The sequence below is a fragment of the Halobacillus sp. ABH2_015 genome, assembly GCF_056158945.1.
Genome location: NZ_JBSWUG010000002.1, coordinates 2717877 through 2833219, shown reverse-complemented (window position 1 = coordinate 2833219; position 115343 = coordinate 2717877). Strand labels below are relative to the sequence as shown.

At 48.2% G+C, this 115343-nt stretch carries 111 protein-coding genes (2 of these 111 cut by a window edge); 94 read left to right on the top strand and 17 right to left on the bottom strand.

Annotation, left to right across the window (positions count from 1 at the left end; all coding sequences use genetic code 11):
• The 6 genes from ACXAD6_RS14935 to dhaM all read left to right on the top strand — a co-directional run.
• Positions 1 to 1073, top strand: the end of a protein-coding gene (locus tag ACXAD6_RS14935; RefSeq protein ID WP_474969548.1) for a cell wall-binding repeat-containing protein. Its footprint begins 3217 nt before the window's first position; the window shows 1073 of its 4290 coding nt (coding positions 3218–4290); the start codon falls outside the window, past its left edge; it ends in the stop codon at positions 1071 to 1073.
• An 808-nt stretch (positions 1074 to 1881) separates the two neighbouring features.
• Positions 1882 to 2832, top strand: coding sequence for an MIP/aquaporin family protein (locus tag ACXAD6_RS14930; protein ID WP_474969547.1), 951 nt, complete (start codon positions 1882 to 1884; stop codon positions 2830 to 2832).
• Positions 2833 to 2853: 21 nt separating this feature from the next.
• Positions 2854 to 4347, top strand: coding sequence for a glycerol kinase GlpK (gene glpK / locus ACXAD6_RS14925; protein WP_474969546.1), 1494 nt, complete (start codon positions 2854 to 2856; stop codon positions 4345 to 4347).
• 62 nt (positions 4348 to 4409) lie between these two features.
• Positions 4410 to 5405, top strand: a complete 996-nt coding sequence (gene dhaK, locus ACXAD6_RS14920; RefSeq protein ID WP_474969545.1) for a dihydroxyacetone kinase subunit DhaK — start codon at positions 4410 to 4412, stop codon at positions 5403 to 5405.
• Positions 5406 to 5418: 13 nt separating this feature from the next.
• Positions 5419 to 6027 carry a dihydroxyacetone kinase subunit DhaL gene (gene dhaL / locus ACXAD6_RS14915; RefSeq protein ID WP_474969544.1) on the top strand — a complete coding sequence of 203 codons (609 nt, stop codon included), beginning with the start codon at positions 5419 to 5421 and terminating at the stop codon, positions 6025 to 6027.
• Entirely contained in the window at positions 6027 to 6407 is a 381-nt protein-coding gene (gene dhaM, locus ACXAD6_RS14910; RefSeq protein ID WP_474969543.1) for a dihydroxyacetone kinase phosphoryl donor subunit DhaM, read from the top strand. Before dhaL ends, dhaM begins: the two co-directional genes overlap by 1 nt.
• Positions 6408 to 6582: 175 nt before the next feature.
• Here dhaM and ACXAD6_RS14905 read toward each other — a convergent pair whose 3' ends face one another.
• Positions 6583 to 6954 (bottom strand): DUF948 domain-containing protein, encoded by a 372-nt coding sequence (locus ACXAD6_RS14905; RefSeq protein ID WP_474969542.1) that lies wholly within the window; start codon positions 6952 to 6954, stop codon positions 6583 to 6585.
• Between the two features lie 188 nt (positions 6955 to 7142).
• Here ACXAD6_RS14905 and ilvE point away from each other — a divergent pair, with 188 nt between their 5' ends.
• Both ilvE and ACXAD6_RS14895 read left to right on the top strand, forming a co-directional pair.
• The gene (gene ilvE, locus ACXAD6_RS14900; RefSeq protein WP_474969541.1) at positions 7143 to 8048 is read left to right on the top strand and encodes a branched-chain-amino-acid transaminase; all 906 of its coding nucleotides are present in this window, start codon (positions 7143 to 7145) and stop codon (positions 8046 to 8048) included.
• A gap of 250 nt (positions 8049 to 8298) precedes the next feature.
• Positions 8299 to 8517: a hypothetical protein gene (locus tag ACXAD6_RS14895; protein WP_474969540.1), complete on the top strand. Its 219-nt coding sequence runs from the start codon at positions 8299 to 8301 to the stop codon at positions 8515 to 8517.
• A gap of 350 nt (positions 8518 to 8867) precedes the next feature.
• On the opposite strand, the gene ACXAD6_RS14890 is transcribed toward ACXAD6_RS14895, so the two are convergent.
• A complete protein-coding gene (locus tag ACXAD6_RS14890; protein ID WP_474969539.1) occupies positions 8868 to 9689 on the bottom strand; it encodes an alpha/beta fold hydrolase in 822 nt (273 codons plus the stop codon).
• Between the two features lie 279 nt (positions 9690 to 9968).
• Here ACXAD6_RS14890 and ACXAD6_RS14885 point away from each other — a divergent pair, with 279 nt between their 5' ends.
• The 32 genes from ACXAD6_RS14885 (at position 9969) to lhgO (ending at position 43463) form a co-directional block, all read left to right on the top strand.
• Positions 9969 to 11138 (top strand): acyl-CoA dehydrogenase family protein, encoded by a 1170-nt coding sequence (locus ACXAD6_RS14885; RefSeq protein WP_027954953.1) that lies wholly within the window; start codon positions 9969 to 9971, stop codon positions 11136 to 11138.
• Positions 11139 to 11153: 15 nt separating this feature from the next.
• Complete coding sequence (fabG, locus tag ACXAD6_RS14880) at positions 11154 to 11918, top strand: 3-oxoacyl-ACP reductase FabG (protein ID WP_474969538.1); 765 nt, start codon at positions 11154 to 11156, stop codon at positions 11916 to 11918.
• Between the two features lie 19 nt (positions 11919 to 11937).
• Positions 11938 to 12372, top strand: coding sequence for a MaoC family dehydratase N-terminal domain-containing protein (locus ACXAD6_RS14875; protein ID WP_474969537.1), 435 nt, complete (start codon positions 11938 to 11940; stop codon positions 12370 to 12372).
• A complete protein-coding gene (locus ACXAD6_RS14870; RefSeq protein ID WP_474969536.1) occupies positions 12369 to 12788 on the top strand; it encodes a MaoC/PaaZ C-terminal domain-containing protein in 420 nt (139 codons plus the stop codon). The genes ACXAD6_RS14875 and ACXAD6_RS14870 overlap by 4 nt, the downstream gene beginning before the upstream one ends.
• 13 nt (positions 12789 to 12801) lie before the next feature.
• A complete protein-coding gene (locus ACXAD6_RS14865) occupies positions 12802 to 14034 on the top strand; it encodes an acyl-CoA dehydrogenase (RefSeq protein WP_474969535.1) in 1233 nt (410 codons plus the stop codon).
• Positions 14021 to 14794, top strand: coding sequence for an SDR family oxidoreductase (locus ACXAD6_RS14860; protein ID WP_474969534.1), 774 nt, complete (start codon positions 14021 to 14023; stop codon positions 14792 to 14794). The genes ACXAD6_RS14865 and ACXAD6_RS14860 overlap by 14 nt, the downstream gene beginning before the upstream one ends.
• Before the next feature lie 14 nt (positions 14795 to 14808).
• On the top strand, positions 14809 to 15984 hold the full coding sequence (locus tag ACXAD6_RS14855; RefSeq protein ID WP_474969533.1) for a thiolase family protein: 1176 nt from the start codon (positions 14809 to 14811) through the stop codon (positions 15982 to 15984).
• Between the two features lie 68 nt (positions 15985 to 16052).
• Positions 16053 to 16622, top strand: a complete 570-nt coding sequence (locus tag ACXAD6_RS14850) for a TetR/AcrR family transcriptional regulator (RefSeq protein WP_474969532.1) — start codon at positions 16053 to 16055, stop codon at positions 16620 to 16622.
• Between the two features lie 61 nt (positions 16623 to 16683).
• Entirely contained in the window at positions 16684 to 17097 is a 414-nt protein-coding gene (locus ACXAD6_RS14845) for an acyl-CoA thioesterase (RefSeq protein ID WP_474969531.1), read from the top strand.
• Entirely contained in the window at positions 17094 to 17855 is a 762-nt protein-coding gene (locus tag ACXAD6_RS14840; RefSeq protein WP_474969530.1) for an SDR family NAD(P)-dependent oxidoreductase, read from the top strand. Before ACXAD6_RS14845 ends, ACXAD6_RS14840 begins: the two co-directional genes overlap by 4 nt.
• 46 nt (positions 17856 to 17901) lie before the next feature.
• Complete coding sequence (locus tag ACXAD6_RS14835; protein ID WP_474969529.1) at positions 17902 to 19581, top strand: long-chain fatty acid--CoA ligase; 1680 nt, start codon at positions 17902 to 17904, stop codon at positions 19579 to 19581.
• A 64-nt stretch (positions 19582 to 19645) separates the two neighbouring features.
• Positions 19646 to 20509: a branched-chain amino acid ABC transporter permease gene (locus ACXAD6_RS14830; RefSeq protein WP_206933365.1), complete on the top strand. Its 864-nt coding sequence runs from the start codon at positions 19646 to 19648 to the stop codon at positions 20507 to 20509.
• Positions 20510 to 21532 carry a branched-chain amino acid ABC transporter permease gene (locus ACXAD6_RS14825; protein ID WP_474969528.1) on the top strand — a complete coding sequence of 341 codons (1023 nt, stop codon included), beginning with the start codon at positions 20510 to 20512 and terminating at the stop codon, positions 21530 to 21532.
• Positions 21533 to 21534: 2 nt separating this feature from the next.
• Positions 21535 to 22299, top strand: coding sequence for an ABC transporter ATP-binding protein (locus ACXAD6_RS14820; protein ID WP_474969527.1), 765 nt, complete (start codon positions 21535 to 21537; stop codon positions 22297 to 22299).
• A complete protein-coding gene (locus ACXAD6_RS14815) occupies positions 22292 to 22999 on the top strand; it encodes an ABC transporter ATP-binding protein (RefSeq protein WP_474969526.1) in 708 nt (235 codons plus the stop codon). Before ACXAD6_RS14820 ends, ACXAD6_RS14815 begins: the two co-directional genes overlap by 8 nt.
• A gap of 60 nt (positions 23000 to 23059) precedes the next feature.
• On the top strand, positions 23060 to 24283 hold the full coding sequence (locus ACXAD6_RS14810) for an ABC transporter substrate-binding protein (RefSeq protein WP_474969525.1): 1224 nt from the start codon (positions 23060 to 23062) through the stop codon (positions 24281 to 24283).
• Positions 24284 to 24371: 88 nt separating this feature from the next.
• Positions 24372 to 25511 (top strand): acyl-CoA dehydrogenase family protein, encoded by a 1140-nt coding sequence (locus tag ACXAD6_RS14805; protein WP_474970435.1) that lies wholly within the window; start codon positions 24372 to 24374, stop codon positions 25509 to 25511.
• 16 nt (positions 25512 to 25527) lie between these two features.
• Positions 25528 to 26712 (top strand): thiolase family protein, encoded by a 1185-nt coding sequence (locus ACXAD6_RS14800; RefSeq protein ID WP_474969524.1) that lies wholly within the window; start codon positions 25528 to 25530, stop codon positions 26710 to 26712.
• A 29-nt stretch (positions 26713 to 26741) separates the two neighbouring features.
• Positions 26742 to 27521: an enoyl-CoA hydratase/isomerase family protein gene (locus ACXAD6_RS14795; RefSeq protein ID WP_474969523.1), complete on the top strand. Its 780-nt coding sequence runs from the start codon at positions 26742 to 26744 to the stop codon at positions 27519 to 27521.
• A gap of 317 nt (positions 27522 to 27838) precedes the next feature.
• Positions 27839 to 28276, top strand: a complete 438-nt coding sequence (locus tag ACXAD6_RS14790; protein ID WP_474969522.1) for a MarR family winged helix-turn-helix transcriptional regulator — start codon at positions 27839 to 27841, stop codon at positions 28274 to 28276.
• Positions 28263 to 29471, top strand: a complete 1209-nt coding sequence (locus ACXAD6_RS14785; protein ID WP_474969521.1) for an MFS transporter — start codon at positions 28263 to 28265, stop codon at positions 29469 to 29471. The genes ACXAD6_RS14790 and ACXAD6_RS14785 overlap by 14 nt, the downstream gene beginning before the upstream one ends.
• A 387-nt stretch (positions 29472 to 29858) precedes the next feature.
• Positions 29859 to 30545 carry a DUF4867 family protein gene (locus ACXAD6_RS14780; protein ID WP_474969520.1) on the top strand — a complete coding sequence of 229 codons (687 nt, stop codon included), beginning with the start codon at positions 29859 to 29861 and terminating at the stop codon, positions 30543 to 30545.
• Positions 30542 to 32299, top strand: a complete 1758-nt coding sequence (locus ACXAD6_RS14775) for a solute:sodium symporter family transporter (protein ID WP_474969519.1) — start codon at positions 30542 to 30544, stop codon at positions 32297 to 32299. Before ACXAD6_RS14780 ends, ACXAD6_RS14775 begins: the two co-directional genes overlap by 4 nt.
• 12 nt (positions 32300 to 32311) lie before the next feature.
• Positions 32312 to 34363, top strand: a complete 2052-nt coding sequence (locus ACXAD6_RS14770; protein ID WP_474969517.1) for an alpha-glucosidase — start codon at positions 32312 to 32314, stop codon at positions 34361 to 34363.
• 75 nt (positions 34364 to 34438) lie between these two features.
• Positions 34439 to 35782, top strand: a complete 1344-nt coding sequence (gene sftI / locus ACXAD6_RS14765) for a sulfoquinovose isomerase (RefSeq protein WP_474969516.1) — start codon at positions 34439 to 34441, stop codon at positions 35780 to 35782.
• A 12-nt stretch (positions 35783 to 35794) separates the two neighbouring features.
• A complete protein-coding gene (locus tag ACXAD6_RS14760; protein WP_474969515.1) occupies positions 35795 to 36961 on the top strand; it encodes a diphosphate--fructose-6-phosphate 1-phosphotransferase in 1167 nt (388 codons plus the stop codon).
• Positions 36951 to 37682: a GntR family transcriptional regulator gene (locus ACXAD6_RS14755; RefSeq protein WP_474969514.1), complete on the top strand. Its 732-nt coding sequence runs from the start codon at positions 36951 to 36953 to the stop codon at positions 37680 to 37682. The genes ACXAD6_RS14760 and ACXAD6_RS14755 overlap by 11 nt, the downstream gene beginning before the upstream one ends.
• 15 nt (positions 37683 to 37697) lie before the next feature.
• On the top strand, positions 37698 to 38588 hold the full coding sequence (locus ACXAD6_RS14750; protein WP_474969513.1) for a class II fructose-bisphosphate aldolase: 891 nt from the start codon (positions 37698 to 37700) through the stop codon (positions 38586 to 38588).
• Between the two features lie 20 nt (positions 38589 to 38608).
• Positions 38609 to 40042 carry an aldehyde dehydrogenase family protein gene (locus ACXAD6_RS14745; protein ID WP_474969512.1) on the top strand — a complete coding sequence of 478 codons (1434 nt, stop codon included), beginning with the start codon at positions 38609 to 38611 and terminating at the stop codon, positions 40040 to 40042.
• 56 nt (positions 40043 to 40098) lie between these two features.
• Complete coding sequence (locus ACXAD6_RS14740; protein ID WP_474969511.1) at positions 40099 to 40998, top strand: AEC family transporter; 900 nt, start codon at positions 40099 to 40101, stop codon at positions 40996 to 40998.
• Positions 40999 to 41297: 299 nt separating this feature from the next.
• Positions 41298 to 42233 carry a glutarate dioxygenase GlaH gene (gene glaH, locus ACXAD6_RS14735; RefSeq protein WP_474969510.1) on the top strand — a complete coding sequence of 312 codons (936 nt, stop codon included), beginning with the start codon at positions 41298 to 41300 and terminating at the stop codon, positions 42231 to 42233.
• A gap of 18 nt (positions 42234 to 42251) precedes the next feature.
• A complete protein-coding gene (gene lhgO / locus ACXAD6_RS14730) occupies positions 42252 to 43463 on the top strand; it encodes an L-2-hydroxyglutarate oxidase (RefSeq protein ID WP_474969509.1) in 1212 nt (403 codons plus the stop codon).
• Between the two features lie 158 nt (positions 43464 to 43621).
• Here lhgO and ACXAD6_RS14725 read toward each other — a convergent pair whose 3' ends face one another.
• Together ACXAD6_RS14725 and ACXAD6_RS14720 are read right to left on the bottom strand one after the other, a co-directional pair.
• On the bottom strand, positions 43622 to 43927 hold the full coding sequence (locus ACXAD6_RS14725) for a DUF3870 domain-containing protein (RefSeq protein WP_474969508.1): 306 nt from the start codon (positions 43925 to 43927) through the stop codon (positions 43622 to 43624).
• A gap of 13 nt (positions 43928 to 43940) precedes the next feature.
• Positions 43941 to 44990, bottom strand: a complete 1050-nt coding sequence (locus ACXAD6_RS14720; protein ID WP_474969507.1) for a DctP family TRAP transporter solute-binding subunit — start codon at positions 44988 to 44990, stop codon at positions 43941 to 43943.
• A gap of 94 nt (positions 44991 to 45084) precedes the next feature.
• Here ACXAD6_RS14720 and ACXAD6_RS14715 point away from each other — a divergent pair, with 94 nt between their 5' ends.
• The 6 genes from ACXAD6_RS14715 to ACXAD6_RS14690 all read left to right on the top strand — a co-directional run bounded on the left by ACXAD6_RS14715 (position 45085) and on the right by ACXAD6_RS14690 (position 53036).
• On the top strand, positions 45085 to 46707 hold the full coding sequence (locus ACXAD6_RS14715; protein ID WP_474969506.1) for an ATP-binding protein: 1623 nt from the start codon (positions 45085 to 45087) through the stop codon (positions 46705 to 46707).
• Positions 46682 to 47371: a response regulator gene (locus ACXAD6_RS14710; RefSeq protein ID WP_474969505.1), complete on the top strand. Its 690-nt coding sequence runs from the start codon at positions 46682 to 46684 to the stop codon at positions 47369 to 47371. Before ACXAD6_RS14715 ends, ACXAD6_RS14710 begins: the two co-directional genes overlap by 26 nt.
• 132 nt (positions 47372 to 47503) lie before the next feature.
• Positions 47504 to 48499 (top strand): TAXI family TRAP transporter solute-binding subunit, encoded by a 996-nt coding sequence (locus tag ACXAD6_RS14705; protein WP_474969504.1) that lies wholly within the window; start codon positions 47504 to 47506, stop codon positions 48497 to 48499.
• A 38-nt stretch (positions 48500 to 48537) separates the two neighbouring features.
• The gene (locus ACXAD6_RS14700) at positions 48538 to 49032 is read left to right on the top strand and encodes a DUF1850 domain-containing protein (RefSeq protein WP_474969503.1); all 495 of its coding nucleotides are present in this window, start codon (positions 48538 to 48540) and stop codon (positions 49030 to 49032) included.
• Positions 49032 to 51191 (top strand): TRAP transporter permease, encoded by a 2160-nt coding sequence (locus ACXAD6_RS14695; RefSeq protein ID WP_474969502.1) that lies wholly within the window; start codon positions 49032 to 49034, stop codon positions 51189 to 51191. Before ACXAD6_RS14700 ends, ACXAD6_RS14695 begins: the two co-directional genes overlap by 1 nt.
• Before the next feature lie 552 nt (positions 51192 to 51743).
• Positions 51744 to 53036, top strand: a complete 1293-nt coding sequence (locus tag ACXAD6_RS14690; protein ID WP_474969501.1) for an aldehyde dehydrogenase — start codon at positions 51744 to 51746, stop codon at positions 53034 to 53036.
• Between the two features lie 58 nt (positions 53037 to 53094).
• Here ACXAD6_RS14690 and ACXAD6_RS14685 read toward each other — a convergent pair whose 3' ends face one another.
• From ACXAD6_RS14685 to ACXAD6_RS14670, 4 genes are all read right to left on the bottom strand, one after another.
• Positions 53095 to 53997 (bottom strand): acetamidase/formamidase family protein, encoded by a 903-nt coding sequence (locus ACXAD6_RS14685; RefSeq protein WP_474969500.1) that lies wholly within the window; start codon positions 53995 to 53997, stop codon positions 53095 to 53097.
• A 136-nt stretch (positions 53998 to 54133) separates the two neighbouring features.
• Positions 54134 to 55789: a M4 family metallopeptidase gene (locus tag ACXAD6_RS14680; RefSeq protein WP_474969499.1), complete on the bottom strand. Its 1656-nt coding sequence runs from the start codon at positions 55787 to 55789 to the stop codon at positions 54134 to 54136.
• 297 nt (positions 55790 to 56086) lie between these two features.
• Complete coding sequence (gene ald, locus ACXAD6_RS14675; RefSeq protein ID WP_474969498.1) at positions 56087 to 57217, bottom strand: alanine dehydrogenase; 1131 nt, start codon at positions 57215 to 57217, stop codon at positions 56087 to 56089.
• 107 nt (positions 57218 to 57324) lie between these two features.
• Positions 57325 to 58575, bottom strand: a complete 1251-nt coding sequence (locus ACXAD6_RS14670) for a PucR family transcriptional regulator (protein ID WP_474969497.1) — start codon at positions 58573 to 58575, stop codon at positions 57325 to 57327.
• A 185-nt stretch (positions 58576 to 58760) separates the two neighbouring features.
• Between ACXAD6_RS14670 and ACXAD6_RS14665 the strand changes: the two genes are divergently transcribed.
• The 9 genes from ACXAD6_RS14665 to ACXAD6_RS14625 all read left to right on the top strand — a co-directional run bounded on the left by ACXAD6_RS14665 (position 58761) and on the right by ACXAD6_RS14625 (position 68723).
• Positions 58761 to 59837 carry a YkvI family membrane protein gene (locus tag ACXAD6_RS14665; RefSeq protein WP_474969496.1) on the top strand — a complete coding sequence of 359 codons (1077 nt, stop codon included), beginning with the start codon at positions 58761 to 58763 and terminating at the stop codon, positions 59835 to 59837.
• A 133-nt stretch (positions 59838 to 59970) separates the two neighbouring features.
• Positions 59971 to 60930 carry an N-acetylglucosamine kinase gene (locus ACXAD6_RS14660; RefSeq protein ID WP_474969495.1) on the top strand — a complete coding sequence of 320 codons (960 nt, stop codon included), beginning with the start codon at positions 59971 to 59973 and terminating at the stop codon, positions 60928 to 60930.
• A 7-nt stretch (positions 60931 to 60937) separates the two neighbouring features.
• Complete coding sequence (murQ, locus tag ACXAD6_RS14655; protein ID WP_474969494.1) at positions 60938 to 61843, top strand: N-acetylmuramic acid 6-phosphate etherase; 906 nt, start codon at positions 60938 to 60940, stop codon at positions 61841 to 61843.
• A gap of 57 nt (positions 61844 to 61900) precedes the next feature.
• Complete coding sequence (locus ACXAD6_RS14650; RefSeq protein ID WP_474969493.1) at positions 61901 to 63277, top strand: extracellular solute-binding protein; 1377 nt, start codon at positions 61901 to 61903, stop codon at positions 63275 to 63277.
• Positions 63278 to 63358: 81 nt separating this feature from the next.
• Positions 63359 to 64252, top strand: coding sequence for a carbohydrate ABC transporter permease (locus ACXAD6_RS14645; protein ID WP_474970434.1), 894 nt, complete (start codon positions 63359 to 63361; stop codon positions 64250 to 64252).
• A 19-nt stretch (positions 64253 to 64271) separates the two neighbouring features.
• Positions 64272 to 65108, top strand: coding sequence for a carbohydrate ABC transporter permease (locus tag ACXAD6_RS14640; protein ID WP_474969492.1), 837 nt, complete (start codon positions 64272 to 64274; stop codon positions 65106 to 65108).
• Between the two features lie 14 nt (positions 65109 to 65122).
• Positions 65123 to 66016: a MurR/RpiR family transcriptional regulator gene (locus ACXAD6_RS14635; protein ID WP_474969491.1), complete on the top strand. Its 894-nt coding sequence runs from the start codon at positions 65123 to 65125 to the stop codon at positions 66014 to 66016.
• A gap of 15 nt (positions 66017 to 66031) precedes the next feature.
• Complete coding sequence (locus ACXAD6_RS14630; RefSeq protein ID WP_474969490.1) at positions 66032 to 67435, top strand: FAD-binding oxidoreductase; 1404 nt, start codon at positions 66032 to 66034, stop codon at positions 67433 to 67435.
• Positions 67428 to 68723: a (Fe-S)-binding protein gene (locus ACXAD6_RS14625; RefSeq protein ID WP_474969489.1), complete on the top strand. Its 1296-nt coding sequence runs from the start codon at positions 67428 to 67430 to the stop codon at positions 68721 to 68723. Before ACXAD6_RS14630 ends, ACXAD6_RS14625 begins: the two co-directional genes overlap by 8 nt.
• Positions 68724 to 68893: 170 nt before the next feature.
• Here the strand turns inward: ACXAD6_RS14625 and ACXAD6_RS14620 are convergent, their stop codons facing one another.
• The 3 genes from ACXAD6_RS14620 to ACXAD6_RS14610 form a co-directional block, all read right to left on the bottom strand.
• On the bottom strand, positions 68894 to 69847 hold the full coding sequence (locus ACXAD6_RS14620) for a nuclease-related domain-containing protein (protein ID WP_474969488.1): 954 nt from the start codon (positions 69845 to 69847) through the stop codon (positions 68894 to 68896).
• A gap of 196 nt (positions 69848 to 70043) precedes the next feature.
• Positions 70044 to 71009, bottom strand: coding sequence for a sodium:calcium antiporter (locus ACXAD6_RS14615; RefSeq protein ID WP_474969487.1), 966 nt, complete (start codon positions 71007 to 71009; stop codon positions 70044 to 70046).
• A gap of 253 nt (positions 71010 to 71262) precedes the next feature.
• Entirely contained in the window at positions 71263 to 72471 is a 1209-nt protein-coding gene (locus tag ACXAD6_RS14610) for a S8 family peptidase (RefSeq protein WP_474969486.1), read from the bottom strand.
• A gap of 314 nt (positions 72472 to 72785) precedes the next feature.
• Between ACXAD6_RS14610 and ACXAD6_RS14605 the strand changes: the two genes are divergently transcribed.
• The 12 genes from ACXAD6_RS14605 to ACXAD6_RS14550 all read left to right on the top strand — a co-directional run bounded on the left by ACXAD6_RS14605 (position 72786) and on the right by ACXAD6_RS14550 (position 85915).
• Positions 72786 to 72944, top strand: coding sequence for a hypothetical protein (locus tag ACXAD6_RS14605; protein WP_474969485.1), 159 nt, complete (start codon positions 72786 to 72788; stop codon positions 72942 to 72944).
• 315 nt (positions 72945 to 73259) lie between these two features.
• Positions 73260 to 74399, top strand: coding sequence for an acyltransferase (locus ACXAD6_RS14600; protein WP_474969484.1), 1140 nt, complete (start codon positions 73260 to 73262; stop codon positions 74397 to 74399).
• Between the two features lie 156 nt (positions 74400 to 74555).
• Positions 74556 to 76292, top strand: coding sequence for a carbon starvation CstA family protein (locus ACXAD6_RS14595; protein WP_474969483.1), 1737 nt, complete (start codon positions 74556 to 74558; stop codon positions 76290 to 76292).
• Positions 76293 to 76348: 56 nt separating this feature from the next.
• A complete protein-coding gene (locus ACXAD6_RS14590) occupies positions 76349 to 76729 on the top strand; it encodes a hypothetical protein (protein ID WP_474969482.1) in 381 nt (126 codons plus the stop codon).
• Between the two features lie 12 nt (positions 76730 to 76741).
• Positions 76742 to 77005, top strand: a complete 264-nt coding sequence (locus tag ACXAD6_RS14585) for a cory-CC-star protein (protein WP_474969481.1) — start codon at positions 76742 to 76744, stop codon at positions 77003 to 77005.
• 12 nt (positions 77006 to 77017) lie between these two features.
• Positions 77018 to 77968, top strand: coding sequence for an ArsA family ATPase (locus tag ACXAD6_RS14580; protein ID WP_474969480.1), 951 nt, complete (start codon positions 77018 to 77020; stop codon positions 77966 to 77968).
• Between the two features lie 207 nt (positions 77969 to 78175).
• Entirely contained in the window at positions 78176 to 79303 is a 1128-nt protein-coding gene (locus ACXAD6_RS14575) for an ATP-grasp domain-containing protein (protein ID WP_474969479.1), read from the top strand.
• Positions 79300 to 81000, top strand: coding sequence for a methyl-accepting chemotaxis protein (locus ACXAD6_RS14570; RefSeq protein WP_474969478.1), 1701 nt, complete (start codon positions 79300 to 79302; stop codon positions 80998 to 81000). The genes ACXAD6_RS14575 and ACXAD6_RS14570 overlap by 4 nt, the downstream gene beginning before the upstream one ends.
• Positions 81001 to 81331: 331 nt before the next feature.
• A complete protein-coding gene (locus tag ACXAD6_RS14565; protein WP_474969477.1) occupies positions 81332 to 82369 on the top strand; it encodes a LacI family DNA-binding transcriptional regulator in 1038 nt (345 codons plus the stop codon).
• A 162-nt stretch (positions 82370 to 82531) separates the two neighbouring features.
• On the top strand, positions 82532 to 83554 hold the full coding sequence (locus ACXAD6_RS14560; RefSeq protein WP_474969476.1) for an SEC-C domain-containing protein: 1023 nt from the start codon (positions 82532 to 82534) through the stop codon (positions 83552 to 83554).
• 129 nt (positions 83555 to 83683) lie between these two features.
• Positions 83684 to 85363 (top strand): catalase, encoded by a 1680-nt coding sequence (locus ACXAD6_RS14555; RefSeq protein ID WP_474969475.1) that lies wholly within the window; start codon positions 83684 to 83686, stop codon positions 85361 to 85363.
• Between the two features lie 84 nt (positions 85364 to 85447).
• A complete protein-coding gene (locus ACXAD6_RS14550) occupies positions 85448 to 85915 on the top strand; it encodes a hypothetical protein (protein ID WP_474969474.1) in 468 nt (155 codons plus the stop codon).
• Positions 85916 to 85950: 35 nt separating this feature from the next.
• On the opposite strand, the gene ACXAD6_RS14545 is transcribed toward ACXAD6_RS14550, so the two are convergent.
• Positions 85951 to 88653 carry an alpha-amylase family glycosyl hydrolase gene (locus tag ACXAD6_RS14545; RefSeq protein WP_474969473.1) on the bottom strand — a complete coding sequence of 901 codons (2703 nt, stop codon included), beginning with the start codon at positions 88651 to 88653 and terminating at the stop codon, positions 85951 to 85953.
• 178 nt (positions 88654 to 88831) lie between these two features.
• Positions 88832 to 89425: a YdcF family protein gene (locus ACXAD6_RS14540; protein WP_474969471.1), complete on the bottom strand. Its 594-nt coding sequence runs from the start codon at positions 89423 to 89425 to the stop codon at positions 88832 to 88834.
• 195 nt (positions 89426 to 89620) lie between these two features.
• On the opposite strand from ACXAD6_RS14540, the gene ACXAD6_RS14535 reads away from it, so the two are divergent.
• The 3 genes from ACXAD6_RS14535 to ACXAD6_RS14525 all read left to right on the top strand — a co-directional run bounded on the left by ACXAD6_RS14535 (position 89621) and on the right by ACXAD6_RS14525 (position 90448).
• Positions 89621 to 89830, top strand: coding sequence for a YkvS family protein (locus tag ACXAD6_RS14535; RefSeq protein WP_027955031.1), 210 nt, complete (start codon positions 89621 to 89623; stop codon positions 89828 to 89830).
• Positions 89831 to 89907: 77 nt separating this feature from the next.
• Positions 89908 to 90030, top strand: a complete 123-nt coding sequence (locus tag ACXAD6_RS14530; protein ID WP_474969470.1) for a hypothetical protein — start codon at positions 89908 to 89910, stop codon at positions 90028 to 90030.
• A 148-nt stretch (positions 90031 to 90178) separates the two neighbouring features.
• Positions 90179 to 90448 (top strand): hypothetical protein, encoded by a 270-nt coding sequence (locus tag ACXAD6_RS14525; RefSeq protein WP_206933429.1) that lies wholly within the window; start codon positions 90179 to 90181, stop codon positions 90446 to 90448.
• Between the two features lie 50 nt (positions 90449 to 90498).
• Here ACXAD6_RS14525 and ACXAD6_RS14520 read toward each other — a convergent pair whose 3' ends face one another.
• Together ACXAD6_RS14520 and ACXAD6_RS14515 are read right to left on the bottom strand one after the other, a co-directional pair.
• Positions 90499 to 91536, bottom strand: coding sequence for an LCP family protein (locus tag ACXAD6_RS14520; RefSeq protein WP_474969469.1), 1038 nt, complete (start codon positions 91534 to 91536; stop codon positions 90499 to 90501).
• A 177-nt stretch (positions 91537 to 91713) separates the two neighbouring features.
• Complete coding sequence (locus ACXAD6_RS14515; protein WP_474969468.1) at positions 91714 to 93174, bottom strand: APC family permease; 1461 nt, start codon at positions 93172 to 93174, stop codon at positions 91714 to 91716.
• Positions 93175 to 93550: 376 nt separating this feature from the next.
• Between ACXAD6_RS14515 and ACXAD6_RS14510 the strand changes: the two genes are divergently transcribed.
• The gene (locus ACXAD6_RS14510) at positions 93551 to 94597 is read left to right on the top strand and encodes a glycosyltransferase family 4 protein (protein ID WP_474969467.1); all 1047 of its coding nucleotides are present in this window, start codon (positions 93551 to 93553) and stop codon (positions 94595 to 94597) included.
• 39 nt (positions 94598 to 94636) lie between these two features.
• On the opposite strand, the gene ACXAD6_RS14505 is transcribed toward ACXAD6_RS14510, so the two are convergent.
• Both ACXAD6_RS14505 and ACXAD6_RS14500 read right to left on the bottom strand, forming a co-directional pair.
• On the bottom strand, positions 94637 to 95659 hold the full coding sequence (locus ACXAD6_RS14505) for an LCP family protein (RefSeq protein WP_474969466.1): 1023 nt from the start codon (positions 95657 to 95659) through the stop codon (positions 94637 to 94639).
• A 16-nt stretch (positions 95660 to 95675) separates the two neighbouring features.
• Positions 95676 to 96317, bottom strand: coding sequence for a YigZ family protein (locus ACXAD6_RS14500; RefSeq protein WP_474969465.1), 642 nt, complete (start codon positions 96315 to 96317; stop codon positions 95676 to 95678).
• A gap of 155 nt (positions 96318 to 96472) precedes the next feature.
• On the opposite strand from ACXAD6_RS14500, the gene ACXAD6_RS14495 reads away from it, so the two are divergent.
• The 23 genes from ACXAD6_RS14495 to secA all read left to right on the top strand — a co-directional run.
• Entirely contained in the window at positions 96473 to 97612 is a 1140-nt protein-coding gene (locus ACXAD6_RS14495) for a sensor histidine kinase (protein ID WP_474969464.1), read from the top strand.
• Positions 97613 to 97776: 164 nt separating this feature from the next.
• Positions 97777 to 98454: a response regulator gene (locus ACXAD6_RS14490; protein WP_027955040.1), complete on the top strand. Its 678-nt coding sequence runs from the start codon at positions 97777 to 97779 to the stop codon at positions 98452 to 98454.
• Positions 98455 to 98855: 401 nt separating this feature from the next.
• Positions 98856 to 99701 carry a DegV family protein gene (locus tag ACXAD6_RS14485; RefSeq protein ID WP_474969463.1) on the top strand — a complete coding sequence of 282 codons (846 nt, stop codon included), beginning with the start codon at positions 98856 to 98858 and terminating at the stop codon, positions 99699 to 99701.
• Between the two features lie 236 nt (positions 99702 to 99937).
• Entirely contained in the window at positions 99938 to 101176 is a 1239-nt protein-coding gene (locus ACXAD6_RS14480; RefSeq protein ID WP_474969462.1) for an ATP-dependent helicase ComFA, read from the top strand.
• Positions 101177 to 101211: 35 nt separating this feature from the next.
• Positions 101212 to 101835 carry a ComF family protein gene (locus ACXAD6_RS14475; protein WP_474969461.1) on the top strand — a complete coding sequence of 208 codons (624 nt, stop codon included), beginning with the start codon at positions 101212 to 101214 and terminating at the stop codon, positions 101833 to 101835.
• A 75-nt stretch (positions 101836 to 101910) separates the two neighbouring features.
• Positions 101911 to 102324, top strand: coding sequence for a TIGR03826 family flagellar region protein (locus ACXAD6_RS14470; RefSeq protein WP_474969460.1), 414 nt, complete (start codon positions 101911 to 101913; stop codon positions 102322 to 102324).
• A gap of 77 nt (positions 102325 to 102401) precedes the next feature.
• The gene (flgM, locus tag ACXAD6_RS14465; RefSeq protein WP_474969459.1) at positions 102402 to 102665 is read left to right on the top strand and encodes a flagellar biosynthesis anti-sigma factor FlgM; all 264 of its coding nucleotides are present in this window, start codon (positions 102402 to 102404) and stop codon (positions 102663 to 102665) included.
• A gap of 12 nt (positions 102666 to 102677) precedes the next feature.
• On the top strand, positions 102678 to 103160 hold the full coding sequence (locus ACXAD6_RS14460) for a flagellar protein FlgN (RefSeq protein ID WP_474969458.1): 483 nt from the start codon (positions 102678 to 102680) through the stop codon (positions 103158 to 103160).
• A gap of 17 nt (positions 103161 to 103177) precedes the next feature.
• Complete coding sequence (flgK, locus tag ACXAD6_RS14455; protein WP_474969457.1) at positions 103178 to 104719, top strand: flagellar hook-associated protein FlgK; 1542 nt, start codon at positions 103178 to 103180, stop codon at positions 104717 to 104719.
• Between the two features lie 16 nt (positions 104720 to 104735).
• Entirely contained in the window at positions 104736 to 105608 is an 873-nt protein-coding gene (gene flgL / locus ACXAD6_RS14450) for a flagellar hook-associated protein FlgL (protein ID WP_027955049.1), read from the top strand.
• A 51-nt stretch (positions 105609 to 105659) separates the two neighbouring features.
• Positions 105660 to 106211 (top strand): DUF6470 family protein, encoded by a 552-nt coding sequence (locus ACXAD6_RS14445; protein WP_474969456.1) that lies wholly within the window; start codon positions 105660 to 105662, stop codon positions 106209 to 106211.
• 13 nt (positions 106212 to 106224) lie between these two features.
• Entirely contained in the window at positions 106225 to 106680 is a 456-nt protein-coding gene (fliW, locus tag ACXAD6_RS14440; protein ID WP_474969455.1) for a flagellar assembly protein FliW, read from the top strand.
• Positions 106667 to 106882 carry a carbon storage regulator CsrA gene (gene csrA, locus ACXAD6_RS14435; protein WP_027955052.1) on the top strand — a complete coding sequence of 72 codons (216 nt, stop codon included), beginning with the start codon at positions 106667 to 106669 and terminating at the stop codon, positions 106880 to 106882. Before fliW ends, csrA begins: the two co-directional genes overlap by 14 nt.
• 137 nt (positions 106883 to 107019) lie before the next feature.
• Positions 107020 to 108186 (top strand): flagellin N-terminal helical domain-containing protein, encoded by a 1167-nt coding sequence (locus tag ACXAD6_RS14430; protein ID WP_474969454.1) that lies wholly within the window; start codon positions 107020 to 107022, stop codon positions 108184 to 108186.
• A gap of 109 nt (positions 108187 to 108295) precedes the next feature.
• A complete protein-coding gene (flaG, locus tag ACXAD6_RS14425; RefSeq protein ID WP_474969453.1) occupies positions 108296 to 108643 on the top strand; it encodes a flagellar protein FlaG in 348 nt (115 codons plus the stop codon).
• 12 nt (positions 108644 to 108655) lie between these two features.
• Entirely contained in the window at positions 108656 to 110197 is a 1542-nt protein-coding gene (locus ACXAD6_RS14420; RefSeq protein WP_474969452.1) for a flagellar hook-associated protein 2, read from the top strand.
• Positions 110198 to 110225: 28 nt separating this feature from the next.
• Positions 110226 to 110615 (top strand): flagellar export chaperone FliS, encoded by a 390-nt coding sequence (fliS, locus tag ACXAD6_RS14415; protein ID WP_474969451.1) that lies wholly within the window; start codon positions 110226 to 110228, stop codon positions 110613 to 110615.
• A gap of 2 nt (positions 110616 to 110617) precedes the next feature.
• Positions 110618 to 110965, top strand: a complete 348-nt coding sequence (gene fliT / locus ACXAD6_RS14410; RefSeq protein ID WP_474969450.1) for a flagellar protein FliT — start codon at positions 110618 to 110620, stop codon at positions 110963 to 110965.
• A gap of 144 nt (positions 110966 to 111109) precedes the next feature.
• Positions 111110 to 111304, top strand: coding sequence for a hypothetical protein (locus ACXAD6_RS14405; protein ID WP_474969449.1), 195 nt, complete (start codon positions 111110 to 111112; stop codon positions 111302 to 111304).
• Positions 111305 to 111448: 144 nt separating this feature from the next.
• Positions 111449 to 112819 carry a cell wall-binding repeat-containing protein gene (locus ACXAD6_RS14400; RefSeq protein WP_474969448.1) on the top strand — a complete coding sequence of 457 codons (1371 nt, stop codon included), beginning with the start codon at positions 111449 to 111451 and terminating at the stop codon, positions 112817 to 112819.
• Between the two features lie 247 nt (positions 112820 to 113066).
• Positions 113067 to 113624 (top strand): ribosome hibernation-promoting factor, HPF/YfiA family, encoded by a 558-nt coding sequence (gene hpf, locus ACXAD6_RS14395; protein WP_027955061.1) that lies wholly within the window; start codon positions 113067 to 113069, stop codon positions 113622 to 113624.
• A 223-nt stretch (positions 113625 to 113847) separates the two neighbouring features.
• A complete protein-coding gene (locus tag ACXAD6_RS14390) occupies positions 113848 to 114030 on the top strand; it encodes a hypothetical protein (protein WP_474969447.1) in 183 nt (60 codons plus the stop codon).
• Positions 114031 to 114147: 117 nt separating this feature from the next.
• Positions 114148 to 115343 carry the beginning of a preprotein translocase subunit SecA gene (secA, locus tag ACXAD6_RS14385; protein ID WP_474969446.1) on the top strand. It continues 1318 nt past the right edge of the window, so 1196 of the gene's 2514 nt are visible here — the first part of the coding sequence; the start codon lies at positions 114148 to 114150; the stop codon falls past the right edge of the window.

Genomic DNA, 115343 nt, shown 5'->3' with positions numbered 1-115343 from the left:
AACTTGGTGTCGGGGAAACCGTAGACGTTCCTCTTTCCATCACGACTCCAGAACAGCCGATCAAAGGCTACGCGGGTCTGTACATGGTGGATGCCGATACAGATGAAGTGCTCGACCTTGTACCAGTAACAACGGATGCGGACGTTGTTAATGTCCTTTCCGGTAAAACGCGTGAAGGTACAGCGCTTGAAATTTCCCAAGACCTTTACCCGGATGGTGGAGCGGATACCGTTGTAGTAACGACCGCTTATAACTTCCCGGATGCCTTGTCAGCTGGACCAATGGCTTCTGCTGCAGAAGCGCCGGTCATCCCAGTAAACAGAGATGGGAAGCTGAGCAAGGAAGCGCTGAAAGAAATTGAGCGCCTTGGTGCAGAAAACGTTTATCTTGTCGGTGGAGAAGGCGTCGTTTCTCCTGATGTCTTCGCTCAGTTGAACACGATCAGTATTGCTTCTGATCAGATTGAGCGGGTTTCCGGTGATACACGTTACAGCACAAACCTTGAGATTGTAGAAAAACTGCAGAACGACTTTGGTTTTGAAGGAAATGGTGTATTCCTTGCGACAGGTAAAAACTATGCGGATGCGTTGAGTGCCGCTTCTATCGCAGGTGCTGAGGGCATGCCGATTGTATTGACAAACGGCAAGGATCTATCTGACGAAGCTCTGGCTGTCCTTGAAAACGAAGACGTTTATGTGGTCGGTGGAACAGGCGTCATCTCTGATGAGGTCGCTGACCAGGCGAAAGAAGTCGCCGTTTCCGTGGAGCGCCTGTCCGGTGCGAACCGTTACGGCACGCTCGTCAGCATTTTGGAAGAATTCGAGCCGAATGCAGCGAATCTATTTGCTGCAAGCGGACGTAACTATCCGGATGCTCTTGCATCTGCACCGCTTGTAACAGGTAAAGATGGTATGCTCCTGCTCGTTCAGCCTGATGATCTTCCGAAAGAAGTGGATGCGTACTTAACGAAGTATGTGTATACCCATGATATCTCTTCTGTCACTGTTCTCGGCGGCGATGCTGCTGTAGGACCAGAAGCGAAGGAAGAACTTCAGAACAAAGTCACCAAATAAGCTGTTTTAAAAGAACCCTCCATACTGGAGGGTTCTTTTAATGGAAAAGCTCTGTTAAAGTCTGTTGTTTACATTCTAAACGATTACTAAATCGTCTCCGTCTGGAATCAGGGGTCCGGTCCGTTATTTACTCAGGGGATGGGATGGCAGGGAAAACCGTCCGCTTTCCGCGGGGAACGATGAGCCTCCTCGAACTTCGTTCTCCGGGGTCTCCCCTTGTTCCTTTTTCCCGCAGGAGTCTACCTGTTTTCCCTGCCATCCCTTTCGTAGTGGTGTAACGGACTTCGGTTATGTCCTTTCTAACTACCCTACTTTGCAGAGGCGGCCTTGGGAATGGCGGGACTCCTGTGGGATGAAGGTACATCGTGAGACCCCGGAAGGCGCAGCCTGAGGAGGCCCAAGGCCGCCTCATCCAAATCCCATGACAGAAAGGGGTGATCTGAGCTCACATGCTAAATAACAACACCAAGCAGTAACAGAGCTAATGGAAAAAACTCCCGCGGACCTGCTTCGGCTGCGCGTAAAGGGTCACATTGCGCTTATCGGCGGATCTTCAGCTCGTGCAGGCGGTTCCTACGCGGAATGGCAAGGGGTGGAGCTCCTGAAGGTACGGAAAATCATGTAGTTTCTATTTATGAGGGAAGCATCTTTTATACCGGCATTAACTTCATTATATTTCCATGGTAAAAATTTGTAGTACCATTTTCCTGGTTCCTCCGACCAAAATCCTATCAATCTATGTTGTTTTTTGTGAATATATGTTGACAGCGTTTTCAGAAAGCGCTATAGTATTAGTAACAAGTTAAGCATGTGGCGGAGATATGGAGACCCACACTATTTTGCATACAGCCTCATTCGTATGCACCTTAGTGAGGGTCTTTTTTTGGACACATGCCCCTTGAAAAATGAGAAAGAAGAGGTGAACAACATGTCCGAATTCTTAGCTGAACTGATTGGAACGATGATTCTGATTATCTTTGGTGGCGGTGTTGTTGGAGGGGTCGTTCTTAAAAATTCAAAAGCAGAAGGAGCCGGCTGGGTCGTTATCACCATTGGGTGGGGACTTGCTGTTGCGATGGGTGTGTACGCTGTGGGAAGCTTCACGGGTGCTCACATCAATCCGGCTGTAACGATAAGTTTTGCTGCAATTGGAGAATTTCCATGGGCGAAGGTGCCCCTTTACGTAACTGCTCAGATGATTGGTGCGGCGATCGGTGGAGTTATCGTATTCTTAAATTATCTGCCGCACTGGAGAGAAACGAAAGATCAGGGAGCCAAACTGGCGGTGTTTGCTACTGATCCAGCCGTACGCAGCCCTTTTTCCAACCTTGTCAGTGAAATCATTGGAACATTCGTCCTTATTATGGGGCTGCTGTTTATCGGTGCCAACGAATTTACAGAAGGATTGAATCCACTGATTGTGGGTGCGTTGATCATCGCGATCGGTATGTCGCTTGGCGGAGCGACTGGGTATGCGATCAACCCTGCCCGTGACCTTGGCCCCCGTATTGCCCATGCACTGCTTCCGATTCCTGGAAAAGGCGGATCAGACTGGGGTTACTCCTGGATACCGGTTGTGGGACCGATTTTAGGCGGTATCTATGGTGCACTATTCTACCGGGCCATGTTTATGTCTGAGTTCTCTGCAGGCTTCTGGGTAATGTCTGTCGTGATGGCGGTTATCCTGATTGGAGCAGCTAATGCAGAGATCAAAAAGGGGAAGACATTAGGTAATCAAGTAGAAGAAAAAATCAGCTGAAACGAAAAGGAGAGGGTTTGAATGTCAGAACAGTATATCTTATCCATTGATCAGGGAACGACAAGCTCAAGAGCCATTCTTTTTAACAAAGCGGGTAACATCGTTGAAACCGGCCAGAAGGAATTTGAACAATTCTTCCCGAAGCCGGGCTGGGTGGAACATGATGCGAACGAAATCTGGACATCCGTTCTTGCCTGTATTACGGATGTATTAAGAAAAGCGGATGTAGAGCCGTCCCAAATTGCCGGAATCGGCATTACCAACCAGCGTGAAACGGCAGTGGTGTGGGACCGGAATACCGGGAAACCGATCTATCATGCGGTCGTCTGGCAGTCCCGTCAGACCGAAGACATCTGTAAAGAGCTTCGTGCCGCCGGTCATAATGAGCTGTTCCGCAGTAAAACAGGTCTTCTGCTTGACCCGTACTTCTCGGGAACGAAAGTGAAGTGGATTCTTGATCATGTCGACGGAGCGAGAGAAAAAGCGGAGAATGGCGATCTTATGTTTGGAACGATCGACACATGGCTGGTTTATAAGCTTTCCGGTGGCAAAACGCACATTACCGATTATTCCAACGCTTCCCGTACATTGATGTACAACATCTATGACCTGCAGTGGGATGACGAACTGCTGGACATCCTTGGCGTACCAAAATCCATGCTGCCGGAAGTGAAGCCTTCTTCCGAAGTGTATGCGCAGACGGTTGATTATCATTTCTTCGGTCACGAAGTTCCGATCGCCGGTATAGCTGGAGATCAGCAGGCCGCTTTATTCGGACAAGCCTGCTTTGAAAAAGGCATGGCCAAAAATACTTATGGTACAGGCTGCTTTATGCTGATGAACACAGGTGAGGAAGGCGTCGCTTCTGAGCACGGTCTATTGACAACGCTTGCCTGGGGCTTGGACGGTAAAGTGGAATACGCGCTTGAAGGAAGTATTTTCGTTGCTGGTTCTGCCATTCAGTGGCTTCGCGACGGTCTGAAAATGATTGAAAGCGCACCGGAATCCGAAGGGTATGCCACGTCTGTAGAGTCTTCCGACGGCGTTTATCTTGTACCTGCCTTCGTTGGTCTTGGGACACCATACTGGGATAGTGATGCGCGTGGTGCGATGTTCGGATTGACACGTGGCACAACAAAAGCCCACTTCATCCGTGCCACACTTGAGTCCCTCGCTTATCAGACGAAAGATGTCCTGGACGCGATGATTGCTGACTCCGGCATTGATTTGAAATCCCTGCGCGTCGATGGGGGAGCCGTGAAGAACGATTTCCTTATGCAGTTCCAAAGTGACATCCTTGGTGTGCCTGTTGAGCGTCCAATTGTACAGGAAACAACAGCCCTTGGTGCTGCCTTCCTGGCAGGACTGGCTGTCGGCTACTGGAAAGACAAAGAGGAAATCAAACAGCACTCTGATAATGACCGTACATTTACAGGTCAGATGGGTGCTGATGAGCAGGAAGAGCTTTACAGCGGATGGAAGAAAGCTGTGGAAGCGACACGTAAATTCAAGTAATCAAATGAAGGGTACCTCTGATTATCAGAGGTGCCCATTCTTATAAAGTGAGGGGATAATCGATGAAAAAATTAGTCAACGATCCAAATCTTGTGATTACAGAAATGCTTGATGGGTTTGTCGCTGCTCATGCTTCGACCGTGAAGAGAGTGGAGGATACAACCGTTGTGGCGAGGAAAAATGCACCCGTGTCCGGAAAAGTCGGTATCGTCAGTGGGGGCGGAAGCGGTCATGAACCGGCCCACGCCGGTTATGTCGGGGAAGGCATGCTGGATGCTGCTGTTTCCGGTGAAGTATTCACATCGCCCACCCCTGACCAGGTCTTCGAAGCGATCAAAGCTGTGGACAGCGGAAAAGGCGTGCTGCTCGTTATTAAAAACTATACCGGTGATGTGATGAACTTTGAAATGGCTGCTGAACTCGCCGAAGCCGAAGGGATTCAAGTGGATCAAGTCGTCGTTAATGACGATGTTGCCGTCGAAGACAGTTCTTTTACAACGGGCCGGCGTGGAGTCGCAGGGACGGTTTTCGTTCATAAACTGGCAGGCGCATTGGCTGAGACGGGAGCATCCCTTGAAGAAGTGAAGCAGACGGCTGAAAAAGTGGTTCAACACGTACGCACGATGGGTGTCGCACTACGTCCATGCATCATGCCGTCTTCGGGGGAAGAAAGCTTTGAACTCGGCGAAAAGGAAATCGAAATGGGAATCGGCATCCACGGCGAACCGGGCATTGAGAAAAAGCCGCTCGTCACCGCAGACGAGATCACATCCGAGATGGTTGAACGCATTCTTCCTGAACTCAAATTGAACGAAAACGACGAAGTCGCCGTCATGGTGAACGGCATGGGAGCGACACCGGAAATGGAACTTTACATCGTGAACCGTAAAGTACATGAACTTCTGGCCGAGAAGAATGTCACCGTTTCTCATACGTTCGTAGGGGAATATATGACATCTCTTGAAATGGCCGGATGTTCGATTACGGTTCTGAAAGTGGACGACCAATTGAAAGAACTGCTGGATGCCCCTAGTCAAGCACCGGCTTTCCGTATATAAAGGAGTGTTTCAGATGAATGTCAATCAAACGGCAGCATGGATTACACACTACAATCAGCATCTCCAGGATCAAAAAGACTACCTAACTTCCCTGGACAGGAAGATTGGTGACGGTGATCACGGAATCAATATGGCAAGAGGATTCGCTGAAGCTGCCAAGGCAGTGGAGGCAGAAACGTTTGAGACATCAGCAGACGTGTTGAAAAAGGCCGCTGTGACGGTGATGTCCAAGGTTGGCGGAGCTTCGGGCCCGTTATATGGGACAGCCTTATTGAAAATGTCCATGGCGGCTAAAGGGAAAGACATCGAAGGCAATGTTTTTGCGGACATGTTTGAAGCCGCGATTGACGGAATCAAACAGCGGGGAAAAGCAGAAACCGGAGAAAAAACGATGCTCGATGTGTGGGTTCCTGTTCTTGAGGAAGTGAAGAGCCGCGGATTTGATGCAGCGAATGTGGAAGAAGCCGCTCAGAAGGCCATGGAAGCGACGAAGGATTTAACCGCTACAAAAGGGAGAGCCTCCTACTTGAAAGAGCGCTCCAAAGGGCATCTGGACCCTGGTGCTGTATCCTCCTATTACTTATTTGCGAGCCTTTCTGAGGCGCTGAAGGAGGAAGGCTGATGACTGTAGGAATTCTATTAGTCTCACACAGTGAGAAGGTTGCGGAAGGTGTGAAAGATCTTATTCATCAGGTTGTCGGTGATCTTCCAATCGAAGCCGCCGGGGGCACGGATGAGGGAGAACTTGGGACAAGCTTTGAAAAGATACAGACCGCTTTGGAAAAGGTCACAGAAAAAGCGGAAAGCACGGTCGTCTTTTATGATCTCGGCAGTGCGCGGATGAATGCCGAAATGGCTATTGAAGTCACAGAGTCCGATCAGATCAAACTTGTCTCCCACCCGATTTTGGAAGGGGCTTATCTTGCCGCTGTTGAAGCAAGTATAGATAAAAGTCTGGAAGAGATTCTGGACTCGCTTGAAAAAGAATTTGGAAAATCGTAATCAAAAAACCACGCCGGTTCGGCGTGGTTTTTTTGTATGGATGAAAATGGTGGATGGACTTGGTCTTCCTGATCACTTTGGAAAATCCAAAAACCGGCGATGAGCAGCACGTGATACGGCTCCCATTTGACTTCTTATCATATCCATAGATGTATAGGCAGCGATATAGTTTTGCTTACTTCAATTTAATTTGTACCGGCTTGCTTTTTTGTTTATCTTTTGAATCATTTGTTTTCCTGTTTTCCTTTTGCAGGGCCGTTCGTTTTATTGAACTTGTGACATCATGTATCATATCGCCCATATCGTGAACGGAATCAATTAAGGGATCAACGGCTTCCATTTTCCCTTTTACATCAGTTGAAATTTTGTTAGCTTCATGGATCAGTTCTTCAGCCTCATCTGTAATGCTGTTGACTGATTTTCGAGCGTCAGACAGCGTCTCTTTAGTTTCCGTAAGTGTTGCCATAAGTTTTCGTAAAGTGAAAATTAAAAAGATGACGAGACAAATAAACCCGACCGCTGCAATGGTAACACTCCACTCAATCATTAAAACCACCTCCCTTCTTCTCTCTAAATCTATGGAAGGGAAGGCTCGGACATTCCAGTGAACGGGAAGGTAGCTGCAATTGCTGATACACCATTATAAACTGGATACGCACCAACAGCAGGCAGCCATGTTCGTTTGTATAGTCGCGCAGCATCATGGCATATAGTGATAGGAAGGGAGTGGATTCAATGGCCGTAATGTTTGATAAAGACCACTTTGTCGATGATCGTTTGCTGAGTGTTAGTGTGAAGAATAAAGGTTTGAATTATGGCCTGGGTTGTATAGATGGTATCCGAGCTTTTTGGAATTCCGTCCAAGAACAATTATTATTATTCCGACTAAACGATCATTTAAAGAGATTTGAGCAGTCTGGTGAGAGTTTGTTTATTAAAATCCCCTATTCCATAGAAGAATTATCGTACATCATAAAAAAGATGCTGATCATCAACCGGGTGACTCAGGATGTTTATATACGTCCGATTTGTTTTAAAGACAGCAATACCTTACGTCCCGACCTGAGAGATCCGTTTAATCATCTGGCTGTCTACATGGATGAATCAGAATACAAGTCTGAACCTTCCTTTAAGGTGGCGGTTTCTTCCTGGACGAGAATAGGAGGCAATATGATTCCTCCTCAAGCGAAGACGACCGCTGGTTATATGAATTCGGGATTAGCGATACTTGAAGCATCTTTGAATGGATATGATGAGGCCGTCTTTTTAACAAAAGAAGGAAATGTGAGCGAAGGGGCTACGGAAAATATTTTCATCGTTAAAGGAAATGAAGTCTTCACTCCCCCTTTATCTGATGACATTCTTCCGGGAGTCACTCGTAATACAGTAGCGGAAATACTGGAGAGAGAGTTGAAGTTACCGCTGTATGAAAAGAGTTTGGCAAGATTTCAATTATACGATGCGGATGAAATTTTCTTAACGGGAACGGCTGTTGGAATTAAGCCGGTAGTTGAAGTTGATCGAAGAGTCATAGGGCAAGGGAAGCCGGGAAAGGTTACGTTGGAAATTCAGCACGTATACAATCGGATGGTCCGGGGAGAACTGCCGTCTTATCTTCATTACTGTACTTCTGTCTATTAAATTCGGGAAAACGTAGTCTACATGAAAAATATCGCTCAGGATCCTGTAGTCCCCTTTGATGATTTTACTACATCTTCATTTTAGAGTTGGTGTTAAATAACAAGATAATCAATGAGCTTCTATTCTCCTAAGTCTCCGATGAAAGTATCACGTCCTCTTTTTTTCCTTCGTTTACTCTTATTTAACGTTCTTCTCTATCTTCCGTGACAGCGATAAGAGGCTTCTGGTTTCAAGGGGGGGGAGTAAGGATATGGAAAAGGAGGGAGGGCATTTTTATATGAAAGTATTGGCGATTGCCTCCGTCATGCTTGGCATCTTAGTCGTCCAGACTATCAGTTTCTTCTATCCAAGTTGGAAAGAGTTAAAAGAAGCCCCCTTTTCCGATGGGAAAAATAGAGGGTTTGGTTGGCTGGGATTCGGCATACTGCTTCTTATGATTATCTTAAGCCAGCTTATTCTTCCAATATAGTTACCCGCTTTATAACAGTCACCCAGAACCTAAACTCCGGGGGCTGTATTTTCTCTCCTCGTTTGAAAATGAACGCCTCTGGCTGGGCTCTCCCTCCTCTTCACCTATATGCTCCCTGCCTTGAAGGAAGCAGTCTTATTCTACTACGATAAGTATGTTTTCCTGCTCCTCTGTTTTACCAAAACAACTAGTCAAAACCCCATGTACATAAATGAAGAAATATCCTTCAATCGTATTGTTAGTCTCCAGGTAAGGAACGATTCCGACAGGTTGGCAAGGTGTCATTTTTGTGTCATGACACCTTGCCGCTGTATTTCTATCTTATTTTTGGAAGTTGAGGATGATGTTCTTTAAGAGCGGAGCCTTCTGCCGGTCTCGTGATCCGGCGCCTCCGTCTCAGCCCCTTTAGACTTCATAAACGACAACGAATATTGGTTGAACGTGTGGGGAGCATCCAGGTTTACGACGTGTCCGGATCCCTTCACTTCAATAAAGTCAGCGTTAGGGAGCCCTGAGATATCCTCCAGCACATGATCGATGAACATATGATCTCCTTCGCCCATCATGTAAAGCTTCGGGACATGAGCGGATGGCTCGACGGCTTCTGTGAACGTCCCTCTGACGGTCGGAGCGATGTCATACCAGCCGAGGAATTCGTTTCTTTTCATTTGGGCCGCCTCCTTAATAAACGAATTTCTGGATTCCTGATGATTTTTACGTGGCATAAGGATGTGAGCAAATATCGTATACAGCCACATGTGCGGCACAAACTTTTTGACCATGCTGCCGATCAGCAGCAACAGCTTGGGAAGTGGTGTAATTTTCGTAATCACTCCGCCAAGGACAGCCGTTTCGACACGATTGGGAGCAATGGCAAGGATTTGATGGACAACGACGGCCCCCAATGATATTCCCACCATATGGGCTTTGTGAATACCGATATCATCGAGGACATCGACAACATCCCGGGCTCCCCGCGTAAATGAAAAATCGTCAACGTCAAGAACGCTTGGAGATTTTTTATGTCCTCTTAAATGCACGGCGACCACATTAAAATGATTTCGATAGCTTTTAATCTGAGGGAAGAAGATATTTGCACTTCCCCCGATACCGTGAATTAAAAATACGTACTCTTTATTTGGGTCATTACCGAAAATCTTATATTCTAACAAATATTTTTCTCCTGTCTATAAAAAAATTCCTTTAGAATATTTATAACATATTGAGTACCATTATTGTTTAAATCTCTGAATTCTTCAGCACATTCCTTGGACCCTGTCATCCTAAGCTTTTATCCCTGGTGGAGAAGGAGAGGGGTCTGCCTTTGTATGGATAATTTTTGCAGTAATTTTCGGAAAGGTGTTGTATTTTGAGAAAATTTAAAATAATATAAAAAGTAACATACCCACCGGTAGGTATGTGGACTCTCAGTGAGGAAAGAGGTTGATCACATGCATTTACGCTTGACCGATGAACAGGAAATGGTAAGAAAAACCATTCGTAAATTTGTGGAAAAGGAACTAATACCTCTGGAAAACGATGTGCTTCGTAATGAACGGGAAGGAAAGCCGAGCCTTCCGGAAGGGAAGATGGAAGAACTTCAACAGAAGGCGAAGGAAGCGGGCTTCTGGGGGATCAATACCCCGGCTGACTATGGCGGCGCAGATTTAGGGCAGATGATGCTGGCCATCGTTCAAATGGAAGTCGCACGAACGTTTGTGCCTTTCCAGTTTGGCGGTTCTGCCGACAATATTCTCTATTACGGAAATGAGAAACAGAAGGAAACGTACTTAATCCCGACGATTCAGGGAGAGAAGAAATCCTGTTTTGCGATGACAGAACCGGGAGCCGGGTCGGATACGAGGAACCTTCGGACAACAGCGGTGAAGGATGGCAGTGACTGGGTGATCAATGGAGAGAAAACATTCATCACCGGTGGAAATGAAGCAGACTTTGTCATGGTCATTGCGGTAACCAACAAAGAGCTTCATCAAGAATCGAATGGACGAAAAGGGGTGACCTGTTTCATTGCAGATCGTTCGATGGGCTGGGAATCTGAGTACATCCATACGATGGGCGAATGGGGTCCGGCGGCTCTCATTTTTGATAACGTCCGGGTTCCGGAGGAAAATATCCTTGGTGAGATCGATCATGGGTATGACCTCGGCCTTGAATGGATCGGGTTTGCCCGCTGGATCGTGGGAGCACGCGCGGTTGGTGCAGCAGAGCGTCTGCTGAATATGGCCATCGATTATGCGAACGAACGCGAAACCTTCGGAAAGCCGATTGGGGAGCGGCAGGCGATTCAATGGCAGATTGCGGATTCCGCTGTGGAGGTGGAAGCAGCGAAGTGGCTCGTATTAAACGCGGCCTTTACGTTGGACCAGGGAGAGGATAACCGGCACTACGCATCGATGGCGAAGCTGTACGGAGCGAACATGGGCAACAATGTGATCGACCGTGTTCTACAGATTCACGGCGGTATGGGCTATACGCGGGAACTGCCGATTGAACGGTGGTACAGGGAAGCAAGGCTGTGGCGGATTTATGACGGGACAGACGAGATTCAACGGTTGATCATATCCAGAAATCTATTAAAAGGCCATGTGAAGATTGGTTGATGGAGGAGGTATACGATGAGGGAGAGATTTAAAGACAGGACAGCCTTTATCACCGGTGGGAGCCGTGGTATCGGAAAAGGTATAGCCCGCCATTTCGCAGAAAACGGAGCGAAGGTGGCCGTTATTGACGTCAATGAGGAAGCGCTTCAGGAACTGGAGGCAGAATTCCGTGACGAAGGCTTTGAAGTCTTCTGCCAAAAAGCGGATGTGACACAGTACAAAGAAGTCGAAAAGGCTGTAAAGGAGACCCACGAGCGGTTTGGATCGGTCGATATTCTGATTAACAACGCCGGTGTCATCCGTGACAATATGCTCTACAAAATGACAGATGAGGACTGGGATACCGTAATGGATGTCCATTTAAAAGGGTCCTTTCATGCAGCCAGGGCTGTTCAATCGTACATGGTGGAACAGAAGTATGGGCGGATTGTGAACATTTCTTCGACTTCTGCGCTCGGAAACCGCGGTCAGGCGAATTATGCCACCGCTAAAGCCGGTCTGCAGGGATTTACGAAGACGCTGGCGATTGAGCTTGGGAAATACGGCGTGACCGCCAACGCGGTAGCCCCCGGATTCATTGAAACCGATATGACGAAAGCGACAGCTGCCCGGATCGGGATTACTTTTGATGAGCTTGTCCAGGCTAGTGTGGCTCAGATTCCTGTCGGGCGCAGCGGAAAGCCGGAGGATATCGCGCATACGGCAGCTTTCTTTGCGGATGAAGCTTCATCTTTTGTCAACGGCCAGGTCATCTACGTCGCAGGTGGACCAAGAACGTAACAAAAAAGGAGAGGTGTCCGTGTTTAAAGAAACGGTAGGAAAAAAATCGACGCCGGTAAAGAACGTCGTTGAACGTGGGGCAGTGAAGAAGTTCGCAGAAGCCATCGGGGATCCGCATCCGTTGTTTATCGATGAAGAAGCGGTGCAGCGAAATATTGCTCCGCCTACCTTTCCGCGGGTGTTTGAATATGGGGGGATCGAAGGACTCCACCTCCCTGAAAAAGGATTGATTCACGGGGAGCAGCATTATCACTACAGCCGCCCTCTCTATGTGGGGGAAGATGTTTATTGTTACGCCCAGGTGGACGATTATTATGAGCGGAGCGGACGGAGCGGCGAGATGGGGTTTCTTAAAGTGAAGCGGTATGGCGAAGATATTGACGGCCGGCTCATTTTTTCAGAAGAACAGGTTGTGATCATTACGGAAGCGGTCAGAAAGGGGATGAATGTATGAACCCAATGGACGGCGTCCAGCCCGGAGATAAGCTGAAGACGGTGACGCTTCCGGCTGTAACAAGACTTGATTTAATCAAATATGCCGGGGCATCCGGGGATTATAATCCGATTCATACGGTTGATGAAGAAGCAGAAAAAGCCGGGATCCCCGGCGTGATTGCGCATGGGATGTGGACGATGGGAAGTCTTGCCAAGCTGTTCACTCCTTTTTATGAAGATGGATTTATCCAGGATTATTCCATCCGCTTTCAGGGGATGGTGTTTGTCGGCGACGTCCTGACCCTGCATGCGGATGTCGTCAGTCACGAGGAATCCATGATTACATTTGATGTCTATGCGAGAAACCAGCAGGAAAAAGATGTGATTCGTGGAAGTGTGGTATTCAGGAAGCATTTAGAAACTTCAGCTACATAAAGGGGGAAGAGCGATGTATTTTGAGCATTCTGAGAAAGTGATAAAGCTGCAGGAAAAGCTGACGACGTTCATGGAAACATATGTTTACCCGAATGAAGCCTTGTATGAGGAGCAGTTGAAAAAGGAAGACCGCTTTTCTGAAGTTCCACCGATCATGGAGGAATTGAAAACGAGGGCAAAAGAAGAGGGATTGTGGAACTTATTTCTCCCCGAAAGTGAATACGGGGCCGGCCTTACAAACATGGAATACGCGCCGCTGTGCGAGATCATGGGGCGTTCGGCCATTGCACCGGAAGTCTTCAACTGCGCCGCACCGGATACAGGCAATATGGAAGTACTCGTCCGCTATGGGACAGAGGAACAGAAAAAGCAGTGGCTGGAGCCTTTGCTGCGCGGGGAAATCCGTTCCTGCTTTTCAATGACAGAGCCGGATGTCGCTTCTTCCGATGCTACAAACGTGCAGACGAGCATCACGAAAGTCGGAGATGAATACGTCATTAATGGGACGAAATGGTGGTCGTCAGGTGCCGGTGATCCCCGCTGTAAAATCAGTATCGTGATGGGGAAAAACGATCCGGATGCGGCAAGGCATGAACAGCAGTCGATGATCCTTGTACCACTGGATTCCGAAGGCGTTACGATAAAGCGTTTACTTCCCGTCTTCGGCTATGATCATGCCCCACATGGGCACGCGGAAATTGAATTCAAGGATGTCCGTGTACCGGCCTCCAACCTTCTGTGGGACGAAGGTAAAGGATTTGCTATCGCCCAGGGCCGGCTTGGACCGGGGCGGATTCATCACTGCATGCGTACGATCGGCGCAGCAGAACGGGCGCTCGAGCTGATGTGCGAACGTGTGAAAAGCAGGCAGGCTTTTGGAAAACCGCTGGCTGACCAAGGGGTGGTCCGTGAATGGATTGCAGATTCCCGGATTGATATTGAACAAGCCCGCCTGCTTACATTAAAAGCGGCCTACATGATGGATACGGTCGGCAACAAGGAAGCTAAATCTGAAATCGCCATGATTAAGGTGGTGGCCCCGAACATGGCGTTGAAAGTCATTGACCGCGCCATCCAGGCCTTCGGAGCGGCTGGTGTGAGCGGAGATTTTGAACTGGCGGCCAACTGGGCCAACATTCGTACGTTACGGCTGGCGGACGGGCCTGATGAAGTCCACCGCCGGGCAATCGCCAAGTATGAGCTGGCGAAAGACTATGCAAGGAGCATGGTCCATGCACGCCAGTGAGCTGTTTAATCTCACGGGTCAGGTAGCGGTCGTTACAGGTGGTGGGCGCGGTCTTGGCAGACAGATGGCTCAAGGCCTGGCAGAGTCAGGCGCGCATGTGGTCATCTGCTCCAGAAAGTATGAGCCCTGCCTGGAGGTGAGTGAGCAGCTGAAGGAGCACGGTGTGGATGCTCTTGCATTCGCTTGTGATGTCACCGACCCGGATTCCATCCAGGACGTCGTAGACAAAACCGTCGACCACTTCGGAAAAATCGATATTCTCGTCAACAACAGTGGAGCCACTTGGGGCGCTCCTGTCGAGGACATGCCGCTGAGTGCGTGGCAGAAGGTATTCCAAGTGAATGTGACCGGCACCTTTCTCATGTCCCAGGCGGTCGGCCGTGTGATGCTGAAGCAGGGAGAAGGAGCAATCATTAATATCTCTTCTGTGGCAGGCATGAAAGGATCGGATCCGGAGTATATGGATACGATCGGCTACAATTCCAGCAAGGGTGCCGTTTTAACCTTTACTAAGGATCTGGCGGTGAAATGGGGGCCGAGGGGCATCCGCGTCAATGCCATTGCGCCGGGATTTTTCCCGACGAAAATGTCGGAAGTGCTTATGGAGCGGAGCGGTGAGGCGTTCTTGAAGAATACCCCGCTCCGGAAGTTCGGCAGTGAAGATGACTTGAAAGGTGCGGTGATTTTCCTAAGTTCGAAAGCATCAAAGCATATCACAGGGGATGTGATTATCATTGATGGTGGATCACATGCGATGTGAAAAGGAGGAAGAATATGAGTGATCGAGAGGCTGTCATCGTTTCAGCCGTCCGGACAGCGATAGGCAGGCAGGGCGGAGCACTGGCTTCTGTTCCTGCCCACTTTCTTGGGGCCGAAGTCATCAAAGAAGCGGTGAAGCGTTCGGGTGTACAGGCAGACAGCATTGAAGATGTCATTTTTGGTAACGTGCTGAGTGGTGGCGGGAACATTGCGAGACTGTCAGCCCTGCAGTCCGGGTTATCGATGGAGCTTCCCGGCCTGACGGTGGACCGGCAGTGTGGATCAGGCTTGAATGCCATCCATCTGGCTGCCCAGGCCATTGAAGCGGGACATGGAGAAGTGTATGTCGCAGGAGGAACGGAAAGTATGAGCCGGGCGCCGTACTTGATGGACAAGCCTGAGCGTGCCTACCATCCGGCTCCACCGAAATTCAGAGCATCGCAGCTTTCACCTGAGGAAATCGGGGATCCGCCGATGGGAATGACAGCCGAAAACCTGGCGGAAAACTACCAGATCTCCAGAGAGGCCCAGGATCAGTTCGCCCAGGCGAGTCAGGAACGGATGGCGGCTGCTGTGGAAGCCGGACGTTTTACCGAGCAGATCGTTCCCCTTCACATTCCGGTGAAAAAAGGAGAGCCGGTCGTATTTGATAAAGATGAGCACCCGCGTCCGAACTCTACGCTTGAGGGCATGGCGAAGCTTCCACCGGCTTTTCGGAAAGAAGGGTCCGTAACGGCAGCCAACAGCTCGGGCTTGAATGATGCGGCCTCAGCTCTCACAATCATGTCGCGGGCCAAAGCGGAGGAAATGGGAGCTTCTCCTATGGCTGAAGTCCTCGGCTGTACGGTCGCAGGTGTAGATCCGAACATGATGGGAATCGGCCCGGTGCCGGCTGTGAAGAAGGTCCTGAAGAAAACGGGATTATCCTTGGAAGATATGGACGTGATTGAAATCAATGAGGCGTTCGCGGCCCAGGTATTAGCCTGCCAGGCGGAACTGGACATGGATATGGATAAGGTGAATGTGAACGGCGGAGCCATAGCCCACGGTCATCCGCTCGGCGCTACCGGGGCGATCCTTGCAGTGAAAGCCATTTATGAACTGCAGCGGCAGAAAGCCTCTTACGCGCTGGTGACGGCTTGTATCGGCGGCGGGCAGGGGATCGCTATGATTCTGGAACGTTCGAAATAAGGTCTCTTTCATAAAAAATGGGGATGTTATAATAAAATCACTTCCCAACATGAAAGGACACGGTATCTATGAAACAGGAAATCATTCAAACAAGTATTCATTTATTTGATAAAAAAGGCTTCACCGAAACGTCTCTTCAGGAAATCGTCGAGGAGATCGGCGTGACAAAAGGAACATTTTATTACTACTTTAAAAATAAACAGGAGCTGCTGACGGATATCCATCTGGATTTCATTGAATTCCTGCTCGGAAACCAACAGAAAATCTTAAACGACACCAACCAGGATTCCAAGGACAAACTGCGTTCGATGATTTTCATGGTGCTGGACAGCATCAAGTACAGGAAAAAGAGCGCACGGATCTTTTTCCGTGAAATACGCAACCTCGGCCCTGATTATTTAGAACAGATTGTAGAAAAAAGGGACCAGTTCCGCGTCAACCTCCAACAGCTGGTGGAAGAAGGAATCGAAAAGGGGGATTTCCAAAGCAGTCTGGATCCGAATATGGTGACAAGAGGCATTCTTGGGATGACGAACTGGAGCTATTACTGGTTTGACCCGGACCGGGAAGTGTCGGCCGAAGAACTGACGAACATTTACTTGTCGATGATCTTGAATGGAATCAGCTCCAAGGAATGACAAGCCTTTTTCATAAGGCTTCGACATTCACATACTGACTGGTAGGAATGGATGGTGTGAGATGATTTATAAAAGCGTGGTAGGAATCAGGTTTTCTGAAACGGATATGGCCGGTCACGTGAATAACACGAGTTATTTCATCTATTTGGAGGAAGCGCGGGGGAAGTTTTTTCGCGACTTGTTTCAAGAGCAGGAGGATACGCTCGGCCGGTTTATCCTCGCGTCAACGAAGTGTGACTTCATCAGTCAGGCCTACTTCGGACAGCACCTGCTTATAGAAACGACGATCTCAAAAATTGGAACTTCCAGCTTTACATTTGCCCACCGCGTTTATGTAGAAGGCACCGACCAGCTTGTAGCTGCATCGGAAGCGGTGGTTGTCCATTTCAATTATGAAAGGCAGAAAAGCGAAGCCCTCCCGCCGGAATGGCGGATGATGCTTGAGGATTACGTAAAAAAGGGGGTGAACCTTTGAGTCGTTTTACAAACAAAGTGGCCGTTGTAACAGGAGCGGGCAGTGGGATCGGGGAGCAGACAGCCAAAAAACTTGCCCTTGAAGGAGCGTCTGTCGTCCTTGTCGGGCGTACAAAGGAAAAACTGGAGCGGGTGGCCGCTGACATTCTGGAAAACGAAGGGGCAGAGGTCTTTGTTTTCCAAGCGGATGTGAAAAACGAGAATCAAGTAGCCGGACTTGCTTCCTTCGTCGAAGAAACGTTTGGGGATCTGCATATCCTTGTGAACAATGCGGGAACATCGGGCAATGCGACGATTATGGAACTGGGTGCTGATGAATGGGACAGGATTCAGGAAACGAATATCAAAAGTGTGTTTCTGACCTCCAAGGCGCTTGGGAAAATTATGATGGAAGGTTCGGATGGTGCACGGGCCATCATCAATGTGGCATCCCTGTCCGGCCATAAGGCAGGAGCAAAAATCCCGCACTACAGCTCATCGAAAGCGGCGGTGATTCATTTCACACGTTCTCTTGCTCTTGAATTTGCTGAAAAAGGGATCCGCGTCAATTCCGTATCACCGGGATTCGCTGAAACCCCGATGACGGCGGATGGTCTGAAGAACAAACGCTTTGAAGAGGCTGTCAATCGCAATACAGCGCTTGGAAGAGTCGGACAGCCGGAGGAAATCGCCAGCGTCATCTGTTTTGCTGCGTCCGATGAAGCCTCATACATGACAGGTTCAGATCTTCTTGTTGATGGAGGCTGGCTCATAAAGTAGTCTGTCTGAATTTTTGGTAACGCTTACATTAAAGAGGAGTGATCTCATGCTGACCAAGCATTATGATTTCTGGCCGACGTTAACGAAGACACTCACGATTCCTGAAACGACACTCTACGATAACCTGCGTATATCCGCCGAGCGCTATCCAACCCATGAAGCGATCCGCTATTATGGAACGGGTCTTTCCTACGGGGAATTGAAGGAACAGGTAGACAGCCTGGCCGGATACCTTCAGGTCCATTTGGACGTGGACAAGGGAGATAAAGTCTTGTTGTTCATGCAGAATTCTCCGCAGTTCATTATCGGGTATTATGCCATTTTACGAGCGGGAGCGGTCGTTGTACCGATCAATCCGATGCTGAAGACGAACGAACTGGAGTTTTATGTGAAAGACGGGGCCATCAAACATGCCCTTGCTGGACAGGAACTGATGGATGTCGTCGAACCGCTCTTGGAATCGTCGTCCCTGTCATCCATTGTAGCCGCGGCCTACTCTGATTATGTGAAGGAATCCGGCAGCGTGGAGCTACCGCCGGAAGTGTCGGCTGCTAAACAAGTGTATACCGAGGAGGCCGTTCACGTATGGTCGGAAGCTCTTGCTCTGCATGTGCCTGCCAGAGACGTCGCTGCGAGTGTCGATGATCTCGCTGTCATGCCGTATACGTCAGGGACGACCGGACTTCCAAAAGGCTGTATGCATACGCACCGGACCGTCCAGGCGAATACACTCGGTGCCTATTACTGGTCACGCGTGACGATGGATGCCCGCTCCCTCGGGACGCTTCCCCTGTTCCACGTCACTGGTATGGTCCACAGCATGCATATGCCGATTTACAGTGGAAGCACGATGGTGCTTATGACACGTTGGAACAGGGAAACCGCCCGGCAGCTGCTGAGCAGCGAGCAGTGTACTCACTGGGTGACGATCAGTACGATGCTTGTGGATTTTCTGGCGAACCCTGAACTGCAGGCGGAGGACATGGCTTCTCTTCATGGCATATCCGGAGGCGGTGCTGCTTTTCCGAAGGCACTTGGCGAAAAATTGTACAAGCTGACAGGTCTTGAATTTGTGGAAGGATACGGGCTTTCAGAAACGATTGCCCAGACCCACTTCAATCCACAGGAGCGGCCGAAAATGCAGTGCCTCGGCATTCCTTCCTTTGATGTCGATGCGAGAATCATCGACCCCGGGACTCTTGAGGAAATGGGCGCCGGGGAGATTGGTGAAATTGTCGTGCATGGCCCCCAGGTGATGACCGGCTATTACAACCGGGAGGATGAAAACGAGCATGCGTTTATCCATATCGATGGGAAATCCTTTTTCAGAACGGGAGATATTGGACGCTTTGACGAAGAGGGCTACTTTTTCATGGTCGATCGTTTGAAGCGGATGATCAACGCTTCCGGCTACAACGTATGGCCGACAGAAGTCGAGTCTGCGCTCTACGATCATCCAGCAGTCCAGCAGGCGTGTGTCGTCGGGGTTCCTGATCCAAGAAAAGGAGAGGAAATCAAAGCTTTTGTCATTTTGAATGACGGCTTTGAGGGAGAGATCACGGAAGATGCGATCATTTCCTGGGCCAAAGAAAAGATGGCTGCCTATAAGTATCCACGCAAGGTGGAATTTGTCGAGGCATTCCCGATGACCAACAGCGGGAAAATCCTCTGGCGCAAGCTTCAGGAACAGGAAAGGCAGAAGGCAGAAACCGGACCACTGGAATAATAACACCCGGTCCCGGTAAATCCGGGGCCGGCCGCTTTTAAATTGAAGGTAAAGGGGACGTTCCATGGATATCTTCATTCAGCAGGTGTTTAATGGTTTGACGATTGGAAGTGTCTACAGTCTGGTGGCGCTTGGTCTGACACTTGTGTACGGCATCCTTCACATTCCGAACTTTGCCCATGGCGCATTATACATGCTGGGTGCGTACATAACCTTGACGATGATGCTTTTGTGGGGGATCCATTACTGGATTGCGATGGCTGTTTCGGTTCTTGTTGTCGGTCTGCTTGGAGTGTTAATGGACAGACTGGTGTTTCATCCCCTTCGTAATGCACCGCCGATCCATGACAAAATTGCGGCCATCGGTATTTTATTGTTTCTTGAAGCCTTTGCCCAGCTGATCTGGGGAGCGGACTACCGTACAATGGAAACGCCATATGGTCAGGTCGTCAACCTTTTCGGAATGACCGCAACGACGCAGCGTGTCCTGATTAATATCGGAGCTGTCGTCGTCATGATTCTGCTTTACTTGTTTTTGAAAAAGACGTACACAGGCTCCACGATCATTGCTATGGCACAGAACCGCGAAGGGGCCAGTTTAGTGGGCATCAACACAAGCCGGGTCGCCATGCTGACGTTCATGCTGTCCGGGGGCCTCGCCGCTGTTGCTGCTTCTTTATCCGCACCCATCAACCTTGTGTTTCCCGGTATGGGGCATCTCGTCATTCTGAAAGCTTTCGTCATTATTATCCTTGGGGGGATGGGCAGCGTACCCGGAGCTATTTTAGGCGGGTACATTCTAGGGTTTACCGAAAGCCTTGGAGCCACGTACATCTCGAATGACTACAAGGATATCATTGCCTTCTTAATGCTTGTGATCATTCTGTCGATCAAGCCTAAAGGATTGTTTTCAAGGGAGGGCTTTTAATTGGTCTCACTTCTGAAAAACAGAGGATGGATCATGGGGTTTATCGCTGCCGGCGTTCTATTTCCCTTTGTTCTGCCCAACGCTTATTTTCTGCATATTTTAACGCTTGCCTTTATTTGGATGATTGCCGTATACGGTCTGAATCTACTGGCCGGCTACACCGGTTATTTGTCCCTGGCCCATGCTGGATTTTTTGCCGTCGGTGCGTACGGGTTGGGATTGTTGACGGTCAAGACAGGTATGAACTACTGGTTCGCGCTCCTCCTGGCCTGCCTGATCACTAGTGCGGTCGGTTTGATCGTCGGTCTCGTAGCTCTAAGAACGAGAGAGCACTTCTTTGCCATCTATACGCTTTGTGTCGGATACATCATCTACCTCATCATCGACAAATGGGACAGCCTTACCGGCGGTGTGCGCGGGTTGATCGGCATCCCTGAACCTTCCAATATCGGACCCATATCCTTCCAGACGCCGATTTCTCAATACTATTTAATTTTTGCTTTTCTTCTGTTCACGATTCTGGTTATGTACCGGATCGTCCATTCCTTGACCGGCCGGACGTTTATAGCGATCCGCAACAGTGAAGACCTGGCACGCACGCTCGGCATATCCACGATGAAAAATAAGCTGATGGCTTTTGTCCTCTCGGCGTTTTTCGCCGGCCTTGCCGGGGCTCTGTATGCTTCGTTCATCCGCTTCATTGGTCCGGACATTGGTTACATTACGATTATTTTTGATCTGCTGACCTATCTGCTGGTCGGCGGTATCGGAACACTCGCAGGTCCCATCGTAGGAACCTTCCTCATTGTCGCCTTGTCTCAGTCGCTGCAGTTTCTTCAGGATTACCGGATGCTCATCTTCGGCCCGCTCTTAACCTTATTGATTATTTTTTATCCGCGGGGAATTGTTGGAGCCTATCATGACTGGCGTTTGAAACGGAATCCTGCTCAGCGGAGGCGTCCGCAGAAAGAGCAGGAGTACTTTGAGACAGAAGAATCGGAGAAACAGGTGAAGGAGGGATGAGCATGTTGATGGAGACAAAAAAGCTGACGAAGCAGTTTGGTGGTCTCACGGCTGTCAATGACGTGGATTTTACGATTGAAAAAGGGAAGATCAATGCGATCATCGGACCGAACGGTGCTGGAAAGTCCACCTTTTTCAATCTGCTGAGTGGTACGTACACCCCTTCCGCTGGTCAGGTGTTTTATAAAGGACAGGAGATTACGAAACGGCCGCCGGAAAGAATCGCAAGGCTTGGCGTTGCCCGGACGTTTCAGACGACGCATTTGTTTGAAGAATCCACCGTGCTCGATAACGTGATTGTCGGTCACCGCCTCCGGACGTCATCGAACTTATGGGATGCCGTTTTCCGCACGAAGCGTTTCAAATTTGAAGAAAAGAAATGCCGGGATAAAGCGATGGAAGTGCTGGATTTCGTCGAGCTCACCCATGTCATGGACGAGCCGGCCGGAAGCATCACCCAGGAGGAGAAGAAGCGGGTGGCCTTTGCCCTTGCTCTGGCCACTAATCCCGAAGTCGTCTTCCTGGATGAACCGACAGCAGGTATCAACCCCGGGGAAACCGCAGGGCTGGCCTCACTGATGGAAAAAATGGTGCAGCGGGGCATTACCGTCTGCTTGATTGAGCACAAAATGAAAATGATCATGAAGCTGGCGGACAAAATCATGGTTTTGAATTATGGTGAGAAAATTGCTGAAGGGACGGCCGAGGAAATCATGAATAACCAAGCGGTCATCGAAGCTTACTTAGGGGGCGGTGCGAGTGCTTGAGTTAACCGATGTGTCGATACGATATGGATCCTTTACCGCTGTAGAAAACATCAATATTCACGTAGGAAAGGGAGAACTCGTCGTTCTGCTCGGTTCCAACGGTGCAGGAAAAAGTTCGACGTTTAACACGATCAGCGGACTGCAGAAACCGAGTGACGGAACCATTCTTTTCGAGGACCGCCCGATTCAAGGGGCTGGACCTGATAAAATCGTCCGTTCAGGCATAGTCCAGTGCGCTGAAGACCGGAAGCTCTTTCCGCAGATGACGGTCAAGGAAAACCTTGTAATGGGAGGCTATGTGCACCGGAGGAAGCGGAAGCAGGTGAATCAGTCTTTGCAGGATGTTTTTGAACTGTTCCCGATATTACAGGAGAAAAAAGATCAGCCCGCCGGCTCCTTAAGCGGAGGCCAGCAGCAGATGCTTGCCATCGGGCGGGCACTCATGGCTCAACCGAAGCTGCTGCTGCTGGATGAGCCATCCATCGGCCTCGCTCCGCTGATTGTCGAGCAGATGTTCGAAGTGATTCAGAAAATTAATCAAGACGGGACGACGGTCCTGCTTGCCGAGCAGAATGCGTTTGCGGCCTTGAAGATTGCCCACCGAGGCTATGTCTTTGAAAGTGGATCGGTCGTTGTAGAAGGGACAGCGGAAGAACTGCTGGCAAATGATACGGTCCGGAAAGCTTATATCGGGGCCTGATGGCAGCGTTCCGCTTTTGTCCGGTCTGCACCAAACATTTCATATCTAGGGGGATCTTTTATGAAAATGATCAAAGATTCAGCTGTTTTCCTATTGGCCGTCCTGCTTCTGCTTCTCGCTGGCTGTATTGATAACCCATCGAACCAGTCCGCAAGCGGGGGAGGCAGTGAAGCTGAATCCGAAGCAGCGGAAGTCGAAGAGGGAGAAGAAGTCGTCAGTATCGGATACAGTGGTCCATTGAGCGGTCCCGCTGCCTATTACGGCGAGCGTACATTAAACGGACTCAAGCTTGCTGTTGATGAAATCAACAATAATGGCGGCTTTGACATTGATGAGCAGACATACAAGTTCAACCTCGTGTCGCTGGATGACAAGTATCTGCCGAATGAAACCGCAGCGAATGCGAAACGTCTGATTCAGGAAAACGACACACCGGTCGTATTTTCCCCCCACAGCGGCGGAATCAAGGCGATGCAGGTATTTAATGAACAGGAGAACTTCTTGATTGGGGCGTATACGAGTGAACCTGCCGTTACCGCTGAAGGAAACAAGTTAACCGTACGGGTACCTCCAAGCTATGATGGTTACCTTGAACCATTTACATCCTATGCGATGGAAAACCACGGCATGAAGCTTGCGGCCCTGCCAACAGCCTCCCAGTATGGGAAGGACTGGACAGAAGCGATTGTACCTTACTGGGAAGAACAAGGCGGAGAAGTGGTGTACAATTCTTCGATCGATTTTTCCAAGGATACCGACTTTTTCACGCTTGTGACCAACGCCTTGAAGGAAGATCCCGACGTTTTGTTCATTGGAGGCCCATCTGAACCGACTGCTAAAGTAGCGAAGCAGGCACGGGAGCTTGGTTTCGAAGGCGGGTTTATGATTATGGACCAGGCTAAACTGGATGAGATGGAGGCGGTTACCGGATCGTATGAATCACTGGAAGGGTCCGTCGGGGTTCTGCCACTGGCCAATTCCGAATACCCGGGAACGCCCGCTTTTATCGAAAAATATAAAGAGGAGCACAATGAAGTGCCGGGATCTGAAGCAGGGTACCATTATGTAGCGATGAACATTTTGATGGAAGCGATGAAGGCGGCAGGCAGCGTCGATGATCCGAAAGCCATCCGTGACCATATACAGGACGGCCTTGATGCCCTGCCGGAAGAAAAAGAAGTGTACACCATTGAAGAAATCGGGGAAGATGGCGGTTTTGCTACGGATTTAAGCATTGCTGCTGTGGAAAATGGTGAAATCGTAACGATTGAAGTCAACGATTGATGGTACCGGACAACCTGGCGGTGATTCCTACAGCATCGCCGGGTTTCTTTTTTCAAGGAGGAAGGAGAGGCGAAAGATGGACTTTTAACTGGACGAACAGACGACAGCGTTGAAAAAGAGTGTCAGAGCTTTTGTACAGTCAGAAGTGGAAGCGGCTGCCGCCGTCATTGAAAAGGAAGACCATATTCCTGAAGCGATTATGAAAATGTCCCGAGACCTCGGATTGTTCGGATTAAGCATCCCGGAGGAATACGGCGGATTAGGCATTTCAATGGTCGGAAAATGTGCCTTGTATGAGGAAATCGGAGCGACCCACAACGGATATACAACAGTGATCGGCGCACATACAGGCATTGGCAGCGTAGGGATTGTCGAGCTTGGAACCCAGGAGCAGAAAGCCAAGTATCTGCGCCGGATGGCAGCGGGGACAACGCTGGGCGCTTTTGCCCTGACCGAGCCTGGAGCAGGATCCAATGCCAGTGCTTTAAAGACGACGGCGGTGAAACAAGGCGACCGCTATATTCTAAACGGAACGAAGCATTACATTACGAATGCGACGGTTGCGGATGTGTTTACAGTTATGGCCGTTACCGATCCGGAAAAAGGGGCGAAGGGGATCACCTCGTTCATTGTAGAAAAGGATTTTCCCGGCTTCAAGGTCGGAGCTGTGGAACCGAAAATGGGCCTGCACGGCTCCCAATCAGCCGAAATCATTCTCGAAGATTGTGAAGTTCCGGAAGAAAATGTGCTCGGAAAAGAAGGGGAAGGGTATTTGAATGCCTTGAAGATTCTTGCCAACGGCAGGGCAGGTCTTGCTGCAAGGAACCTGGGCTCCTGTCAGAAACTGCTCGACATGTCGATGCAGTATGTGGAGGAGCGGCAGCAGTTCGAGGTCCCGATTATCGAGCACCAGGCGGTCGCCCATATGATATCGGAAATGGCAGTGGAAATCGAAGCGCTCCGTTCCTTTACGTACCGGGTGGCATGGATGGTGGATCAAGGAAAAAAGGTCATTAAAGAAGCCGCCATGCTGAAGCTTTATGGATCGGAAGTGTATAACCGCTTGGCGGATAAGGCGGTTCAGGTGCACGGAGGGATCGGCTATATCTCAGATTATCCGGTAGAACGCTTTTACAGAGATGCGAGGATTACAAGGATTTATGAAGGGACTTCAGAGATTCAAAAAAATATCATAGCCGGGCAGCTGCGGAAGGAATATGCCCGTTGATGGAAGGAGGGCGCTCATGAACGAAGAAATCGTTATCGTCAGTGCTGTGCGGACGCCTGTCGGCCGGTATGGCGGTTCGCTGAGGAATAAATCTTCCGGGCATCTCGCATCTCACGCGATCAAAGGGGCCATATCCGCGGCCGGGCTGAAGGGCGACGATATAAGCGAAGTGATTCTTGGAGAAGTCCGGCAGACGACAGAAGCTTCGAACGTGGCCCGTGTGGCTTCTTTGAGAGCAGGAATTCCTGAATCATCCCCGGCATATACGATCAATCGGTTGTGTGCATCCGGTCTGGAAGCGATCGCTTCTGGTGTTCAGCAGATTGCTTTTCAACAGGCAGATATTGTAGTAGCCGGCGGCACAGAGAGTATGAGCCGCGCACCCCTGTATTTAAGACAGGCAAGGTTTGGGGAAGGAGACCCTGTCTTAGTAGACTCCCATAAGGAAGCCGGTCAGCAGCCAAAAGAAATGTATGGGCCTGACCTCGGGATGGGTATAACCGCTGAAAATGTCGCCGAACGCTATGGCATCTCAAGAGAAGATCAGGATGTATTTGCGCTTGAGAGCCAGCGGCGTGCTGCTGCTGCGTTGGAGGCAGGGTTTTTTTCAGGCGAAGTAATCCCTTATGAAGTGAAAGGTAGAAAAGGGATTCAAACGATCAAGATTGATGAGCACCTACGTCCGGAAACGACAAAGGAAAAGCTGGCTTCTCTACGTCCGGTATTTAAGGAGAATGGGACGGTGACAGCCGGGAATGCCTGCGGCCGCAATGACGGAGCGGCTGCTGTGGTCATGATGACGAGGCGGAAAGCAGAGGAAATGGGATGTGTCCCCCTTGTCAAAATCACGGACTGGGCGGTGGCCGGTGTCTCCCCGGAAGTCATGGGAATTGGTCCTGTACCCGCTGTCCAAAAGCTGATGGACCGCACAGCCTTGAGTCTGAAGGATATCAGGTTGATAGAGTTGAATGAAGCTTTTGCTGCTCAGGCACTTGCCGTTATCCGGGAGCTGGAAGTGGATTCCGATATCGTGAACGTCAATGGCGGAGCGATTGCCCTCGGTCACCCGGTCGGGGCAAGTGGGACGCGGATCGTGACAACGCTGATTCATGAAATGAAGCGGAGAAAGGAAAGATATGGACTTGCCACGTTGTGCGCGGGTGGCGGTCAGGGCATGGCGATGCTGTTGGAACGTGCTTAAGGAAGGAATCTAAGAAAGGGAGCGGTGTTGTGGAATATCAAAACATAGCGTATGTGAAAGAAGATCGTCTCGCTTATATTGTTATTAATCGTCCTGAGGTCCGGAATGCCTTAAGTCAGGCCGTGCTCGATGAAATGGAGGACGCGCTGGGCCGGGCAGAGGGAGATGATGACGTAGGCATCGTCATTTTCACCGGACAGGGAGAAAAAGCATTTGCCGCCGGCGCTGATATTCAGCAGCTGACCGAAGCGGAAGCGGTGGATGCATTGAAGAACGGCGATATGCAGCAGTTGTACGATAAGATCGAAGCTTACCAAAAGCCGACGATAGCCATGGTCAATGGCTTTGCGCTCGGTGGCGGCTGTGAACTGGCGATGTGCTGTAACATCCGTATCGCCTCCATCCACGCTTCCTTCGGTCTTCCTGAGTTGTCGTTATCCATCATCCCGGGCGCCGGAGGTACCCAGCGCCTGACCCGTTTAGTGGGCAAAGGAAAGGCTCTGGAAATGATTTTGACAGGGAAAAGGATATCCGCAGAAGAAGCTCTGGCGATCGGGCTTGTCACGAAAGTGGTTACGCCGGAACGACTGCGCACAGAGGTTGAGGAAACAAGTGCGAGCATTCTGGCTAAAGGTCCGCTCGCCGTCCAGCTCGCAAAACTTTCAGTTCATATGGGGGCGGAAACTGATATGAAAACCGCACTAATGCTTGAACGCCTCTCTCAGGCGGTCCTGTTCAACTCTGAGGACAAAAATGAAGGGGCGCGGGCTTTTCTCGAAAAAAGGAAGCCTTCTTTTGAAGGCAGATAACAGGAAAAGGGCGGATTTCCGCCCTTTTTGTGATTTCCGGAGGATTTCCCGGGAAATATGGATCAGGCATTAGTGGTGATTTAGTGATTGGTTGATATAGTTCCGATTTAATCGAAATATTTCAAATTTGGCTGATATATTCCGAATTTAATTGATATATTCAAAAACTAATTGATATATGGACAAAAAAATGGATATCCATCTACCTCTAACCCTAATTTCCTCATCCTTTCTGCCGGTTTACAATACTCCTCACATCCTTTAAGATAGTCTGTATGCAAAATACTTACCTAAGTAAATAATCAAGAGGTGATAGGATGGAACGCTCCGATCATAATATTCTCCACCTGTTAAACCAGCAGGTGCGGCGGTTGAACCAAAGGATGAACGAAAAGCTGAAGGAATACGACTTGTACATGTCCCAATGGGCGGTCATATATACCCTCCATAGGATGGGGCCGATGACGCAGAAAGAAATCTGGCAGTATTTGAATGTGGAAGCTCCGACGGTTACAAGGACCATTACCCGTTTGGAAGAAAAGGGATGGCTTGTCCGTAAGCAGGGGTCCGATAAGCGGCAGCGCATCATCCATATTTCTCCTGAGGCGGAACAACGAAGAGATGAAATAGCCGCAAGTATTCGGAAGTATGAAGATGAACAGCTGCTTCAACTTACAGAAGCAGAAGAAAAGCAGCTCCGTGGTCTCCTGGAAAGAATGATCATAGAGGAGGGGAATGACAATGCAGAAGACTAACCAGCCGATTTGGACAAAAAACTTTATCAGCGTATCACTCACGCATTTCTTTGTCTTTGTAACCTTTTATGCGCTGCTAACCACTCTCCCTATTTACGTGATCGATGAACTTGGCGGTAATGAGGCCCAGGGAGGTCTTGTCGTCACCGCCATTATGGTGGCCGCCATTTTGATCCGGCCGTTTTCCGGTAAGTTTTTAGAAAAGACAGGTAAGAAAAAAGGGCTTATTGCAGCAGCCTCCCTTTATTTGCTTACGATGATCTTTTATCTGACGGTCTCTCAGTTTGAAGGATTGATTGCTCTGAGGTTTATTCACGGTCTTTCCTTCGCCGTTGTAACGACAGCAACAGGAGCTATCGCAGCGGACGTCGTTCCCGCACAAAGGCGTGGAGAAGGACTTGGGTATTTTGCGATGTCCATGAATGTGGCGGTCGTTGTCGGACCGTTTGTTGGTCTTTCGATTCTCCAGGCGGCTCCTTTTGAGACCTTGTTTATCGTTTTAAGTGTGTTTATGCTGCTTGGTGTGATCAGTTCATTGATGATCCGTTCTTCAAGTGAAAAAGCCGCACCGAAGACAGAACAGAAAACAGCGAAGGTATCTTTCCATGATTTATTTGAAACAAGAGCCTTGCCGACAGCCTTGATTGCAAGCCTTGTTGCTTTTTCCTATTCCAGTATTGTGTCGTTTATATCCGTATACGCGAATACCCTGGGGCTCGGAGGCGTATCCAGTTACTTCTTTGTCGTCTTCGCTGTTGTGATGATTGTTTCACGCCCTTCTCTCGGCCGGGCATTTGATAATAAAGGACCGAGTATTGTCATTCTTCCGAGTCTGCTTATTTTTGCAGGAGGCTTGATCCTGCTTGGGTATATCGATTCCTTATGGGGAATGCTGCTCGCCGGAGCCATCATCGGCCTTGGTTATGGATCACTGCTGCCGAGTTTCCAAACAATGGCTGTCCAGTCTGCTCCAGAGCATCGGAGCGGCCATGCCACGGCCACCTTTTTCATGATGTATGACACCGGAATCGCAGCAGGCTCCTATGTTTTAGGTTTGCTCGTTTCCATGACAAGCTTTCGTGTGACCTATCAGATCAGTGGGATTCTCGTTCTTCTCGTACTCGGAATCTTTTATTATGCTTATACACGCCAACAGAAAACGCGGATGGTAAAAGAGAGAGCTGAAGAAATCTGATGGGACAGCTTTTTCTATAAAAAGCAGCTCATTTGGCTACACTGGTGACAAAGAGGTGGTCAAATGGTGAAAGAGGAAGGAAACTTTATGAAGGGGCTGCTCTGGGCGGTTTTATTATCGGTTCCTTTGTGGGGATTGATTTTGACAGCAGTCTATATGTTTTTAAAAATAAATTGATTTTAAGGCAGGGTCCCTGAGGGGGATCCTGCCTTTTTCGTAATTATGAACGCTGATCAAGTTCCTTTCTATTTGTCTGATCCATCTTTATTTACCAAATATTTTAAAAATTATACTTGCTTTTCTGTATGCGCTTCCATTAGAATGGATAACAACGAAAGGTACCTATGTATTTTAAAAGGTAGTTATCTTTTAACGGGGAGGAACAATATGTTAAAGACTATTCAGAAGTGTAATGAAGGTATGGAAATCCACCATATTGATGAGGAGTCCTTCCACTTGTTTGGAAGAGTGCATGAAAATTTTCCAAAAGGTCCTTTACTAGAAAAAATGAAAGATGTCTCTATTCCAGCGGAAGGAAATGTCTACGAACCTGCTAATCTAAGGTTGGAAACAGCAGGGGTTAAAGAAAAAATTGAGAACTTTTATTATGGTGGGATGCCTGTCCAGATTGGTTTTTGTGTAGGTAAGAACTCACATTTAGGAGGGTTGGAATTCCACAAGGGAAGCGAATTCAACATAGCTGTCACTGATATGGTTCTCTTAATAGGTCATTTTAATGATATAAAAGATCATACGTTTTCAACAGAGCATTTAAGGGCGTTTTATGTGCCGGAGGGTTATGTAGTCGAATTGTTTCAAACCACCTTACACTTAGCTCCTTGTAAAGTATCTGAAGAAGGGTTTAAAACGATTGTTATTCTTCCAGAAGGCACAAACACCCCTCTAAATCAGTCAGCTGTCGAGCAGGATCTCCTTCTATTTAAGAAAAATAAGTGGCTGCTATCCCATAAGGATCATCAGCGTTTTGTATCTGAAGGAGCGCATGTTGGTATAAAAGGTCCTAACGTTTTTGTGAATTATTCAATGGAGCGAGAGGGAGGAAAGCAGCAATGAATCTCTTTTTTACACTGGTTACATGTGTCTTGTTCATGGGTTTGGTGGGCTGGGTGTCTTATCGGAAATCCAAGGGACAGGTGAATGATTCCGACGGATACTTTCTGGCGGGAAGAGGGTTGACAGGCGGATTTATTGCAGGGAGTCTACTGCTGACAAACTTGTCTGCTGAACAATTAATAGGCCTGAATGGCCAGGCCTATCGTACAAACCTTTCAAATATGGCCTGGGAAGTGACCGCTCCCATCGCAGTCATCATTATGGCTTTGGTCTTACTTCCCAAATATCTGGGTGGTGCATTTTCAACGCTTCCTGAATTTTTAAGTACCCGCTTTGATGATGGGGTGAGAAGATACATCGTTGTTCTGTTTATGCTGGGGTATGCGTTCGTGACGATCCCTTCTGTTCTTTATTCAGGTGCACTGGCTGTTTTAAAACTGTTTGATGTTCCTTCCCTGCTGGGGATATCTTTTGAGTCTTCGGTATGGCTGGTCATATGGGTCATTGGTATTATCGGAGCTGTTTATGCTATCTTTGGTGGCTTAAGAGCCGTAGCTGTATCTGACACATTAAACGGAATCGGCCTTTTGCTGATCGGTTTGATGATTCCTGTTATCGGATTGTTTGCCCTTGGAGATGGAAACTTCTTTAGAGGATTTGAAACGATGGCAACAGATAATGCTGATAAGCTGAATGCTATTGGTGGAAAGGAAGACTCTGTACCATTTTCAGCGATTTTTACAGGAATGATTTTCATGAATATGTTTTACTGGGGAACAAACCAGTATGTAATTCAACGGGCTCTTGGAGCTAAAAACCTCGCTGAAGGTCAAAAAGGCGTTCTGTTTTCAGGTTTTTACAAGCTCCTCGTTCCAATCTTAATGATGATTCCAGGTGTTATTGCTTTTCATTTGTATGGCTCCGGATTTAAGACGGTAGATTTAGCTTATCCAACTATGGTTACGAATTTGATGCCGACCATTTTTTCCGGGTTGTTTCTTGCAGTGCTGCTCGGCGCGGTCTTCTCCAGCTTTAACTCCTTGTTGAACTCAGCTGCGACCATGTTCGCTCTGGATGTTTACAAGACAGGATTTAAACCGGATGCATCGGATGAGCAGTTGATTCGTGTAAGTAAATATTTTGGAACCATTCTGGCTCTGGTGTCCTTTTTTATTTCACCGATGCTGATGAGTGCACCGGATGGTCTTTGGGACATCATCCGTAAGTTTACTGGTTTCTTCAACATTCCAATCATTGCTATTGTCCTTGTAGGGATTGCATCGAAATTTGTCCCCCCTCTGGGAGCAAAAATAGCTGTCATCTTTCATGTAGTGACCTACTATATGCTGGTATGGGGGTTAAATCAGTTGTTCGGTATTGAAATTACCATGAACTTTATCCATATCTCTGCTATTCTTTTCTTCATCGAAGTAGGGATTATGCTGGGTGTGGGATATATACGGCCTCTTTCAGAACCGTATTCTTTCAAACATGCACCAAAAGTGAGCATGGTACCATGGAAGTACGCGATCCCTACAGCTATTATTCTCTTAAGTTTAATTGTATTCGTTTACATTACATTCTCTCCAATAGGATTGGCATACCCGGATGCGGTCGTTTCGTCATGGTTCTGGGCAGCGTCAGGCGGTTTAATTGGATTGACAACTGTAACCTTAGTATTTGCTCTGAAAAAGTGGGACAAGAAATATGATCAAGTTTTAGAAAATCAAACCAAAAAAGCAGCAAATTTATAGGAGGTACCAATTATGCAGACTAAACGAAAGCAAGGATTGGACATTCACACTAATGGGAGAACCTTTGAGGTAACATTGGACGGTACAACGATTTTCAAGCATTCCCCTGCTTCTCCATGTTTATATGTCGGAAGCGGGGAAGAGGCTATTGAGATGTATCGAGGGAATTATCATATTGAAGATTATGTTGTGGAAAGGTTTGGGTTGAAGACCTACGAAATAAGTCGAAAAAAAGATGATGGTTTTCAAATTGACTTTAAACGAACGCCTGCAGACACAGAAGTGTTAACAGTGGATTTCCTTTACGAAGATCAAAATTTAACACTGACGTTTTCAGGTGATCGTGAGGCGTACAGCCGTTTTTGGATTCGTATTGCTGCTGATTCTGATGAGAAAATCTATGGATGTGGGGAGCAGATGTCCCATTTGAACCTGCGTGGAAAAAACTTCCCGTTATGGACTTCAGAACCTGGCGTAGGAAGAAATAAAAAGACGTATACGACATTTCTTGCGGATGTTCATGACAAAGCAGGCGGCGATTATTACCATACGAATTTTCCGCAGCCAACGTATCTTTCCTCTAAGAAATACTTCTGTCATGTCGATACGACAGCTTACGCAGATTTTGATTTCCGTAAAGATCAATATCATGAGCTGCAGATGTGGGAAGTTCCTGAACACATCAGGTTTGAAACAGGAGCGGATTTTAAAGAGTTGGTTTCTCGTTTAACGAAGCATCTTGGAAGGCAGCCGGAGCTTCCTGAATGGACGTATGATGGAATATGGCTGGGGATGCAGGGAGGAACGGATGCTGTTCAGAAAAAAATAGATGAGGCCCGGGAAAAAGGATTGAAGGTGGGCGCTGTATGGGCGCAGGACTGGCAGGGGAAACGATTCACTTCCTTTGGACGTCGGTTGAACTGGAACTGGCAGTGGGATGCGAATGAATATCCTGGTCTGGATCAAAAGCTTAAAGAATGGAAAGAGCAGGGCATTCGTTTTCTGGGCTACATCAACCCATATTTAATTCTTGATGGACCGCTGTATCAAGAAGCTGCTGCGAAAAACTACTTTGTGCTGAATCAAAAAGATGACATTTACCTAGTCGATTTTGGAGAGTTTGACTGTGGAATTGTAGACTTGACCAACCCGGACGCTTTCGAATGGTATAAACGTGTCATTCAAATCTATATGATTGATTTCGGGTTAGATGGATGGATGGCGGACTTTGGAGAATACCTTCCGACAGATGCCAAACTCTACAACGGTGAGCCTGCCATGCTGATGCATAATGCCTGGCCTGCGCTATGGGCCAGAGTTAATTTTGAAGCTGTCGATGAGGCTGGTAAAACAGATGAAATCGTCTACTTTATGCGTGCGGGCTATACAGGAAGTCAAAAATACTGCCGTCTACTGTGGGCCGGTGATCAAAGTGTTAACTGGGATCTTGATGATGGAATTGCTTCTGTGATTCCTGCAGCTCTCTCAGCGGGGTTAACGGGGAACGGTCTTCATCATAGTGACATAGGCGGGTACACAAGTTTACACGGGAATAAACGCTCGAAAGAGTTACTATTGCGATGGCTTGAACTTGCTGCTTTCACCCCGGTCATGAGAAGTCATGAAGGTAACCGTCCAACAGACAGCCACCAGTATGATCGTGATGAAGAAACGATGGATGCTTTCGTACGTATGACAGATATTCATACCTCATTAGCTCCCTACCTTAAAGAAATTGTGAAGGAAAATGCAGAAAAAGGGATTCCTGTCCAACGTCCTTTATTTATGGAATTTGAATCTGATGAAAATACTTATGATATCCAATACCAATACATGTTGGGGAGCGACATCCTTGTGGCTCCAGTTTATGAGGAATCTGTAAGTCAGTGGCGTGTGTATCTCCCGGATGAGGCATGGGTTCATTTATGGACGGGAGAGGAATTTACAGGAGGGAATGTTGAAGTGGAGGCGCCGCTGGGACAGCCGCCTGTATTTTATAGAAACGGATCGGAATATGCTGATCTCTATAAGAAAATAAGGGCAGAGTATACAATCGAAAAATAAAGGTAATAACCTTTGTATAAAGGTAGGTACGTATGTTATGATGTTTTCAAACAGAGATAAAGGTGGGACGGATCAATGACTATGAAAGTGTTATACCTTCCAATTGGAAGAAAGACGTTTGATCTAGAAGCAGGAGAAATTCAAAGGGGAAAAAGTTCAGAAATGTTGAATGGTCTTGGGATTGAAGTAATTGAACCGGAGGGTATTCTTACTTCACCGGATGATTTGAATGATTTTTTGAAAGCGATTCCTGAAGAAGAGATTGGAGTATCAATCTATCAAAGTGTCACATTCGCTGATGGAGAATTTGTAGAAACGTTGATCAAGCAGGTTCAGGCGCCGGTAATGGTATGGTCGATCCGCGAACCAAGCATCAATGGCCGGCTTCGATTGAATTCTTTAACAGGTGGTAACAGTACCAGTCACGTCCTGAAATGTGCGGGACATCCGTACTCCTTTCTTTTTGGTAATCCCGAAGAAGCACAAATCCGTGCGCGTTTAACCAAATACTTAAAAGTGCAGCAGATGATTCAGGATTTAAGAGATTTCAAGATTGGTGTCATTGGAGAACATCCTCCAGGTTTCTTTTTCTCTGGAACAGACGAAGACATGCTTCATAAACAATTAGGAGTGGAAGTGAAGCAGGTTGATTTAATGAAAGCCTTTGAAGAATCTAAGAAACTAACAGAAGGAGAATGGGAGCATGCTGTCGACCGGGCGCAGCAGCAAGTCATTGGTTTAAATAGAAATGACGAAACAGTCCAAAGGTTTGCTCAGTTCACAACGTATGTAGAATCAATCGTTGATAAGGAGCAGCTATCAGGATTAGCTATTCGCTGCTGGCCTGAATTCTTTAATGAACTGGGAGCGGCTGCATGTTCCACTCTTTCACAGTTCACAGAAGATGGGATTGTCTCTTCCTGCGAATCCGATATACATGGATCGGTTTCGATGTTCATCCTTCAGCAATTGAGCGGCGGAAAATCTCCGTACCTGGGCGACATGGTTCATGTGAATGAAGCTAGTCATTCGGTGGTTTTCTGGCATTGTGGGGCAGGAGCCTATTCGCTTGCCCACCCGGATCAAGGAGCGAGACCCGGGGTTCATCCGAATCGCAAACTTGGATTTACAATGGAGTTCGGTTTGAAGCCGGGTCAAGTGACTATGTTCCGTGTCAGCTACACCCCGGAAGGTTATCGACTGCTAATTATGCGTGGTAAAGCATTGGATACCCCTAAGCGTTTCAACGGTACATCGGTGGAAGTCGAATTAGAGACAGATATCAACAGTACCCTTTACAGTTTGATGGAAGAAGGGTTTGAGCCTCATTATGCTCTTGTTTATGAAGATGTCGTAGAAGAGCTTGAGGAACTGGGGCGTCAACTGGGTCTTGAAACGATCGTATATACAAAAGAATAAGGAGGACACCAGATGAAACACGTCGCAGTAGGACAGGCAGGTGGCCCTACAGCTGTTATTAATGCCACTCTGGCTGGTTTTGTGGACAGTATAAAAGAGCGATGTCGATTAACCTTCATTGAAGGAGGATACCAGGGACTGGTGGAAGAAAAATTCCTGGATGGAGACGAAGAAATGGTGGAATGGATTAAAGAAAATCGCTATGTTCCAGGAGCCTGCCTGCAATCAGGGCGGTACCCATTTGAAAAGAAAGAAATTTGTGAAGCTGTTCGGTCTCTTAAGAAGAACCATATCGATACGCTCGTGTTTATTGGAGGAAATGGCACAATGGAAGCCCTTTTCAAAGTGAAAAAAGAAGCGGAGCGGCAGGGCTGGCCGCTTCAAGTCATTGGGCTTCCCAAAACAGTGGACAATGACCTGGGTGGGACGGATCATGCACCGGGATTTGCCAGTGCAGCGAAGTACATTGCTAAAACGACCAAAGATTTAAGCAGGGATTTGTACTCTATGAAAAATTTCGAGCAGGTACGAGTGCTTGAAACGATGGGACGGAATGCGGGCTGGCTGGCTGCTGCGGCCGGGGCTTGGAAGGAATATGAAGAAGAGGGGCCTCATTTTACTGCTCTTCCAGAACAACCATTGAATCGTCATCAGCTGCTGAAGACCGTTCAACGGTCACTGGACGACTTTGGATATGCTCTTATCGTTGTCAGTGAAGGTGTTCAATGGGAAGAAGGCAGCCAGATTGAACTCAATCATGTAGATGGTAGGGCAGTTCTTGGTGGCATTTCCAAGCAGATCAGTGAGTTTATTGGTAAGGAATTGAATGTGAATACCAGAGCTGAACTGCTGGGCATGAATCAACGGGCCGATACTTCTGCGTTATCCACCATAGATTCAAATGAAGCTTATCGGATTGGAAAAGAAGGTGGGGATTGGGTACTTCAGGATTTTGATGAAGTAATGGCTGCTGTTGGGCGCAGATCAGATGTTTGTTATACAATAGAGATTATACCTGTGAAACTTGAAACAGTCATAGCTGAGGGTGAACGATTGCTGCCGGCAGCGTTCATTAAAGACAGGAATGCCTATTATGAATGGCTGGCCCCTCTGATGGGAGGTGACCGCCCTACTTACCCTCCGCTTTCAAAAAGGAGAGTCCATTATAGTGAATACTAAAATTAACCCGAACAAAGATCTGGCTCTATATTTACAATTGAAAGAATTATTTATTGACCGAATTCAGAATGGTCAGTGGGAAGCCGATAAACTCATCCCTACCGAACAAGAACTTATGAAAGAATTTGATGTCAGCCGCACAACCATTCGCCAGGCCGTATCCATCCTGGTCCAGGAAGGATTGGTGGAAAAGAAACAAGGACGCGGTACTATAGTCAAACCTCGGAAATTGAGTGGGAATCTCAGTCAGTTGAAAGGTTTTGCAGAAGAGGTGCTGGAACGGGGGCAAACGCCTCGCAGTAAGCTGATCCGCGCAGAATTCAAATCTAATCTGCATCACGAAACATCCATGTTGGAGATTAAAGATGATGAACCTATCCTGCTTATCGAACGAATACGGCTGGCCGATGAGATTCCTGTAGCACTGGAACGTACATGCTGGCCAAAGGAAATTGGTGAAATTCTTATCAAGCACAACCTTGATGAAGCGCGGTACTATGAAATTCTTGAAAACTATAATATTTATTTAAATAGAGCTAGTGAAAAAATAGCAGCGATTAATGCAACCATTGATGAAGCGGATGCCCTCGGAATAAGGGGTGGAGAAGCTTTACTTGAAATGACACGATTAAGTTTTGGTGTGAACGAACGGCCTATCGAGTATACGAAAACGAAATACCGCAATGATCAATATCATTACAGCCTTGAGCTGAAAAGATAAAAGGAGTGGTCTTCTGTGCCATTTGTAGATGGAAAAACTTTATTGACCCATGCCTATGAGAACCAATACGGAATCGGTGCCTTCAGTGCTCATAACGCGGAAACAATTCTAGCCATATTAGATGCAGCTGAAGAAAAGCAGTCCCCGGTGATGATTCAAATTGGACAGAAAGTGATCCAAACATTAGGACTAAAACCTATGAAAGAAATGGTAGATGCGTTTGCCTGGAATGTTTCTGTGCCGGTCTGCATCCACCTCGATCACAGCCGGCAGTATGAACAGACAATGGAAGCTGTTCAAGCAGGATTTCAATCTGTCATGTTTGATGGATCCGGGTTAACATTCCAGGAAAATACGAGGATCACGAAGCAGGTCGTTGAAACATCACGGGCGCTGGGTATAGGCAGCGAAGGGGAAATTGGGAAAATTGGCGGAACTGAGGATGACATTACGGTAGATGAAAAGGATGCGTTGATCACAACGACAGAAGAAGCTCTGAATTTTGTAAATGAAACGGATGTTGATTATTTAGCGGTATCGATTGGGACAGCTCATGGGATTTATAAACAAACGCCGAATCTACGGTTTGAACGGTTGAAAGAAATATCCCAGGCCGTCAAACGTCCGATTGTTCTTCACGGAGGTTCAGATGTACCTGATGAACAAGTCCAGAGAGCCATTACGATGGGGATCGCTAAAATAAATGTGGACACTGAGCTGCGTCAAGCCTTTACTAGGGGCGTGAAAAGGTACTTGCAAGATCATCCTGAGGATATTGTACTGGCTGATTCGCTTGGTGCTGGTCGTGAGCATATGAAAGAAAAAGTGAAAGAAAAGATCGATGTATTCGGTAGTGCGGGTAAAGCCAATGAATTTTCCATAAAAGAAAAGGTCGTAACGTTATAACATATAAGGAGGTTATTGTGATGAATAGCATCGCTACAAGTTATTCGTTCGGATTATTTATTGATGGAGAGTGGCGTGGGACAGAACAAACATTGAATGTATGGAACAAATACAACCAAGCAAAGGTAGGGGAAACGGCAGTCAGTACAGAAGCTGATGTGAACAAGGCTGTCGCTGCAGCGAAACAGGCTCAAGGTGTTCCTTTCTCTCTATACGACCGCTATGAAGTGTTGTTAAAGGTCGCTCAGTTACTGAGAGAGCATACAGAGGAATTTGCAGAAATCATAGCTAAAGAAGTAGGGAAGCCAATCAATGAAGCAAGAGGAGAAGTCGGCCGTTCAGCCCTGACTTTAGAAAATTCTGCCGAAGAAGCAAAGCGGATTCATGGCGAGGAAATTCCCGTTGAAGCTGCTCCGGGATCAGAGAATCGCAAAGCCTTTACAAGAAGATATCCTGTCGGTGTTGTGGCAGCCATTACGCCCTTTAATGTTCCTTTAAACCTTGTCTGCCATAAAGTTGGCCCTGCTATTGCAGCTGGGAACAGTGTCGTTTTGAAACCCGCAGAAGAAACGCCATTATGTGCATTATTACTTACTAAACTCTTTGAGGAAGCCGGGCTGCCAAAAGGAAGACTAAATGTTCTCACTGGTGAAGGACGTGAAGTGGGGCCATTGCTTACCGCTAATCAGGACGTAAACCTGTTTACGTTTACAGGCAGTCCACAGGTGGGGGAACAGATCCGCAGGGAAGCCGGACTTAGAGATACGGCTCTTGAGCTTGGCAATAACTCGGCTACTATCGTGCATAACGATGCCGATGTCAATCAAGCGGCTCAACTTGTGGCACAGAAAAGTTTTAACAATGCCGGTCAGGTGTGTATCTCTGTTCAACGTGTCTATGTGCATAGGGATGTCTATGAGGTGTTTATGGAGAAAGTGAAAGAAGCAACTTCCCGGATCAAATTAGGAGACCCGTTGGATTCCGCCACCCAAATGGGGCCGATGATTGCAGAAGAAGAAGCCATCCGTGTTGAAAACTGGGTGAACGAAGCGGTTGCAGAAGGAGCTGTTGTTGAAACCGGCGGAAAGCGTGAGGGCGTTTTTTATCACCCAACTGTTCTCTCTCATGTTCATGCTGATATGAAGGTTTGCAGACAGGAGGTATTTGGTCCTGTTGTGGCGGTTCAGCCTTATACAAACGAAGATGAAGTCATCTCTCTTGTTAATGATTCTGAATATGGTCTTCAAGCAGGCCTGTTCACAAATAATTTAGCTTTTGCGATGTATGCAGCTGATCGTATTCATGTAGGCGGACTGATCATCAATGACACGTCAGGGTACCGGGTTGATCATATGCCCTATGGCGGAGTCAAAAAAAGCGGGACTGGAAAAGAAGGCCCACGCTACGCTATTGAAGAAATGACAGAAGAAAAAATCGTCGTATTTAACTTGTAAAAGGAAAGGGAGTCATGGTGACTCCCTTTCTTAATTTTAATTATAGGAGAAAGATGATGGAATTTATTACAATTCTGCTGCCCATTTTCCTCGTTTTCGGCATTGGTTTTGCAGCTCAGAAGATTCTGCAGTTTGATACGTCAGCCTTCTCCAAATTAGCGCTTTATATCCTAGTCCCTTTTCTCGTGTTCCAGACTTTTTATGAAGAAACCATTACATTCTCCTATGTTTATATTTCCATTTATATGCTCGGGCTTTGTGTAACGATCATTGCTATTGTAACCATTTTATCAAAAGTCAGAGGATACTCGGAAAAAGAAAGATGTGGGTTGGTGCTATCCTGTGCATTTACGAACAATGGAAACTATGGAACGCCGTTGGTTTTATTTTTATTCGGAACTACAGGGATGGATACAGCTATTGTCCTCATGGTTCTCCAACAGCTGCTTATGAGTACTTTAGGAGTTTATTATGCAGCTAAAGGGGGAGAGGGTGGAAGTGGTGTAAAAGCCGCACTCCGTTCCGTCCGCCGTATGCCAATGGTTTATGGGGCGTTGATCGGATATCTCTTTCAAGCCTTTGACCTCAGCATCGGTGGACTGGAGGGTGGTGTGGATTTAATTGCAGGTGCGGCCATCCCTTTAATCATGCTGACTTTGGGAATGCAGCTGGCCAATATAAAAGTGACAGGCTTGGAATATCGAAAAGTATCAACAGCTTTAATTATCAAGCTTATCGCAGCTCCGGCTATTGCAGCTGTCCTCGTATGGGGAATGCCTGTTGATCCTTTAATGAAACAGATCATGATCATTATGGCTGCTACTCCAACTGCTGCCAATACAACGATGTACGCCATTCAATTCCAGACCGAGCCACAAACAGTTACAAGTTCAACTCTTTTCACAACCCTTGTCAGCATCCTTACAATTCCTATAGTTATATATTTGGTCACATAACACCTCTATAGAAAGATCGGTGTAGATGGAGTCGTTTGTTCATGATATTTACATGTTGACAGAAAATTGTAAAAGATATAACCTTAGAAATAGAAAGCAGACCTCAAAAAAGGTAACCCCTTTTCCAATCGGTCTGCCATGAACGTTGTAGCGATATCAAACTGTTAAAACTGCTCCGTCTCCATGACCCGGAGATCATCCGCAGTTCAAAGCCAGTTTTCCTCCTATGGGGAAGACTGGCTTTTTTCGTATCCAGGCCTGGATGGAAGATCAATTCTATCAAAAAAAGGAGAATGTTTATGTGTGCTGTAGACGTTAGAAAAGAACAATTACCGGTGTTTTCAGGGAATGGATATGAGATTCAACCTCATGAAAAGCATGAACGTTTGTATACGATTGAACTGGATGCAAAAGCGGTTCACAAGTTCTTGGAAGACGTGAAGGATATCAGTGATGAGCAGCTGGAGTATATTCCTTACCAGCGGCTGTTGACGGCTCAAGCGTTAGTGAACGTGTTGGACGAAGATTTCCAAAAGCATGTGACGTCTATTCTGAATGATAGACGATCCGGCGGTTTTACCACAGGTGTCCAGGGAACGACGATGGATGCTCAGGATTATGTGAAATTTTCTACTGCGTTTTCTCACCTGGCAGGTATTCCGAATTTTGATGCGATGTCGAAAAAATATTACGCCCGTTTCTCTGTCCAGCATACGGATGACAGTGATTCCTACCTCCGACAGGCTTACCGGAGATTCACCCTTCATACGGACGGGACGTATGTCGATGAGCCGACGGACTGGCTGCTGATGATGAAGATGGAAGAGGAGAATGCCACCGGTGGAAATTCACGCCTTCTTCATTTGGATGAGTGGGAGGACCTGGATTACTACAGAAGTCATGCGCTGGCGGATTATCCGTTTACGTACAAGGCACCTGCAAGTAAAAATGTAAGTGAGGACGTGCAGAGGGAGACCTTTTATACGTGGAACAACGAGCCGTGCATCTGCTTTATTGACCAATTTGTCTATCCAGAAACGATCACACAGGCCCAGTATTTAAAGGATCTATCCCATTCAATGGAGAACTCGGAAAACTTAGTGGAGCTTGAACTTCCGACAGGAGATCTGGTGATGCTGAACAACCGCTTCTGGCTGCATGGACGCGGAGCTTTTGAGAAGAATACCGATCTCCACAGAGAGCTGCTCCGTCAGCGGGGACGATTTTCCAAGTAAAAGGCAGGGGGCTTCTATATGTATGATTATGTGATTATCGGGGCTGGTATTGTCGGTCTCTCGACAGCGTACGCATTACAAAACAAAGAACCGCATGCTTCTATCGCGATTGTTGAAAAAGAGGCGGAAATTGCGGCTCATCAAACTGGCCGGAACAGCGGTGTGATCCATTCGGGTGTCTATTATAAACCCGGCAGTCTCAAAGCTAGAATGGCCGTTCAAGGCAGAAATTCCATGGTGAGGTTCTGCAAGGAGCATGAGATTCCCCACAATGTCTGTGGGAAAGTGCTTGTGGCCACAGAGCCCGAGGAACTGCCGCGGATGGAAGCTCTATATGAACGAGTGGGGCAGAATGGTCTGCATGTGACAAGACTCTCGCAGGAGGAGCTTCATGATATAGAGCCTCATGTGAATGGGCTGTCTGGATTGAAGGTGCCGACGACAGGCATTGTCGATTATAAAGAGGTCAGCCGGAAGCTTATGGAACAATTGAAAAAAGGAGGAGCTGATGTTTTTCTCGGTTCTCCTGTCCAGGATATTGTAGAAAAAAAGGATGCGGTTATCATCGAGACACCCGGACGTACCATTCATTCCCGGTATATGGTCAACTGTGCGGGGTTATTCAGTGATCGGATGACAGCGATGAGCGGCATTCATACGGATGTGAAGATTATTCCGTTCCGCGGGGAATATTTCGAATTGGTACCGGAAAAACGCCACCTCGTTAAAGGCTTAATCTATCCGATTCCCAACCCGGATTTCCCTTTCTTAGGGGTTCATTTAACGAAAATGATGGATGGAGGCGTTCATGCCGGACCGAATGCGGTGCTGAGTCTCAAACGGGAAGGTTATCGCAAAGTGGATATGGACTGGAAGGACATGAAAGAGGTTTTAACGTTCCCTGGTTTTTGGAAGCTTGCAGGGGCCAATATGAAGGAGGGGATGAAAGAGATGGTCCGATCCTTCCATAAGGAAAGCTTTGTGAAGAGCCTGCAGCGTCTCGTTCCCGAAATCAATGCGGATGATATTGTACCGACGGATGCCGGTGTACGCGCACAGGCGATGTTGAAAAATGGGAAGCTCATAGACGATTTTTATATCATTCCGGGGAAACGGACGGTTCACGTATGCAACGCCCCTTCCCCGGCAGCCACTGCTTCATTGGAAATCGGGAAGGAAATTGCTGAAAAACTGCCCGGTCTGGGACGGGAACGTGTGTCGATCAGCTGATTAAAGAATCATCGTGTAAGGGGGTTATCCATTTCTTGAAAGGATTACCCTGTGGACGCATCTCTAAGGAAAGCGGAGGTCGTGTACGCTCCAATAAAAAAAACCGTACGATGATTGGAATGTTTCATCATCGTACGGTTTTTTTACATAGTAAACCATTATTGATGGAGGAGGTACTGCTTATGTGCGTCTTTAAGGGAGGCTTCGAGAGCGTTCCCTGCTTTACCCAGATATCCTGTTTTTAATTCAGCAGCAGGCTCTTCCACACCGTCCTGTAAACTGCTGCCTTTCAGTAACGCTTTGACGAAACTTCGTCCGTGTTCTGTAGCAAGTGTACAGGAAGCATCGACGATGACGCCATACTTTCTGTCCACTTCAAGCGTCAGTGTTAAAGATTCCGAGATATGATTGGCGGCCATCCCTGCTGGGAGTTTGGCGTGGCCGGCTACAAAAATCGTTTTCATTGGTATGCCTCCTTCACTGGTCGGTGATTTGATCAAGTTCCTGCATCAATTCTCTGCCCACGAATGTTTCTGTTTCTATGTAGACGGGTTCGAGCGCCTGCCGCCATACGTCCTGCTGCTCCTGATTTAAATAATGGATGCTGATCGAGTCGGTGCGCTTTAATTCTCTGAGGTGGGCATCGTTCGTTTCAATAGAATGACGGCGGATCCAATCCGTAGCCTCCTCCATGGACGTATCAATGCTTTCTCGTTGTTCCTCGGAGAGGTTCTTCCAGAAGGTTTCATTTGTAAGGACGATATAGCCGAGATAGCCATGGCTGCTGATGGTTAAGTGATCCTGTGTCTCATAAAGCTTTTTCGTATAAATGTTGGACGTGGTATTTTCCTGACCATTGATAAATTCCACATCCAGGTTTTCGTAGGTTTTATTAAAGGGCAGCAGGCTGGTACTGGCGTCCAGGGCTTGAAACTGCCTTTCGATCACCGGACTCGGCATTCTGCGGAAATGCATCCGTTTAAAGTCGCTCGGGTGTAGGAGAGGCTCGCTGGTACTCGTCATCTGTTTGAAGCCGTTATACCAGAATCCCATCCCTCTCATTTCTGATTTGTTCAATTCACCAAGCAGCGTCCGCCCGATTGTACCTTCATAAGCTTTTCTAACTTCTTCATAGGAAGAGAAAGCATAAGGAAGGTCCAGAATTTGAAAAACGGGATACTCTGAAGTGAGTTTAGATGTAGCGGGAGCAATCATCTGTACCCGGTTTTCTTTAAGAGCCTGCTGTTCATCCTGATCGTTATACAACGCCCCATTGGCATAGATTTCTACTGACACGGTGCCATTTGTCCGTGCTTCCACGAGCTCCGCAAACTTACGCGCGGCCAAACCCTTAGGGGTGTGTTCAGACGCGACATGGCTGAATTTGATGACGACCTGATCTTCCAGGCCTTCCTGTTCATCATCATATTCCAGCGTTTGTACAGTATCTCTGAGGTCAAAACCGAAAACGAAAGCCGCCAGCACTCCGCTGCAAATAAAGAGTGAAATGAGTGCGAACGTTCTCAATGACAGCACTCCTCTGAAATCGTTTACACAAGTGTACCATAATCTGTCTGGAAGATGATACACTGGAAGGACAAAAAGGGAAAGGAGCAGATTCATGTCATTGAAACGCATGCCGATACGCTGGAAGATTACCATTCTATCGTTTGGTATGGTCCTTTTCTCATTATTGATCGGTGGAATTCTCATTGTCGGTCATACGGTCGAAACAAAAGAAGAAGAACTGGGAGAACGGGCGCTCCTGACCGGACAGACCATCGCAAGCCTTCCTGAAATCCAGAGCCATCTCAAAGAATCGAGGGGATGGGAGAACATTCAACCCCTGGTCGAACAGATGCGTACCGTCTACCAGTCGAATTACATCGTTGTTTTGAACATGAACCGGATCCGCTACTCCCACCCTGTCGAGGAAAATCTGGGCACGCTGTCTTCCGGGAGGGATGAAGGGCCGGCCTTTGCTGAACACAGCTACACCTCCAAAGCCAAAGGGGAATCCGGGACAGCCGTGCGCGGGTTCGTCCCTGTAATGGATGAGAATCATGAGCAGATCGGTGTTGTAGTGGTCGGTGAAATTCTTCCCTCTATGGGGGAAATCATCTGGGAGATGAAAAGCGATATCGGAATTGTTCTTCTTCTCACCTCTCTATTCGGGATGGCCGGATCCTGGCTGCTTGCGCGTCATTTAAAGGAGCAGATGTTTGCTTTGGAGCCTCACGAAATTGTTCAGCTTTATGAAGAACGGACCGCAGCTTTCGAAGCCATGAATGAAGGAATCGTGACTGTAAATGCAGCTGGGAAAGTGACATTAATCAACCAAAGGGCAGGATCCCTGCTGGATGTTACGGACTCACCCGCAGGGCATTCTGTACATACTATCGTCCCTGGTCTGAAACTCGGAGATGTCCTTGCTGGTGGAGAGCCTGTGTTGAATCGTGAGATCCGGGCTGGGATGAAGCTTCTTCTTGTTACATGTATTCCGATCCAAGTGGAGGATCGATATGAAGGAGCCGTTTTGATCTTTCAGGATCGGACCGAAGTGACCCGGCTCGCTGAAGAACTGACAGGTGTGAAAGCTTTTGTGGATGCCCTGCGGGTACAAAACCACGAACATCGCAATAAGCTTCATACCATCGCCGGTATGATTCAGCTGGAACAGAACGATGCAGCCCTGCAGTATGTATTTGACACCTCAGAAAAACAGGAGAAGCTGTCACGTTCCCTTCTGGCCACCTTCCAGGATTACAGCATCGCCGGCCTCCTTCTGAGTAAAATTTCCAGAGGCAGGGAATTAGGGGTTGATGTTTCGGTAGAGGAAGAAAGCGGATTGATGGTATTTCCGCCGCTCTGGGACCATCATGATCTGGTGCTTATATTGGGAAATCTGATTGAAAATGCCTTTCACTCCTTTGAAGGGATCCAACAGGATGAAAAAACGATCCGGGTATCAGTTATACAGGACGACGAAACGTGCTCCATCATCGTTGAAGATAACGGGATGGGGATAAGTCCCTCGGTCAGCCGGCAGATGTATAAAAAAGGCTTTTCTACGAAAGGAGATCAGGGGTCCGGCATAGGATTGTATCTTGTTAAAAATCTCGTGGATCAGGCCATGGGTAAAATAACGGTGAAATCGGCGGAGGGACAGGGAACAACCATCATCATTGATGTACCACTTATCATCGAGGAGGGACAGGATGAGCAGACCGTTAGAAACGCTTGAAGTTCTTTTAATTGAAGATGACCCAATGGTTCAGGAAGTCAACCGGCAGTTCATTGAAAGGGTGCCTTCTTACAAGGTGCAGGCCATTGCTTCCAATGGAAGAGAGGGAGTTGAACTGGCCTCCCGGCATACCCCTCAGCTGATTGTCATCGATGTGTACATGCCCGAACTGGACGGAGTAGAGACGTTGAAAAAGCTCCGTGCGAACGGTGTTCAAGCGGATGTGATTGCTATTACGGCTTCCAAAGAGAAAGAAACCATCCGCACGATGTATCAGTACGGAGTGATTGACTACATCATCAAGCCATTCAAATTCGAACGGCTGCAGCACGCACTGGAAAAGTACAGAACGTACCGGACGGCTGTGATTGGAAATGGGGAGCTCAGCCAGACTCAGCTGGATGAGCTGTTTGGATCGGCTGTCCCAGCAGAGAATAAGGTGCTTCCTAAAGGATTGAATGAGCAGACACTGAAACAAGTGGTCCATGTATTGACATCCTCCCCGCACCCTCTGTCGGCAGAGGAAGCGGCTGAAGCGATCGGGGCAGCCCGTGTCACGGCAAGAAGGTATCTGGAATATCTTCAGAAAGAAGGCTCGGTCATCATTGATATTCAATATGGAACGGTAGGCCGTCCGGTAAACCGCTATCGGATAAGATCTTGACTCTCTCCTCATAGGCAGGGGAGTTTTTTTATGAACAAAAAGACCAAAATGTTCATTATGTCCGTAATGTTCTCAATCTGATTTGTAAGCGTTATCATTATTTTTAGAATATTACGAATTGGAGGCAATTCTATGATGAAGCGTGTTTTTCTTATATCTGTACTGATTCTTACGGCATTTTTAGCGGCCTGCGGAGGCAGCGGAGATTCTGAAGAGGCATCCGGGTCCGGTGAATCAGGTTCAGAATCGATTGTATTAGGCACAGGTGGTACATCAGGAACTTATTATCCCATTGGCGGAGCGGTCAAACCCGTATTTGAGGAAAGTGAAAATGTGGACAATGTCACCGTGGAATCAACTGGGGCTTCTGTCGCGAACATCCAGAATATTAAAGATGGTTTGAATCAGATGGCCATCATTATGAGTGATGTCGGTTATGATGCAATAGAAGGGCAGGGACAGTTTGATGGAAATGCGGTTGACGTTCAAGCGATGGCAGGAATGTACCAGAATGTTGTCCAGATTGTCGCTTTAAAAGACAGTGGGATTACGTCTGTGGCTGATTTGAAAGGCAAGAAAGTCGGAGTTGGAAAAGTCGGTTCCGGCGTAGAGCAGAGTGCGAAGAAAGTGCTGGAGGCAGAGGATATTACCTATGATGATCTTTCCAAAGTGACGCATACCGGCTATGCCGACAGCGTGCAGGAAATGAAGAATGGAAACTTGGATGCTGCCTTCTTCACATCAGGGGTACCGAACAGTAATATTACCGATTTGATGCAGCAGTCAGATATCCAGTTTGTCGAAATCAGCGGGGAGACAGCCAAGACGCTGATGGACAAGTATCCGTTCTATAAGGCGAATACGATAGAGGCCGGTAATGAAGCGGCGTATGATCTTGATGAAGCAGTGGAAACCGTTGGTATTCAGAACATGATTATCGTGTCCAAAGATTTGAGTGAAGACGTCGTTTACGACATGACCAAACGGTATTACGAGTATTTAGGAACAGAAGAAGTTTCCGTTGGAGCGTTAAAACAGCTGGACAGAGATGACATTGCGAAAGGCCTGATTGCTCCGCTGCATCCAGGTGCGGAGAAATTCTATGAGGAACAGGGAATTTTAGAGTAAAGGAGAGGGGCATCGTTGATCCGGTGCCCTTTACTACGATGAGAATTTTCTATATGTTTCTAATCGGTTTATCAGCCGTTTCTCTTTTTACAGTCTTTTTTTCTTTGGAAGCGCTGACTTTAAACAAAGAAGGAAAGATCACAGCTGTACACCTTACAGATTCGGAGCAGACGTTACGCATCCGCTGGGAGCATTCGGTTGAAAAAGAAGATTGGGAAGAAGTATTTATTGTCCAGGATGGGAAGATCACCCTGACAGAAACACGCTTTAAAACTTTTGGGGCAGGCGTCCCCCACAATACAGGGGAAGATACGTATGTCCAGGACGGGTGGGTGTATATGACAGGCATTCACCAGCCGGTCGGAAGCGAGCTGGTCGTCCGTACAGGGGAAGCAACCGAACACCGCCTTTTCTATGGAAAGGATATCACGTACCAGCTGGCTGAAAAGAAGGCATATCAGGTTGCTGTCCGTCGTATGCCCGTATGGAAGTATATTGTTTTGAAAGGACAGGGGTGGAAGGGAGAGGAATGATGATGAACAAACAGAACAGTGAAACGGCAGAAAAGTATGACAGGGAAAGTACAACGAGAACGGACTTTGTAAAGCCGATGGCGCTTGCGATTTCTGTCCTTGCGATTTCATTATCCTTATTTCATTTGTACACGTCCTATGCTGGTTCCCTTGTGGATGTAAAACAGAGGAGCATCCACTTGTATACATTAATGACGCTCGGATTTCTGCTGTATCCTCTGGTTAGAAAAAGGGGAAGCAGTAAAGTTCCGGTTTATGATTACATCACGGCCGGTCTCTCGGTATTTGCCGGCTTGTATATGTTTGTGACGGCCGAACGGATTATCCAATCCGGAGGGCAGATCAATGATATGGATTTCTACGCAGGGATTCTCATTCTGCTTCTTTTATTTGATATTACGAGAAGGGTGACGGGATGGGGGCTTACCCTTCTGGGACTCGGCTTTTTGGTTTATGGCTTTTATGTGAAATTGTCTGTCTATCCAGATCTGAACGGTGTCATTGTTACGAGTGTGGCGAAGCAGATCATTGCCCAGCTCGTCTTCATCACCGAAGGGGTGCTCGGAACAGCCATCGGTGTATCGGCCAGCTACATTATCCTGTTCATCTTATTCGGCGCTTTTCTAGCCCGGTCCGGTATGGGGCAGTTGTTTAATGATCTGGCCCTTGCCGTAGCCGGTCATACGAAAGGCGGCCCTGCCAAAGTGGCGGTCATCGCCAGTGGTTTTTTAGGATCCATTAATGGATCTGCGATTGCCAACGTCGTCACAACAGGAACGTTTACCATTCCTCTTATGAAAAAAATCGGCTATAAAAAGAACTTTGCCGGTGCTGTGGAATCCGCGGCCAGTGTAGGTGGACAGATCCTTCCTCCGATCATGGGGGCTGCTGCTTTTATTATGGCGGAGAATTTGAACGTTCCCTACACAAAAATCATTCTTGCAGGAATCATTCCTGCCCTCTTGTTCTATGTAGGGATTTTACTTCAGGTTCATTTCCGGGCGGCAAAACGGGGGCTGCAGGGGCTGCCTAAAAGTGAACTGCCGTCTGTGAAGGAAGTCATCGCTGAACGCGGACACTTAATCATTCCGATGCTCACTCTGCTTTATTTGTTGTTTTCCGGGAAAACCCCGTTTTATGCAGCGTTTTGGTCGATCATTGCCACTGTCGTCATTGCCGGGACGAGCCGGATGATTCCTATTATCCTTGGAATCTCTATGTTTCTCATCTTCCAGCCGCAGCTGTCTGCGGTTCTGTCCGGAAGCACCGTACCGAATGTGCGGAGTGATTGGTGGGAGCTGCTGCTTATTGTAGCCGTTCCACTTGCTATTAATCTATGGAGGAAGCGTCTCCGGATCAAAGGGGATGAAGTAGGCGTGGTTGATTGCTTGAAAGCTTTGGAGGAAGGCGCGAAAACAACGGTGCCTGTTGCAATAGCCTGTGGAGCGGTAGGAATCGTTGTAGGGATTGCCTCTTTAACAGGGGTAGCCCTGGAAATTGCCAACAGTATCGTAAGTATCGGAAGTGCGGTGAACAGTCCGCTGATCCAGCTGATCATTACGCTGGTGCTTACGATGATCACGTCGATTATTTTAGGTATGGGACTTCCAAGTATTCCGACGTATATCATCACAAGTACGATGGCTGCGCCTATTCTTCTCCAGCTTCCGCTTTATAGAGAGCTGGCAGGATCGACGGAAACGGCGACGTTTGTTGCCCATATGTTCGTATTTTATTTCGGTATCTTTGCCAACATTACTCCACCTGTCGCTCTGGCGGCCTTTGCCGGAGCCGGAGTCGCAGGCGGTGATCCGAACAAAACCGGTTTCCAAGCCATGAAGCTGGCGATTGCCGGATTTATCGTGCCCTTCATGTTTGTATTTTCGCACGAAATGCTGATGATCGATGCGACGATCATGAACATCATGACGATTACTGTTACGTCACTCATCGGCGTTTTCCTCCTGTCCATCATGACAGAGGGATACTTGAAGACGAAGGTTTCCACCGGCTATCGTTTTCTTGCCGGAGCAGGCGCTCTGCTGCTGATTTATCCAGGGTTATGGACCGACTTTATTGGACTGGCTGCCTTTGTGGTCATCCTTCTATTCAACCTTAGACAGACGAATGGAGTCAGTGAGCAGAGGTCTGCTCTTTAAAAATTGGCTCTGTTATTGCTTGGTGTTGTTATGTAACATGTGAGCTCAGATCACCCTTTTCTGTCATGGGATTTGTAGGAGGCGGCCTTGGGAATGACTCCCTTTCCGTGGGGTACCGTGAGCCCCCGGAGAACGAAGTTCGAGGAGGCTCATCGTTCCCCGCGGAAAGCGGACGGTTTTCCCTGCCATCCCACGCTCTGAGTAATAACGGACCGGACCCCTGATTCCAGACGGAGACGATTTAGTAATCGTTTAAAATATCAACAACAGACTTTAACAGAGCTGAAAAATTAAAGCATTTCGACCCCTGGCGAGATTCAAAAATCACGTCAGGGGATTTTGGTTTAAAGGCCTCTTCCAGACAAATCAATTGACTGTCCGGTTATAGAGGAGTAGTTTAGACAGCACGCTCATCTGGTTAGGTGAGTCCAAGGAATTGGGCCGCAGACGGTCCCGGCGTTTCACCGTTTCCTGGACAGGGAAGAGCCGGGGCATAACAGCCTGTACAAGAAGGTCGTTTGACTGCTCAACATTCAAAAGGAGACGTTTATGATGGAAAACTATCAAGAACTGGTACAGAAGCAGAAATCCTTTTTCCGTAGTGGAAAGACGAAGGAAACGGCTTTTCGTAAAGAAGCTTTAACAACAATTAAAGAATATATGACCTCTCACCAACAGGATATCATCGATGCAGTGAAGGCGGATTTAAATAAGCCGGAGGAAGAGACTAACCGTGCAGAAATCGGTCTTGTACTGGCAGAAATTGATTTTATGCTTGAGAATCTGGATACATGGTCGGCCGCGCAGGAAGTTCCGACTCCTGAAGCTCATGGCGAAGCCAAAAGCTTTATCCAGCCTGAGCCTTATGGTTCCACCCTGGTGATCTCTCCGTGGAACTACCCCGTACAGCTGGCTGTGGCCCCACTTGTCGGAGCCATTGCAGCAGGAAACACGGCTGTATTGAAGCCGTCTGAGTTAACGCCGAACACATCCAGCCTGCTGGCCGGCATGATTAATGAAAACTTCAAGGAAAAATACATCCATGTAGTCGAAGGGGAAGTAGAGACAAGTACGGCCCTGCTTAAAGAAAATTTCGACTACATCTTCTTCACGGGTAGTACAGGCGTCGGTCGTATCGTAGCCGAAGCTGCCGCGAAGACCTTAACACCAACGACCCTTGAGCTGGGAGGTAAGAGTCCAGCGATTGTTCACAAGGACGCTGATCTGGATCAGGCAGCTGCCCGTATTGCTGGAGGTAAATTCATGAACGCCGGGCAAACCTGTGTGGCTCCTGATTATGTTCTAGCCCACAGCGATGTAAAAGAGGCATTGATGCAGAAAATCAAAGAAGCGAAAACGAACACGTATGGCGATGTGGTTCCGGCTGATGCGTATCCTCACGTAGTTAGCGGAAAGCACTTCGATCGTCTCAAAAACTTCTTGGATAACGGCGAACTTTACATGGGCGGACGTACGGATAAGGAGAACTTATTTATTGAGCCGACGCTTCTTGATCAAATTACCTGGGAGGACGATGTGATGCAGGACGAAATATTCGGTCCGATTCTTCCTGTGCTCACATTTGATGAAGTATCTGAAGCTGTTGAAGCGGTCATGGACCGTCCGAAACCGCTGGCCCTCTATTTGTTTACAGAAGACGAGGAAGTCCAGAACGAGGTCTTCACGAACATCTCCTTTGGTGGAGGTGCGATTAACGATACGATCAACCATATGACAACCCACTACCTCCCATTTGGTGGTGTAGGAAACAGTGGGATGGGAGCTTATCACGGCAAAGCAAGCTTTGATACTTTCACACACTTCAAGAGTGTTTTGAAACGATGAAAAAATATTCCTCTACGAAAAGAGCTGCTCCGGTTTACTTCCGGAAGCAGCTCTTTTTTTATTCAATAGAGATGGAATAGGCTTCAAGCACCGTGTGTGGTACAAAGAAGCGGGCGGTTTTCAGCGGATCCACGACCTGACTGACCTGTACCTGCCCGGCAGCACTCATCAGCATCGTCAGTTCTGATAAAGAAAGGTCTGTCTGCGGCTGGAGGAAATCAATCATCAGCTCAACCGCAGTGTCTACAGCTTCATCCAGCGTGTCTTTAGAGACAAGAATACTCAGTCCATCCTCATTTTTCAGGAAAGGGAAAGGAAGTGGCCGGCTTTTGATAACCGCTACATGGATCGAAACTTCGGCCGGAATTTCCACACCGGAGACACTGATTTCTCCGTCTCCCATGGCTGCGTGAAGATCCCCCAGAGAAAGAAGGGCCCCTTTATGAAAAACAGGGAAGTAGAGAGAAGATCCTGTCGTCACTTCTTTTGTATCCATATTTCCTCCGTGGGCGCCTGGTGTGCCACAGGACACGGCATCACCCTCAGGTGCCACTCCAATCACCCCGATCATAGGGTTAACCGGAAGAGATACATCCTTATTGAAAACAGCTTTTCCGTCTTCGACAGGAATGATTTTTGCCTGGAATGTCTCCATCCGGTGCCCCATCACTCCAAGGTCAGGACCAGTGACCATCACTCCGCTGTCTCCTAATTGAATATCCTGAATCGTGACTTTCAATGTATCTCCGGGCTCTGCTTCTTCAATGTAGACAGGACCTGTAGCGGGGTTGATCCGGTTCCAGTCCACCGCATCGATTTCGGTATCCTCCGACTGGATCTGACCTTCGAAGCAGTCGTGTGTATGCACCTGAATCGTTGTGCCTGATGAAACGTGTAAGGCAGGCGGATGTTCCTTGTCCATCGCATAGATGAAATGTTCCTTGGATAAAGTGACTGTCATAGGCTTTTCCTCCTTTTGTTGCCGTACATCAATAGATTATGACTCTTCAGTATCGAAGACTTGGACCCCTCTCTTCTGATGAGAGCTCCCGCCCATTCTTATGAAAGAGGCTCCCTTAATGGGAGCCTCCGATTGGTCAGCCTGTGATTCCTACTTCGTCCAGTCCATAAGCAGCAGCTGCTGCTTCAGGGCTGTCTTCCCCGTATAAATCGACCGCTGATTGAATGATCACTTCACGTGCATGGTCAAAGTCCGAATCAGGCATCAGGTATACTGTAAGCGCTCGGTAATAAATATGGCCGAGTTTATCTTTACCGATCTTTTCACCTGTCAGGTAGGCGGCATGGTTGATGATGGAGGAGTTGATGTGAACGCCGCCATTGTCCAGTTCGATAGGCAGGTCATAATACTCGTCCATATGGGAAGGGTACATGCCGTTTCCATCTCCGTAAGAGACATAATCTGCCCCGACAGGAAACTTACTCGGATTGCTCAAACTGCGTAGGGCTGTCCGGCCTTCTGATTTCGCCCCGGCTCCCATAATATCTTCACCCATTTCCCAGTCCTCTTCATCAACCAAGGCTCCGAAAATGTCGGAGAAGGCTTCATTCAAAGCACCAGATTGGAAGCGGTACTTCAACCCTGCTGAGAACGTCGTCACTCCGTGGGTCATTTCGTGGGCAGCAACGTCAAGACCTGCGGATAGTGGGATGAAGAAATCCCCGTCGCCGTCCCCGTAGGTCATCTGCTGACCATTCCAGAAGGCATTGTTGTAATCCTCTCCAAAGTGGACGGTGGACACAATCGGCATGCCTTCCCCGTCAATAGAGTTCCGGTCGTGTTCATCCTTGAAGTATTTATAGACTTCTTCAGAATTGTAATGCGCATCTGCTGCCGGACGTTCATAGCTTGTCCGGAAAGCAGCATCAGAGGATGAGAAGAGCTTTCCTGGAAGCACATATTGATTTTCAGCATCGAGCGTATAGATGCCGTCCAGGTCCTTATGGGACTGATCAAGCAGGTAGTAATCGCGCCCCTGGGTGCTCATGTCCTTGGAAATGTGAAGTGTCTTGTAATCGCCAAGCACCCCGATACCGAAGCCGCGGGATGTTTTATAGCTGGCATGCATGATCGTATTGTACTGATCGATGACTTTCCCCGTTTCTGCATCCACATAGACAAACCAGTTGCCCGGCGTTTCTCCGAGGAAGTTGACGTTTACTTTATAAGCCAGGTGATTTTCGCCGTTGAATGGATAAATGACAAGCTCTGAAGTTGGGGATTCCACTAGTTCATCAGGTGCCGTAACCGCTTTCTTAGCGGTGGTGATACTTTTTGATTTTGTTATGGATGGCTTTGTCGACATGGTGGACTTTTCTATAGAAGTGTTGAACTGTCCATTCACAGCTTCCACTTTCTCGTCTTCGCTGTAATGCACCTTAACGAGATGTCCCTCGACCGGAACACCGTTTTTTGTCTGCTGCAGGGTAACGTGGGTCATTCCGAGATCATCGGTTTTCAAATCGGTCTGTTTGAGGCTCTTGTCCGGATTGGAAATGTTATACGTCTTTTTGTTTTTCTTCAAGTGCTCCTGGGCGGACTTTTCCGTGGCACTTGAGGACGTCTGTGTCTTTTCTTTGTTGAAAAAAGGCTTGTTCTGCTGGTTATGTACAATCTGCTGTTGAACCTGTGTCTGGTCTGATGTACTGACGGCATGCGTCTGGGGTGCTGATGTTCCCATAAACAAGGCGGACGATAAGACGGCTACTGGAATGACGTACTTCTTTTTCATAATCAACCTCCTATCAAGAATACAACCAATTATAGGAAAAAATAGGTAAAAAAGACAGAGTCGTTTGAACTGTTTATCTTTTCTGAAAATTATGCAGAAATAACAAGAATCGTGACTATTTACGCAGGTAAGAAGTGAAGGGGGCTGGTCATTTGAGGCGGTGGTTTCACGAATAAAGAGTGGGGGAAAAGTCCGCTGCTCCTTATAGGAACGAGCGGTGCATTTGTAAAAGGAGACATTGTAAAACCCGTGCTGTGTTCCCAGCACGGGTTTATGGTTAGCATTTATTGTCTTTTCTTAGGCGTGGGCAATTTCTCTTAAAGCTTCCAGCACAGGTGTGTAGGAGTAGCCGAGATCACGAGCAACCGCTTCGTACGTCAAATGACCGTTCGCTGTGTTGACACCCTCTTCGATGGCTTTGTTGTCACTGACTGCGGCGGTAACTCCTTTGTTCGCAATCTGCAGCGCGTAAGGAATGGTGACATTCGTCAAACCGATGGTTGCCGTGCGAGGGACAGCTCCCGGAATGTTGGCAACAGCATAGTGAAGAACCCCGTGTTTTTCATAAATCGGATCATCGTGAGTCGTAATGTGATCCACTGTTTCAAAGTTTCCTCCTTGATCGATGGCGACGTCAACGATGACGGAACCTTCTTTCATGGATTTCACCATATCTTCAGAAACGAGTTTCGGTGCTTTAGCTCCTGGGATAAGAACCGCGCCGATGACAAGGTCTGCATCTTTCACAGATTCAGCAATGTTATACGGGTTGGACATCAATGTCTGGATATCGGAACCGAACTGATCATCCAGTTCGCGCAGGCGTGTCGGGTTAAGGTCAAGAATCGTCACCTGAGCACCAAGGCCGATCGCAATCTTCGCAGCATTCGTACCAACGATTCCGCCGCCGATGATCACTACTTTACCTCGGGAAACGCCTGGAACACCGCTCAATAGAATGCCCATGCCGCCGTAGGATTTCTCCAGATACTGAGCACCGATCTGGGTAGCCATCCGACCGGCTACTTCACTCATTGGTGTAAGCAGAGGAAGTTTCTGATCAGCAGAAACGGTTTCGTAAGCGATCGCCGTTACTTCATTTTCCACAAGCGCTTTCGTCAATTCAGGCTCTGCCGCCAGGTGAAGGTAGGTGAAAAGGACCAACCCTTTACGGAAATACGGATATTCTGAAGCTAGAGGTTCTTTAACTTTCATAACCATTTCAGAAGCAGCCCACAGTTCTGAAGCGCTTTCAATAAGCTCAGCACCAGAAGCTTGATATTCTTCGTTCGTGAAGTTACTGCCAAGACCGGCATCGGCTTCAATGTATACTTTATGTCCTGCTTTTGTAAGGTTTACAACCCCTGATGGTGTAATAGCTACACGGTTTTCATTGTTTTTAATTTCTTTCGGTACTCCGATAATCATAAGAAAATGACCACCTTTCAGAACAATTTGTAAGAAAAGTATAGCCTGGGAAATGAGTTTTTTGTTTAGCAGAAAGTGAGAAAATAAAGAAGAGGATTTGTGAAAAATCACAAATCCTCTTTTTCTTTTTCATCGATTAACAAATCTATGAACAGCATCATTTTCTGACTGGCATTTTTAAAGTCGATACCACCGATTTCCCGGATCCTTTTCAGCCGGTAATTCAACGTGTTGGTGTGAATATGCATGTTTTCGGCTGCTTTATGGGCATTGCTGTTATGAGCAAGGAACACCTTCAATGTTTCGAGCAGGGCCGCCCGGTTATCTTCATCATACGCCTTGATTTTACGGAGGGCATCATTATGGTAATGTTCCTTCCTCTGCAGATCGGCAATTTCGTTAATGAACTGATAGATGCCGAGGTCCTGGTAGTGATCCACTTCCGCAAGGGCTTTCGGGAATTGATCCTTCAACTCAAGCACTTTAAGGGCCTGTTTGTAACTCGAGTGGATCAGCGACGGTGTATGGTAGACGAGGCCGACAGCTCCCTTTAAATCATCGAAGTTCAGCCGTTCTTTCATTTTCTGGGTGAAGTCGTTCAGAAAAGCACGGCTCAAGTGGTCCGCCTCTTCTTTAGGATCTGTCCGTACAAGCAGGATCAGCTGATGATCGTCAAAAATCCGGCTGACAATCCTAGTCTGGTACAGTGTTTCTGATAAATAATAGGCCTGACGTTCGACAGACTGACTGAGGTCTTCCGTGAATTCGAAGACAGCTACACAAAGCTGGCCCTGAAGATTCATTTGATGTTTTTTTCCCAGTCGTTTGATATCGGAGGAGTTTTCCAAAGAGCCGGTTAACAGCTGCCAGAAAAACTCTTTTTGGTTTTCTTCGGATTTCTTTTTCTTCGCCTGCTGGCGGAGCAGATGCTGACTTACGATACGGGCGGCATCTTCAATCGTCTGAAGATGTTCTTCCGTGATCGTCAATTCCGCGGTCTGTGCCCAGATGAAGCCGAGGATGTCCTCTTTATGCCTGACGGATACGGCAAGCCTGCGGCCGAGGCCGATGTCTTCAATCGGAGGGACGATGACCGGGCGTCCGCTTTCAAAAAGCCTTGCCATAATGCCGTGCTTCCATAAGCCGTTGACAACACTTTCCGGCACTTTCCGGCGCATGATTGTAGCCGTTCTGGCATCATCCACACGTTCTTCATGTTTGCTGTAGGAAACAATCTGGTGATTGGCATCTTCGATTGTAACGGGGCAGCCAAGGCTTTCGGCGATTCGATCGGCTAATCCTTCGGGAGAATCAATCAGATCGTTCAATGTTTTAGGGATACGTGGTGATGGACTCATAGACGTTCTCCTTCTTTCAATCATTACCTCTATTCTATCATGGTTTTTCGTATGCAGACATGACCATTTTCTCTTGCTTATCTTGTGTATTTATACGAAGATGGAAAGGTCTGTTTGTGTAAAACCACAAAAGTTGGAGGGCGGATTATAAAAACAACAAGAATTTTTACATAAGGAGGAGCAGGATGAGTAGAATTTTTAAGATGGCCAGTGCATTTATCGGAATTATTGTAGGAGCAGGTTTTGCTTCCGGCCAGGAAGTGTTGTTGTATTTCACCAGTTACGGACATATGGGTACCGCAGGAGCCGTACTGGCCACAGCCTTCTTCGCCTACATGGGCATGATGCTGACAAAGCTCGGCACCCGGATGAAAGCCGAATCTCATAAAGAAGCCATCCACCGTGTGAGCGGCTGGCGCTGGCTGGGATGGACCGTCGACGCGGTTATCATTTTCACGTTATTCGGCGTAGGCGTTGTCATGATTGCCGGTGCAGGTTCGATTCCAAGTCAGCAGTTCGGAATCCCAGCGATTACAGGTATCATTTTCATGTGCGTCATCGTGACGGCGGCCCTATTGCTGAATGTCGACAAAGTGGTAAAGATTATTGGCAGTATCACTCCGTTTTTAATACTGACTGTCGTGCTCATTTCCATCTATAGTGTGGTGTCGATGGATAAAAGCTTTGCTGTATTGGAAGCGACCGCCCTGAAGCAGCCGAGTGACTTTTCCTATTGGTTCATTTCTGCCATGAATTATGTGTCCTTTAATATCGCTGTCGGTGCTTCGATGGCGCTGTTGATGGGTGGGAATGAAACAGATGAAAAAACCTCTGCGCTTGGCGGATTTTTTGGCGGACTCGGTCTCGGTCTGATGATCGTGCTCAGCCATCTTGCCATTTTTTCGAGAGTCGATTCCATTGCGGGGTACGACATGCCGCTACTGGCTTTAGTGGACGAATTGTCGCCGGTGCTCGGGGCTTTTTATTCCATTGTTTTATTTGGAATGGTATTCAACACCGCGGTCAGCATGTTCTTCTCTTTCGCTGCACGATTTACAACATTGGGGACAGCCCGGCATAAAAAGTTCGTTCTAATCATGATTGCGGCTGCTTTCGGATTGAGCTTCCTCGGATTTACCGATCTCGTTTCCTTGTTCTATCCTCTCATTGGAAATATGGGCCTCTTTTTAATTGCGGCCCTCCTTGTTGCTCCGTTCCGGTTGAGGGCGGAAGAAAGGAAGAACAGTAAACGCGCAGGATAACAAAGGCAGCCCGGACTACAAACAGTCCGGGTTTTTCTTTTTCTTGAAATATAATTACGAATTTTCTAACATTTTATTGACATGAAAATTCATACGCTCTATAATGAGTTCAACAAGGTTTGGGAGGAAGCCCATGACGTACATCATAGGTATTGACGGTGGAGGAACCAAGACGACCTGTCTGTTCTTGAAAGCGGACGAAAAGGCGTATCCCGAGCGGCCGCTGATCGTGAAAGGGCCGGGGACAAACCCACACGTCGTTGGTTTTGAGGAAGCCGGCAGAAGACTGGAGAACCTGATCCGGCACGGAATGAAGACGTTCTCCCTTGCACCGGACGAAATATCCGGAGCAGGAATGGGGCTGGCAGGCGTCGGCAGGCGGGATGAGGTCGAACAGATGGCTGGTACGGTGCGTACAATTTTTTTTAACCTAAATTTTTCAGAAAATTTAAACTTGTGTATCACATCCGATGTGCATGCGGCGTTGAAGGGATCGCTGGCCCCAGGCGTAGAAGAGGGGATGCTGCTGATTTCCGGTACGGGATCCAATGCTGTTGGAATAACAGCGGCGGGGAAAGTTGTGACATGCGGGGGATGGGGACATCTAATTGGAGATGAAGGCAGCGGTTATCACCTTTCTTTGAAAGCGTTATCAAAAGTGGCCAAAGCAGCAGATGGGCGCGGGGAACCTACACAAATGACTTCTTATATTCTGCGTGCTTGCGGTTTAGAGCGACCGGAACAGTTGATTCGGTATATGTATGATCGTCCTTTTGAGAAGAAGGAAGTCGCTGCCTTTGCTCCTTGCATCATCGAAGCCTCTGAACAGGGCGATAAGGCAGCGGTGGATCTGCTGAAGGAAGCGGCGGAAGAGCTGGTGCTTCATATTGAAAGTCTCGTTAAGCAGGGAGTGGATCCGGAAGCGCCTGTTTCAGCAGCGGGTTCCATCCTTACATACTCCCAGGTTCTACGAAATCATGTTGGAAAACTGTTGGAAGACAGGCAGTTCGGTCCCTTGACCGATCCTTACGCTCCACCGGAATATGGAGCGGCTTTACTTGGCAGAGCAGCCGGAATGGAAAAAGAAAGGTGATGGACTCATGACAGATTCCCTTACATTTTTAACGACGGAACAGAGGAACGCACGGACGATACATATGGACGAGATGACAACAATAGAAATGCTGACGGTGATGAATGACGAAGATCATAAAGCAGCGGAGGCTGTGAAAAACGTACTGCCGGCGATTACAAAAGCTGTCAATCACATCGCAGAAGCCTTGAAAAACGGAGGCCGCTTATTTTACGTCGGCGCAGGAACGAGTGGCAGACTCGGCGTACTTGATGCATCGGAGTGTCCGCCGACATTTATGGTCGACCCCTCGCTTGTGCAGGCAGTGATGGCCGGAGGCGGCCGGGCGTTTACAGAAGCAAAGGAAAACTCCGAAGATAACGAGAATCAGGGCCGGGAAGATTTGAAGGCCCGCGGGTTCAGCAAAAAAGATGTCGTTGTCGGGATTACCGCCAGCGGCCGGACCCCTTATCCTATCGGAGCGCTGACTTATGCCGGGGAGATCGGCGCTTTTACAATCTCTCTCTCCTGTAATGATAAGTCCGAAATCAGTGGGAAGGCCGAATGCCCGATCGAAGTCATCGTCGGACCAGAAGTATTGACAGGCTCCACCCGTTTGAAGTCAGCGACGGCCCATAAGATGGTGTTGAACATGCTGAGCACAGCGGTGATGGTCAAGCTTGGAAAGGTGTATGAAAACCTGATGGTGGATGTGCATGCAAACAACTACAAACTGCGGGAGCGGGCCAAAAGCATTTTAATGGAAGCGGCCGGAACTTCCTATGAGGAAGCGGAAGAAGCTCTGCAGAAAGCGCAGCATCAGGTGAAACCTGCCATTGTTATGTTGAAAAAGAAGGTGTCCTTTCAGGAAGCCAAACGTCTCCTCGATACTTGTGACGGGCAGCTCCGGGATGCGGTGAAAGCGAAAACTTAATTTGAAGACCACACGTTGGTTTCAAATACATGATTTCAATCAAAAAAGGGGGAGCTTATGTTGAGTTTATGGAGGAAAACATCAGCTTGGTTGATTGCCGCCGTTTTATTTGGTTTTCTTTTGCTCGTCGGTTGTGCGCCCGGAGCAGGAACAGAAGAGACAGATAGTGAGGGCACCGAAGAGGAGTCTTCTTCAGAGAACAGCGGAGAAGAATCCGGAGAGGTTTCAGGAGAACTTGAAATTCAGTATTTTGTCGGTGGTTACGGAGATTCCTGGTGGAAAGAGGTTATCGGTGATTTCCAGGAGGAGTATCCGGATGTCACGATTACGGAGCATGCCGGTCCGAATATTAACGAAGAAATGCGTTCCCGCTGGGTCTCGGACGATCCGCCTGATGTCGTTTACATCGATGGAGCAGGATCCAGTGAAACTCAAATGGTGGAAGACGGACAGTTGATGGACTTGACCGACTGGATGGAAGGTGTCGAGCTTGAGGATGGTACGGCTTTGAGCGAGAGCTTTATCGTCGATCCGGCTGATTACGATGGCAGCGTATACAGCCTGCCGCTTGTTTTTGATACATGGGGCACGTGGTATGACAATGCCTGGTTTGAAGAAAAAGGCTGGGAAGTTCCAAAAGATTTTCCTGGATTTATGGACACGATGGGGCAGATCAAGGACGAAGAGGGCATCGCTCCTTTTGTCACCACTGGTCAATACCCGTATTACTTCCTGCGCGGTGTGCTGTATCCCGCCTTTGGTGCAGCCGGCGGGGATGAGCTTTTGACGGATGTGATTAAAGGTAAGGAAGGAGCCTGGACGAGCGATCCGGTTCTTGAGGTTATGAAAAAAGTCGAGCAGATGCAGGCAGAAGGCATGATTGATGACGGGTTCGGTGCTTTGAACCATACGCAGTCCCAGATGAACTTCCTTCTTCATGACAATGCGTTCATTCCTGTCGGGTTCTGGCTGCCTAACGAAATGGCCAACGATACACCGGATGACTTCGAGTATGGATTCGTTCCATCACCGATGCAGGATGAAGGAGAGCCTTATGCCATCGTTCCTGATCTTCGTCCGCTGGCGATTGCTGAAAAAGCAGAAAACAAGGAAGCAGCAAAAGCGTTCGTCGAGTTTGTTTTCACGAAAGAGTATGCGAAGAGCTTCTCTGAACATACCGGAGCGATCATGAACCTGCAGGGTGTTGATCTGTCTTCCAGTGAAGAAGTACCTTCCTTCTTGATCGAAGCGAATGAAATGATCAATGATCCGGAACAGGTGCAGATTCATCAGAAGCCCCACCCAATGAGTTCAGAGCTGGAAACGCCGATCAGCAACTCTCTCGTTTCCCTCATGCTTGGAAACATTACAGCAGAGGAATTTGTGGAGGAGGCTGAAAAAGCCGCAGCTGAATACCGCAGCAGTTTAGAGTAGGCTTACATGGAAGGAGGAATGGGAAGGCTCTTGTCTTCACATTCCTTTTTTCATAACCATACAGAAAGAGAGGGAAGTATGATGGTCCAATCGCGCAGGCAGAGGAATCTATTTCTCGCATTTTGTCTTGTTCCTACGTTTATCCTGTTTTCTGTTTTCACCCTTTATCCGTTGTTCAACGGCCTTTATTATTCATTCTTTGAGTGGTCCGGTGCGTCGTCGCTGGCGAAATTTGTCGGGTTTGATAACTACCGCCGGCTGTTCAGTGACGAGATCATCCCCAGAACCATCCTTCACGATTATTTCCTTGTTGTGACCAAAGTGGTCGGGATCATGATTTTGTCGACATTTTTTGCCGTCGCTTTGACACAGCTGAAAATTAAAGAAGCCCCTTTCTACCGCATCGTCTTCTTCTTTCCCAACATTATGTCGGTGGTGGTCATCGGTATCTTATGGATGTTCATCTATAATCCGAGTCTTGGTCTTGTCAACTCCGGTCTTGAGCTGATCGGCTTGGAAAGCTGGACGAAGCCGTGGCTCGGCAGTGAGGACTGGGCGCTTCCAAGCCTTGTACTTCCTTCTGTCTGGGCAGGGATCGGTTTGTTCATGCTCATGCTGATGGGCGGGATTTCCAACATTTCGAAAAGCTATTATGAAGCCGCTGAGATCGACGGTGCGACAGAGTGGCAGCAGTTTTGGAAAGTGACCCTGCCGCTCATCTGGCCGCAGATTAAGATCAGCATTCTGTACATCATCATTACGACATTGAATGGTTCCTTCATCATTGTCCAGGTTATGACAAAGGGTGGGCCGAACAATTCGACCCATGTGATGGGATCGTATTTATATGAACAGGCGTTTGTGAAGTACAATTTCGGCTATGGCGCAACGATTGGTGTGATGATTTTAATTCTATCGTTGGTCACGGTTCTTATTATGCAGTTTTTCATGAGAAGGGAAAAAGTGGAATATTAACAGACAGGAGGGGAATGGAGTGCAGACAGGAAAATTCTTTTCACGTACCATCGTTCGAATTCCTTTGATCATCTGGACACTCGCTGTCCTGTATCCGATCGTCTGGATGGTTCTGGGCGCGTTTAAATCGAACGCGGAAATTTACGCCAACCCGTGGGGGCTGCCGGAATCGTTCAGCTTTGCTAATTTTGTGGATGCCTGGAGCAACTACAATATCGACACGAGTGTTTTCAACAGCTTCATTGTGACAGGTCTCGGTGCCACGTTAACGCTGATGATGGCGATTCCTACATCCTACGCCCTGGAGCGTATGCGTTTCCGCGGCAACCGTCTGTTGTTTACGCTGTACATTTCTGCGATGATGATTCCAATGGTTCTCGGCTGGATCCCGCTCTTCTTTTTATTGATGCAGCTGAACCTACTGGATAACATTTTCGGATTGAGCATCGTCTATGCGGTAAGCCAGCTGCCTTTCAGCATTTTCGTACTGACGAGCTTTATGGCTACGATACCGAAGTCCCTGGAAGAAGCCGCAGCCATTGATGGAATGTCCCCGTATGGGATTCTATGGAAGGTGATTACTCCGCTCTCGACAACGGGTATCATTACCGTAACGATCATGAACATGATCCAGTTCTGGAATGAGTATTTTATGGCTTTGATCTTCCTTCAGACGGAAGAAAACTATACGCTGGCCCTGGCGATCGATTACATAAGCAATGAGACCCAGTACACCAATGCGTGGGGAACCTTATTTGCAAGCTTAGTGATTGCCATCGTTCCTGTCATCATCCTGTATGCGATTTTCCAGCGGCGCATCGTCAAAGGAATGACAGAAGGAGCTATTAAAGGATAAGAGTGGTGGAAGATATGAAAAATTCATTGAAAGGCGGGCTTGTCATTCTGAATGAAATGAAGGACAAGCTGCCCCCGTCAGAAAGAAAGATTGCCGAATTTATACTGGATCAGCCTCATGAAGCGATCCATTGTACGGCTACACAGCTCGGTGAACTGAGTTCCACCAGCAGTGCGGCTGTCATCCGTTTGTGTAAGTCCCTCGGGTTGAAGGGTCTGCAGGAGCTGAAGCTGCGCATTTCCGGAGACCTGCAGAAAAAGCCGGAGGCCCGCTTCCGGGATATCCAGCCAGGGGAACCCTCCGATTCGATTGTTGAAAAAGTGACCAACAACAGCCTGCAGGCGATCAAGGAAACGACGGAAATGGTCGATTACCGGACCCTGGAAAAAGCGGTGGACGTCTTGAAAAAAGCGGATACCATCCACTTCTTCGGTGTCGGGGCCTCCGGGATCATCGCCCAGGATGCCCAGCAGAAGTTCCTTCGGATGAACAAGGCGACGTCCGCATTTACGGATATGCACAATGCGGCGATGAACATTGCGAACGTAAAGGAAAATGATGTCGTCTTCGGCATTTCTTTTTCCGGTGAGACGTATGAAACGGCGAAAATCATGGAGATTGCCAAATACAAAGGGGCCAAAACGATCAGTCTCACCCGCTACGGGCATTCCCCTGTGACGGCCCATGCAGATGTGTCGCTGTATATTTCAGCCTCCAGGGAAATTCCCGCCCCATTCCGGAGCGGGGCGACCTCTTCAAGGCTGGCACAATTGCATATGATCGACATTCTGTTCGTTAATCTTGTCACAGACCAGTGGAATGAAGCGTCCGATTACTTTAATGAAATTACCGACGTCATGGATGTGTTGAAAGGAAAACCGCTTCGTCAGAAAAAAGCCCAATCTTAATAAGGAGCTGAGTATATGGACGAATGGATCGAGGAACTCCGCCGCATTATCCCTGAAAAAAGGGTGCTGACCGATCTCGCCGACCGGCACAGCTACAGCTTTGATGCCTCGTTCGGCGAGCATCTGCCCGATGTTGTGGTCCAGCCGAAAACCAAGGAGGAAACCGCTGATGTTTTGAAACTGGCCAACCGGCATAACATCCCCGTCCACCCGAGAGGATCGGGCACCTGTCTGAGTGGGGGCCCGCTTCCCGTACACGGAGGAATTGTGCTGGACATGTCTCAATATCCCGCTGAAATCCATCTGAGCCCCCGGGATCTCACCGTGGACGTCACTCCGAGTGTACTTACGGCTAATATCAATAAGGCCGCTGAGGAGCACGGCCTCATGTACGCGCCGGATCCAAGCAGTGCCCATGTTGCTACGATCGGCGGCAATCTTGCAGAGAATTCCGGAGGCCCGCGCGGCTTGAAGTACGGGGTAACAAAAGATCATGTGCTTGGTCTTGAGGTCGTTACTCCGCAAGGGGAAATCATCCGCACCGGCGGACGGACGATCAAAAATGTCACCGGCATTGACTTAACGAAGCTGATTGTAGGATCAGAGGGTATTTTGGGTGTCATCGTCGGGGCGACGCTGAAACTGATGCCGAAGCCGCCGGCTGTTCAGACGCTGATGGTCACGTTCGATGAAGTGCGAAAAGCGGGAGAGGCGATTTCCCAGACCCTTACCTCCGGGATCCTTCCGTCCAAAATGGAATTTATGGATCAGGCTTGTGTTGTGGCTGTAGAAAAATTTCAACCGGCCGGTCTGCCTGTCGATGCTGCTGCCGTCATTATTATTGAACTGGACGGTCATCCGGAGACGTTGAAGGTCGAGCGCCGGCTCATTGAAGAAATTATGGAGGATATGGGTGCGCTGGATGTGATCATCCCTAAGTCAGACGAAGAAGCGGCTAAGCTTTGGCATGCAAGGAAACAAGTATCACCTGCGATTGCGAAAATCAAGCCGACAAAGGTTTCCGAAGATGCGACGGTGCCCCGCAGTAAAATTCCCGATTTTATGGACCGGCTTCAGGTCATTAAAGAGAAGTATGACGTGGAAGTGGTCGCCTTCGGTCATGCCGGGGATGGAAACCTCCATCCGAATGTTCTTTGTGATAAACGTGATGTCGAAGAAATGAAGCGGGTGGAAAAAGCTGTGGAAGAAATGTTTGAAGCAGCTCTGGAACTCGGCGGCACTTTATCCGGCGAACATGGAATCGGAACGATGAAAGCTCCGTTCATGGAGATGGAGCTCGGTGAAGTCGGGCTGGATATGATGAAGCGGATCAAGGAAAGCTGGGACCCCAACGGCATCCTGAACCCTGGCAAGGTCTTCCCGGAAAAAGGGCAGAAGCTGGTGTTGCATCATGAATAGTCTGCTGCAGGAAAAGCTCAGCTATGATAAGACGTTTGACTGTGTGCAGTGCGGCTACTGTCTTCCTGCCTGTCCGACGTATGAGACGATGGAAAGAGAAACCCACTCGCCGCGCGGCCGGATCAACCTCGTGAAAATGGTCGCTGAAGGCAAAGCATCCGTCGAGGATTTGAAGGAGCCGATCGAAAAATGTCTCGGCTGCATGGCGTGTACAACTGTATGCCCGACCAACGTCCAGTATGGAGAAATCCTTGAGAGTGCCAAGCACGTCATTGATGAACACGAGGAAAAAAGCAGACCACGGAAACTGGTCGAAAACTTCATGTTCCAACGCTTCTTTCCTTCCACGGCGTGGATGGATTCGCTTGGACATGCGACTTGGCTCTATCAATCCAGTGGTCTGAAAAAAGTGTCCCAGCGGTTCGGTCTGACGAAGCGGGCGCCGCTGCACATCCATGAATTTGAGGCCGTACTTCCCGAGATGCCTTCCCCGAAGCGGCGGAAATCCAGGGCGGGCCGATACGTCCGTAAACGTCCGGCCACAGCCAAAGTTGCTTTTTTCAAGGGCTGCATCATGGATAGTGTGTTTTATGAAACGAATCAAAACACGATGGAACTGCTTTTGCGAAGCGGCGCGGAAGTTGTTTTTCCAGACCAGCAGACGTGCTGTGGGGCTCTTCACGCGCACTCCGGCAAAGTCGATGCATCTGTTGAGCTGGCCAAACGGAACATTGAAGCCTTTGAAGAGGAAAGTTTTGATTACATTGTCAATAACGCAGGCGGATGCGGCGCTCGTCTGATTGAATATCCGCACCTGTTTGAAGAGGGGACAGAATGGCACAGCCGTGCTTCTGCCTTTGCGGCAAACGTGAAGGACATCTCAGAAGTGCTGATCGATCTGGACGGCCTCCAGTTTGAGCAGTCCGTTCCGCGAACCGTCACCTATCAGCCTTCCTGCCACCTGCGAAACGTCCAGAAGGTCACCGAAGCGCCTGTCGCGCTGTTGGAAAAAGTGCCCGGCCTGACGCTGAAACAGATGGACCGTCCAGAATTCTGCTGCGGCTCTGCAGGGATTTACAACATCGTGAACTACGAAGAGGCGATGGACATCCTCGATGTTAAAATGCAGGACGTCTGCGGCGTTGATCCCGATGGCATCGTCACTTCCAACCCGGGCTGCCTGCTGCAGATGAAGCTCGGCGTCGTCCGCGAAGGTGCCGGCGACCGGATGGAAGCCGTGCATTTGGTGGATGTGTTGATGGAAGCGGATCCTCAGCCGAAAATGTAAGGCGTCCCCTTTTGTGGGGCGCTTTTTTTCTTTAAGCGGGGTGCGTGTGCGCGGATATCGATTATTTCTTGTGTATATCAATTAAAATGGCGATATATCAATTATTTTCCGCAGATATCAATTAATTCAGCAACTTATCAACGAATTATCCAATATATCAATTTAAACACTCATTCCAATACATATATTCTTCCTTTATTCCTGCCTACTGTTTTAATCTTCATCGCTTTTAGCAGGATATTAGCAGCTGAGGGAGAGGGAACATGCAAAAAATCTCTGGCCTGTTTGTTTGAGATGGTTTTTCCAATTAAGAGCGAATAGTCTTCCAAGGCAGCCACATGAGCGGATTTACTGATATGAGCGCAGTTCAAGCACTTCCATCTGCCGTGCATACGTTTCATTGGAAGTGAGGAACATTCCGGACAGAATACTCCCTTCTTGAAATCTTCTTTTTCCAGTTTGAAAAATTTCACATAGTCATAAAAGTAGCTTTCGTGATTGGTGAGCAGTTGGGTGGATAAGCGGTTCATCTGGGAGGCATTCAAAATGGAGGTTCGATCTTCCGTCAGATCCGCCACCTTTTCGGAAAGTGTTTCGATCCGGATGACGTTCTCAAGGTCAGCATCGTCTGTATCAATCCTTGCCGCAGGGTGGCTGTTGACGACCAGACCGTAAATCGGAACATTAGGAATCTGCCAGAGCTTCAGCAGCTTCTGAAGCTGGCGGGTATGACGGCCTACCTGAATGACAGGATCGGCAAACGTCGAATGATTTTCCTCCCATTTTCGTTCAAGGTAGTGGAAACGCTGGTTGAAAAACAGCTCCCCTCCAATATTTTTCACTTCAAGAATGATTAGGAGAGCAGCGGTTACGACAAGGCAGTCGATTTGAAAATGGTGGGTGCCGTCATACAGACGCAGGTCATGGAAAATATCATGGTCCGAGGGGAGAAAAGTAAGAGGATAATTCAAGGAGAGTTCGCCTTTGTAGCCGGTTAATCGGAGCTTCAACTGTTCGTTTACAGCTGCGGATTGAGGGTGATGGTCCATCAGTCTCCGCTTCAAAGCCTGCAGAACTTTGATATCGCTGGGGAAAGTGCGTTCTTTCATAATCATGGCATCCATCCTTTCGCTCTTTCCTTATTCGACACGGAGATCGGTATTCCTATGGCGGATATCGATTTTATTTTCGATATATCAATTTTTTCTGCGATATATCAATTAAATTCGAGATATATCAACTAAACCTCAGGTATATCAACTAAATTGAGACGGGACATAAATAAATGAAAGCAGGAGAGCCGGCGCTCTCCTGCTTTTTTTAAAACAACTGATACGATGCTGCAAAATAAATGACGATCATAAGCAGCGACGGTACCGCATAACGGAAGCTGTTTTCCTTCGGCTTGCGATTCACCATGAATACGGTCAGGAAAAGCATCGCTGTACTTAAAAGCGCCACAGGCAGATGGGTGGAGCTGAGCGACTGCAGAATCGCGCCTTTCTGGTAAAACACATCCGTCACAGCAAGCAGCTGCAGGTTGAACAGGTTACTTCCGAGGATAGAACCGAGCGCCATGCCGTAGTTGGACATCTTCATGGCCACAAGGACGGTTACGAGTTCCGGAAGCGAGGTGGAAGCGGCAATGAGGAAGCTTCCGACAAAGCTTGAACTCATCCCTGTCTGCTGGGCGAGCTGATCACCGGAAATCGATAAGGCGCTCCCTGAGGCGAACACGATGAGTGCTGCAACAATGAAACCGATGACCGCTGCTTTTAAAGTATAATCTTTTCCAGCGGCGGCTGCTTCATCCATCTCCTCTTCTTCCCCTTGATTCATAAATCGGGTGGCCAATATATACAACCCGACGAGGATGAACATCTCTACCCCAATGTTAAACAAGGAAAAATCGAACGGCAGGATGAGGGCGGCGACTACAATCAGGGTGAATACGATACCGGCCACTGCTGTTGGCATGTGCTGCTTCTCATCGATGGCGTTAAACATTTTCCGTTTTCGGTAAATCATGTCCACAACAGCAATGATGAGCAGGTTGAACACATTACTGCCGAGCATGTTCCCGACAGCGATGTCAGGGTTGTCGATATAGACGGCTGTTAAACTGGTCGTCAACTCCGGCAGAGAGGTCGCCCCGGCGATGAGAAAGGTGCCGACGACAGCACCGCTCAGCGTGGATTTCCGGCTGATCACATCGCCGAACCGGTTCAGCTGGACAGCCGCAAATACAACGATGACGGCGGATAATAGAAAAATAAAGTAAACCATCATTCCAATCTCCTTTCTATACACAGGGCTCTGCTCAAAAAAAGAGACTCCGGCCCTGTGGAGGGCCAAAGTCTCGCGTCCTATCTATATAGTTTGATGAACCAGGTGAGTGGATCACCGAAATGACGATTCATCAGCCGCGGATATGCGGTCGCTACTCCCTTTGGTAGTTTTACTATAGCGAAAGATTCGTCCGGGAGTCAACCGATAAGAAAAGAGGAAGGCGCATGCAGGCGCCTTCCTCTTTTTCTACTTAATAGTTCACCGCGTCGTAGGAATTGATCAATCCGTGCTCAAAGTAGGAACCTGTTCCGCTGATTGGATCAGCTGTCTGTTCAATGGCTGCACGGATATTGCTGTTGGAACGGCCCTGGGAGGCGAGCAGTCCGGCAAGACCGGCTACGTGAGGGGCTGCCATGGATGTTCCGGACATGTAGGCATACCCTCCGTTCGGCATCGTAGACGCAATACTCACGCCTGGCGCTGTTACATCCACCCACGTGCCGTAGTTGGAGAAGGAGGCTTTTCTATCATAGCGGTCGACGGCTCCTACGGCGATGACGTTGTCATAGGAAGCAGGCTCGAAAGTTGTGGAAACTCCGTCATTTCCTGCCGCTGCAATGACGACGGATCCTTTGTTCCAAGCGTAATTGACCGCATTTTCCAATGTCTGTGTATCACAGTTGCAGCCAAGGGAAAGGTTAATGACCTCTGCGCCTTGATCAGCGGAGTAGCGGATGGCATCTGCTATGTCGTTCAGGGAGCCGCTGCCATTCGCGTCGAGGGCGCGGACGGCAAGGATTTTTGTATTCGGAGCCATTCCGGCGACACCTCTGGCGTTGTTGGTTTCAGCGGCGGCGGTTCCGGCTACGTGCGTGCCGTGATCATTGAGATCCATTGGATTGTTATCGTTATCGACGAAGTCATAGCCTTTGATCGTTTTTCCATCAAGATCCGGGTGGTTGTAGTCGACACCGGAGTCGATGATGGCGATTTCCTGGCTGCTGCTTCCGCGTGTTACGTCCCATGCCCTTGGGGTATCTGTGTTCTGCGGTCCATATTGATAGCCGCTGTAGTACGTATCATTTGGTGTCCAGGTGGCTTGGAATAGATAGTTCGGCTCTGCGTATTCCACATTCGGATTTTTGTTTAAGGCTTCGACGACTTTTTCAACGTTTTTTACCTTCAACACTTTCTCCTCAGCTTCGACGACTTCCTGTTGTTCCTCCAGGACAACAGCGTCCATCTGGTTCATCTCTTTTTTGTTTGGAGAGAAGCCTTCTTTATATTTCACGACGACTTCACCCGGCACGTACTTTCCTTTTTCGAGATAAGTATCAATTTTGTTTGTCCGTTCTGATGATGTTTTGTCGGAAAGGGAATCGGCCAGGACACCTCCAGTGGACGGCATAAGGACAAGGGCGGCGGCAAGGGACAGGGAAGCAAGCTTTTTAAACTTCAAACGATTTCCTCCTTTAAAAGATATACTCTAGTAATTCGGAGAAATCGTAAGGATTCCTGCGATATCGGGGTTGGGATAGAGGTGTGGAAAAAAGCCCCCTTAAGCGTGGTTTCGACATAGGGGTTGGGCAACTTTATGTTGTAACCAAATCCATCATGATGATCCTTCTCATAGAATGGGAGTTTCCCGGGGTTTCAGAAACGTCCAATTGGGAAGTAAAAAGATAAACGATGGCTCGATGAGAGGTGTATTGATCCCGTAAAATAGATTGATGCCGATCCCGTTCAATATCCAGTCAGGAAGGAAGATCCTTGATGGGTCATGGGCTGAGAAAATTTGTGAAAGCAGCTGATAGGGAAGATTTTTCCCTGGACATGACGTTAAACGTTAACGGAGCTTTGGTGACAGGGACAACGGTTTCGGCTGAAAAATACTTCCACTCTTTAAGCGGTACCCCTGCTGAAGGCAGATAAACGGCTCAGTCCCTAAGTGAAAAGCTTGAAAAAGCCAGTCAGATGAATGATTCGCAGGAGGAAATTCAATACATTCATCTCGAAAATGCCCAGGTCTACAATGGCGATGCCCCGGCCACTCCGGTGAAAGGGACGTCTCGACAGAATCGATGGCTTTTTCCTCGGTCGTATTGATACGAATAGGAATAAAATGTAATTTATATTACGACAGTTCAATAATTTCATGAATAATCGGCTACAATGCGAAAGCAGACCATGATTTCATGGTAAAATGGCTCACGCACCATTAAGTCGAACCATTAAAGGAATGATTCCATGAAAAAAGAAAGAATTGAGTCCATCTACTTTCTACGCATCTTTGCCATGGTCATGGTCGTCCTCGTACACGTCAGCGCGGCCTATGTGAAGGTTCTTACGGAAGGCACGGGCATGTATGAGGCCTATCATTTTATCAACCGGATCATCCGGATTGAAGCCGGCATCTTCATTATGCTTACGGCGATGGTCTTTTTCTATAAGTATATCGATCAGAAAATGGATAAACAGGAACTCTTCTCTTATTTCAGGAAGAGAGCTCTCTATATTGTCGTTCCCTATTTCCTGTGGGCGCTTTTCTATGAAGCTTTCTCTATTTATCTCGGAGTGGTGTCGACGACGCCGGAAAACATTCTGACCCGGGTGTTTACAGGGGATTCGTTTTATCATCTGCACTTTATTTTCTTAATCGTCCAGTTTTATTTGTTTTTCCCTGTCGTCCTCTATGCCGCACAGAAATGGGCTTTCTTCAGAAAGTACATGTGGCTGTTCGGAATGATCCTGCAGGTCGGGTACTACTTCTTCAACCGGGAATTTCAAGTGTTTTCATTCAACCTGTTTATGACGAGTATGGGACCTTACCTGCTCGGTGCGTGGATCGGCGCCTATTATAAACAGCAGAAGACGGCAGCTTTTTCAAGAACAACACCTATATGGGCAGTCGGAGGCCTGTTTGCAGGTCTGACGACTGTTTACCTGCATGGTAGCGGGTATCAGATCTTTGGCGCACAGCTGCCGACATGGGGCTATTTGATTATTAATATGCTCTTTCTCGTTGTCGGAAGCTATGCCATGTTCCGTATTGCGGAACGGTTGGTCGTCAAGTGGCCGGTGGCGCTGTCCTACGTGAAGAATATTGCGGTCTATTCGTTTGGCTTTTATCTTCTTCACCCATTCGTATTGAAGATCTATGAATTTACCATTCCCATTCCGGCCGGAAACATGTTCCACGCAGCTATCATTGTCCGGCTTGCTGCCACCCTGCTGTCATGTTATGTGATCATCTGGCTGTCCCACAGGTACCTTCCTTTTGCTGGTTTGTTCTTCGGAAAACTGCCGAATAAAAAACCGGGCTTTTTCGAGGGAAACCGATCGAAGGGGAACAAGTCGCAGCAGGAAACAGGAAAAGCCATCTTATAATCGTCATGAGAAAACCGCTCCAACCGGACTGCCGAAAGGAGCGGTTTTTTTATGGCTTCTATTTTCTGATAAATCTGTAAATTTCATTGAAACGATGGCGAATGGTGAGATATAATAACCATAATGTGTAAGCGCATACATAAAAGGAGGGTTTTTGTGAGTGGGATTTGGCTGGCCGTTGTTGGTATGCTTGTCTTTTTTCTAGGGTATCGGTATTATTCTAAGTTTATTGCCGAAAAGATTTATAAGCTTGATCCGAATTACGTAACGCCCGCCCATCAATTTAAGGATGGTGTCGATTTCGTACCTACGAACAAGTTCGTCCTCTGGGGGCACCACTTTACGTCGGTGGCTGGAGCAGCTCCCATTGTAGGGCCGGCCATCGCGGTGTACTGGGGATGGCTTCCGGCTGTGCTCTGGGTGCTGCTTGGCACGGTGTTCGCTGCAGGGGTCCATGATTTCGGTACACTCGTTTTATCCGTGCGAAACAAAGGACAGTCGATCGGGACGCTGGCGAGTAAGTTGATCGGCGAGAAAGCGAAGGTGTTGTTTTTGTTCATTATCCTTCTGCTTGTTCTTATGGTCAATGCAGTGTTCGCCTGGGTCATTGCCAACTTGTTCATCTCGTTTCCTGCGAGTGTATTATCGGTCTTTATTCAAATTCCACTCGCTGTCTGGATTGGTTACAGTGTCTACAAGAGACAGGGCAGTATGCTTCTGCCATCGCTAGTAGCTCTTGCTGTCATGTATCTCTCTGCTGTCATTGCAAGTTATGTCCCTGCCCTGCAGATTGACCTTGTCCGCTATTTCGGAGGCGAAGGAGCGGAAGCAGCCTTTGGATTGAGTGCGACATCCATGGCGTTTTTCGTCTGGATCATCGTACTCATGATCTATGTGTATATTGCATCGACGCTTCCTGTGTGGAAACTGCTTCAGCCAAGGGATTATATCAACTCCCATCAGCTGATTGTCGGACTGGGCCTTCTCTATCTCGGGCTGCTGTTTTCCAACCCTGAAATTACAGCACCGGTGACCAATGCGTCGGCGGATACATCCTGGTTCCCGCTTTTGTTCATTACCATCGCCTGTGGAGCGATTTCCGGATTCCACGGTCTCGTATCTTCAGGGACTTCTTCGAAACAGTTGAACAATGAAACAGAAGCGCGGTTTGTCGGCTATCTTGGTTCCGTCGGAGAAGGAGCTCTCGCCTTAGTCGCGATCATCGCTGTTGTCACCTTCTTCCCAACAGCGGCGGAATTCACTGCAACCTACAGCGGTTTTGCGGCGGCCAGTAATGCCGGACTTGGTGTCTTCATCCAAGGGGCCGGCCAGCTGGCGGCGGGACTCGGGATTCCCGCCTCTGTCGCGGCTACGATTGTGAGTGTGATTGTCGTCAGTTTCGCTGCGACAACACTGGATTCTTCGGTTCGTTTGATGCGGTATATTATCGCAGAGCTCGGTACTGAATATAAGATCACACCACTGACGAAAATGCATGTCGCAACTACGCTGGCGGTTGTTTCAAGCGCTGCACTGACCCTGATTCCGCAGGGGCCGAAGGGATTCGGATCCGGAGGTTATCTGCTTTGGCCGTTATTTGGAACATCCAATCAGCTCCTGGCCGGCATTAGTCTCCTGCTCGTATCGATCTGGCTGAAGCGTCAGGGGAGAAATTACCTTCCGACAATTATTCCAATGGTCTTTCTCATGTTCATGACGCTGTGGGCGATGATTTCACAGGTGCTGACAGAATGGGCGCCTTGGAATGAGAATAGTGACTGGATGCTGTTTGCTTTTGGTGCAGTCATCCTCGTTTTCACCTTCTGGATTTTACTGACGGCCTTTTCAGCGATTACGAAGGACCATAAAAATTCCATCGAACGAAGTGCTTAAAAAGAAGAAGCCGTGCCGATGTACGGCTTTTTCCATTCAGTAAGGAGGAAAAAGGCATGATCGATGTCATGATGATGCGAGCGGAGAAGGAAATCGGGATGGGGTGCTGTGGCGGCATCTGCTCCGATCCGGATGGTTTGATTAACATGGAGGACGAATTTTCGCACCATGACGAAGAACGAAAAAATCTGCAGCAGCTTTATCTTATGACACTGGAGATCGATCCTGATATCAACATGCAATTCATCGACCCAAGGAACCTGCTGGCTGCAGCCGCTTATTTCTGTCAGCAGCAGCGCCGGGGACGTATTACACGCCGTCGGGCACTGGCTTCCTTTCTGCTGCACAGCACGTACGGGGCGGTGTTTGTAAATGGAGAATATACAGCTTCAGCCGGACGCTATGAAGAGCGGCTGTTGGAATGGACAAAATCCTGAGGAGGGAGACGGATGGAAAAGAAGCTTTCCCTGAAACGGATGGTGGAACTGTATGATGAAGTATTGAGTCTGCCACATAAGCAGGAGGTGGCCCGGGAGTTGAGGGATGAAGAAGATCTTTTTCTTCTGCTGCTTTATTCCGATCTGCTCGGCATCCCCAACCCCGCGTTTTATTACACGCTTGAATTGTACCCACATATTGTTGAAAAATTTCATGACTGGCATTTGCGGATGGGCATGGAGAAATCCCCGCTCGATGGCATCCGCTGCTGTTAAGGAGGGTTATCTATGAAACATATCCAGCATCACTCTATCATTTTTGCGGGAGGAAAAGGCGGTGTCGGAAAATCGACCTCATCAGCGGCCCTTGCGCTCTCCTTTGCTGAACAGGGATATGAAACGCTTGTCGTATCGACAGATCCTGCTCATAATCTCGGCGATGTTTTTCTTACGTCTTTATCCCATACGAAAACGAAGCTCGCCAAGCGTTTATACGGGATGGAAATTGATCCCGGTTATGAATCGAAGCGGTATATTGAAGGGGTGAAGGAAAACCTGCAAGGGCTTGTGAAGTCTAAAATGGTCGAGGAGGTGCACCGGCAGATCGATATGGCATCCGCCTCGCCCGGGGCAGATGAGGCCGCCTTATTTGACCGCCTCGTGTCCATTATCCTGGAAGAGTCCGGCCGGTTCGATAAAATCGTGTTTGACACCGCTCCGACCGGACATACGATCCGCCTGCTTACACTCCCTGAGATCATGAACGTATGGATTGATGGCATGCTGGAGCGCCGGGGGCGGATGAATGAGACGTACACACAGCTGCTTCATGATGGAGAGCCTGTAGATGACCCGATTTTCAACGTGCTGCAGAGGCGCCGCGAAAAATTCGACGCCGTACGGAAAATCATATTAGACGAAAAGAAGACCGCCTTTGTGTTTGTTCTCATTCCTGAGCGCCTCCCGATTCTTGAAACGAAGAAAGCCGTGGAGCAGCTGGGGAAACATGGACTTGATGTGCAGACACTGATTGTGAATAAAGTTCTGCCTGACTACGCTGATGGTGCTTTTCTCGCTAAAAGGAGAAAACAGGAGCGTGTTTACCTTGATAAGATCAAGCGGACGTTTAGAGACAAAGAGCTGGTATATGTGCCTCTTTTTGAAGAAGATGTCTCCGATATGGAAAAGCTGCATACGTTTGCGGGCTCTTTTCAATCATCGATCCCTGTTTCTGACTAGAAGATTACCTTCAATCGATGAAAAAGTCCGACTCATCATTCACCGGAATCCGTGTAGCCGTACACGGATTTTTTTGTGCTTAATTTTCTGATTAAATAGGACTTTATAACTAAATCGGGCGTAGGGACCTGTATGAACTCCGAGGGCGGCCGATATATAAGGAGTCGAGCACAAATAAGTTGAAATTGCACGCTCAGGAGGGAATTTATGCTGATTATTGATGAACAAACGGTGTCTCCTATCCTAGTACAAACGGCCCTGACTCATCATTTGCCTATCTATTATAAGGACGATGAGAGAGCCCTGGATATGAAGGAACATTCTAAACTACTAACCAATTCGGAAAGCTGTCTGCAGATGCTGCAGCACCACCATCCGGAGCACATACATACGAAAGTATCCCAGATGGTCAAAAACAAAGCCCGGTTCCGGGAGCTGATTGCCGATCTGGATGAAGACTATTATTTCAAGCTTGTCACGCTTGATGAATTGATGAGTTCAAACAAGGAAGATCTCCCATTCCCGGTCGTTATCAAGCCGAACAAAGGCTATTCCAGTGTCGGTGTTTATATCGTGAAGGAAAAAGCGGAGTGGGACCAGGCGGTACAAGGATTGTATTCCGACCTGCTTCTCTCCCGGTCGATGTATTCGGATGCCGTTCTGGACAGTGAACAGATCATTATTGAAGGATATATTGAAGGACAGGAGTATGCGCTTGACTGCTACTATGACGAAGCGGGTGAGCCGGTGATTTTGAATATCCTGAAACGCCGGTTTGCCCACGATCAGGATACGTCCGACCGCATTTATTACACGTCCAGCCGGATTCTTGAGGAAGTACGTGAGCAGGCGCTGGATTACCTGCGTCTTTTAAATGACCGCCTTCAGCTCCGAAACTATCCTTTTCACATAGAAATGAGACAAAACGACGGCGGCATCGTTCCCATTGAGATGAATCCGCTCCGCTTTGCCGGGGCAGGTACGACAGATGTGAGTCATTACGCCTATGATATCAACTCGGCCTCAGCCTACTTCAAGGGCGTAAAGCCGGATTGGAAAACGATTGTGAAGCGGGCCGACGAGTCCTTTTACGGATTTTTCTGTGCGGAAGTGCCGGGGCATATCAGCGTGAATCTTATTCAATCCATTCAGCATGAGGAGCTGAAAAAAGAGTTCAGTCACATCCTGGAGTATCGGATCATCCAGTCAGCCAGTGACCGGACGTTTGCCGTCGTCTTTTTCAAAACGAACCAGCTGAATGAACTGGACCGGTTACTTACCCTTGATTTAGAGCCCTTCCTTACAATGAAACCAGCAAAGGAGGCTGTCCGATGAATTGGCAGGCCTTGAACCCGAAGAAGTCGTTAAAAACCCAGTTGTTCGTTAATTTCATCATTCCGATCCTTATTCTTGGTGGACTGACCTTCGGATTCGTGAAATATATAACCGGTAATATGATTGATGATCATATTCTGCCGCAGTTTGAACAGGTTCTTTTGACAAATGGTCAGGAGCTTGTCCGCTCGATTGAACCGAATGCCGTCCGTGAAGCAATGGAAAACCCATCAGAGAACCATGCCAGCTTGATCAACACGCTGGACAGCTTCATTGAAGGACAGGAGCGTCTGGAATATGCCTATATATTGACAAAGCAGGGAGAGCAGGAATACATCGTCGCCTTGAACGGTTCTGAGGATGTAATGGTGGAGTCTCCTTTTACAGATAAGCAGAGGGAGGCGTTCCAGACAGGGGATACCGTTGTGACCTCCATTTATGAAGATGAATGGGGCGTCCATAAATCGGTCTTCATGCAGATTGGTGACATGGATGCGATTGTCGGCGTCGATATGAGTACCTCCTTTGTTGGAAGCCTCCAGAAGGAAATCAATAGCTTCCTTGCTATCTTTTTAGCGGTCGCTGTTCTGCTTGGTGCCGGGTTTGCTTATATCTTCGGCAGCCGTCTGACGAAAGCTGTCCGCTCCCTGCTGTCGTCGGTGAACCGGATTAGTGATGGAGATTTGACAGAGGACATCGAAACGAAGCGGGCCGATGAAATTGGTCAGCTGTCTGTGGCGATGAATGAAATGGTGGAGAGCTTGAGGAGCCTTGTTCAGAGGGTGACGACAGCGTCGAGTGAAGTGTCGGCGCAGAGTGAGGAACTCACGCAGTCGGCCAACGAAGTGAAAGAAGGAAGCGAGCAGGTCGCTTCTACGATGCAGGAACTGTCCTCTGGTGCAGAGTCCCAGGCAGACAGCTCCAGCAGCCTTTCCGAAGGGATGGACAACTTCGTCCGACGTCTGGATGAAGCCAACAAAAGTGGAAAAGCAGTAGCTGGAACATCGAAGGAAGTGCTGTCGATGACCGAAGAAGGGCGGGGGTTGATGGAGACGTCCGTCCAACAGATGAACACCATTAATGGCATCGTCAAGGAGTCTGTAGAGCGTGTGCACGGACTGGATAAGCAGTCCAAGGAAATTAATAAACTCGTCCAGGTCATTCAGGATATTGCCGAACAGACCAACCTGTTATCCTTGAACGCGGCTATAGAGGCGGCCAGAGCCGGGGAGCATGGCAAAGGATTTGCTGTCGTGGCTGATGAAGTCCGCAAGCTTGCCGAGCAGGTTTCAACGTCCATCATTGATATCACATCCATTGTGGAAAGTATCCAATCCGAGTCGAACCGGGTCGCTCAATCGCTTGAATCCGGCTATCAGGAAGTGGACAAAGGAACGAAACAGATAGAGGTGACCGGGGAAACCTTCCACCGTATCCATACATCGGTCAGTGACATGTCCGGACGGATCGGGGAAATTTCCGAGCACCTTTCGGATATTGCAGAAAACAGCCAGCAGATGAACCAGTCGATTGAAGAGATTGCTTCTGTTTCCGAGGAGTCGGCGGCAGGGGTGGAGCAGGTGGCCGCTTCCTCGCAGCAGACGACAAGTTCAATGGAAGAAGTTTCTCACAGTGCCCGTCAGCTGTCTGAGCTTTCTGAACAGTTGAACGAGGAGATCCAGCAATTTAAACTGTAGGACCACTCGTGTAGAAGGTCATGTGTGAAGGTGGCGTCAGCGCCGCTTGCGACGATTGATGAGCTGAAAAGAGGAAGATCTTCTGTTTATTAGAAGGTCTTCTTTTTTTATCCTTCACGTTCGGGCAGGGAAGAGCCCTGTCTCCTGTAAAAAGGTGCGGGAAGCGAATTCTGAAACGTTCATGTGGATGCACGTTTAGCCGGAAGGAAAGGGTGGGGCAGGTCTCTCATTCTGGAGGACACCTTTTCTTCCTGGCCACCTAAATACTCATTCCTCCCTTGGAACGGGGAGTGTTATGATGGAGGCAGTATATGAATAGAAGGTGATTGTTTTGGACGTAACCATTAAGGATGTAGCCAGAGCGGCAGGTGTAGCGCCCTCGACGGTTTCCCGTGTGATTGCAGACAATCCGCGGATCAGTCCGGCTACGAAAAGGAAAGTGAAGCACGCGATGGAGGAGATGGGATATCACCCGAATGTGACCGCCCGTAATTTAGCAAGCCGGACGACGAAATCTCTCGGAGTTGTTCTGCCTTTCAGTGCAGATAAAGCGCTGCAGAATCCATTTTTCCCGGAGGTGCTGCGGGGCATCAGTTCCATCGCCCATGAGATGGAGTATTCCCTTGTTCTCTGCACGGGAGAAACGGATGAGGAAATGCTGGAGGCTGTGAAACGGATGGTGTACAGCAGTCAGACAGATGGGATTCTTCTCCTCTATTCGCAGGTCCGTGACCCGATTCAATCCTTTCTGCTGGAGCAGAAGTTTCCTTTTGTCGTCGTCGGCCGTCCGGCAGAAAACGGAAACTACGTGACGCACGTTGATAACGATAACATTCAGGCTTCCAAGGATATGACAAAGCATCTGATCGATCTCGGTCATGAGCGGGTGGCGTTTATCGGGGGTTCTCCTGAGCTCGTGGTGACGCTCGACCGCCTTCAAGGGTATGAGGAGGCGTTAAAAGAGGCCGGAATCTCCCTTGAAGACAATTATAAAGTCCATACAGAGTTCTTGAAATCGGGCGGACGCTCAGCTGTTCGTGCACTCATGTCTCTCACTCATCCGCCGACCGGGCTTGTTGTCGTCGATGATCTGATGACGATTGGCGTCATATCCACTTTGGAGGAAGCAGGCATTCACGTACCGGAGGATTTATCAATCGTCAGTTTCAACAATGTCTACCTTGCTCAGGTGTCCCGTCCGGCCCTGACGACGGTGGACGTCCACATCCAGGCCTTAGGGACAGAGGCAGCCGCCTGCCTCATTGAGAACGTGCAGCGGCGGGAGCAGCCGCCGAAGCGTATCATCATTCCGCACAAAATTGAATATCGTTCGTCGGCGATCTCCCGCTCCGCTCCGTCTGAAGGGTAACCTTCAGGCGGTTTTTTATGAAGATGGCATCTGTTCCATAAACTTCCTATATCCGCCTTTTTTTACAGAAAACTGCATAGATGTGGAAAATTTTTTGCATGTTTGCGCAATTTTCGGTACCCTAGTAGAGTTGACCTTTAAACAATTAGGAGAGGGATTTATATGAGTAAGACAAAAAGGAATGATCCCTGCTTTTGTGGAAGCGGGAAAAAATATAAAAAATGCTGCATGGTGAAAGATGATCAGGCTGTCGGATCCAGCAGCCTTCATGAGGAACTGCAGAGTAACTACAGCCACTTTATGGCTTATGTGAACCGTAATTATCCGAACGTTACGCCATCTGAGTCGAGAGAAACACAGGAAGAAGAAGTAGAAGCGGCGTTCCAGATGGTGCAGCGTGTCCTGATCGACAAACAGGAGGATGGCTCCACCCTGTATGAGGAATTTTTTGCGAAGAAACAGGATAAAATCATCCGTCCGGCAACGATGGCAACGATGGAAGCCTGGAAATCTCCGCACGTGAGCTTATTCAAAATCAACGGTTCAGCCTCTGAATCCACCGCTTCTGTAGAAGACGTGTGGAGCGGAGAATCGTTTGAAGTGAAAAAGGACGGCATTCCTTTGAAAGAAGAGAATTATGAGCACATGCCATACTGTATCGGCGTTCTCTTGAAGTGGGGACCTGTCCATAACTTCGTACCCCTGGCGATCCCGAACTACGAGTCTTCTTACGTGACGTTCCGCAAACAGCTGGAAGAAGCGTTTGAAGCGAGCGGTGCTGCGACGATTTATGACTATATGCAGGCAACGATTATAGAACAGCTGCGCAGCTGGATGTATATGACTTCTACAGATGAAACGGAAGAGGCCCCAGCTGAACAGCCCGTCGAGGCCCCTGCTGAAGGTGATGACGTGCTTGACTTGTTCGACGAAAGCTTGAAGCAGGAAGAAGGATTTGAACTGTTGAAGCAGCGCTGGGAAATGTACAAGCAGGCGGAAAACCCGACATTCCGTAAGCCGGAAGTCGTAACCGCAGCCCTTGAGCATATGTACCGCAGCACGTCTGCTTTCCGTACGGAACCGGAAAAAGTAACGAAAAAAGCGGTAGCTGAAAAGTATGAAGTCAGTCCGGGCAGCATGAGCAAACGCATCACTCAGCTGTCGGATTATCTTCTTCCATCATAAGTACTTCAACGTCCAGGATCTTCCTGGGCGTTTTTTTTAGGATCAAAAGGTTGATGGAAAAGATGGAATAAAAAACCGGATGCCTGCAGAAACTCTCCTTGTAGATAGTCAATGACAGGAGGGAACCATATGGACAACTATAAAGAACAGGGACCCGGCGGTGCGGACGACCATCGTTTTGCCGAAGGAGAAGGCGAAAAAACGCTGACGACGAGGCAGGGGCACCCGGTCCGGACGAACCAGAATTTAAGGACGATCGGGAACCGGGGACCGGCCACGCTGGAGAACTACGATTATATCGAAAAGATTTCCCACTTCGACCGGGAACGTGTACCTGAGCGGGTGGTCCACGCCCGGGGAACAGGGGCACGCGGCTACTTTGAAACTTATGGGAAAGCCGGCGATGAACCGGTGGAGAAATATACACGGGCGAAAGTTTTTTCTGGAGCAGGGAAGAAAACACCGGTGCTCGTCCGGTTTTCGACGGTGACCCATTCGGCTGGTTCTCCGGAGACGCTGAGGGACCCGCGCGGATTTGCCGTCAAATTTTACACAGAGGATGGCAACTGGGACCTGGTCGGAAACAATTTGAAGGTATTCTTCATTCGTGACGCAATGAAATTCCCGGATTTGATCCATTCGTTCAAGCCTGATCCAGTGACCAACATCCAGGACAGCGAGCGGATTTTTGATTTTCTCAGCCAGACGCCCGAATCAATGCACATGGTCACTTTCCTGTTTTCCCCGTGGGGCATCCCGGCCAACTACCGCCAGATGCAGGGATCCGGTGTGAATACATACCGGTGGGTCAACGACGAAGGAAAAGCGGTCCTCGTGAAGTATCACTGGGAGCCTCTCAAGCAGGGGATCAAAAACCTGACCCAGGAGGAAGCAAACCAGATCCAGGCAGAAAACTTCAACCATGCGACACAGGATTTGTACGAAGCCATCGAGAGCGGCGATTATCCTGAATGGGAGCTCTGCGTCCAGATTATGGAGGACCACGAGCATCCTGAGCTTGATTTTGATCCACTTGATGATACGAAGCTGTGGCCGGAGGATCAGTTCCCGTTTTTGAAAGTCGGAAAAATGGTGCTGAACAAAAATCCGGACAACTATTTCAATGAAATCGAGCAAGCGGCATTTGGTACAGGTGTGCTTGTCGACGGTCTCGATTTCTCTGATGATAAGATGCTTCAGGGACGGACATTTTCCTATTCTGATACGCAGCGCTACCGGGTCGGAGCAAACTACCAGCAGCTTCCGGCCAACGCACCGAAAAAACATGCCGCCACCAACTATGAAGGAGGAAGCATGTCTTATTTTGTGGATCGGCCGGAAGGGTCCAACCCGCACGTGAACTATGAGCCTTCCTCCTTGAATGGTCTGGAGGAATCCCCTCCGAAAAAGGCACCTCACCAGCCGTACGTGGAAGGGAAATTGAAGAAAGAGCCGATTGACAGGGAAAACAATTTCAAGCAGGCAGGAGAACGGTACCGGATGCTGAAGGACTGGGAACGGGATGATTTAATCAACAACCTCGTCGTATCGCTCAAGCCGTGCCACACCCATATCCAGAAGAAGATGGTATCCTTGCTGACCCAGTGCGATGAGGATTATGGAAGCCGAGTGGCAGAGGAACTTGGAATGAATACAGCAGCGGGACAGATGAACGAGGAATTTGCGGATGACATCACTCCTTCCAAAGGGAGACTTCCAAAGCGGGGTGGCTCTCCGATAGGCAGCGATGGGGCTGCGGATGCGGTCGAGCAGGCCGAGGAAAAAGGACACGAAGCAGATCCGTATTGATTGAAAGGCGGTCTTCCAATGGTGGAAGGCCGCCTTTTCTTTTTTCACCTGTTTCCGCATAAGGTGATAAAGGGAGGCGATGGAATGAAGAAGAAAGGTTCTGGTGGGAAATTCCTTGTCATCACGGCCCTCATCCTTCTGGCTGCTGCTGTGACGGCTGCCGGCCTGTTCATCACATCCCGCCCGGGTTATCAGGCGGAAAAGACAGTGGAGACGTTTTACAGCTACGAACAGAAAGGTCAGTACGCGGATTCCTGGTTACTGCTTCATTCCCGGATGAAGGATAAATTCGGAAAGGGTCATTACATACAGGATAGGGCTCATGTGTTTATGAATCATTTCGGCGTGGAAACGTTCACTTTCACAACGGGAGAGGTCAATCATCTGGACACCTGGTCGATGGAAAAAGGGACGGATCCGTTTAAGAACGTGTTCGTAGTGTCGGTTGAGCAGACGTTCAAAGGGAAATACGGTCGATTCCGCCTTCATCAGGATGTATATGTGGCTGAGGAAAAGGGCAGATGGAAGATACTCTGGGATTACAATAAATAAAAAAGGCCTCCACCTTCATAGGGGAGGCCATTCGATTAAGATGCTTTTGAAGAAGGAACCTGAACGACCTTGACGGCATGCTCCTGCTGTGGATCGAAGTGGAAGATATAGTCTCCACTCGATTCCGGAGTAAACGTCAGATTTTCTCCTTCCAGCCATTCGCCGTCACGGATGAATTTATACTCGACAGTTTCACCTGCTTTCAAAGCGACAGGGGCACTGCTCCAGACGCCTGCTTGTTCATTGTACGTCAGGGCGTGCTTATCCGTTTCCCAGTCCAGAGGAGCAGAACCGCGGAGGACCACTTTGTTGTACTTTTTCTCTTCGGAAGGCTCTTCGTATGTCAATGTGCCTTTGACATCGTACACCTGGGCGGAATGGGCGTCTGCTTTGACGTACAAGTCATCCCGGCGGCTCAGCGTGCGGCTGTCATCAAGCACAGACTGCAGCATAACTTTATTCCGCGTCTTTTGGTTGTACAGCTCTTTGATGTTCAATGTGCGGCTGTTTTCCCCTTTATTGATGACGGTAAGCACATGATCCTGAGGCATTCTCCGTTCAAATACGAGGACGTCATCATCCGAATAAATCACCTTCATATCTCCGTAGGCAAGAGCCGGTTGATCTTTTCTCGCCTGAATCAATTCTTCATAGTGGGCTTTTATATCAAGGTTCTGTTTACTTTCATCCCACGGCATCATTTCCCGGTAGTAGCGGTCTTTCCATTCTTCCACTTTCGTATGATCACCGCTCTGGGACAAACCGACTTCATCTCCGTAATAGATGATCGGAGCCCCCGGCAGAGCGAACTGGAGGGTTGCTGCGTTTTTCATCGTGGTTTCATTTTCATCTGCTTCATAGATGAAACGCGGCATATCATGGCTGTCCAGGAATGTGGCAGGTACGAATTCGTCATCATAGGTTTCATGAATCGTCATCAAGGAATCAGCTAAGCTGTTCATCGATCCATCGTTAATGTACGTATTGAAAATCGCGGACTGGGTTTCAAAATCAATCGCTCCATCCAGCTTCCCGGCATAGGAATCAATCGTTTCCAGGCTGTCCCATACTTCGCCGAAAATGAAGGCGTCGGAATCTATGGATTTCACCTGGTGGCGGAAATCGACCCAGAAACTGTGACTCGGTCCTTTCGCATAATCGAGACGGAAGCCGTCAACACCGATGTCCTCCATCCAGAATGGAACCACTTCCTCAAGCATATAGGCCCTCGTTTCCGGATGGTCGTTGTTCAGTTCCGGAAGCTCCTGGACATCATAAAACGTTTCATATTCATCCGGCCATTTCAAAAAGGTGTACCATTCGTAATACGTACTGGCTTCTCCTTTTTCAACGGCGTCCTGAAAAAATGGATGCTGGTTGGATGTATGGTTCGGAACAAGATCATAGACGACTTTCATATCGCGGTCATGAGCTTCATCGACAAGTTTCTTCATCAGCTGGTTGCTGCCGAAGCGGGGGTCGATGTTCATGAAATCTGTTGGATGATAGCCGTGGGAATACGGACCTTCGTAAATCGGTGAGATCCATAGTGTGTTCACCCCAAGCTCGTCGAGGTAATCGATTTTTTCCAACACGCCTTGCAGGTCACCGCCCATCCAACCTTTCAACTGCTCATCTATCGGAAGGTCCGGATCGACGGATGTGTTGTTCTCCTCACTGCCATCGCGGAAACGGTCTACGAAAATCTGATAGATCACAGATTCTTTAGCCCAGTCGGGAGATTGATAGTCTTCGACGTAATAGGCAAACTCGGTGGCTTCCTCAGGGTCCAGGACGTTGTTGTCGGCAAACTGGGAGCCCTGCGATCCAGTGTTCCAAACATCGATGTTGTATTTCACACGCGTTTCATTCTTTTGAGCAGGAATCGTGCCCTTTAAGGTTGAAGTTTTTAAGCCGTCGGCTGATCCGCTCGTTTCGACGACACGTAGAGCAGCGATCGTCCCATTTTCAGCCTCTCCGCGCTTACCGGAAGGGGAGGATCCATCCGTCGTATAATAAACAGCTCCTGTATCAATGGGACCAAAGTGCTCGACCTCCACCGTTACGTCCACCTCATCTTTTTTCGTGGGGGTGTAAGGATCGTGGTTGAAATCATGGGTGACTGACTGGGCTACGGGAATCGTCCGCCATTGCTCCACCGTATCGTTCTGGACGCTTGGATCTTTTGTCAAAGTGACCGTGCGCCGCTCGCTGCGGACTTCCTCATAGGCTTTCCCCGCAAGACTGTACGTATAGGAAACGTTCTGTCCTTCATTACCTACAAGCGTGAACGTATACGTATCTTCCCCCGTCTTTGTCATCGGGGCAGCCGTGTAATGAAAATCGTTCGTGCTTGAGGCAACGGTCGGTTTCACCCATTCAGGTGTATGTTCCGGTACAGTCAGTTCGAGTGTGGCGGATGCTTCATGCGTTCCGGCAGGACGGATATCCACCGTCCGCTCCTCCTCGGGGTGAAAGGCGAAGATATACGCTGCATCCTGAGGAGCAGTGACGGTCAGGTTGGAACCAGTCATCCATGTCCCGTCGTACACAAACTTGTATTCTGTTGTTTCACCGCCTTCCAGGGTCACCGGCTCACTGAGCCATACCCCTTCCTCTTCGTCATACTGCAGTGGATGACGATCAGAACTCCAGTCAAGCGCCTCGGCACTGCCGCGCAGAACGACGCTGTCGTACGTTTTGGCATCGGCTTGAACCTTTTGTGCAACCGGTTGCACAAAAGGTAAAAATAAAAGGATAAGCCCAATCATCCAGATCCATGATTTCTTCATGCGTTTTCATCCCTTCCTTTTTCCATTTTTATGAAATCGCTTTCATTGTATCGGATAGACATACGCCTGTCCATAGGACTATCCTAGTGATTGTTTCAGGCGCATGGATACTGCATATAAAAAGTCAGTCAAAGAGCAGACGGATCGAGTAAAAGATCATTTTCGTATATTCGCTGAAGGTTGTCTTTTTTTCCATTTCCGTCAAACCGTCAGCGGGATTGTACGAGGAGGAGGTAAAGGCATAGCTTAACGTATAGTCTTTTCCGAAAATATCATCGAACGTCATTTTCGTCCTCCGCGAGTGGAATTCACTCGTAACGACGATGGCTGAGGAAAGGTTCTGCTCCTCCATAATGTCCTTGGCGTACAGGGCATTGTCATATGTACTCGTCGCTTTTGTGTCTTCTAAAAGATCGGCTTCGGATATCCCCAGGGAAACCGCCCGGTCCGGCGTCGTCCCGTTTTCTTCGGCATTCGTTAAAATGACCGTATCTGATGCTCCCATGGTGTACAATTCCGCTCCACGTTCCAGTCTTTCTGCACTACCGCTCAAGACGATGATGGCATCCGCCTCCGGATCCTCCTCCACGGTATCCTCCAGGATAAGAAAATCCGTACCCAGTTGGTAGAGTGTGAAAAGGAAAGCTGCCGCAGCGATGAGAAAAACCCCGAACAAGATCAGGATGGTCCGCTTTATTTTATAAACGGCTACAGACAAAAAAGATCATCCTCTCCATTTTTTTCTATTTCTACTATATACCGCCTGAGTGATTTGTGAAACCATAAGTATTTTACTTGTATACTTTTGTCGAATTTAGTAACATATATTGTAAAAGTTTTGTTTGAATTGTTTGTTTATTTCATGTAAACTTTTTTGAAACCAATAATGTTGATTCGGAAAGGATAGAGAGATATGATACAACCTGATGATCGTATTGCAACACCTGGTCAAATTGTTACCTTTGAACGAAATGATATCACATTTAAAGGAAGAGTTATTCCAAGTCAATGCCAGCAGTCTGTCATCGTTGATTTAACCATTATGGATAATCTGAATGACATCGATTTCGAATATGACAGGACGGTTGTAGCTCATACAAACTATCGCATTATCGAAGAATAACATGAACAGGCCTTCTCCACTCCGGTGGGGAAGGTTTTTTTATGGAGAGGATCAGCCGGTTTAGGGGATGGAAGGAATTGGATCGACTGAAAAGTGGTACGAAGGGATCCTTCCATATGATCTATGAGTTTCGGATGGCTCAATGGCCGGAAAAAGACCTTCAATCCCGCGGGAATAAGGATTTAGGGTGGAAGGAGTGATATTGGAAGAACGAAATTCAAAGATTAATGAAAGAGGCTTTCTAACCAACTAGGAATATCTGCCGTTTCCAATTTATTCTCCTTTTCTTATAATATGGGTAGAGCACCCTTCAAAAGGAAGGGCTCTTTGTCATTTTATACAGAGAGGATGTCAGGGGTAGTGCATGTAACCAAGCTTTTACTGGACCAGACAGAACTGCCGGTGAGCGGCCGGTGCAGCGTGCGGATTGACAAAACGATTGTCGTGGAACCTTTCAGACATTTAACAGAAGATACGTTCCGCCGGATATTGAAAGAGAAAGCCTTGATACAGCGGATTAAACTCGAAAGTGATGAAGAGGGATTTCCACAGGAGTACGAAGGTCCCTACACATCGAAACGGACCAACGGAATCTTGATTTTTACCAGGACAGCTTAAGGATACATAAAAAAACTGACCACACCGGAGTATGGTCAGTTTTGCTGTGTTTATTCACTTGAATCATCCGTAGTGTTCCCGTAGGATCCGGAAGGCGTAATATCGAGAGCCTGCTGCAGTTTCTGCTTCGTTTCCTCTAGAGCCCCTTCGTCCGGGACGAAATAATACAACCCGTCTTCCAGACGCATGTCCTGTCCTTCAATCGTATAGGTTGTCGTCGAAGGATTTTCGGAAGACAGCGTTTTTTGGATGGCGTACAGTTCGGAGATCGTCAGGTTCGTACTGACACTGTCACCGAGGATATCCGCAAATTCACCGGCTTTGAGCAGATTGTCGGCAGAAAGGGCCTCATCAATGCTTGCCTGGATGAATTGACGCTGTCGCTCGTCCCGTGGATAGAATACGGCAACATCACGCTTTCTCATCCTCACAAAAGCGAGAGCTTCCTCCCCGTTCATCGTTGTTTCACCAGCTTCAAATTCAATCTTCTTATCATAATCCAGGCTGCTTCGTTCCCAGAAGCCTTCCTTTACATCGATCGTGACGCCGCCCATCAGGTCGACAATTTCCATGAACCCTTCGAAATTGACGGACGCGAACTTATCAATCGGAATACCGAGGTAGTCCTCTACGGTTTCAATCGTCAGCTTTTCAGCCCCGTATCCGGAAACTTCCCCGAGTGAGTAGGCTGCGTTCAATTTGTGGGAGCCTGCATATTGATCGCCGACTTTATAGGCCGGGATGTCCACCTGCGTATCCCGTGGAATACTTGTCATCGTAATGTCCTTCGTATCAGGATCAAGAGTCATTACAATCTGGGTATCCGCACGGCCGGCGCCGCCTTCTGTCGAATAATCCTCAACACCCATCAGTAAAATTGAAATCGGATCATCGCCGATGTCCACAGCTTCATCCCGCAGGTCTGATTTTTCTCCTCTATCCAGATCTTCGTAAGAGGCGGTGTAGACTTTATTCACGTAATAAAAGCCACCACCGATCAGCAGCGACAGGACAAATAAAAAAACGACCCATCTTCTTATTCTTCTTTTTTTCCTGCGTCTGCGGACGCGGACGAGTTTTTTCGCCATTTGTTCCACCTCTGTTTTCTAACCTCTCAAATTCCCATTCTATCATAGATGAAAACGGGGGGAAGGCGTTCTTTTTGAGGATTGGGAAATTGTTAACTGGCTGTCATACAACGTCGTTTTTGTAGTGATTTTGTCGAAAAAGAAAACTCCCCGAAACATTTCCGGGGAGTTTTCCTATTATAATTCTTCTTTTTCTAAAATCAGATAGTTCATTTCCTTACGGCTGATTTCGTTGTAGCGTTTCGCATTTAATAGATAGAAGACGATGCCGATGATGATCCATACACCAAGAGCGATGTAGGATTCCTTCCCTAAGGCTGCCGGTGACCATGGCAGCAGAAGGAGAACGAGAAAGCCGATGGAGCTGATCATTCCGACCAGGGAAAGAAGCTTGCGTCCAGGGGAAACCGTGCTGGCTTTTTTCTCCGCCTTGGAATTCTCTGACCAGCGGAAAAACTTGTACGCCGTTGCGGTACAGAAAAAGTACGCGATGGCGACGCCGGTGGATGACATATCGACGACCCATAGCAGGGCTTCTCTGCCGAACCACGGAGCGACGAGACAGATCGTCATCGTAAACAGGATGCCGACATAGGGGGTTTTATATTTCGGGTGCAGCCTGCGGAAGATGTCCGGCAGAATGCGGGCACGTCCCATAGCAAATGTCAGACGGCTGGCAGAAATGTAAAACCCGTTCAATCCTGTGAAAATACCCATACAGACAGCAACAGCAATGATGAAGACGCCGGCGCGTCCGAGGTAGCTTTCAATCGCGTCACCGGTACCCCAGACCGACTGGGTGTCGTTGATCATCGCAAGCAGCTGCTGCCAAGGCATCGTACTGGCTGTAATCAGAATCATGGCGCTGTAGGCAACTCCTGCAGCGAGCAGCGACCAGATGATCAGGCTGAAGGCCTTTTTCGGTTCGAATTCAAATTCCTCCGCTGTCTGAGGAATGTTGTCAAACCCGACGTACGCGAACGGGGCAATGGCAAGAATCGTTAAAATGGATGCCATTGCGGTCTGATCCGGTGTAAATCCAGGGGAGATATTGGATACGCTTGGTCCGTCGGTCATGATGGCACCGATTCCAAGCAGGACGATTCCCGCAATCAAGATCAGGCTGAAAACAAATTGTGTCTGTCCGGAAAAGCTGGCACCGCGGATATTCAATAGAGCAAATACGATAAGGGCTAGAGATGCAATCGCGATCTGGATCATGGAAACATCATATCCAGCTACGGTATACATATTCCCTGTCTGAACAAAATCAGGGAAGAGGAATTTTGCCAGCAGTGCGAGGGCTGAGGCATTTAATGCAACAATACAGATATAGCCGAGCGTTAAAAACCATCCCGCCATAAAAGCGAACCGCCGGCCGAATCCTATATAGGCATAAGCGAATTCACCACCCGTAACAGGGAATTTTTCAATCAAAAATCCATAGCTGACGCCGATAATCATCATGAGAGCGGCGCCGAGTAAAAGGCCGAGAACTACACCGGCGGGGCCTGCCTGGCCGATCCAGTCTGTGGGGAGTACAAAAGCGCCCCAGCCAATCGCTGAACCGAAGGCAATCGCCCAGACCCAGTGGGGTTTTAACGTCTTTTCTAATTTTCTTCGTTCTCTAGTTGCCATAAACGAATAAGTCCTCCTAGTTAGATGTCAAAGATAACTTCCCTATTTTAGACAAACCAAAACGAAGGTGTAAACAAAAAAACCTCTATAAAGAAAAAGTCAGAAAAACGCAAAAAATGAAATGGGATTGTTAACAACCAGTTATTCCACTGACATAATCTGCTGATATAGTGGGGTTTGTGATGAAACCGGTCTAAATAGGTTTGAGGTGTGAAAAAATAGGCTAACGGAAATTTAGGAAATCGTTACATTGCCCCCCATATTCCTGTGATATAATTTTCTCGATTACAAACCTTAGTATGAACACAACAGATGGAAATTATCGATCCGCTTACAACGGACCGGAGAGGATATAATAAACCTGAGGAGGGTCTTTATGGAGTATAAGGCCTTGCTGTTCTGCCTGATCATTTCGCTGGCGATTACGCCGCTGGTCAAGCGGGCAGCAATAAAAATCGGTGCGACGGATCAGCCGAACCACCGGAAAGTCCACAAAAATGTGATGCCGCGTCTCGGCGGTTTAGCGATATATTTAAGCTTTGCGCTGGGAATTGTCTTCTTTTTTCCGGAAAGTGAATTAACATGGCCTGTCCTTCTCGGTGGAACGATCATTATCGTGACCGGCGTGCTGGATGACTTGAAAGAACTGTCCGCGAAAATGAAACTCGCCGGACAGCTGCTTGCCGCAGGAGTCGTCGTCATCGGCGGTGTCCAGGTGGAATTCATCAACCTGCCCTTCGGCGGGGAGCTGGAGCTTGGATATCTCAGTATTCCGCTTACGATCGTCTGGATCATTGCCATTACAAATGCCATCAACTTGATTGACGGTCTGGACGGCCTTGCCGCAGGAGTATCAGCCATTGCGCTGTTAACCATTTCCGGCATGGCCATCACGATGGGGAATGTATTTGTCGTCTTCGCAGGCTTGATGATGCTTGGAAGCACCCTCGGCTTCCTCGTCTACAATTTTTACCCTGCTAAGATTTTCATGGGGGATACAGGTGCCCTGTTTTTAGGATTTATGATCAGTGTTCTTTCTTTACTCGGATTTAAAAATGTGACGTTATTCTCCCTTGTCATTCCTGTCATTATTTTAGGTGTGCCGATTTCGGACACGCTCTTTGCGATCGTCCGCCGGGTCATCCAGCGGAAACCGCTGTCGGCACCGGATAAGTCGCACCTTCATCATTGTCTGTTAAATCTCGGCTACAGCCATCCGGAATCTGTCCTGATGATTTATGCGGTCAGTGCCCTGTTCAGTCTCGCTGCCGTCATATTCTCACAGGCGACGATGTATGGAGCGGTTCTTGTCGTAGCTCTTCTAGCGCTGATGATTGAATTGATTGTTGAAATCACCGGTTTGATTGGAAAAGATTACAAACCGATTTTGAATATGATCCGCGGGGTCCGAACCCGTCGATAAAAAAAGCAGAAGGCTGGATGAACAGCCTTCTGCTTTTTTTTACATGGAATTGTTGTTTTCGTCTCCGTTGGAAAAGCTGTCCACCTCATCATCTTTAACGAGAGGGTTGGATAGGTTCAAGTGATCTTTGAGCGTTTGAGTGACGGCGGTGAGATCTTCTTCATTCACCTGGTAGTACCAGCCGTTACCAGTGAATCCGCCTTCTCCTGACAGCTGCATTTTATCAAACGTAAAGCCGTCCTTCTGCAGGAAATAATCTTTAAAGGAAATCATTTCATCAAAGGTCAGGTTCGTTTTCATGTTGCTGCTCACAGAGGCGAGGATATCGTCGAAGTTGTTCAACCCTTTTGTGGACATCGTTTCACTGAAAATTTCCTGGATGAGCTTCATCTGGCGCTCCCCACGGGCAAGGTCACTGTCATACTTCCTTGTTCGTGCAAGAGCCAGAGCTTCTTCGCCGGTAATCGTCTGGTAGCCTTCCTGCAGCTCTACGGCTCCCGCTGTATCGGAACTGTTCTGCTCTGTCATATCAAATGGAACGTCGTAGTTGATGCCGCCGATGGCATCAACAACTTCCACAAATGAATTGAAGTTCAATCGGACATAATAATCGACAGGAACATCAAGCAGCTGCTCCACCGTCTTGACGGTAGCATCCACACCGCCGAAGGCATGGGCGTGGGCAATCTTATCCTCATAGCCGACTTCAGGGATATAGGTGAGTGAGTCCCGGGGGATGTTCAGCATCTTAATCGAACGATCATCCTGATTGAAGGTGGCCAGAACGAGGGCATCGGAACGGGCCGGCAGTCCTTCATCACCTGTACGCTTCTCACTGTCATCAATGCCGATGAATAACACAGACGTGTGATCTTTGGCAGGGTTCACTTCTTCCACGCGTTTATCCGACATGCCGCCTCGGTCCAGCTCTTTGTGGGATTCGGTGGCGGTTTCTTTCACCTGATCGGTTAAATAAACCGCATACCCCGCCGCTGCTCCGATGCCGGCAAGCAAGAGGAAAGCCGCTGCCCAGAGGAAGATGGTCAGCTTTTTCAGCTTCATACGTCAGTAAGCTCCTTTACTCCGGTGTGACGTCAAATTCTACGTAGGAGGTTCCGCCTCTTGTGATGTCCGCCTGACCACTCGTCAAATCGACCATCCAAGCTTCGAATTCCTCTTCCAGTCCGCTTTCTACGTATATTATTAATTCCACATTTTCCAGGTAATTAACCGTTTCTAGCGTATACGTCGAATTCCGCACTTCATTTTCCACTTTTCCGAGCAGGGTATAATCGATTTTCACCTTGATTTCCTGCATCAGCTGCCGTTGGACGACACCGGTCGTCGTAATGGCTTCAGAAGCAGTGGATCCGTAAGCGCGGATGAGACCGCCGGCCCCCAGCTTAATGCCGCCGAAGTAACGGGTAACAACGACAGCGGTATCCTTTAACCCGCGTTTTTTCAGTACTTCCAGCATCGGTACACCGGCGGTTCCACTCGGCTCCCCGTCGTCATTCGCCTTTTGGATCAAATCGTGTTCGCCGATCATGTAAGCGGAGCAGTTATGGGTGGCATCGCTGTGTTTCTTTTTGATTTCCTGAATAAAGGCCTGTGCTTCTTCTTCTGTTTCACAACGCTTCACATAACCGATGAAGCGGGATTTTTGTATGGTAACTTCTTCAGAACCCTCAGGTTTTACGGTATAATATCTTTCCAGCATCGTTGAAAACCTCCTAAGCTTTTATTATATCGAGGGGGGTTGAAATGGGCAAACCATACAAATAGTAGGATTGCGGCTGAAAAGTTGTACATAACCCCCATAAATGGACATGGGTCTTACGAATGATTATGTGAATATTGATGGAGGGACTTGTGATGAGCGAACAGAAAACGGGGGATATCGCCCTTGACCATATTATCGATGAGATGGTGGATACAGTCACCAACAGCAAGGATGAAATCTTTGAGATCGGCGAGGGATCCCGTCAGGAATATGAAAAGCTGTACGATGAACTGCAGGAAACGAAACGACAGGTGATTGCTTATATTGAAGAAGGCGATCAACTCGATCAGAAAGTTCGTTTTTCCCGCAAGCGTTTGTCCGAAGTAAGCAGTCAGTTCCAGAAATATTCAGAGGAAGAAATCCGCGAAGTCTATGAGAAAACCCATGCCCTGCAGATGGAACTCTCGATGAAAAGAGAAAAAGAGAAACAGCTGCGCTGCCGCAGGGACGACCTTGAACTCAGACTTCGTAAGCTTGAGGAAACGATTGGACGTGCGGAAGCGTTAGGCGGGAAAATTTCCGTCGTTTTGAATTACTTAACCGAAGATTTCAAACAGGTCAGCGATGCTTTGGAAACAGCGAAGGAAAAGCAGCAGTTCGGCCTGCAGATCATTGAAGCGCAGGAAGAAGAACGCCGCCGGCTCTCCAGGGAAATTCATGACGGTCCGGCACAGATGCTGGCCAACGTGATGCTCCGCTCCGACCTTGTAGAAAGGACCTATAAGAAACGCGGCATCGAGGATGCGATGCAGGAAGTGAAAAGTGTCCGCTCGCTCGTCCGGTCTGCCCTCTATGAAGTACGGAGGATCATTTACGACCTCCGTCCAATGGCCCTTGATGATCTTGGTTTACTTCCTACATTGAAAAAATACCTGGCGACCGTCCAGGATTACAATGATGGACTGACCATCACCTTCGCCACGTTCGGGAAAGAAGACAGGCTGGAATCCAAATACGAAGTAGCTCTGTTCCGCCTTGTGCAGGAGGCCGTCCAAAATGCGGTCAAGCACGCCGAAGCGCAGGAAATCAAAGTGAAAGTCGAAATCATGTCCACCAGTGCGATGATCATCGTGAAGGATGACGGAAAAGGTTTTGATACGAACGGGAAGAAGGAAAAATCGTTCGGCCTGATGGGCATGCGGGAACGTGTAGAAATGCTCGAAGGCGAACTGAACATCGATTCCAGCATCGGTGAAGGGACGATAGTCACAATCCATCTGCCATTAAATTGATAATTTTGTGAAAAACTATGTAAATGGACTTAAATCGTTTATAATAGAAAGCAGGATTAGGGTGTCATTTACAAACAAAACAAAAACAGAGATAGAGAGAGAACAAAGAATAGGTTAGGGGAACAAAAAACCATTCTATGTAAGAGAAACAGGAGGAAATGACCATGACGACCAGAATCGTACTGATTGACGACCATAAATTGTTCAGGGAGGGCGTAAAGAGAATCCTCGACTTCGAATCCAGTTTTGAAGTTGTAGCCGAAGGTGATGACGGGGATGCAGCACTGCGAATCGTCGAGGAACACCTGCCGGATGTAGTGTTAATGGACATTAACATGCCAAGCATGAACGGCGTAGAAGCGACAGCAGAAATTACGAAGCGGTATCCTGAAATGAAGGTCATCATCCTGTCCATTCACGATGACGAGAACTATGTCACCCACGCCTTGAAAACAGGGGCGCAGGGGTATCTGTTGAAGGAAATGGACTCTGATGCGCTCATCGATGCCATCAAAGTCGTCGGTGCTGGAGGCTCTTATCTGCATCCGAAGGTTACGCACAATCTAGTAGCGGAATACCGCCGTTTGTCAGAAAGCAAAGGAAGCAGCAGCTATCGTACGATCGAGTACCGCAAACCGCTTCATCTGCTTACCCGCCGCGAATGCGAAGTGCTGCAGCTGTTGGCGGACGGTAACAGCAACCGCGGTGTAGCAGAGGCCTTATACATCAGTGAAAAGACCGTTAAAAACCATGTCAGCAATATTTTACAGAAGATGAATGTGAATGACCGTACGCAGGCGGTTGTCACGGCCATTAAAAATGGCTGGGTGGAAGTCATTTAACGGTAGATTTGCTCCTTACTCAAGCTGTCCGGAACCTCCGGGCAGCTTTTTTCTTTGTCTGCATGACCGGGCCTGGTATTTCATTAAACAGGATGAGAAGGCTCTCATTCAGCAGGGTTCGAAGGGGGACGGGGAGACTCCTGCGGGATGAGCATGCAGGGTGAGGCCCCGCAAGGCGGAGCCTGAGGAGACTCAGCGCATGTCCGCGGAAAGCGACCTGTCCCCCGCAGAACCTGACTCCGACTTCGTTGATACAACAGGAATGGGAGTGTCTGACATCGGACAGCTGCACAGTTTGTTGGTGCAATGGCAGCGGCCTTCATGTAAAATAGGGAAGGAGAAAAAAGAAAACTATCGTACATATAAGCATAGAGGAATTTTTTTATAAGGAGCTGGGTCGGATGAAAACAGCAATCATAACGGACAGTACGGCTTACCTTCCGAAGCAAGTAAGACAAGCCCATCATATACATATGGTCCCCTTAAACGTCATCTTTGGGGAAGAATCCTATCAAGAAGAGATTGATATCAACGCCGATGATTTTTATGACATGGTCAGGGAAGGCGGGAAGCTTCCGAAAACCTCCCAGCCGTCGATCGGCATCATGACACAAAAGCTCGAGGAACTGGCGCACAACTATGACGCCGTCATTTCCATCCACTTATCCAGCGGAATCTCCGGCACCTATCAGGCGATGATGACCGCCGGGGAAATGGTGGATGATATCGACGTCCACGTGTTTGACTCGGAAATCAGCTGCCACATGCAGGGCTTTTATGCGCTTGAGGCTTCGGATATGGCCGAGCGCGGAGCAGGTCCTGACGAAATTTTGTCCCGTCTGAAAAAAATGAAGGAAACGATGCATGCCTACTTCATGGTGGATGATTTGTCCCACCTGCAGCGCGGCGGCCGTCTGAACGGAGCGCAGGCATTTGTCGGCAGTCTGCTTCAGGTGAAGCCGGTGCTGCACTTTGTGGATACGAAAATCGTTCCGTTTGAAAAAATCCGTACGCGTAAAAAAGCACTGAAACGGATCCTTTCCCTGCTCGCAGAAAAAGTGGAGGACGGGGGGGAATACGAAGCAACCCTGATTCACGCCAACCGTCCGGATGAAGCTGCGGAATTGAAGAAAGAAATAGAATCCCGGCACCCCAATGTCCACGTGACCTTAAGCTACTTTGGTCCGGTTATCGGCACCCACCTCGGTGAAGGGGCGATCGGCCTTGGCTGGTACCGTCAGTCCTGAGAATACGAGCCTGTCTGTGAGACTCAGGCAGGCTCTATTTTTCTAAGGAAGGTGACGCTGTGCTCCCGTATTTCCAACGAAAGAAACCTCAGGACTTCTCCTGGATCCCCTCCAATCCCGTTCCTCATCCACATCTCGATCTTGCCGGTAAACTCCTCCTCCCACATGAAATCCCCTACAGTCAAAAAGTAATATTAACGTTGGTTTCGAAACGAATTTTAACGAAAACAGAGAGTATGGAGCAGCACCTGTTTCAAAAACGCTGCCGCCGCTGCGGGAACACGCAGGCCCATTTGTTTGCCGAACTCCCCCATACAACCTGTGGAAAGTCGTGCGTCTACTGCCGCAACTGCATCCAAATGGGACGTGTATTGGAATGTGAGCCATTGTATATAGGAAGCGCAAATGTCCAGTGGCCTCTCTATGAGGATCCATGTGTATGGGAGGGAACGCTGACTCCCGGCCAGCAGCGGGCGGCCGATGATTTGACCGCGTTGGTTCAAAACGGCTCCGGGGAACACCTCATCTGGGCTGTCTGCGGAGCTGGGAAAACAGAAGTGCTTTTTCCTGCGATTACAAAAGCATTGGAAACCGGCAAAAGAATCTGCCTTGCCACACCGAGGACCGACGTTGTCCGTGAGCTGCAGCCTCGGCTGCAGAAGGCTTTTCCTGCAGTCGATACAGCGGCTTTGTACGGGGACAGTCCGGACAAAAACGGGCGGGCTCCATTTGTCATTGCCACCACCCACCAGCTTTTCCGATTTGCACATGCTTTTGACGTGCTCATTATCGATGAAGTCGATGCCTTTCCCTTTCACAACGATCCCACGCTGCATTTTGCAGCCAAAAGAGCGACCAAGCAGGAGGCTGCGATCATTTATTTAACCGCAACGCCACGAAAAGAACAAAAGCGAAGGCTCCGCCAAAAATCCCTCCCCGTCACTTTCATCCCGAAACGATTCCACGGTCACCCGCTCCCTGTACCTGTGTTGAAGCTGACTCCGATGCTTCACCGCTCTTTGAACCGAGGAAAGCTTCCGCAGCATCTATCGAAAACCATCTCTGAACAGCAGACCACAGCCAGGCAGCTGCTGCTTTTTCTTCCTTCCATTAAAAAGGCAGAGGAAATCGCTGCTTTCTTAAAGGAAGAAGGGTTTGAAGTAAAGTCGGTCCACGCCGAAGATCATCACCGGGCAGAGAAAATTCAAAGCTTCCGCAATAGAGAGTACCGCATTCTCGTTACGACAACGATTCTAGAGCGTGGCGTGACCTTCCCGTCGGTCGATGTATACGTCATCGATGCCGGTCATGTTGTCTTCGATGAAGCGGCTCTCGTTCAGATTGCCGGCCGGGCTGGAAGAAGCGCTGACGATCCGGATGGGGATGTGCGTTTTTACCACATCGGTAAAACCGATGAGATGCTGGACGCGGTGGAAGCGATCAAAAAGATGAACAAGCTGGGGCAGAAGCTGTGAACTGTTATCTCTGCTTTTCACCCATCGTACCGGAAGTGAACTGGACAAATTTCCTGCTGCCGGTAATCAATAAGAAAATCTGCCGGACGTGTGAAGAAGAGCTTGCGAAGCTTCCTGCTGAACGCTGTCCGATGTGTTCAAGAGCAGAAGAGGGTCTCTGCGGTGACTGCTCGCGCTGGGAAGAGACGCTTCCTGGTGTCCTTGATCAAAACGATTCGGTGTTTACGTACAATGCTTTTGCCAAAGAGCTTGTCGCCAAATGGAAATACCGCGGCGATTACGTGGCTGTGGAAGCTCTTGAAGTGATGGTGAAGGAAAAGTGGAAGGGGCTGAACCTGGATGATGATCTGACTGTCTGCGTTCCTTTGAGTTCGGAGCGGGAAAAGGAGCGCGGCTTTAATCAATCCGGGAAGATCATTGAAATGGTCGGAAAAGAACCCGCGCATCTTTTTAAACGCATTCACGGGGAAAAGCAGTCGAAGCGGAATAGACGGGCGAGGCTGGAAGCGGACAACCCCTTTTCTCTTGTGAAACCGGTAAATCAGCCGGTTATCATCGTGGATGACATTTATACAACGGGAAGAACGATCCGTCATATGGCCTCGCTGTTGAAAGAAAGCGGCTGTCCCGAGGTGCGGTCATTTACAATTTTTCGATGAATCTGTCTATGAGACTTTTGAATCTTATTTTTTAACCGATATAATAAGAAAGAGAGTATAAGGGGGACCATCGGCATGGGAGAATTAGCGAACTGTCCGCGCTGTAATGCCATATTCATAAAAGGAGCGGCCGTCATCTGTCAGGCATGCGTAAAAAAAGAGGAGCAGGACTTTCAGACGGTGTATACGTTTCTAAAGAAAAAATCCAACCGCACGGCTACGGTCAATGAAATACAAGCAAAAACCGGCGTTTCGAAGAAGCAGATCCGGGAATTCGTAAAGCAGAAAAGGCTTCATCCTTCGCAGTTTCCTTCCTTGGAATACGGATGTGAGAAGTGCGGCTCCCCCATTCAGGAAGGACGCATCTGTTCCAGCTGCAGCAGAGAACTCGGAGCAGAGTTGGAGCAGGTAACGCGCAACGAGCAGTTTGCTGATCGGATCAAGGAAAAAGTGTCTCGTAAGACTTATTACTCAGTGGGAAATGATTAATTTGGATGATGGATGGAGCGATTCCTTTTCCGATATATAGAGTATAACGAAACGGACACGTAAGTGAGGTGTATCTAATGAAAATCAATCGACCGCATCATACTCAGATGAACCCTTATCAAAAACAGTTGAATCAGCAGGCAGATGTCAAAACTCATCAGGCGAAGGATAAGCTGGAAATCTCTCCGCAGGCGAAGCAGATGCAGGAGAATGATTCGGTATCTCCGATGCGACAGAAACTCGTGGAACAGATCAAGCATGATGTGGATACGGGCAATTATCAGGTGGATGCCCAGGCATCAGCGAAAAAGATGATCGATTTCTTTTCAAACAAAGAATAAAGGAGCATCACCATGACGATCGGTACCATCATAACTCTCATGAACAAACTGACTCAGCTGCATAAAAGCCTGCTTACGGTATCGCACACCAAAACAGAGGCGTTGAAGCATAATGAAACGGACAAAATGCAGAAACTGCTGCAGCAGGAGCGTAAGCATGTGCAGGCTGTGAAACAGATGGAAAAGCAGCGGACGGAAGCGGCGGCCGAGTGGTTTAAGGAGAAGGGGCATACGGGACAGGACGAGACCGTTTCCGCAATGCTCCAGCTTCTTTCAGGTGAGGAAAAAGAGGAGCTGCAGCGTGCGTATGAAGCGCTCATCTTCGTTCTCTCTGATTTGAAACAGCAGGAGGCTTTGAATGCGGAGCTCATCCAACAGTCGATGCAGTTTATCAGCCTGTCACTGAATACACTGGAGCCGTCCATCCAGTCGTTGAATTACGGAAAACAAAAGCAGGAAGCGCCGAAGCGCTCCCTGTTTGATTCGAAAGCTTAAATAGAGGAGCAGCACATATGACATCTACGTTTCACGGGCTTGAAGTAGCCAAACGCGGCTTGTTTACCCAGCAGGCTGCCTTATACACAACCTCTCATAATATCGCCAACGCCAACACCGAAGGATATACGAGACAGCGCGTCAATTTCGAGCAGACCGGTCCATATCCTGCCGCTTCGAGAAACCGTCCGGAAATTCCCGGTCAGATGGGAAGCGGTGTGCAGGCAGCTTCCATTGAGCGCGTGCGTGTCGGTTTTCTTGATCAACAGTACCGCGGGGAAGCCAGTAAAGCGGGCTATTATGATTCACGCTCGGACGCTCTTGCGCGTCTGGAAAGCGTCATGAACGAACCTTCCGAGGATGGTTTATCCAGCACGATGGACCGTTTCTGGGGAGCCCTTCAGGATTTGTCCGTGAACCCGGAGGATTCAGGCGCCCGTTCTGTCGTCCGGCAGCGCGGCCAGGCGGTGGCCGAAACGTTCAACTATCTTTCCAACACGATCCAGACGATGCAGAAGGATGTGAAAACGGAAGTGGGCGTCACGGAAAAGTCGATCAATTCCATCGCCAACCAGATTCATAATATCAATGAGCAGATCAGTGAAGTCGAGCCCCACGGAATGGTTCCGAATGATTTGTATGATGAGCGTGACCGCTTGATCGATCAGCTTTCCGAGCACGTCAACGTACAAGTGAGCTATGAGGAGGCGTCCGCATCTGCCAGTCCACTGGCTATGGGGAGAGCGACGATTTCCTTAGTCAATCAAGATGGTAAAGCAATGAACCCGCCGGCCACCCTTGTAGACGGAACCATCGGTGGCGGCGTGAATGAACTGGATGTCACCTATGGCGCAGACAGCGCTCTCGCTACAGGAATGACAATAGGGGGAAACACGTACACGATTGAAGAATTTTCTTCCCCCGGAAAATTGAAAGGCTTAATCGAATCCGGTGGGTATGTGGAGGCCGGAGAGAAAAAGGGCAGCTACGAAAACATGCTCTCGGATCTGGACCGGATGGCCACAGGCTTTGCGGAGGCATTCAATACCGTTCATCAAAACGGGGAGTCTTTGAACAGCATCAATAATGGAACGGCTGTACCGAAGTTTTTCGATATCGATATGTCACAGGCAAACGATGACGGCGTCGTGGAAGGCATTGCAGGGACGTTGGATTTAACGGATGAAATCAAAGCCGACGGCGACAACATCGCAGCAGCGGTGACGAATGAGTCGGGGAACGGTGAAAACGCTCGGAATCTTGCTGAAGTGAAGAACGATAATAACGCCCTTTTCGGTGAGGAAGCGTCCTTTTCCAACTTTTATGAATCCATCATTGGTACGATGGCCGTGGAAACGCAGGAAGCGGAGCGGATGTCGAAAAATGCCGGCACACTGCAGGCTTCTGTGGAGGAGCAGCGGCAGTCGGTCAGCTCTGTCTCCCTCGATGAGGAAATGGCCAATATGATCAAATATCAGCACGCCTATAATGCGGCCGCCCGTAACATTACGGTCATTGATGAAATGCTGGATACCATCATCAACCGGATGGGCGTGTAAGGAGGGAGGATAACCTATGCGCGTAACTCAATCGATGTTAGCCGGCAATATGCTGCGTAATTTAAGCAGCAGCTATGAAAACATGGGCACCTATCAGGATCAGCTGGCGACCGGGAAGAAGATCACCCGTGCCTCCCAGGACCCTGTTGTTGCGATGAAGGGCATGAATTACCGCTCCCAGCTTTCCGGCGTGGAGCAGTATAAGCGGAACATCAGCGAAGTGCATAATTGGATGGACAGCAGTGATTCTTCTATGAATGAAGCCACACAGGCGATGCAGCGTGTGCGAGAGCTGACGGTTCAGGCAAGTAACGGCACGTATGAAGGAGAACAACTTGCCAACATTGCAAAAGAAATCCGCCAGTTGAAGGAGCATGTCGGAAGCATCGCCAACACGAAGGTGAACGATAAATACATCTTTAACGGAACCAATACGACAGCCGCACCGGTCAATATGGACAATGCCGCTTTTACGATCAATCAAAGCGCAAGTCCGGTCATGATCGAAGTGTCGGACGGTGTCCGGATTCAGACGAACGTGAACGCCGGTAACGTGTTCAACGAAGATTTGTTCAACGACCTTGAAAGCTTCGCCAATGCTTTGGAAAGTGGGACAGACCTTGATGAATTTCTTGGTAAATTCGATGGTCATATCAACAATATCGTCAATGAGCGGGCCGATCTCGGCGCACGGATGAACCGGGTCGAGTTGATTGAGGACCGTCTGGCGACTCAGGAGGTATCGGCCTCCAAGCTCGTCTCCGATAATGAAGATGCCGACATTGAAAAAGTCATCATGGATTTGAAAACACAGGAAACGATCCACAGGGCCGCTCTCGGTGCTGGCTCACGCATCATCCAGCCGACGCTGATGGACTTTCTAAGATAGGCTGCCCCCTGAAGGGACAGCCTGCTTTTTTATGAAAAGGAGAGCATCCTTATGAACATACCAAAGCTCCAGGTGCAGACGACTCAGGCGCGGCTCGGTCATCAGGTGGGTGGGTCACAGCAGACGATCCGTCAGCCGAAAGCGGGATTGTCCATCCAGCAGCCGGCGGCAGAAATGAATATCCGACAGCATAAAGGAAAACTGACAATCGACCAGACAAAGGCGTGGAACAATATTGATTTGAAAAGCGTGGCGAAGCGGAGTGATGAGCTTGCCGCTGATGGCCGGCAGCTGTTGCTGGAAGGCATCGCCCGAATGGCGCGTGAAGGCGATGAGCTGATGAAAATCGAAAGCGGTGGGCAACCAATCGCCTCTCATGGAGAGGAAAATGCCAAGCTGGATTTTACATTTGCGCCGGGAGGGCTGCCTGCGTATGACCTTGTTGACCTATCGTATGAAGCCGCTTCTGTGGAAATAGACGTAGAGCCGCAGAAGCCGGTGATTCAGGTGCAGCCACAGAAACCACAGCATACGTATCAGCCTGGAAAGGTGAGCTTTCAGTTAGAACAGCATCCGGACGTACAGATCGACTGGAAAGTGTAAAAGGAGAATGGATATGAATATCAATACAAAGCATTTCGGTGAACTTGCTGTCGAGGAAAAGGATCTTCTCACCTTCAAGCACGGACTGCCGGGATTTGAAGATGATCATACATATGTGCTGCTGCCTGTGGATGAAAATGGTGTTTATTATGCGCTGCAGTCAGTGAACGAAGCTGAGGTGGCGCTCATCGTCACCAACCCGTACCTGTTTTTTGCGGATTATGAGTTCCATATTGAAGACGCAGTCGTTGAAGAGCTTGGTCTGAACGGTCCGGAAGATGTAGCCGTCTACAGTGTGCTCACATTAAAAGAGCCTTTCAAAGCCTCTACGATCAACTTGAAAGCCCCAATTGTGGTTAACGTCCATAAAAACAAGGCCAAGCAGGTCATCCTGAAAGAAGAAAGCTACAAGAGACGGCAGCTTCTTTTGAAAGAGGATAAAGGCGGTGAAGCTGATGCTCGTCCTTAATCGTAAGTCCGGGGAGTCGATCAAAATCGGCGATGACATCGAAATTAAAGTCGTTTCCATTGAGGGCGGACAGGTGAAGCTCGGCATCGAGGCTCCCCGTCATATCGATATCCACCGCAAAGAAGTGTATGTCAGCATTGAAGAGGAGAACAAGGAAGCCTCCGCGCTTTCAAAAAATTTACTGGATCTGCTGAAAAAATGAAAATAAACGTTAACAGTGTGAAAAGGCGTCCGATATAAGTAATGTAAAGCATTACAAGAGTCGGCCGGCTTTTTGTATGTATTCTAATGGATTTCACAAGGACGTGAAATCAACCATTTCAAGGAGGAATTTGTAACATGAGAATTAATCACAATATCGCGGCTTTGAATACTTATCGTCAATTGGGCTCTGCGAACAATGCGCAGTCCAACTCTATGGAAAAACTATCTTCTGGTCTTCGTATTAACAACGCATCTGATGATGCAGCGGGTCTTGCGATTTCTGAGAAGATGCGTGGTCAGATTCGTGGATTGGATCAAGCTAGTCGTAATGCTCAAGATGGAATTTCGTTAATCCAAACTGCTGAAGGTGCTCTAAATGAGACCCACTCAATTTTACAACGTCAACGTGAGTTAGCTGTTCAGGCCTCTAACGATACTGCTACAGATGCTGATAGAAAAGAAATCCAAAAAGAATTTAATCAGTTGGTTGATGAAATTGACCGTATTGGTGATAATACGGAATTCAATACTCAGAAATTAATTGACGGTACATTTTCTGGTAAGTTTCAAATTGGAGCAAACGAAGGTCAAAGTATTGACTTGTCAATTATTAACATGAAATCTAACAATTTAGGAACTCAAGGTGAATATACATCATCTAATGCAGTAGGGGATGTTGCTTCTTTAGATTTTTCAACGAATAGCGCTAATGTTAAAGTTGGGGACACAACTGTAGAGTTAACACAAGATTATTCTAATGATATGGAAGGTTTAGCGGAAAAGTTAAACGCTGCGTTCTCTCAAACTGAGGGTGTTAATGTTACAGCTAAAGGAAACACATTGACGTACAAAGGTGCTGGTGACTTTGGAACTCCTTCCTACACCGACGGTACTACGGGGACTGGGGGAGGAGGACTTCTTGGTACAGCTTCAGTTGCATCTAACGCTACACCAGGTGGAGCGCTATTGAGTTCACTTAAAGATGATGCTTTGGGAGGAACTACTGGTTTGCAAACACAATCAGGAGCTGACAGTGCAATTACTGCTATTAACTTTGCTATTGAAAAGGTTTCTGCAGAGAGATCTAAACTAGGTGCTTACCAAAATAGGTTAGAACATACTATAAATAATCTTGGTACCTCTTCAGAGAACCTAACTGCTTCTGAATCACGTATAAGAGATGTCGACATGGCGAAGGAAATGATGAACCAAACAAAGAACTCCATCCTTTCTCAAGCTGCACAGGCGATGCTTGCACAAGCAAACCAACAGCCGCAGGGAGTTCTTCAACTTCTACGTTAATATTCATTTTCCAAGAGACTTCAGTTTACTGGAGTCTCTTTTTCATTTCCCCTTCAACTTCCTCAAAACGCTCCGATATAAAAAGAAAACCGTATAGGAGTTGTTGAAGGTGCATCTGCCCACACGCATCACCCCCTCACAACCCCTGCAGAGCACCTATAAGCCACATAACCCAACGACATCTGTTCAGGACGTACAGGAGAAGAGAGAAGCGTATCCTTTTCCTGCTGGTGAAAAAGAAAAGCTGACGCAGTTGACGGACAGCTTGAATGATATTTTCCAATCGTTACAAACATCTCTGCGCTTTCAGTTCCACGATAAGCTCGGGGAATATTATGTAACCGTCGTCAATAATGAAACCGACGAAGTGATTAAGGAAATTCCGCCGAAGAAGATGCTGGATCTGTATGCATCGATTGCGGAATCGATCGGCATCATTGTCGACCATAAAATATAAGAAGGTGAAATCATGAGTGATATGCGGATCGGAGGCCTGGCTTCCGGGATGGATATTGACGGTATCGTCAAGGATCTGATGAATGCGGAGAAACAGCCGTTAAACAAAATGGAGCAGGATAAGGAATGGCTCACATGGCAGCGGGATTCGTACCGTGATGTGAACAAGCAGTTGAAAGAACTTGATGATATGGCCTTTAACATGAAGCTGCAGTCAACATTCAATTCCAAAACAGCAACCTCTTCCAGTTCAGCCGTTTCTGCAACAGCCAATTCTTCCGCTGGAAACGGCGATTATACGCTGAGCGTCGAACAGCTGGCGACAGCTGCCTACAACTATAGTGAAGAAAAGATTACAAAAAATGGCTCGTCATTTGATCCGAGTGCTTCGTTAAGCAGCCAGCAGAACAGTTTCAAAAATGGTCTGACGCTTGGCGAGACATTTTCGATAACGACGTATAATGAAGACGGCTCAAAAAATACGAAGTCGTTCGAAGTGACCGGAGACAAGTCACTGAATGACGTTCTCTCTGAAATCAGCAAGTCTGATCTTGGTGTCCGTGCGTTTTATGATAAAAGTGCGGATAAAGTGATGCTTGAACGAACCGTGACCGGAAACTTCAATCAGGATGATAATGAATTCTTAGGTGCGGAAATTGGTTTTGATGGAAGTGCCTCGTTTCTGTCTACGACCCTTGGCATTAAGAATGGGGATAACTCCTCCGGCTCGTGGAAGCTGAATGAAAAAGGCGGACAGGATGCGAAGTTCACCTATAACAACGGGCTGGAAATATCGTCGAAGACCAACAACTACACGTTGAATGGTGTGAACTTTACCTTCAACGAAGTGACCGATGGCAACGTCAAGGTCAATGTGACCAACAATGTGGATGATGCGTTTGATAAGATTGTTAAATTCGTCGATAAATACAATCAGATCATTGAGGATTTGAACGGGAAGGTACAGGAAAAGAAAAACCGTGATTATCCACCACTGACAGCCGAACAGAAAGAGGATATGGAAGAGAAGGAAATCGAGCTGTGGGAAGAGCAGGCGAAGAGCGGGATGCTCCGCAATGATACCGCTGTTTCTGGAGCGCTCAGCAAAATGCGGGGAAACTGGTACACACCTGTTCAGACAGACGGGGCGTTTTCCATGCTGTCGCAGGTCGGCATCACATCCTCCTCCAACTACCGTGACGGCGGTAAGCTCATCGTTGACGAGGACGATTTGAAGAATGCCCTTCGCAACGACCCGGAATCGGTTTATCAGCTGTTTACGGGTACAGAGGAGAATCCCGGTATTGCACGGCGTCTGGAAACGACGATCGACAGCACCGTGAAATCGATCGAGCAAAAGGCAGGAAAAGCGACGACGCTTGATAACAATTTCCTGCTCGGCCGTCAGATTGAAGATTTAGATGATGAAATGGACAGCTTCCAGGACCGCTTGAATCAAATCGAAGACCGCTACTGGAGAGAGTTTACCGCGATGGAGAAGGCCATTTCACAGATGAACTCCCAGTCAGCTTTTATTATGCAGAACTTTGGCTAAACGTTATAAAAAAAGGAGTGTTGAATAGATGTCTATTCAAGCCTATCAAAACAACTCAGTGGAAACAGCCTCCCCCGGCGAACTGACACTCATGCTCTACAACGGCTGCATCAAATTCATCAAGGCAGCGGGAAAAGCAATGGAGCAGAAAGATATAGAAAGTAAAAATACGAATATCCAAAAAGCCCAGCGCATCATCCAGGAACTGATGGTGACGATGGACCAGAATACAGACATCAGCGCACAGGTGCTTCCGCTGTATGACTATATGAACCGCCGTCTGATCGAAGCGAATACGAAAAATGATGGAGCCATCCTTGATGAAGTGGAAGGGCTCGTTGTCGAGTTCCGCGATACGTGGAAGCAGGTTATCCTGCAGACGAGAAAATCCCAGTACGCTCAGGGCGGAAACGCGTAACGATGGTGTGGCAGACATTTTTAACGCTGACGAAAGAACTGGAGGAAATGGTTCACCAGCCCTCCTCTCAGACTCGCTCTCAGCGGATGGAACGTATCAATGACCTGTTAGAAAAACGCCGGGAACTGTTATCCAAGCTGCCGCAGCCTTCGACGGATGAAGAAAAAGCGATCGTACAGGAAGTGAAGAAGCGGGACTTGATGATCAATCAGAAGATGGAGTTCCTGCTTATGGATTTGAAGAATCAGATGCGGAATAATAAAAAGCAGAAATCCAGTAAACAGCGATACATCAATCCGTACCAAAGCGTATCGACCTATGACGGCATGTATTTGGATCACAAAAAATAGAAAGAGAGATTCCGCTGTCTTTTCCAACCCGTGAACAGTACACGATGCTTCGTGCTTATCAGGAGCTTGTCCACACCACTCAGGAGGGCCTGGACTATTTAACAGACCTTTCCATCGCCACAGGCTCCTGATGTTTTTCAGGATGTGCTGCTGGCTTTCCAACAGTTGAACGCCACTCATGGGAAAATGGGTGGGCTGATGGAAGGTGATTTGCTGAAGGATTTTCTACATATCGTTGAAATGCTCGAAGGCTGGTTTGACATTTCCTCTCAGGAGAAGTCCATTCATCTGTCTGAAGTAGTCCCGCCTGCCTACGCGGCATGGTCAGAAAAAATCTAGTCCGCCCTGGACCCTTATATCGTGCACTAGTAAAGAAGTATCAGGATCCTGATGCTTCTTTTGTTTTGGTTAGAAGGTAGATTTCATGACTAATCTCCTATATAATCCCATGGTGGAACCATACATAAAAAGGGGAGAGGTTATATGAAGAAATGGTTAGGACTGGCAGCCACCGCTTTGGCAGCGGCAGGATTGTTTCAAGCATCAACCGTCGAGGCAGCGCAAGACCCCATCGAGGTAGAGAAAGTCGAAGCACAGAATACATATGAAGAAAAGGAACCAAACGATGGACGGGAAAATGCCACGCAAGTTCCGTTGAATTCCTACATTTCCGGAGAATTTACGGACGAGGATGTGGATTACTACCGTGTAGAGGTGAATGGGGATGCAACGGTTCAATTTACCTTTCATCTATTTGAGTATGTAGAGGAAAAAACGGATATGAAGTTTCAAGGCAGACTCCTGACCGAACAGGGAGAGGTTTTGCCACCTTATAGCATGAATGGAAATGAATATGGTTACATAGAGTCCCATCTTTTAGATCCGGGCGTCTACTATATGAAAGTATGGGATAAGGCGGACCTTGCGGATGGCAGCACCTACTATCTAGGTACTGGAGCAGAACTTTTAGACGCATCCGCAGAAAGAATCTGGGGAGTCGACCGCTACTGGACAGCCGCCAACATTGAAAGATATGGCGATGCGGACCGTTACCCATCTGAAAATGTTGTGCTGGCAACCGGAGAGGATTTTCCTGACGCACTGGCAGGAGCTCCATTAGCAGAGCACCTCGATGCACCGATCCTGTTGACGCGGGAGGAAGAAGTTCCTGGAATCACAGAACAAGTGATGAACAGCTTAGATACCGAAAAAGTGACGATTCTTGGCGGAACAGGCGCTGTTTCTGCTGATGTAGAAACGTATTTGGAAAATGTTCTTGGAATGGAAGTCGACCGCATTTCCGGAAAAAACCGCTATGAAACCGCCGCAGCGATTGCGGACCGTCTCCCTGAAAGTGATCAAGCGGTCGTCGCCTACGGACGCAATTTCCCGGATGCGCTTTCTATCGCCCCGATCGCGGCTGGAAAAGGGATGCCGATTCTCTTAACCGAACAGGATGAACTTCCGGAAGCAACAGAGCAAAGTCTGAAAAACTATGGTGAAAGCATCGCGGTCGGAGGGACAGGAGTAATCAGCTCTGATGTACTCGCTGACATGCCGAAAGCAGAGCGAATATCTGGGAAGAACCGTTACCTGACGTCGCTTGCCGTCGTGGAACACTTCAACGTCGGAGGAGTGAAAGCGAGCTTTGCGACAGGGTCCCATTTTGCTGATGCTCTTGCCGGCTCTGTGAACGATGTCGACCAGCCGCTTCTTCTGACACCGAAAGATGAACTGAACGAAGAGATCAAAGCTTACCTAAGAGATCAGCAGATGTTTAATTTTAACATTTTCGGCGGTCCAGCTGCTGTTGAAGATAGTGTTTTCTTAGAATTAGAATCACTATATGAATAAAAAGGAAAGTCAGCCTCATACAGGCTGACTTTTTAATTTTATCTTTTTGTAAGGTTATGACGGAAACGGCGGTTCATCTATCATTTTGACAAAATCCATCCCTGTTTCATCCACGTTTTCATTGTCATGGGACAAATTCCAGCAAATACCGACATAAAAATGACACAATTTTAAGAAAGTTTATGCAGGAAAGGCCGTGGGTATGATAGAATATATATCACATAAGGATGAAAGGAGGACACTTCTAATGCTACAGTACAACATTCGTGGTGAGAACCTTGAAGTGACGGATTCTATTAAAGAATATGTGGAGAAAAAGGTGGGCAAGCTTGAACGCTACTTTGACACTCCCCCGTCCTCTGAGGTGCACGTAAATTTAAGTGTCTATAATGATGAGCAGACAATCGAGGTCACAATCCCGATGAAAAATCTACTACTCCGAGCGGAGGAGCATAATACAGATTTATACGCTGCCATCGACCTTGTGGTTGATAAATTAGAACGACAGATCCGTAAGCATAAAACGAAGGTAAACCGCCGATTCCGTCAGGAGGGTGCACCAAAATACGTATTTGCCGAATTAGAGCGTGAAGCCAACCAGGAGCAGATGCAGTCGGATGATGAATTCGATGTGGAAATCGTGAAAACGAAACGCTTTGACCTGAAACCGATGGATAGTGAAGAAGCGGCCCTTCAAATGGATATGCTCGGCCACAACTTCTTCGTCTTTACAAATGCGAATACTGATGAAACAAATATCGTATACAAACGACGTGACGGCCGCTACGGTTTAATTGAAACGTAATCTATGAATGAAAAGAAAAAGCATTCCTGTTTTGACAGGGATGCTTTTCTTTTTGGGAAAATTCCAGAAAACCAAAAAAGGAGAATCGTTCCCTTTCAAAACCCGCATTTTCCACTGAGAAAACCTCCATTTTTAACCAGCTCTTCCTGCTGAAACCTCCATTTTACATATGTGCATGCTTCCTCTTGCTGTAGTATAACTAAAGCAACAGGGAGGTGATGAGATGACCTGCAGAAACTGTCATGACGTGGATCAACGTTTGAAGCAGCAGGAAGATACAATCGTCCAGCTTGTCCACATCATCGGCTCCACCAATAAGCGTGTAAAAGAACTGAACGAAAGACAGCTCCAGCTTCAGCCGCTTTTCCTAAATGAACCCGCCCCAGCCACTACTTCAACAACATAAATCCCCGGTGACTAAAGCCCCGCTCTTGAATTGTCAGGCCGCTTCTCTTAGTGTTATGATAAGAGATGGACTGAACTACACAACCGAAGATTGGAAATCAATAGAGGAGCGGTTGCAATGCTTGGAACTTTAAAGAAAATCTTTGGCGACGGCAATACTCGTCAACTGAAACGATTAGAAAAGATCGCTGATGATATTGATGCAATGGAATCAGACATCGAGAAATTGTCAGAGGAAGATTTAAAGAATAAGACGGCAGAATTCAAAGAACGCTATCAAAATGGCGAGAAATTAGATGATATGTTAGTCGAAGCCTTCGCGGTTGTCCGTGAAGCTTCGAAACGTGTGTTGAATATGCGCCCGTTCCGCGTCCAGCTCATGGGTGCGATCGCCCTTCACGAAGGGAATATTGCAGAGATGAAGACAGGGGAAGGTAAAACCCTTGCCTCTACCATGCCTGCGTACTTGAACGCCCTCACAGGCAAAGGCGTCCACATCATTACTGTGAACGACTACCTGGCGAGCCGTGACTCGACGGATATGGGTGAGCTTTATCAGTATCTAGGGCTGACGGTCGGATTGAACTCCAACGGCATGTCCAAGGATGAGAAAAGAGAAGCCTACAACGCTGACATCACGTACGGAACGAACAATGAGTTCGGCTTTGACTACCTGCGTGACAACATGGTGCTCTATAAAGAGCAGATGGTCCAGCGTCCGCTGCATTATGCCATCATTGACGAAGTTGACTCGATTTTAATTGATGAGGCGCGTACACCGCTGATCATATCCGGATCTGCTTCAAAATCCGCCGACCTTTATGTTGGTGCCAATTCGTTTGTTCGTCTGCTTGCCCGTGAAGAGGACTTTACGTACGATGAAAAAACGAAAAACGTCCAGCTTACAGAAGAAGGGATTAACAAAGCGGAGCGTTTCTTCAAGATTGAAAACCTGTTCGATCTTTCCAACGTATCGCTCATTCACCACATCAACCAGGGCCTGAAGGCGCACACGTCGATGCAGCGTGATACCGATTATGTGGTGGAAGAAGGAGAAGTGGTCATCGTCGACCAGTTCACCGGACGTTTAATGAAAGGCCGCCGCTACAGCGATGGCCTCCACCAGGCGATTGAAGCGAAGGAAGGTCTTGAAATCCAGAACGAAAGCCAGACGCTCGCTTCCATCACGTTCCAGAACCTTTTCCGTATGTACGAAAAGCTTTCCGGTATGACCGGTACTGCGAAAACCGAGGAAGAGGAATTCATGAATATCTACAACATGCGTGTTGTCGTGATTCCGACGAACCGTGATAT

What these genes read in the sequence shown, in the direction of transcription:
- ACXAD6_RS14930 (WP_474969547.1), top strand. Translation starts at nt 1,882, where the DNA reads ATGTGGCGGAGATATGGAGACCCACACTATTTTGCATACAGCCTCATT.
- glpK (WP_474969546.1), top strand. Translation starts at nt 2,854, where the DNA reads ATGTCAGAACAGTATATCTTATCCATTGATCAGGGAACGACAAGCTCA.
- dhaK (WP_474969545.1), top strand. Translation starts at nt 4,410, where the DNA reads ATGAAAAAATTAGTCAACGATCCAAATCTTGTGATTACAGAAATGCTT.
- dhaL (WP_474969544.1), top strand. Translation starts at nt 5,419, where the DNA reads ATGAATGTCAATCAAACGGCAGCATGGATTACACACTACAATCAGCAT.
- dhaM (WP_474969543.1), top strand. Translation starts at nt 6,027, where the DNA reads ATGACTGTAGGAATTCTATTAGTCTCACACAGTGAGAAGGTTGCGGAA.
- ACXAD6_RS14905 (WP_474969542.1), bottom strand. Translation starts at nt 6,954, where the DNA reads ATGATTGAGTGGAGTGTTACCATTGCAGCGGTCGGGTTTATTTGTCTC.
- ilvE (WP_474969541.1), top strand. Translation starts at nt 7,143, where the DNA reads ATGGCCGTAATGTTTGATAAAGACCACTTTGTCGATGATCGTTTGCTG.
- ACXAD6_RS14895 (WP_474969540.1), top strand. Translation starts at nt 8,299, where the DNA reads ATGGAAAAGGAGGGAGGGCATTTTTATATGAAAGTATTGGCGATTGCC.
- ACXAD6_RS14885 (WP_027954953.1), top strand. Translation starts at nt 9,969, where the DNA reads ATGCATTTACGCTTGACCGATGAACAGGAAATGGTAAGAAAAACCATT.
- fabG (WP_474969538.1), top strand. Translation starts at nt 11,154, where the DNA reads ATGAGGGAGAGATTTAAAGACAGGACAGCCTTTATCACCGGTGGGAGC.
- ACXAD6_RS14870 (WP_474969536.1), top strand. Translation starts at nt 12,369, where the DNA reads ATGAACCCAATGGACGGCGTCCAGCCCGGAGATAAGCTGAAGACGGTG.
- ACXAD6_RS14865 (WP_474969535.1), top strand. Translation starts at nt 12,802, where the DNA reads ATGTATTTTGAGCATTCTGAGAAAGTGATAAAGCTGCAGGAAAAGCTG.
- ACXAD6_RS14860 (WP_474969534.1), top strand. Translation starts at nt 14,021, where the DNA reads ATGCACGCCAGTGAGCTGTTTAATCTCACGGGTCAGGTAGCGGTCGTT.
- ACXAD6_RS14855 (WP_474969533.1), top strand. Translation starts at nt 14,809, where the DNA reads ATGAGTGATCGAGAGGCTGTCATCGTTTCAGCCGTCCGGACAGCGATA.
- ACXAD6_RS14850 (WP_474969532.1), top strand. Translation starts at nt 16,053, where the DNA reads ATGAAACAGGAAATCATTCAAACAAGTATTCATTTATTTGATAAAAAA.
- ACXAD6_RS14845 (WP_474969531.1), top strand. Translation starts at nt 16,684, where the DNA reads ATGATTTATAAAAGCGTGGTAGGAATCAGGTTTTCTGAAACGGATATG.
- ACXAD6_RS14835 (WP_474969529.1), top strand. Translation starts at nt 17,902, where the DNA reads ATGCTGACCAAGCATTATGATTTCTGGCCGACGTTAACGAAGACACTC.
- ACXAD6_RS14830 (WP_206933365.1), top strand. Translation starts at nt 19,646, where the DNA reads ATGGATATCTTCATTCAGCAGGTGTTTAATGGTTTGACGATTGGAAGT.
- ACXAD6_RS14820 (WP_474969527.1), top strand. Translation starts at nt 21,535, where the DNA reads ATGTTGATGGAGACAAAAAAGCTGACGAAGCAGTTTGGTGGTCTCACG.
- ACXAD6_RS14810 (WP_474969525.1), top strand. Translation starts at nt 23,060, where the DNA reads ATGAAAATGATCAAAGATTCAGCTGTTTTCCTATTGGCCGTCCTGCTT.
- ACXAD6_RS14800 (WP_474969524.1), top strand. Translation starts at nt 25,528, where the DNA reads ATGAACGAAGAAATCGTTATCGTCAGTGCTGTGCGGACGCCTGTCGGC.
- ACXAD6_RS14790 (WP_474969522.1), top strand. Translation starts at nt 27,839, where the DNA reads ATGGAACGCTCCGATCATAATATTCTCCACCTGTTAAACCAGCAGGTG.
- ACXAD6_RS14785 (WP_474969521.1), top strand. Translation starts at nt 28,263, where the DNA reads ATGCAGAAGACTAACCAGCCGATTTGGACAAAAAACTTTATCAGCGTA.
- ACXAD6_RS14780 (WP_474969520.1), top strand. Translation starts at nt 29,859, where the DNA reads ATGTTAAAGACTATTCAGAAGTGTAATGAAGGTATGGAAATCCACCAT.
- ACXAD6_RS14775 (WP_474969519.1), top strand. Translation starts at nt 30,542, where the DNA reads ATGAATCTCTTTTTTACACTGGTTACATGTGTCTTGTTCATGGGTTTG.
- ACXAD6_RS14770 (WP_474969517.1), top strand. Translation starts at nt 32,312, where the DNA reads ATGCAGACTAAACGAAAGCAAGGATTGGACATTCACACTAATGGGAGA.
- sftI (WP_474969516.1), top strand. Translation starts at nt 34,439, where the DNA reads ATGACTATGAAAGTGTTATACCTTCCAATTGGAAGAAAGACGTTTGAT.
- ACXAD6_RS14760 (WP_474969515.1), top strand. Translation starts at nt 35,795, where the DNA reads ATGAAACACGTCGCAGTAGGACAGGCAGGTGGCCCTACAGCTGTTATT.
- ACXAD6_RS14745 (WP_474969512.1), top strand. Translation starts at nt 38,609, where the DNA reads ATGAATAGCATCGCTACAAGTTATTCGTTCGGATTATTTATTGATGGA.
- ACXAD6_RS14740 (WP_474969511.1), top strand. Translation starts at nt 40,099, where the DNA reads ATGGAATTTATTACAATTCTGCTGCCCATTTTCCTCGTTTTCGGCATT.
- glaH (WP_474969510.1), top strand. Translation starts at nt 41,298, where the DNA reads ATGTGTGCTGTAGACGTTAGAAAAGAACAATTACCGGTGTTTTCAGGG.
- lhgO (WP_474969509.1), top strand. Translation starts at nt 42,252, where the DNA reads ATGTATGATTATGTGATTATCGGGGCTGGTATTGTCGGTCTCTCGACA.
- ACXAD6_RS14725 (WP_474969508.1), bottom strand. Translation starts at nt 43,927, where the DNA reads ATGAAAACGATTTTTGTAGCCGGCCACGCCAAACTCCCAGCAGGGATG.
- ACXAD6_RS14715 (WP_474969506.1), top strand. Translation starts at nt 45,085, where the DNA reads ATGTCATTGAAACGCATGCCGATACGCTGGAAGATTACCATTCTATCG.
- ACXAD6_RS14710 (WP_474969505.1), top strand. Translation starts at nt 46,682, where the DNA reads ATGAGCAGACCGTTAGAAACGCTTGAAGTTCTTTTAATTGAAGATGAC.
- ACXAD6_RS14705 (WP_474969504.1), top strand. Translation starts at nt 47,504, where the DNA reads ATGATGAAGCGTGTTTTTCTTATATCTGTACTGATTCTTACGGCATTT.
- ACXAD6_RS14700 (WP_474969503.1), top strand. Translation starts at nt 48,538, where the DNA reads ATGAGAATTTTCTATATGTTTCTAATCGGTTTATCAGCCGTTTCTCTT.
- ACXAD6_RS14695 (WP_474969502.1), top strand. Translation starts at nt 49,032, where the DNA reads ATGATGAACAAACAGAACAGTGAAACGGCAGAAAAGTATGACAGGGAA.
- ACXAD6_RS14690 (WP_474969501.1), top strand. Translation starts at nt 51,744, where the DNA reads ATGGAAAACTATCAAGAACTGGTACAGAAGCAGAAATCCTTTTTCCGT.
- ACXAD6_RS14685 (WP_474969500.1), bottom strand. Translation starts at nt 53,997, where the DNA reads ATGACAGTCACTTTATCCAAGGAACATTTCATCTATGCGATGGACAAG.
- ACXAD6_RS14680 (WP_474969499.1), bottom strand. Translation starts at nt 55,789, where the DNA reads ATGAAAAAGAAGTACGTCATTCCAGTAGCCGTCTTATCGTCCGCCTTG.
- ald (WP_474969498.1), bottom strand. Translation starts at nt 57,217, where the DNA reads ATGATTATCGGAGTACCGAAAGAAATTAAAAACAATGAAAACCGTGTA.
- ACXAD6_RS14670 (WP_474969497.1), bottom strand. Translation starts at nt 58,575, where the DNA reads ATGAGTCCATCACCACGTATCCCTAAAACATTGAACGATCTGATTGAT.
- ACXAD6_RS14665 (WP_474969496.1), top strand. Translation starts at nt 58,761, where the DNA reads ATGAGTAGAATTTTTAAGATGGCCAGTGCATTTATCGGAATTATTGTA.
- ACXAD6_RS14660 (WP_474969495.1), top strand. Translation starts at nt 59,971, where the DNA reads ATGACGTACATCATAGGTATTGACGGTGGAGGAACCAAGACGACCTGT.
- murQ (WP_474969494.1), top strand. Translation starts at nt 60,938, where the DNA reads ATGACAGATTCCCTTACATTTTTAACGACGGAACAGAGGAACGCACGG.
- ACXAD6_RS14650 (WP_474969493.1), top strand. Translation starts at nt 61,901, where the DNA reads ATGTTGAGTTTATGGAGGAAAACATCAGCTTGGTTGATTGCCGCCGTT.
- ACXAD6_RS14645 (WP_474970434.1), top strand. Translation starts at nt 63,359, where the DNA reads ATGGTCCAATCGCGCAGGCAGAGGAATCTATTTCTCGCATTTTGTCTT.
- ACXAD6_RS14635 (WP_474969491.1), top strand. Translation starts at nt 65,123, where the DNA reads ATGAAAAATTCATTGAAAGGCGGGCTTGTCATTCTGAATGAAATGAAG.
- ACXAD6_RS14630 (WP_474969490.1), top strand. Translation starts at nt 66,032, where the DNA reads ATGGACGAATGGATCGAGGAACTCCGCCGCATTATCCCTGAAAAAAGG.
- ACXAD6_RS14625 (WP_474969489.1), top strand. Translation starts at nt 67,428, where the DNA reads ATGAATAGTCTGCTGCAGGAAAAGCTCAGCTATGATAAGACGTTTGAC.
- ACXAD6_RS14620 (WP_474969488.1), bottom strand. Translation starts at nt 69,847, where the DNA reads ATGGATGCCATGATTATGAAAGAACGCACTTTCCCCAGCGATATCAAA.
- ACXAD6_RS14615 (WP_474969487.1), bottom strand. Translation starts at nt 71,009, where the DNA reads ATGGTTTACTTTATTTTTCTATTATCCGCCGTCATCGTTGTATTTGCG.
- ACXAD6_RS14605 (WP_474969485.1), top strand. Translation starts at nt 72,786, where the DNA reads ATGGGTCATGGGCTGAGAAAATTTGTGAAAGCAGCTGATAGGGAAGAT.
- ACXAD6_RS14600 (WP_474969484.1), top strand. Translation starts at nt 73,260, where the DNA reads ATGAAAAAAGAAAGAATTGAGTCCATCTACTTTCTACGCATCTTTGCC.
- ACXAD6_RS14590 (WP_474969482.1), top strand. Translation starts at nt 76,349, where the DNA reads ATGATCGATGTCATGATGATGCGAGCGGAGAAGGAAATCGGGATGGGG.
- ACXAD6_RS14585 (WP_474969481.1), top strand. Translation starts at nt 76,742, where the DNA reads ATGGAAAAGAAGCTTTCCCTGAAACGGATGGTGGAACTGTATGATGAA.
- ACXAD6_RS14580 (WP_474969480.1), top strand. Translation starts at nt 77,018, where the DNA reads ATGAAACATATCCAGCATCACTCTATCATTTTTGCGGGAGGAAAAGGC.
- ACXAD6_RS14575 (WP_474969479.1), top strand. Translation starts at nt 78,176, where the DNA reads ATGCTGATTATTGATGAACAAACGGTGTCTCCTATCCTAGTACAAACG.
- ACXAD6_RS14570 (WP_474969478.1), top strand. Translation starts at nt 79,300, where the DNA reads ATGAATTGGCAGGCCTTGAACCCGAAGAAGTCGTTAAAAACCCAGTTG.
- ACXAD6_RS14560 (WP_474969476.1), top strand. Translation starts at nt 82,532, where the DNA reads ATGAGTAAGACAAAAAGGAATGATCCCTGCTTTTGTGGAAGCGGGAAA.
- ACXAD6_RS14555 (WP_474969475.1), top strand. Translation starts at nt 83,684, where the DNA reads ATGGACAACTATAAAGAACAGGGACCCGGCGGTGCGGACGACCATCGT.
- ACXAD6_RS14550 (WP_474969474.1), top strand. Translation starts at nt 85,448, where the DNA reads ATGAAGAAGAAAGGTTCTGGTGGGAAATTCCTTGTCATCACGGCCCTC.
- ACXAD6_RS14535 (WP_027955031.1), top strand. Translation starts at nt 89,621, where the DNA reads ATGATACAACCTGATGATCGTATTGCAACACCTGGTCAAATTGTTACC.
- ACXAD6_RS14525 (WP_206933429.1), top strand. Translation starts at nt 90,179, where the DNA reads ATGTCAGGGGTAGTGCATGTAACCAAGCTTTTACTGGACCAGACAGAA.
- ACXAD6_RS14520 (WP_474969469.1), bottom strand. Translation starts at nt 91,536, where the DNA reads ATGGCGAAAAAACTCGTCCGCGTCCGCAGACGCAGGAAAAAAAGAAGA.
- ACXAD6_RS14515 (WP_474969468.1), bottom strand. Translation starts at nt 93,174, where the DNA reads ATGGCAACTAGAGAACGAAGAAAATTAGAAAAGACGTTAAAACCCCAC.
- ACXAD6_RS14510 (WP_474969467.1), top strand. Translation starts at nt 93,551, where the DNA reads ATGGAGTATAAGGCCTTGCTGTTCTGCCTGATCATTTCGCTGGCGATT.
- ACXAD6_RS14505 (WP_474969466.1), bottom strand. Translation starts at nt 95,659, where the DNA reads ATGAAGCTGAAAAAGCTGACCATCTTCCTCTGGGCAGCGGCTTTCCTC.
- ACXAD6_RS14500 (WP_474969465.1), bottom strand. Translation starts at nt 96,317, where the DNA reads ATGCTGGAAAGATATTATACCGTAAAACCTGAGGGTTCTGAAGAAGTT.
- ACXAD6_RS14495 (WP_474969464.1), top strand. Translation starts at nt 96,473, where the DNA reads ATGAGCGAACAGAAAACGGGGGATATCGCCCTTGACCATATTATCGAT.
- ACXAD6_RS14490 (WP_027955040.1), top strand. Translation starts at nt 97,777, where the DNA reads ATGACGACCAGAATCGTACTGATTGACGACCATAAATTGTTCAGGGAG.
- ACXAD6_RS14485 (WP_474969463.1), top strand. Translation starts at nt 98,856, where the DNA reads ATGAAAACAGCAATCATAACGGACAGTACGGCTTACCTTCCGAAGCAA.
- ACXAD6_RS14480 (WP_474969462.1), top strand. Translation starts at nt 99,938, where the DNA reads ATGGAGCAGCACCTGTTTCAAAAACGCTGCCGCCGCTGCGGGAACACG.
- ACXAD6_RS14470 (WP_474969460.1), top strand. Translation starts at nt 101,911, where the DNA reads ATGGGAGAATTAGCGAACTGTCCGCGCTGTAATGCCATATTCATAAAA.
- flgM (WP_474969459.1), top strand. Translation starts at nt 102,402, where the DNA reads ATGAAAATCAATCGACCGCATCATACTCAGATGAACCCTTATCAAAAA.
- ACXAD6_RS14460 (WP_474969458.1), top strand. Translation starts at nt 102,678, where the DNA reads ATGACGATCGGTACCATCATAACTCTCATGAACAAACTGACTCAGCTG.
- flgK (WP_474969457.1), top strand. Translation starts at nt 103,178, where the DNA reads ATGACATCTACGTTTCACGGGCTTGAAGTAGCCAAACGCGGCTTGTTT.
- flgL (WP_027955049.1), top strand. Translation starts at nt 104,736, where the DNA reads ATGCGCGTAACTCAATCGATGTTAGCCGGCAATATGCTGCGTAATTTA.
- ACXAD6_RS14445 (WP_474969456.1), top strand. Translation starts at nt 105,660, where the DNA reads ATGAACATACCAAAGCTCCAGGTGCAGACGACTCAGGCGCGGCTCGGT.
- fliW (WP_474969455.1), top strand. Translation starts at nt 106,225, where the DNA reads ATGAATATCAATACAAAGCATTTCGGTGAACTTGCTGTCGAGGAAAAG.
- csrA (WP_027955052.1), top strand. Translation starts at nt 106,667, where the DNA reads ATGCTCGTCCTTAATCGTAAGTCCGGGGAGTCGATCAAAATCGGCGAT.
- ACXAD6_RS14430 (WP_474969454.1), top strand. Translation starts at nt 107,020, where the DNA reads ATGAGAATTAATCACAATATCGCGGCTTTGAATACTTATCGTCAATTG.
- ACXAD6_RS14420 (WP_474969452.1), top strand. Translation starts at nt 108,656, where the DNA reads ATGAGTGATATGCGGATCGGAGGCCTGGCTTCCGGGATGGATATTGAC.
- fliS (WP_474969451.1), top strand. Translation starts at nt 110,226, where the DNA reads ATGTCTATTCAAGCCTATCAAAACAACTCAGTGGAAACAGCCTCCCCC.
- fliT (WP_474969450.1), top strand. Translation starts at nt 110,618, where the DNA reads ATGGTGTGGCAGACATTTTTAACGCTGACGAAAGAACTGGAGGAAATG.
- ACXAD6_RS14400 (WP_474969448.1), top strand. Translation starts at nt 111,449, where the DNA reads ATGAAGAAATGGTTAGGACTGGCAGCCACCGCTTTGGCAGCGGCAGGA.
- hpf (WP_027955061.1), top strand. Translation starts at nt 113,067, where the DNA reads ATGCTACAGTACAACATTCGTGGTGAGAACCTTGAAGTGACGGATTCT.
- ACXAD6_RS14390 (WP_474969447.1), top strand. Translation starts at nt 113,848, where the DNA reads ATGACCTGCAGAAACTGTCATGACGTGGATCAACGTTTGAAGCAGCAG.